Origin of the sequence: Methylomonas aurea (assembly GCF_024505045.1) — a bacterium.
Classification (GTDB): domain Bacteria; phylum Pseudomonadota; class Gammaproteobacteria; order Methylococcales; family Methylomonadaceae; genus Methylomonas; species Methylomonas aurea.
This window is the reverse complement of the sequence record NZ_JANIBM010000005.1, coordinates 56,023-171,365: the sequence shown is the minus strand read 5'-3', so window position 1 is coordinate 171,365 and position 115,343 is coordinate 56,023. Positions and strand designations below refer to the sequence as shown.

The 115,343-nt window shown below is 57.2% G+C and carries 109 protein-coding genes and 1 tRNA gene (1 of these 110 running past the window's edge); 40 read left to right on the top strand and 70 right to left on the bottom strand.

Annotated elements, in window-relative coordinates; all coding sequences use genetic code 11:
• Positions 1–524 precede the first annotated feature (524 nt).
• Complete coding sequence (locus NP603_RS06810) at positions 525–1,172, top strand: hypothetical protein (RefSeq protein WP_256610162.1); 648 nt, start codon at positions 525–527, stop codon at positions 1,170–1,172.
• A gap of 111 nt (positions 1,173–1,283) precedes the next feature.
• On the opposite strand, the gene NP603_RS06805 is transcribed toward NP603_RS06810, so the two are convergent.
• From NP603_RS06805 to flgA, 5 genes are all read right to left on the bottom strand, one after another.
• A tRNA-Arg gene (locus NP603_RS06805) sits at positions 1,284–1,360 on the bottom strand.
• A 40-nt stretch (positions 1,361–1,400) separates the two neighbouring features.
• Complete coding sequence (locus NP603_RS06800; RefSeq protein WP_256610161.1) at positions 1,401–2,180, bottom strand: flagellar brake protein; 780 nt, start codon at positions 2,178–2,180, stop codon at positions 1,401–1,403.
• Positions 2,181–2,214: 34 nt separating this feature from the next.
• The gene (locus NP603_RS06795; RefSeq protein ID WP_256610160.1) at positions 2,215–2,709 is read right to left on the bottom strand and encodes a flagella synthesis protein FlgN; all 495 of its coding nucleotides are present in this window, start codon (positions 2,707–2,709) and stop codon (positions 2,215–2,217) included.
• 4 nt (positions 2,710–2,713) lie between these two features.
• Positions 2,714–3,019, bottom strand: coding sequence for a flagellar biosynthesis anti-sigma factor FlgM (gene flgM / locus NP603_RS06790; protein WP_256610159.1), 306 nt, complete (start codon positions 3,017–3,019; stop codon positions 2,714–2,716).
• Positions 3,020–3,088: 69 nt separating this feature from the next.
• Entirely contained in the window at positions 3,089–3,778 is a 690-nt protein-coding gene (gene flgA, locus NP603_RS06785) for a flagellar basal body P-ring formation chaperone FlgA (protein ID WP_256610158.1), read from the bottom strand.
• A 116-nt stretch (positions 3,779–3,894) separates the two neighbouring features.
• On the opposite strand from flgA, the gene NP603_RS06780 reads away from it, so the two are divergent.
• From NP603_RS06780 to flgL, 13 genes are all read left to right on the top strand, one after another.
• Positions 3,895–4,827 (top strand): chemotaxis protein CheV, encoded by a 933-nt coding sequence (locus tag NP603_RS06780; protein ID WP_256610157.1) that lies wholly within the window; start codon positions 3,895–3,897, stop codon positions 4,825–4,827.
• Positions 4,828–4,854: 27 nt separating this feature from the next.
• Positions 4,855–5,721 carry a CheR family methyltransferase gene (locus NP603_RS06775; RefSeq protein WP_256610156.1) on the top strand — a complete coding sequence of 289 codons (867 nt, stop codon included), beginning with the start codon at positions 4,855–4,857 and terminating at the stop codon, positions 5,719–5,721.
• A 175-nt stretch (positions 5,722–5,896) separates the two neighbouring features.
• Entirely contained in the window at positions 5,897–6,292 is a 396-nt protein-coding gene (flgB, locus tag NP603_RS06770; RefSeq protein ID WP_256610155.1) for a flagellar basal body rod protein FlgB, read from the top strand.
• A gap of 2 nt (positions 6,293–6,294) precedes the next feature.
• Positions 6,295–6,711, top strand: coding sequence for a flagellar basal body rod protein FlgC (gene flgC, locus NP603_RS06765; protein ID WP_256610154.1), 417 nt, complete (start codon positions 6,295–6,297; stop codon positions 6,709–6,711).
• Between the two features lie 8 nt (positions 6,712–6,719).
• The gene (locus NP603_RS06760; RefSeq protein ID WP_256610153.1) at positions 6,720–7,400 is read left to right on the top strand and encodes a flagellar hook assembly protein FlgD; all 681 of its coding nucleotides are present in this window, start codon (positions 6,720–6,722) and stop codon (positions 7,398–7,400) included.
• Between the two features lie 10 nt (positions 7,401–7,410).
• Positions 7,411–8,736: a flagellar hook protein FlgE gene (flgE, locus tag NP603_RS06755; protein ID WP_256610152.1), complete on the top strand. Its 1,326-nt coding sequence runs from the start codon at positions 7,411–7,413 to the stop codon at positions 8,734–8,736.
• A gap of 16 nt (positions 8,737–8,752) precedes the next feature.
• Entirely contained in the window at positions 8,753–9,496 is a 744-nt protein-coding gene (gene flgF / locus NP603_RS06750; protein ID WP_256610151.1) for a flagellar basal-body rod protein FlgF, read from the top strand.
• A 51-nt stretch (positions 9,497–9,547) separates the two neighbouring features.
• Positions 9,548–10,336 (top strand): flagellar basal-body rod protein FlgG, encoded by a 789-nt coding sequence (gene flgG, locus NP603_RS06745; RefSeq protein ID WP_140912471.1) that lies wholly within the window; start codon positions 9,548–9,550, stop codon positions 10,334–10,336.
• A 15-nt stretch (positions 10,337–10,351) separates the two neighbouring features.
• Complete coding sequence (flgH, locus tag NP603_RS06740; protein ID WP_256610150.1) at positions 10,352–11,065, top strand: flagellar basal body L-ring protein FlgH; 714 nt, start codon at positions 10,352–10,354, stop codon at positions 11,063–11,065.
• Between the two features lie 23 nt (positions 11,066–11,088).
• Positions 11,089–12,174 (top strand): flagellar basal body P-ring protein FlgI, encoded by a 1,086-nt coding sequence (locus NP603_RS06735; RefSeq protein ID WP_256610149.1) that lies wholly within the window; start codon positions 11,089–11,091, stop codon positions 12,172–12,174.
• A gap of 44 nt (positions 12,175–12,218) precedes the next feature.
• On the top strand, positions 12,219–13,277 hold the full coding sequence (flgJ, locus tag NP603_RS06730) for a flagellar assembly peptidoglycan hydrolase FlgJ (RefSeq protein WP_256610148.1): 1,059 nt from the start codon (positions 12,219–12,221) through the stop codon (positions 13,275–13,277).
• Between the two features lie 9 nt (positions 13,278–13,286).
• Positions 13,287–14,966, top strand: a complete 1,680-nt coding sequence (gene flgK / locus NP603_RS06725) for a flagellar hook-associated protein FlgK (RefSeq protein WP_256610147.1) — start codon at positions 13,287–13,289, stop codon at positions 14,964–14,966.
• Positions 14,967–14,975: 9 nt separating this feature from the next.
• Complete coding sequence (gene flgL, locus NP603_RS06720) at positions 14,976–15,884, top strand: flagellar hook-associated protein FlgL (protein WP_256610146.1); 909 nt, start codon at positions 14,976–14,978, stop codon at positions 15,882–15,884.
• Positions 15,885–15,911: 27 nt separating this feature from the next.
• On the opposite strand, the gene NP603_RS06715 is transcribed toward flgL, so the two are convergent.
• From NP603_RS06715 to NP603_RS06680, 8 genes are all read right to left on the bottom strand, one after another.
• Positions 15,912–16,988, bottom strand: a complete 1,077-nt coding sequence (locus tag NP603_RS06715) for a hypothetical protein (protein WP_256610145.1) — start codon at positions 16,986–16,988, stop codon at positions 15,912–15,914.
• Entirely contained in the window at positions 16,963–18,378 is a 1,416-nt protein-coding gene (locus NP603_RS06710; protein ID WP_256610144.1) for an MBOAT family O-acyltransferase, read from the bottom strand. The genes NP603_RS06715 and NP603_RS06710 overlap by 26 nt, the downstream gene beginning before the upstream one ends.
• Positions 18,379–18,508: 130 nt before the next feature.
• Positions 18,509–19,486, bottom strand: coding sequence for a lytic murein transglycosylase B (mltB, locus tag NP603_RS06705; RefSeq protein WP_256610143.1), 978 nt, complete (start codon positions 19,484–19,486; stop codon positions 18,509–18,511).
• Between the two features lie 43 nt (positions 19,487–19,529).
• Positions 19,530–20,660 (bottom strand): rod shape-determining protein RodA, encoded by a 1,131-nt coding sequence (rodA, locus tag NP603_RS06700; RefSeq protein ID WP_256610142.1) that lies wholly within the window; start codon positions 20,658–20,660, stop codon positions 19,530–19,532.
• Complete coding sequence (gene mrdA, locus NP603_RS06695; RefSeq protein WP_256610141.1) at positions 20,657–22,507, bottom strand: penicillin-binding protein 2; 1,851 nt, start codon at positions 22,505–22,507, stop codon at positions 20,657–20,659. Before mrdA ends, rodA begins: the two co-directional genes overlap by 4 nt.
• A 6-nt stretch (positions 22,508–22,513) precedes the next feature.
• The gene (gene mreD, locus NP603_RS06690) at positions 22,514–23,002 is read right to left on the bottom strand and encodes a rod shape-determining protein MreD (RefSeq protein WP_256610140.1); all 489 of its coding nucleotides are present in this window, start codon (positions 23,000–23,002) and stop codon (positions 22,514–22,516) included.
• On the bottom strand, positions 22,989–23,888 hold the full coding sequence (gene mreC, locus NP603_RS06685; protein ID WP_256610216.1) for a rod shape-determining protein MreC: 900 nt from the start codon (positions 23,886–23,888) through the stop codon (positions 22,989–22,991). Before mreC ends, mreD begins: the two co-directional genes overlap by 14 nt.
• Before the next feature lie 165 nt (positions 23,889–24,053).
• A complete protein-coding gene (locus tag NP603_RS06680) occupies positions 24,054–25,097 on the bottom strand; it encodes a rod shape-determining protein (protein WP_054760567.1) in 1,044 nt (347 codons plus the stop codon).
• Between the two features lie 114 nt (positions 25,098–25,211).
• Here NP603_RS06680 and gatC point away from each other — a divergent pair, with 114 nt between their 5' ends.
• The 4 genes from gatC to gatB are packed head-to-tail and all read left to right on the top strand — an operon-like array spanning position 25,212 to position 29,032.
• Positions 25,212–25,499, top strand: coding sequence for an Asp-tRNA(Asn)/Glu-tRNA(Gln) amidotransferase subunit GatC (gatC, locus tag NP603_RS06675; protein WP_256610139.1), 288 nt, complete (start codon positions 25,212–25,214; stop codon positions 25,497–25,499).
• 9 nt (positions 25,500–25,508) lie between these two features.
• Positions 25,509–26,960, top strand: coding sequence for an Asp-tRNA(Asn)/Glu-tRNA(Gln) amidotransferase subunit GatA (gene gatA / locus NP603_RS06670; RefSeq protein WP_256610138.1), 1,452 nt, complete (start codon positions 25,509–25,511; stop codon positions 26,958–26,960).
• A 13-nt stretch (positions 26,961–26,973) separates the two neighbouring features.
• The gene (locus NP603_RS06665; protein ID WP_150051465.1) at positions 26,974–27,576 is read left to right on the top strand and encodes a Uma2 family endonuclease; all 603 of its coding nucleotides are present in this window, start codon (positions 26,974–26,976) and stop codon (positions 27,574–27,576) included.
• 19 nt (positions 27,577–27,595) lie between these two features.
• Entirely contained in the window at positions 27,596–29,032 is a 1,437-nt protein-coding gene (gatB, locus tag NP603_RS06660; protein WP_256610137.1) for an Asp-tRNA(Asn)/Glu-tRNA(Gln) amidotransferase subunit GatB, read from the top strand.
• Positions 29,033–29,126: 94 nt separating this feature from the next.
• Here gatB and mtoX read toward each other — a convergent pair whose 3' ends face one another.
• From mtoX to NP603_RS06630, 6 genes are all read right to left on the bottom strand, one after another.
• Positions 29,127–30,440, bottom strand: coding sequence for a methanethiol oxidase (mtoX, locus tag NP603_RS06655; protein WP_256610136.1), 1,314 nt, complete (start codon positions 30,438–30,440; stop codon positions 29,127–29,129).
• Between the two features lie 171 nt (positions 30,441–30,611).
• The gene (locus tag NP603_RS06650) at positions 30,612–30,884 is read right to left on the bottom strand and encodes a DUF4242 domain-containing protein (protein ID WP_256610135.1); all 273 of its coding nucleotides are present in this window, start codon (positions 30,882–30,884) and stop codon (positions 30,612–30,614) included.
• Positions 30,885–30,976: 92 nt separating this feature from the next.
• Entirely contained in the window at positions 30,977–31,273 is a 297-nt protein-coding gene (locus tag NP603_RS06645; RefSeq protein WP_256610134.1) for a type II toxin-antitoxin system RelE/ParE family toxin, read from the bottom strand.
• Positions 31,273–31,503 (bottom strand): addiction module protein, encoded by a 231-nt coding sequence (locus NP603_RS06640; protein ID WP_256610133.1) that lies wholly within the window; start codon positions 31,501–31,503, stop codon positions 31,273–31,275. Before NP603_RS06640 ends, NP603_RS06645 begins: the two co-directional genes overlap by 1 nt.
• Positions 31,504–31,644: 141 nt before the next feature.
• Positions 31,645–32,016: a lysozyme inhibitor LprI family protein gene (locus NP603_RS06635; protein ID WP_256610132.1), complete on the bottom strand. Its 372-nt coding sequence runs from the start codon at positions 32,014–32,016 to the stop codon at positions 31,645–31,647.
• 52 nt (positions 32,017–32,068) lie between these two features.
• On the bottom strand, positions 32,069–32,665 hold the full coding sequence (locus NP603_RS06630; RefSeq protein ID WP_256610131.1) for a TetR/AcrR family transcriptional regulator: 597 nt from the start codon (positions 32,663–32,665) through the stop codon (positions 32,069–32,071).
• A 169-nt stretch (positions 32,666–32,834) separates the two neighbouring features.
• On the opposite strand from NP603_RS06630, the gene dcd reads away from it, so the two are divergent.
• From dcd to NP603_RS06610, 4 genes are all read left to right on the top strand, one after another.
• Positions 32,835–33,401, top strand: a complete 567-nt coding sequence (gene dcd, locus NP603_RS06625) for a dCTP deaminase (RefSeq protein WP_140912492.1) — start codon at positions 32,835–32,837, stop codon at positions 33,399–33,401.
• Positions 33,402–33,440: 39 nt separating this feature from the next.
• A complete protein-coding gene (locus tag NP603_RS06620; protein ID WP_504137720.1) occupies positions 33,441–36,656 on the top strand; it encodes a phosphorylase b kinase regulatory subunit alpha/beta in 3,216 nt (1,071 codons plus the stop codon).
• A 7-nt stretch (positions 36,657–36,663) separates the two neighbouring features.
• On the top strand, positions 36,664–37,647 hold the full coding sequence (gene glk / locus NP603_RS06615; RefSeq protein ID WP_256610130.1) for a glucokinase: 984 nt from the start codon (positions 36,664–36,666) through the stop codon (positions 37,645–37,647).
• A 119-nt stretch (positions 37,648–37,766) separates the two neighbouring features.
• Positions 37,767–40,190: a sensor domain-containing protein gene (locus NP603_RS06610; protein ID WP_256610129.1), complete on the top strand. Its 2,424-nt coding sequence runs from the start codon at positions 37,767–37,769 to the stop codon at positions 40,188–40,190.
• A gap of 95 nt (positions 40,191–40,285) precedes the next feature.
• Here NP603_RS06610 and NP603_RS06605 read toward each other — a convergent pair whose 3' ends face one another.
• Positions 40,286–40,666, bottom strand: coding sequence for a hypothetical protein (locus NP603_RS06605; RefSeq protein ID WP_256610128.1), 381 nt, complete (start codon positions 40,664–40,666; stop codon positions 40,286–40,288).
• Positions 40,667–40,844: 178 nt separating this feature from the next.
• Complete coding sequence (locus tag NP603_RS06600) at positions 40,845–41,840, bottom strand: hypothetical protein (protein ID WP_256610127.1); 996 nt, start codon at positions 41,838–41,840, stop codon at positions 40,845–40,847.
• Positions 41,841–42,121: 281 nt separating this feature from the next.
• Here NP603_RS06600 and NP603_RS06595 point away from each other — a divergent pair, with 281 nt between their 5' ends.
• From NP603_RS06595 to NP603_RS06580, 4 genes are read left to right on the top strand one after another with little or no spacing between them, the layout of a single operon-like run.
• A complete protein-coding gene (locus NP603_RS06595; RefSeq protein WP_256610126.1) occupies positions 42,122–42,676 on the top strand; it encodes a flavodoxin in 555 nt (184 codons plus the stop codon).
• Between the two features lie 2 nt (positions 42,677–42,678).
• Positions 42,679–43,458, top strand: a complete 780-nt coding sequence (locus NP603_RS06590; RefSeq protein ID WP_256610125.1) for a 4Fe4S-binding leucine-rich repeat protein — start codon at positions 42,679–42,681, stop codon at positions 43,456–43,458.
• The gene (locus NP603_RS06585) at positions 43,448–44,119 is read left to right on the top strand and encodes a hypothetical protein (protein ID WP_256610124.1); all 672 of its coding nucleotides are present in this window, start codon (positions 43,448–43,450) and stop codon (positions 44,117–44,119) included. Before NP603_RS06590 ends, NP603_RS06585 begins: the two co-directional genes overlap by 11 nt.
• A gap of 20 nt (positions 44,120–44,139) precedes the next feature.
• Positions 44,140–44,595, top strand: coding sequence for an ankyrin repeat domain-containing protein (locus NP603_RS06580; protein ID WP_256610123.1), 456 nt, complete (start codon positions 44,140–44,142; stop codon positions 44,593–44,595).
• A gap of 279 nt (positions 44,596–44,874) precedes the next feature.
• Here the strand turns inward: NP603_RS06580 and NP603_RS06575 are convergent, their stop codons facing one another.
• The 9 genes from NP603_RS06575 to NP603_RS06535 form a co-directional block, all read right to left on the bottom strand.
• Positions 44,875–45,792 carry a glycosyltransferase family 2 protein gene (locus NP603_RS06575; protein WP_256610122.1) on the bottom strand — a complete coding sequence of 306 codons (918 nt, stop codon included), beginning with the start codon at positions 45,790–45,792 and terminating at the stop codon, positions 44,875–44,877.
• 137 nt (positions 45,793–45,929) lie between these two features.
• Positions 45,930–46,874 carry a glycosyltransferase gene (locus NP603_RS06570; RefSeq protein WP_256610121.1) on the bottom strand — a complete coding sequence of 315 codons (945 nt, stop codon included), beginning with the start codon at positions 46,872–46,874 and terminating at the stop codon, positions 45,930–45,932.
• Between the two features lie 192 nt (positions 46,875–47,066).
• Complete coding sequence (locus tag NP603_RS06565) at positions 47,067–47,972, bottom strand: class I SAM-dependent methyltransferase (RefSeq protein ID WP_256610120.1); 906 nt, start codon at positions 47,970–47,972, stop codon at positions 47,067–47,069.
• Positions 47,973–48,692: 720 nt separating this feature from the next.
• Positions 48,693–50,822, bottom strand: a complete 2,130-nt coding sequence (locus NP603_RS06560) for a putative bifunctional diguanylate cyclase/phosphodiesterase (protein WP_256610119.1) — start codon at positions 50,820–50,822, stop codon at positions 48,693–48,695.
• Positions 50,815–52,443, bottom strand: a complete 1,629-nt coding sequence (locus NP603_RS06555; RefSeq protein WP_256610118.1) for a sensor histidine kinase — start codon at positions 52,441–52,443, stop codon at positions 50,815–50,817. The genes NP603_RS06560 and NP603_RS06555 overlap by 8 nt, the downstream gene beginning before the upstream one ends.
• On the bottom strand, positions 52,443–53,063 hold the full coding sequence (locus NP603_RS06550) for a DUF1638 domain-containing protein (protein WP_256610117.1): 621 nt from the start codon (positions 53,061–53,063) through the stop codon (positions 52,443–52,445). Before NP603_RS06550 ends, NP603_RS06555 begins: the two co-directional genes overlap by 1 nt.
• Complete coding sequence (locus NP603_RS06545) at positions 53,060–54,088, bottom strand: uroporphyrinogen decarboxylase family protein (RefSeq protein WP_256610116.1); 1,029 nt, start codon at positions 54,086–54,088, stop codon at positions 53,060–53,062. The genes NP603_RS06550 and NP603_RS06545 overlap by 4 nt, the downstream gene beginning before the upstream one ends.
• Complete coding sequence (locus NP603_RS06540) at positions 54,085–54,750, bottom strand: cobalamin B12-binding domain-containing protein (RefSeq protein WP_256610115.1); 666 nt, start codon at positions 54,748–54,750, stop codon at positions 54,085–54,087. Before NP603_RS06540 ends, NP603_RS06545 begins: the two co-directional genes overlap by 4 nt.
• A 5-nt stretch (positions 54,751–54,755) precedes the next feature.
• Entirely contained in the window at positions 54,756–56,381 is a 1,626-nt protein-coding gene (locus NP603_RS06535; protein ID WP_256610114.1) for an ASKHA domain-containing protein, read from the bottom strand.
• A 363-nt stretch (positions 56,382–56,744) separates the two neighbouring features.
• Here NP603_RS06535 and NP603_RS06530 point away from each other — a divergent pair, with 363 nt between their 5' ends.
• Positions 56,745–58,025: an ATP-binding protein gene (locus NP603_RS06530; RefSeq protein WP_256610113.1), complete on the top strand. Its 1,281-nt coding sequence runs from the start codon at positions 56,745–56,747 to the stop codon at positions 58,023–58,025.
• Positions 58,026–58,121: 96 nt separating this feature from the next.
• On the top strand, positions 58,122–58,661 hold the full coding sequence (locus NP603_RS06525) for a response regulator (protein ID WP_256610112.1): 540 nt from the start codon (positions 58,122–58,124) through the stop codon (positions 58,659–58,661).
• Between the two features lie 19 nt (positions 58,662–58,680).
• Here the strand turns inward: NP603_RS06525 and nosR are convergent, their stop codons facing one another.
• Together nosR and NP603_RS06515 are read right to left on the bottom strand one after the other, a co-directional pair.
• Positions 58,681–59,985 carry a response regulator c-di-GMP phosphodiesterase, NosR family gene (gene nosR, locus NP603_RS06520; RefSeq protein ID WP_256610111.1) on the bottom strand — a complete coding sequence of 435 codons (1,305 nt, stop codon included), beginning with the start codon at positions 59,983–59,985 and terminating at the stop codon, positions 58,681–58,683.
• Complete coding sequence (locus NP603_RS06515) at positions 59,982–61,781, bottom strand: bacteriohemerythrin (protein ID WP_256610110.1); 1,800 nt, start codon at positions 61,779–61,781, stop codon at positions 59,982–59,984. Before NP603_RS06515 ends, nosR begins: the two co-directional genes overlap by 4 nt.
• A gap of 101 nt (positions 61,782–61,882) precedes the next feature.
• On the opposite strand from NP603_RS06515, the gene NP603_RS06510 reads away from it, so the two are divergent.
• Positions 61,883–62,293 (top strand): hypothetical protein, encoded by a 411-nt coding sequence (locus NP603_RS06510; protein ID WP_256610109.1) that lies wholly within the window; start codon positions 61,883–61,885, stop codon positions 62,291–62,293.
• Here the strand turns inward: NP603_RS06510 and NP603_RS06505 are convergent.
• The gene (locus NP603_RS06505; RefSeq protein ID WP_256610108.1) at positions 62,278–63,048 is read right to left on the bottom strand and encodes an ATP-binding protein; all 771 of its coding nucleotides are present in this window, start codon (positions 63,046–63,048) and stop codon (positions 62,278–62,280) included. The two genes, NP603_RS06510 and NP603_RS06505, sit on opposite strands and share 16 nt — an antisense overlap.
• Positions 63,049–63,695: 647 nt before the next feature.
• Between NP603_RS06505 and NP603_RS06500 the strand changes: the two genes are divergently transcribed.
• A complete protein-coding gene (locus NP603_RS06500) occupies positions 63,696–64,610 on the top strand; it encodes a LysR substrate-binding domain-containing protein (RefSeq protein ID WP_256610107.1) in 915 nt (304 codons plus the stop codon).
• A 20-nt stretch (positions 64,611–64,630) separates the two neighbouring features.
• On the opposite strand, the gene fae is transcribed toward NP603_RS06500, so the two are convergent.
• The 9 genes from fae to NP603_RS06455 all read right to left on the bottom strand — a co-directional run bounded on the left by fae (position 64,631) and on the right by NP603_RS06455 (position 72,616).
• Positions 64,631–65,182 carry a formaldehyde-activating enzyme gene (gene fae, locus NP603_RS06495; protein WP_054761704.1) on the bottom strand — a complete coding sequence of 184 codons (552 nt, stop codon included), beginning with the start codon at positions 65,180–65,182 and terminating at the stop codon, positions 64,631–64,633.
• A gap of 144 nt (positions 65,183–65,326) precedes the next feature.
• Complete coding sequence (cydX, locus tag NP603_RS06490) at positions 65,327–65,461, bottom strand: cytochrome bd-I oxidase subunit CydX (RefSeq protein WP_140912511.1); 135 nt, start codon at positions 65,459–65,461, stop codon at positions 65,327–65,329.
• 12 nt (positions 65,462–65,473) lie between these two features.
• The gene (cydB, locus tag NP603_RS06485) at positions 65,474–66,613 is read right to left on the bottom strand and encodes a cytochrome d ubiquinol oxidase subunit II (protein ID WP_256610106.1); all 1,140 of its coding nucleotides are present in this window, start codon (positions 66,611–66,613) and stop codon (positions 65,474–65,476) included.
• A gap of 15 nt (positions 66,614–66,628) precedes the next feature.
• Positions 66,629–67,141, bottom strand: coding sequence for an aspartate carbamoyltransferase (locus tag NP603_RS06480; protein WP_256610105.1), 513 nt, complete (start codon positions 67,139–67,141; stop codon positions 66,629–66,631).
• Between the two features lie 10 nt (positions 67,142–67,151).
• Positions 67,152–68,711, bottom strand: coding sequence for a cytochrome ubiquinol oxidase subunit I (locus tag NP603_RS06475; protein WP_256610104.1), 1,560 nt, complete (start codon positions 68,709–68,711; stop codon positions 67,152–67,154).
• Entirely contained in the window at positions 68,701–68,934 is a 234-nt protein-coding gene (gene cydP, locus NP603_RS06470; RefSeq protein WP_256610103.1) for a cytochrome oxidase putative small subunit CydP, read from the bottom strand. Before cydP ends, NP603_RS06475 begins: the two co-directional genes overlap by 11 nt.
• Positions 68,935–69,017: 83 nt before the next feature.
• On the bottom strand, positions 69,018–70,898 hold the full coding sequence (locus NP603_RS06465; protein ID WP_256610102.1) for a multicopper oxidase family protein: 1,881 nt from the start codon (positions 70,896–70,898) through the stop codon (positions 69,018–69,020).
• 76 nt (positions 70,899–70,974) lie between these two features.
• A complete protein-coding gene (locus NP603_RS06460; RefSeq protein ID WP_256610101.1) occupies positions 70,975–71,916 on the bottom strand; it encodes a sulfite exporter TauE/SafE family protein in 942 nt (313 codons plus the stop codon).
• Positions 71,917–71,926: 10 nt separating this feature from the next.
• A complete protein-coding gene (locus NP603_RS06455; RefSeq protein WP_256610100.1) occupies positions 71,927–72,616 on the bottom strand; it encodes an MBL fold metallo-hydrolase in 690 nt (229 codons plus the stop codon).
• A 292-nt stretch (positions 72,617–72,908) separates the two neighbouring features.
• Here NP603_RS06455 and NP603_RS06450 point away from each other — a divergent pair, with 292 nt between their 5' ends.
• Positions 72,909–74,261: a sigma-54 interaction domain-containing protein gene (locus NP603_RS06450; protein ID WP_256610099.1), complete on the top strand. Its 1,353-nt coding sequence runs from the start codon at positions 72,909–72,911 to the stop codon at positions 74,259–74,261.
• Between the two features lie 338 nt (positions 74,262–74,599).
• A complete protein-coding gene (locus NP603_RS06445; RefSeq protein ID WP_256610098.1) occupies positions 74,600–75,457 on the top strand; it encodes a transglycosylase SLT domain-containing protein in 858 nt (285 codons plus the stop codon).
• A 36-nt stretch (positions 75,458–75,493) separates the two neighbouring features.
• Here the strand turns inward: NP603_RS06445 and ppa are convergent, their stop codons facing one another.
• Complete coding sequence (gene ppa / locus NP603_RS06440) at positions 75,494–76,039, bottom strand: inorganic diphosphatase (protein ID WP_256610097.1); 546 nt, start codon at positions 76,037–76,039, stop codon at positions 75,494–75,496.
• Between the two features lie 71 nt (positions 76,040–76,110).
• Between ppa and NP603_RS06435 the strand changes: the two genes are divergently transcribed.
• Positions 76,111–76,926: a DUF2797 domain-containing protein gene (locus NP603_RS06435; RefSeq protein ID WP_256610096.1), complete on the top strand. Its 816-nt coding sequence runs from the start codon at positions 76,111–76,113 to the stop codon at positions 76,924–76,926.
• A gap of 194 nt (positions 76,927–77,120) precedes the next feature.
• On the top strand, positions 77,121–78,215 hold the full coding sequence (locus NP603_RS06430; RefSeq protein ID WP_256610095.1) for an L-dopachrome tautomerase-related protein: 1,095 nt from the start codon (positions 77,121–77,123) through the stop codon (positions 78,213–78,215).
• Here the strand turns inward: NP603_RS06430 and NP603_RS06425 are convergent.
• A complete protein-coding gene (locus tag NP603_RS06425) occupies positions 78,212–79,147 on the bottom strand; it encodes a LysR family transcriptional regulator (protein WP_256610094.1) in 936 nt (311 codons plus the stop codon). The genes NP603_RS06430 and NP603_RS06425 overlap by 4 nt on opposite strands.
• A 251-nt stretch (positions 79,148–79,398) precedes the next feature.
• On the opposite strand from NP603_RS06425, the gene amoA reads away from it, so the two are divergent.
• The 4 genes from amoA to NP603_RS06405 are packed head-to-tail and all read left to right on the top strand — an operon-like array spanning position 79,399 to position 83,494.
• On the top strand, positions 79,399–80,151 hold the full coding sequence (gene amoA / locus NP603_RS06420) for a bacterial ammonia monooxygenase, subunit AmoA (RefSeq protein WP_256610093.1): 753 nt from the start codon (positions 79,399–79,401) through the stop codon (positions 80,149–80,151).
• Positions 80,152–80,162: 11 nt separating this feature from the next.
• Complete coding sequence (amoB, locus tag NP603_RS06415; RefSeq protein ID WP_256610092.1) at positions 80,163–81,401, top strand: bacterial ammonia monooxygenase, subunit AmoB; 1,239 nt, start codon at positions 80,163–80,165, stop codon at positions 81,399–81,401.
• A gap of 16 nt (positions 81,402–81,417) precedes the next feature.
• Positions 81,418–82,191 (top strand): bacterial ammonia monooxygenase, subunit AmoC, encoded by a 774-nt coding sequence (gene amoC / locus NP603_RS06410; protein ID WP_256610091.1) that lies wholly within the window; start codon positions 81,418–81,420, stop codon positions 82,189–82,191.
• 28 nt (positions 82,192–82,219) lie between these two features.
• Positions 82,220–83,494 (top strand): MFS transporter, encoded by a 1,275-nt coding sequence (locus tag NP603_RS06405; protein ID WP_256610090.1) that lies wholly within the window; start codon positions 82,220–82,222, stop codon positions 83,492–83,494.
• Between the two features lie 64 nt (positions 83,495–83,558).
• Here the strand turns inward: NP603_RS06405 and NP603_RS06400 are convergent, their stop codons facing one another.
• The 4 genes from NP603_RS06400 to NP603_RS06385 form a co-directional block, all read right to left on the bottom strand.
• On the bottom strand, positions 83,559–85,265 hold the full coding sequence (locus NP603_RS06400; RefSeq protein ID WP_256610089.1) for a DUF885 domain-containing protein: 1,707 nt from the start codon (positions 85,263–85,265) through the stop codon (positions 83,559–83,561).
• A 174-nt stretch (positions 85,266–85,439) separates the two neighbouring features.
• On the bottom strand, positions 85,440–86,552 hold the full coding sequence (gene alr, locus NP603_RS06395) for an alanine racemase (RefSeq protein ID WP_256610088.1): 1,113 nt from the start codon (positions 86,550–86,552) through the stop codon (positions 85,440–85,442).
• Positions 86,549–87,943 (bottom strand): replicative DNA helicase, encoded by a 1,395-nt coding sequence (gene dnaB, locus NP603_RS06390; protein WP_256610087.1) that lies wholly within the window; start codon positions 87,941–87,943, stop codon positions 86,549–86,551. The genes alr and dnaB overlap by 4 nt, the downstream gene beginning before the upstream one ends.
• A gap of 85 nt (positions 87,944–88,028) precedes the next feature.
• Positions 88,029–89,267 carry an HD-GYP domain-containing protein gene (locus tag NP603_RS06385; protein ID WP_256610086.1) on the bottom strand — a complete coding sequence of 413 codons (1,239 nt, stop codon included), beginning with the start codon at positions 89,265–89,267 and terminating at the stop codon, positions 88,029–88,031.
• A 222-nt stretch (positions 89,268–89,489) separates the two neighbouring features.
• On the opposite strand from NP603_RS06385, the gene NP603_RS06380 reads away from it, so the two are divergent.
• Positions 89,490–92,597: an efflux RND transporter permease subunit gene (locus NP603_RS06380; protein ID WP_256610085.1), complete on the top strand. Its 3,108-nt coding sequence runs from the start codon at positions 89,490–89,492 to the stop codon at positions 92,595–92,597.
• Here NP603_RS06380 and hypF read toward each other — a convergent pair.
• From hypF to NP603_RS06335, 9 genes are all read right to left on the bottom strand, one after another.
• Positions 92,590–95,067, bottom strand: coding sequence for a carbamoyltransferase HypF (hypF, locus tag NP603_RS06375; protein WP_256610084.1), 2,478 nt, complete (start codon positions 95,065–95,067; stop codon positions 92,590–92,592). The two genes, NP603_RS06380 and hypF, sit on opposite strands and share 8 nt — an antisense overlap.
• A complete protein-coding gene (gene hypE / locus NP603_RS06370) occupies positions 95,067–96,104 on the bottom strand; it encodes a hydrogenase expression/formation protein HypE (protein ID WP_256610083.1) in 1,038 nt (345 codons plus the stop codon). The genes hypF and hypE overlap by 1 nt, the downstream gene beginning before the upstream one ends.
• Before the next feature lie 81 nt (positions 96,105–96,185).
• On the bottom strand, positions 96,186–97,478 hold the full coding sequence (locus NP603_RS06365; RefSeq protein WP_256610082.1) for a DUF6161 domain-containing protein: 1,293 nt from the start codon (positions 97,476–97,478) through the stop codon (positions 96,186–96,188).
• A 596-nt stretch (positions 97,479–98,074) separates the two neighbouring features.
• Positions 98,075–98,935, bottom strand: coding sequence for a DUF6671 family protein (locus NP603_RS06360; RefSeq protein ID WP_256610081.1), 861 nt, complete (start codon positions 98,933–98,935; stop codon positions 98,075–98,077).
• Positions 98,936–98,954: 19 nt separating this feature from the next.
• On the bottom strand, positions 98,955–99,593 hold the full coding sequence (locus tag NP603_RS06355) for a MarC family protein (protein WP_256610080.1): 639 nt from the start codon (positions 99,591–99,593) through the stop codon (positions 98,955–98,957).
• Between the two features lie 25 nt (positions 99,594–99,618).
• Positions 99,619–100,944, bottom strand: a complete 1,326-nt coding sequence (locus tag NP603_RS06350; protein ID WP_256610079.1) for a sulfate adenylyltransferase subunit 1 — start codon at positions 100,942–100,944, stop codon at positions 99,619–99,621.
• Positions 100,944–101,873 (bottom strand): sulfate adenylyltransferase subunit CysD, encoded by a 930-nt coding sequence (gene cysD, locus NP603_RS06345; RefSeq protein WP_256610078.1) that lies wholly within the window; start codon positions 101,871–101,873, stop codon positions 100,944–100,946. Before cysD ends, NP603_RS06350 begins: the two co-directional genes overlap by 1 nt.
• 1 nt (position 101,874) lies before the next feature.
• Positions 101,875–104,457, bottom strand: a complete 2,583-nt coding sequence (locus NP603_RS06340; protein ID WP_256610077.1) for a YbcC family protein — start codon at positions 104,455–104,457, stop codon at positions 101,875–101,877.
• Positions 104,454–106,043, bottom strand: coding sequence for a proton-conducting transporter transmembrane domain-containing protein (locus tag NP603_RS06335; protein WP_256610076.1), 1,590 nt, complete (start codon positions 106,041–106,043; stop codon positions 104,454–104,456). Before NP603_RS06335 ends, NP603_RS06340 begins: the two co-directional genes overlap by 4 nt.
• A 188-nt stretch (positions 106,044–106,231) precedes the next feature.
• Here NP603_RS06335 and NP603_RS06330 point away from each other — a divergent pair, with 188 nt between their 5' ends.
• Complete coding sequence (locus NP603_RS06330; protein ID WP_256610075.1) at positions 106,232–107,110, top strand: LysR family transcriptional regulator; 879 nt, start codon at positions 106,232–106,234, stop codon at positions 107,108–107,110.
• A gap of 67 nt (positions 107,111–107,177) precedes the next feature.
• Here NP603_RS06330 and hypD read toward each other — a convergent pair whose 3' ends face one another.
• The 13 genes from hypD to NP603_RS06265 form a co-directional block, all read right to left on the bottom strand.
• Positions 107,178–108,287 carry a hydrogenase formation protein HypD gene (hypD, locus tag NP603_RS06325; RefSeq protein WP_256610074.1) on the bottom strand — a complete coding sequence of 370 codons (1,110 nt, stop codon included), beginning with the start codon at positions 108,285–108,287 and terminating at the stop codon, positions 107,178–107,180.
• Positions 108,284–108,511, bottom strand: a complete 228-nt coding sequence (locus NP603_RS06320) for a HypC/HybG/HupF family hydrogenase formation chaperone (RefSeq protein WP_256610073.1) — start codon at positions 108,509–108,511, stop codon at positions 108,284–108,286. The genes hypD and NP603_RS06320 overlap by 4 nt, the downstream gene beginning before the upstream one ends.
• A 21-nt stretch (positions 108,512–108,532) precedes the next feature.
• Positions 108,533–108,826 (bottom strand): type II toxin-antitoxin system RelE/ParE family toxin, encoded by a 294-nt coding sequence (locus NP603_RS06315; protein WP_256610072.1) that lies wholly within the window; start codon positions 108,824–108,826, stop codon positions 108,533–108,535.
• On the bottom strand, positions 108,823–109,035 hold the full coding sequence (locus NP603_RS06310) for an addiction module protein (protein ID WP_256610071.1): 213 nt from the start codon (positions 109,033–109,035) through the stop codon (positions 108,823–108,825). The genes NP603_RS06315 and NP603_RS06310 overlap by 4 nt, the downstream gene beginning before the upstream one ends.
• Before the next feature lie 63 nt (positions 109,036–109,098).
• Entirely contained in the window at positions 109,099–109,947 is an 849-nt protein-coding gene (gene hypB / locus NP603_RS06305; protein WP_256610070.1) for a hydrogenase nickel incorporation protein HypB, read from the bottom strand.
• A complete protein-coding gene (gene hypA, locus NP603_RS06300) occupies positions 109,947–110,288 on the bottom strand; it encodes a hydrogenase maturation nickel metallochaperone HypA (protein ID WP_140911505.1) in 342 nt (113 codons plus the stop codon). Before hypA ends, hypB begins: the two co-directional genes overlap by 1 nt.
• Before the next feature lie 40 nt (positions 110,289–110,328).
• The gene (locus NP603_RS06295; protein ID WP_256610069.1) at positions 110,329–111,480 is read right to left on the bottom strand and encodes a Ni,Fe-hydrogenase I large subunit; all 1,152 of its coding nucleotides are present in this window, start codon (positions 111,478–111,480) and stop codon (positions 110,329–110,331) included.
• Positions 111,481–111,942: a [NiFe]-hydrogenase assembly chaperone HybE gene (hybE, locus tag NP603_RS06290; RefSeq protein WP_256610068.1), complete on the bottom strand. Its 462-nt coding sequence runs from the start codon at positions 111,940–111,942 to the stop codon at positions 111,481–111,483.
• Between the two features lie 2 nt (positions 111,943–111,944).
• Positions 111,945–112,166, bottom strand: a complete 222-nt coding sequence (locus NP603_RS06285; protein ID WP_140911508.1) for a rubredoxin — start codon at positions 112,164–112,166, stop codon at positions 111,945–111,947.
• Positions 112,163–113,005: a hydrogenase expression/formation protein gene (locus NP603_RS06280; protein ID WP_256610067.1), complete on the bottom strand. Its 843-nt coding sequence runs from the start codon at positions 113,003–113,005 to the stop codon at positions 112,163–112,165. The genes NP603_RS06285 and NP603_RS06280 overlap by 4 nt, the downstream gene beginning before the upstream one ends.
• Before the next feature lie 468 nt (positions 113,006–113,473).
• On the bottom strand, positions 113,474–114,262 hold the full coding sequence (locus tag NP603_RS06275) for a hypothetical protein (protein ID WP_256610066.1): 789 nt from the start codon (positions 114,260–114,262) through the stop codon (positions 113,474–113,476).
• Between the two features lie 564 nt (positions 114,263–114,826).
• Positions 114,827–115,102 carry a hypothetical protein gene (locus NP603_RS06270; protein ID WP_256610065.1) on the bottom strand — a complete coding sequence of 92 codons (276 nt, stop codon included), beginning with the start codon at positions 115,100–115,102 and terminating at the stop codon, positions 114,827–114,829.
• Positions 115,092–115,343: the 3' portion of a toxin gene (locus NP603_RS06265; RefSeq protein ID WP_256610064.1), read on the bottom strand. The gene runs 33 nt beyond the window's last position; 252 of the gene's 285 nt are visible here — the last part of the coding sequence; its start codon lies beyond the right edge, outside the window; it ends in the stop codon at positions 115,092–115,094. The genes NP603_RS06270 and NP603_RS06265 overlap by 11 nt, the downstream gene beginning before the upstream one ends.

Sequence of the window (115,343 nt, the reverse complement as noted above, 5' to 3'; positions counted from 1 at the left end):
GCCCTTGCATCCAGCGCCATTTCAAAATCAAATTTCCAGTGCCGGACGCCTCCACAAGCGCGTATTGCCCCTGATCCGCCGTCCCGTCCTATCCCTCGAACAGCTTGCTCAGACAATCCACTACAAAAACCATGGACAAGATTCTATCCCTATTCGCCGGCCCGTTGATTAGTATCAAATTAAGATTCGATTAAAGTTCATAGGCTTATAAATCCCCTATGACTTGCCGTGTATAATTTTGCGCAGACAAAAGATCAGGTAGGCCAACGGGCCATTGCGCCAACAGCGCTAAACGCTCAAGATGGCGAGCGAAGAACAATCGCGCGCGACTGGCAAACATCCCCAGCGTTACGTAGCGATCTGCAATTTGATGTCGACCATCCAGTTACTTGATCGGCCTTGTTGACGCTGAAAGCGAGCCGTCTGTTATTTACCGCTTCTATGGCGACTGTACTTTTGTCTGATGTCGACTGAATAATTGTTCAGTAACCTTCGCGCAGGCTTATTTTTCACGGGATTCGAATATGAAACAAAACAAAACAGCTTATCTACTGACGGCTTGCCTGGCATTGGCCAGCGCGAGCTATTTGCCTCAGGCCTCAGCTTCTACCGTGCTAACGCCGGCTTCGGCGACCGTGATCGACAACACCGTAAGCGCCGGTATTTTCGAAAATATCTACGACTTTGTGATTGACAATGTTTACAACGCCTACAACCTGTCCGGCGCAGTGAGCTTTCAAACCGTTCAAACTATAGTGAGCCAAACTGAAGATTTCAGCACCCCATTCGTCACCAGCACCACCGGCATTTCCAATGCCACCGTGGAACTGCTCGATTCCACTTCGGCGGTTATTGCTACCGGCTCTCTGACCTCTTTCTCGGTGGCGTCGACCCCGGTTCTGGTTACATTGCCTTTCCCGAACACAACACCGTTTTACCAGGAATTGCTGACCACTTTTAACTTGATTTCGTTGAACAACATTCCGGTATTAGGGGCGGGCAATTACCAACTAGCGATAAAAGGCCTGTCAAACGGCGGCACCTATACCGGCAGCTTGAGCGTATCCCCGATCATCCCTACCGCAGTGCCGCTACCGACCGCGACTTGGTTATTCCTTTCCGGCTTAGTTGGCGTCTTGGGCCTGAAACGCAGAAAATCTCTGGCGGCGTAACCAAACCCACGCAGGATCAGATCGAAAGCCGGCGCAGTGCCGGCTTTTTTATTTTCGGCGAAACTCGGCGCGACTGAGCGCGGAGAGAAAAAAACCAAAAGAATTATTGCGTGGCGTCCCGGATACGATTCGAACGTACGACCTGTCCCTTAGGAGGGGACCGCTCTATCCTACTGAGCTACCGGGACTGAGTGAATAAACCGGGCGAATTTTAACACAGCAAGCGCATCAGGCTTTCTGTTTTCGAATTTCGACCCGTTCCAGAGACGTGATGAAATAAGATAGCTTGGACTGGCTTCTCGCCGACAATCCCTCGAAAAAACCGCCGATTTGCACTTTCGGTGAGGTTGCTGAAACCGGTTTGACGAAGCGCACGGCAAAATCGAAATCCATTACGTAGTCGTCGAAATTGATTTGGCAATTCTTGATTACGTCGCCGCGTTGCACGCGAGCCCTGTTGACGGGTACGCTGACGCCGGCCCCGCCTCTGGACAGGTCGAACAAATACCCCCCGATCGATATCCCGGTGCGTTGTACGACGCCGCTGAACGGTATGTCGATGGCGCTGATTTCCAGCCTCGGCGAACGCCGGCGCTGCGGATAAAACACCCGATCCGGCAGCGGCGCTTTGTAGTAATTGATGCCTCTGGAATGGCCGATCTCGATGTTCGCCAAGTTAAAAGATAAATGGATGCCTTTGTGAAAGGTCGACAGCTTCAGAGCCCGCGAGCGGAGCAACAAGTCGTTGCCGTGTTTGGGCATCAATTCGTCCAGAATGATGGAATTTTTGTCTAACTTGACACTCAAGATCGACGAACTGAAATCCTCTGCAAAACCTTCGATTTGAATGCTGCACAGTGGCGAGCTGTTCTCGATTTCTCCGAGCAACCGGGCGATTTTATCCGGATCGGTGATGAAGTTGGGATTTTCAAACGCCAATAAATCGTCATCGACTTCAGGCGTCGGTACGCTGGCTTTGGAAAAAAAATGCTTCAGCTTGCTCAGCATCTCAAGCGGTCCGTAAACTAATTCGGCGCTCAGTCTACACCGAAATTAAGGTATGCGAAAACAGCTCGTTTCGGGTCACGCCGTCCGGTCCGTAGGTGGCCGCCAGCGGAGATTTGCCGCGCAATATTTGTAAAGACCGCTGGGTGTGCCGACTCAACAGAGCGATACTCGCGCCGTTTTGTTCGTTAAGCGCGCGGCAGTTTTCCGATATTTTGGCCAGACCGGTCCAACTAGACCAGACGCCTTCGACATGTAGCCCGGCGGCGCCGGCTTTGGCAAGATATTTTTTGATGCCGTCGCTTCCGACGGTTAGTTGTTCGGTCGCTAAGACTTGACCCAGTTGCTTGGTAAATTGCTCGAGCTGAGCCACTAGGTCTCTTTTGCTGGCTGCGATAGAGGCTATCGCTTCCGGGTCGATTTTCTGTTTGAGCTTATCGGATTCGACCGTTAACAACTCGAATAAACTCTGCGCCGCCTTTAACGCGTTGGCGAGCAATTTTTCGGTAATGGGATATGTTTTTTCTATCATATAGTCATGTACTGTCGGGCAACTGTTTATCGAATTGCAGCATCTTTTCAGCCACGCGCTCAGCGTTGACTTGATAACTGCCTGCCTGGATCGCCGCTTTTATCGCGGCCACTCGGTCTTCGTTAACCACTGACGCTGAAGCGCCGGCGGCCGAGGCGGTTTTTATATCCTGGGCGGTGGCGGTGATCTCGACAGTATCGGAAACGACACTGCTCTCGATTCGTTGTTTGAGCTCGGCCGCGTCTTTAACCCCTGGTTTTGCGGGTATTGAAGTCGTAACAGGCTTGCCGGTGATTGATTCGATAGCCATGGCGAAATTCCCAAGTGAGTTTTATCTGAAGCATTTAGCGGCATCATAGTAAATTCCTTTAGCGCCAATTTAAAAATTAACCGAAACTTGACCGGCGTTCACCACGACGGCTTGAATCACACGATTGGAAGACAGGTTCCGCACGCTGATTTTCTGCCCTTTCGCGCCGTCACTCATCGCCGCGCCGATCGCGCTGATCACGACTCCCGCCTTACTGGATTCTATACTCACCCGTTCGCCGCGGCGGACTACGGTCGGATCGGTGATATGCTGCCGATTTAACACGCTACCTGCCGGAATATTCCGCGCGGCCTGCTTGTTCACCGCCTCGTTGACATCGGTGATATAGCCCTGCGGCAACAGGCCGGCATCGCGCGTCTCCACGTTCAAGTGCTCGTGGCGAATGATGTCGTTTCGCAGCATCGACTTGTTCAACACCAAAACGTCCTTAAAGGATTTGAGCAACACCGTACTGTAAATCGTCCAACCTTTCTCGCCGTAACAGCGGACACCGACGGTATTGCGGCCGGGCTTAATTTCCCCGGTTTGCGCAAACACTTGCAGCGCTTGCTCGCAGTTCGGTAATTGCAGGCGGGGATCGGGCGGCGCCAGGTTGATTTCGTATTTCCCCCCAGCTTCTAGCGTGGACATGACAAACTGGTTGATCGAGTCCTGGATCTGCTGAGCGGACTGGAATGTGCCGCCCCACGCCAGCTGCGACGCCAACATCAAAATTCCGGGTACTGTTCGCTTATTCATATTCAATCGCCATTTTTTTGACTTGCCTTAAGCTTTCTGCATAAAACGTACCAGCAAATTTCAAGTAAACGAAAGTAATGCCGCTATAATTGACCGAACGTTATTCAGGGGGTTATATGGCCGGAGTCTTAGACGGGGTAGATCAACGAACCAAATTGGCAGGGCATAACCGATTCGAACTGCTTTTGTTCAAATTGGTCAGCCGCCAGCGCTTCGGAATCAATGTGTTCAAAGTCCAGGAAGTCATTCAATGCCCCCCGCTGACCCAAATCCCCAATTCGCACTCAGTGATTTGCGGCGTGGCCCATTTGCGCGGCAAAACCATACCGGTGCTGGACCTCTCCATGGCAATCGGCATGCGCCCACTGCAACGGGATGCCGGTTGTTACGTCATCGTCACCGAATACAACCGTTCCATCCAGGGTTTTCTGGTCGGCTCGGTGGACAGGATCATCAATATCGGCTGGGAACAAGTCAAAGCCCCTCCCACCGGCACCGGTAAGGAAAGCTATCTGACTGCGGTAACCGAAATAGAAGGCGAACTGATCGAAGTCATCGACGTCGAAAAAGTCATGAAAGAGGTAATCGGCGGTCGCGAAGAGGCTTCGGCGGAAACCATAGATCAAAACGTGATGAGCCAAAACGATCATATTCTGGTCGTTGACGATTCTTCGGTCGCCAGAAACCAGGTGAAACGGGTTTGCGAACAAATCGGCATCGAGTGCACCTTGCTGAAAGACGGACAGGAAGCTTGGGACCATTTGTGCGGATTGGTTGCGGAAGGCACCAAAATCGAACAACGCTACTCAATGATCATTTCCGACGTAGAAATGCCTCGGATGGATGGATATACGCTGGCAACCAAAATCAAATCCGATCCGAACATGAAACACATTTACCTGATCCTGCATACCTCGTTGAGCGGTGTATTCAATACCGCGATGGTGCAAAAAGTCGGCGCAAACGAGTTTTTAGCCAAGTTCGACCCGGACTCGCTGATGCAGTCCATCCAAAAGCAACTGAGAACCAGCCACGCCGGACACGCCTGATCAAGGCCACGCGGATTTGTACCCCCCATGTTGAATTCGGCCGGCACCGACAGCTACTTGGGCGTCTCCGGTAACCTTTCTCCGGCCGACTACCAAGCCATCCAATTATTCCTCAGCCAAAATTGCGGCATCGAGTTGGGCGACAGCAAGCAATATCTGGTAAAAAGCCGGTTGCAACCATTACTGACCAAATTCGAAATGAGCGGCTTTACCGATCTGGCCGCGGCCCTGCATTCCAACGCGTTCTCGGCACAAAGACTGAAAAGCGCCGTGATCGACGCGATGACCACCAACGAAACCTTCTGGTTTCGCGACGAACGCCAGTTTACCGAATTGCGCGACAAAGTATTGCCCCAGGTGCTGGCGCAAAAAAACGGCAGCATCCGCATTTGGTCCGCCGCCTGCTCTTCGGGCCAGGAGCCTTACTCCATCAGCATCTGCGCCCTGGACGCCTTGCGTGCCAGCGGTAAAAACCGGGCGCTGCAAATTATCGGCACCGACATCTCCGAAGCAATTCTCGAGGAGGCCAAGCGTGCTTGCTATTCCGACGCAGCATTGTCGCGCGGCATAGACGAAGCCGCCAAAGCCAAATATTTCCAGAAGAGTTACGACGGCTATCAGTTAAACGAAGAAGTCACGCGCCAAGTCCGGTTTCAGCAATTCAATTTGTTGAAATCCTTCACCGCCCTGGGCCGATTCGATATCATTTTTTGCCGCAACGTGCTGATTTACTTTTCCGACGCCATCAAGCGCGACATCTTGACAAGAATGGCCGACAGCCTGGAACCGGGCGGCTATCTTTTTCTAAGCAGCACCGAAGCGATGCCTTCCGGCATAGGTGCTTACGAAATGGTCCGCTCCGGACTCACCAACTACTTCAGAAAACCCATCTGACGCCGCCGATTTCTTGACGGATTCGGCAACCGGCAAGTTTTTGCCGCCCGCCGCCCAACACCGATTTTTGACGCAAAAACCCACGCCCTTCACTAACAACACTTTGAAAGTTCAATAAACTTTTATTTAGGCACGATTGCTGCTGTTACCTTAAAAAAACAGTAAGGTGGCAATCATGTCAATTAACTTCGACAACGCTTTGGGCATACACCCGCAAGCCCTGGCACTTCGCGAGAAACGCGGGGAAATCCTGGCTTCCAATCTGGCCAATGCCGACACGCCCGACTACAAGGCGCGCGATCTGGACTTCAAAGCCGTATTTCAACAAACCCTGGCCGACCGAGGCGGCGAATTGAAACGCAGCCAGAGCGGACACTTGGCCGGCCAACATCACGTCCTCGGTGCGGACCTGTTATACCGCAATCCGCAACATGCTTCGCTGGACGGCAATACCGTGGAAACCCACATCGAACAGGCCAAATACGCCGAAAACGCCGTGCAATACGAAGCCAGCCTGCGCTTCATCAACGACGATTTTATGGGCTTGATGACCGCCATCAAAGGAGAATGACCATGACTTCCTTACGCATATTCGATGTCGCCGGCAGCGGCATGAACGCCGAGAACCTGCGCCTGAACCTGGTGGCGAGCAATATTTCCAACGCCAACAGCGTCAGCAGCAGTATCGATCAGGTCTACAAGTCACGGCAGCCGGTATTTGCCGCCGAACTAAAAAACATCATGGACAAGAACAACACCGCCAGCGGCGTCAACGTACTGGGCGTCGTCGAAAACCAGGCACCGCCGATCATGGAATACAACCCTAACCACCCTATGGCGGACGCCACCGGTTATATCTACAAACCCAACGTCAACACCGTAGAGGAAATGGCCAACATGATGTCGGCATCGCGTTCCTACCAAAACAACGTCGAGGTGCTGAACACCGCGAAAAATCTGATTTTGCAAACCCTGAAAATGGGTCGCTGAGGTGAACCATGAGCACGAGCGCTATCGACACATTTAACAGCCTGGGCCTGGCCACGACCGGCACCACGTCGGCCGCCCCCCAAAAACAGACATTGGGCCAGGATCAGTTTCTGAAGCTGCTGACCACGCAGATGACTCACCAGGATCCTTTGAAACCGATGGATAACGGCGAATTCCTGGGCCAGATGGCTCAATTCAGCACCGTGTCCGGCATCCAGGATCTGCAGGCCTCATTCAAGGAATTCGCCGGTTCGATCAGCTCCAATCAGGCGCTGCAAGCCTCGGGCTTGGTAGGCCGCTACGTGTCCGCGCCAAGCGAGAAAGCCTTACTCGGCGCCGGCGGCAGCGTGTCCGGCGATTTCGAGATGCCCGCCAGTTCGAGCAACGTCGGCGTAAAAATCATCGATCCGGAAACCGGCGCAACCATCCGCGAAATCGACCTCGGCGCCGAATCCGCCGGCACGACCCGATTCGAGTGGGACGGCAAGGACGGCGCCGGCAACCTGGCGGATCCCGGGGTCTACAAAATACAGGCTTATGCCTACCTGGACGGCAAAAACACAGTGCTGCCGACCAATATTAAGTCTTTGGTTAAAAGCGTAACCATGGCCAACGGCAACACCGCTATGCAAGTCAACCTGGACGGCTTGGGACCGGTAAAATTCAGCCAAATCAAACAGATACTGTAGGAGAACCGACATGCCATTTACCACAGCACTTAGCGGCCTGAATGCCGCATCCAACAATCTGGCCGTGACCGGCAACAACATCGCCAACGCCAATACCGTCGGCTTCAAAAAATCGCGTTCCGAATTCGCCGACGTCTATGCCGCCAGCCTAGGCGGCGTCAGCAGCATCACTCCCGGCGCCGGCGTCAAAGTGGCCAACGTCGCCCAGCAATTCAACCAGGGCAACTTGCAATTCACCGACAACAACCTGGATTTGGCGATCAGCGGCGAAGGTTTCTTCACATTGGCGAAAAGCCCGACCGAAACCAACGATCTATCTTACACTCGGGCCGGCGAATTCAAACTGAATAAAGAAGGCTATCTGGTCAACAACCAAGGCAAGGCTCTGCTGGTCTACCGACCCAACACCACCAAGGTCGAAGACGGCTTCAGTACCGGCGTCACCACCCCGGTGCAGATCAACACTCTGACCGGCTTGCCGTCGGCGACCGATACCGTGAACATGCAATTGAACCTGGACGCCCAGGACGACTTCACACCCAGCACGCTGCCATTCGACCCGGCAGATAGCAATACCTACAACTCGCAGACCTCGACCACCGTCTACGATACCTTGGGCTCGCCGCATATTTTGACCACCTATTTCGTCAAACTCGACCCGGCTACCGCTCCGGCAACCGGAACGTCGGAATGGTTGGTCTACCACTACATGAGCGAACCGGCCACACCCAACACCCGGACTGCAGTACCGGTAACCTCCGGACCCTTGGGCGGCACTACGCCTGAATCGGCCAAACTCACCTTCGACTCCGGCGGCAAATTGATCGATCCGTTGGACGGTAAATTCGGATTATCGAGTTACGTGATAACCCCGCCCACCGGCGCGGCCGACATCGAAATCGACACCATGAACTTTTTCGGCACCACCCAAGTACAGCAGAAATTCAGCGTCAACGGCATGACGCAGAACGGCTTGCCGGCCGGGCGTCTGACCGGTATCGACATCGACGACGAAGGCGTGATATTTGCCCGCTTCAGCAACGGCGGCTCGCAAACCATGGGTAAGGTGGCTTTGACCCGTTTCGCCAACAATAACGGCCTGGCGAAACTGGGCGACACGGCTTGGGGCCAAAGCGCCAACTCCGGCGAACCGATTCCGGGCCAAGCCGGCGCCAACAATTTCGGTGCGATTCAAGCCGGAGCCTTGGAAAGCTCCAACGTCGATTTATCGGCGCAGCTGGTGAACCTGATCGTCGCGCAGCAAGCCTACCAGGCCAACGCCCAGACCATCACTACCGAAAACAGCATCATGCAAACCATCTTGCAGATTCGTTAATTAAAGGAGGCCACTCATGGACCGTAGCCTTTACATTGCGATGAACGGCGCCAAACAAACGCTGATGGCGCAATCGGCGAACGCCAATAATCTGGCAAACGCCCAGACCACCGGCTTCAAGTCCGACTTCGAGCAATTCCGGGCCATGCCCAGCTTCGGTCCGGGTTACCCGTCGCGGGTTTATTCGATGGCGGAACGCCCCGGCACCGATCTGTCGAACGGTTCGATCTACCATACCGGCCGCGAACTGGATGTCGCAGTAGAAGGCCAAGGCTGGATTGCCGTCACCGGCAAGGATGGCAAAGAGGCCTACACCCGGGCCGGCGACTTGCGGCTGACGCCGGAAGGCCTGCTGCAAACCGGCGCCGGCCTGTCGGTGCTGGGCGAAGCCGGCCAACCGATCGCAGTACCGCCCGCGCAGAAGGTGGAAATCGGCAAGGACGGCACGATCAGCATCGTGCCGCAAGGCGTCAATGCCACCAACACCGTGCTGGTGGACCGGATCAAACTGGTCAGCGCCGACCCGGCCAACCTGGAAAAACTGGAAGACGGCCTGATGCATCCTAAGCAAGGCGGCGTGCTGCCGGCCGACGCCAACGTCACCCTGGTGCAAGGCTCGCTGGAGTCCAGCAACGTCAACGCCATGGCAGCCATGGTGGAGATGATCGAGCTGTCCAGAAGCTTCGACATGCAATCCAAGGTCATGAAAGATATAGACGAAAACGCCGCGGCCGCCGCCAAGCTAATGCAAGTGGCATAAAACCTGCTTGACTCCTGATAAGACAAAAAATCGTCAGATCAGGAGGCTGTCATGACAGAACGAGCATTATGGGTCGCAAAGTCCGGATTGGACGCCCAACAAACCCGTATGGCGGTTATTTCCAATAACCTGGCCAACGTCAATACCACCGGCTTCAAGAAAGCCAGACCGATATTCGCCGACCTGATGTACCAAAACGTACGCCAGGCCGGCGCCCAATCCACCCAGAACACCCAGTTACCGACCGGCCTCCAGCTGGGCACCGGCGTGCGGACCGTCGCCACCGAGAAAATCCATACCCAAGGCAATATTTTGCAGACCGGCAATTCGCTGGACATTGCCATTAGCGGCCGCGGCTTCATCCAGATTCTGCAGCCCAACGGCGACATCAATTACACCCGCGACGGTTCGTTCAAGATGGACTCCACCGGCCAGTTGGTGACCTCCAACGGCATGCTGCTGGAACCGGCCATCACCATCCCGCAGGACGCCCTCAGCATTACCATCGGCCAGGACGGCACGGTTTCCGTGACCCAGCCCGGCGCCGCCGCGGCCAACCAGATCGGCCAGATCCAGATCGCCGATTTCGTCAATACCGCCGGCCTGGAACCGATCGGCGACAACCTGTTCCGGGAAACGGTGGCCAGTGGCGCGCCGATCATCGGCAATCCCGGCGAGAACGAATTGGGCCAGATGATTCAGGGCTCGCTGGAGACTTCCAACGTCAACGTTGTCGAAGAGCTGGTGAATATGATCGAAACCCAGCGCGCATACGAAATGAACTCGAAAGCCATCTCCACGACCGACCAGATGCTGTCCTTCGTCACGCAACAACTCTAATTCAGGACCAAGGCCATGAATAAGCTCATACATTTCCAGCGGCAAGCCGGCGGCAAATTTTTGCTGCTAGCGGCAATACTCTCGATTCTGGCCGGTTGCGACACGCTGCCGAAACGCGACCCGGACTTCGCCCCGGTACAACCCGCCGACCTGCGGCCGCCGCAACAAAACAATGGCGCCATCTACCAGGCCGGTTATGACATGCGCTTGTTCGAAGACCATGCCGCACGCCGGGTCGGCGATGTTTTGACCGTCACCTTCGACGAGAATACCAACGCCACCAAACAGGCCAACTCCAAAGCCAGCAAAAACAGCGATATCCAGGCCAGCGGCAGCGCGCCGACCATCTTCGGTTTGGCCAGTTCCGCCCTGCTCGGCCACGATTTGGCGACTTCGCTGGATTACAGCATGGACCGTTCGACAGAGGGCAAAGGCGACTCCCGGCAAAGCAACCGCCTGACCGGCGGCATCAGTGTCACTGTGGTCGACTTGTTGCCCAACGGCAATCTACGGGTGCGCGGCGAGAAACGGGTGACTCTGAACGACGGCAGCGAATACATTCGTCTGTCCGGCATTGTCAGGCCGATCGACATCAACGTCGCCAACACCATCCCGTCCAGCAAAGTGGCCGACGCCACCATCATGTACACCGGCGACGGCGCCTTGGCCGACAGCAGTAAACCCGGCTGGATCACCCGAATTTTGTCCAGCCCGATCTTCCCGTTCTGACCCGGCCGCCCAGGAGAAACGCCATGAAACGCTTAATTTTTCTGCTTCTGCTGCTCGGCACCGGCCAGGTCCAGGCCGAACGCATCAAAGACATCGCCTCCATCTCCGGCGTTCGTACCAACCAACTGGTCGGCTACGGTCTGGTGACCGGTCTGGACAAGACCGGCGACAAAACCAAGTTTACCGGGCAGAGCCTGCGCAGCATGATGGGCAGACTCGGCATGACCTTGCCGCCGGATATCGACCCGAAATCGAAAAACGTGGCGCTGGTCAGCATTCACGCCGATCTGCCCGCGTTTGCCAAACCCGGCCAAAAAATCGACGTCACCGTATCGTCAATGGGCGACGCCAAAAGCCTGCGCGGCGGCTCCTTGTTGATGAGTCCGCTGCGCGGCGCCGACGGCAACGTCTACGCCATGGCGCAAGGCAATCTGGTAGTGGGCGGCCTCAGCGCCGGTGGCCAGGACGGCTCGAAGGTCACGGTCAACAATCCGCTGGTCGGCCGGGTACCGAGTGGGGCGACGGTGGAACGCATCGTACCGACCTCGTTCGACCAAAGCCCGGACATGGTTTTCAACCTGAACACGGCCGACTTTACCACCGCCCAACGCATGGCCGATTCGATCAACAAAACCCTGGGCGCCGATACCGCGCAAGCCATAGACGCCACCTCGGTCAGCGTTCGCGCTCCGGTCAATCCTGCGCAACGGGTCGGCTTCGCCTCGGTGATTGAGAACATCGAACTGGCGCCGGACGATGCGCCGGCGAAAGTGATCGTCAACTCGCGCACCGGTACCGTCATCATCAACAGCAAGGTGCGGGTACAGCCGGCCGCAGTATCGCACGGCAGCTTGACCGTGACGATCAGCGAGAACCCGCAAGTCAGCCAGCCTAACCCGTTGTCCGGCGGCAGCACGGTGGTGACTCCGCAATCGAACGTCGAGGTCAAGGAAGATAAGAACCACATGTTCGTGTTTAATCCCGGCGTATCGTTGGATGAAATCGTACAGGCGGTCAATGGTGTCGGCGCCGGCCCCAGCGATTTGGTGGCCATTCTGGAAGCTCTGAGATCGGCCGGCGCGCTGCGCGCCGAATTGATTGTGATTTAACGCTAACCGGTACGTTGATTTAAACCGGTTTGGGGGGATTCGTTATGTTGAACGTAGACAGCGCCTCGGTATACACCGACTTCAATAGTCTGGCGAAACTGAAACAAAGCGCCCGCGAGCAATCGCCCGCCGCCATCAAGGAAGTGGCCAAGCAATTCGAATCGCTGTTTCTGAGCATGATGATGAAGAGCATGCGCGAAGCGAAACTGGCGGACGGCATTCTGGACAGCCAGCAAAGCCAGTTTTACCGCGACATGTACGACCAGCAAATGGCCATGCAGCTGGCCGGCAAACCGGGCATCGGCTTCGCGGATTTGATCGCCAAACAATTGTCGCCCAAAGCCGCGGAAGAAGACGAAAAAGACCCGAAACTGGCCACGAACGAAGTGCTGAACCGGGCCGCCGGCACCGGTAGCGCATCGCAACCCGACCACCACCAGACTATTGCCGGCAACGGCGCAAGCGACGGCGAACCGCTGGAAAGCTCCGGCCTTAACAGCCTGGAACGCAGCTTGGCCATGCTGGAACGCAGCCAGAACGCGATGGCCGGCCAATGGCAAAACCTGGAAAACGAACTGCAAGCCGCAGCCGGCGCCGGCGTCGGCAGCGAAACCCTGTCAAGCAAAGAAGAATTCGTTAGCCAATTACGGCCGCACGCGCTGGAGGCCGCACGCGCCCTTGGCGTCGACCCGAATCTGCTGCTGGCGCAAGCGGCGCTGGAAACCGGCTGGGGCCAAGCCGTGATCAAAAACGGCCACGGCGAGAACAGTTTCAATTTATTCAACATCAAAGCCGACAAATCCTGGCAAGGCAAACAAGCCAAAGCCTTGACGCTGGAGTTCGACGGCACCAGCGCCAGAAAGGAAATGGCCGGCTTCCGCGCCTATGGCTCGTACAAACAAAGCTTCGACGATTACGTGAATTTCATCAAGAACAACCCGCGCTACAGCGAGGCTTTGAAAAAAGCCGGCAACGCCGGCCAATACATCCGCGAGCTGCAGCAGGCCGGTTACGCGACCGATCCGCGCTACGCCGAAAAAGTGATGAGCATCTACCACAACCAAAGCGCCGCCGAAGCGGCGGCTCTGCGCGACGCAGGCTAGGAGGCGATCATGTCGATGGGCATTTTGGGTACCGCACTTTCCGGCTTGACTGCGTTCCAACGTTCGCTGGAAACCACCAGCAACAACATCGCCAATGCCAATACCGACGGCTACAGCCGGCAACGGGTAGAACTGGCCACGCGGCCGGAACAATTCAATGGCGCCGGTTACATGGGTAACGGCGTGGAAGTGGCCAACATCACCCGCAGTTACGACCAATTCATTACCAACCAGGTCCGCACCAGCGCCGCCACGTTTAACGACGTCAACAGTTTCTATAAATTGTCCGCCCAAATCGACAACATCACCGCCGACAACGCCACCGGTCTGGCCCCGGCCTTGAAGAGCTTTTTCAACGCGGTGGACGACGTGTCCAACGATCCGACTTCGATCGCCGCGCGGCAAGTGATGCTGACCCAGGCCGAGTCGCTGACCCAGCAGTTCAACACCATGAACGAACGCTTCGGCAACCTGCGGACTCAAGTCAACAACAACTTGGCCAGCGCTGTCGACGAGGTCAACGGTTACGCCAAATCGATTGCGGAACTCAACGTCAAAATCGTCGCCGACATCGGCCGCTCCACCGGTAAACAATTGCCCAACCAACTGCTGGACCAGCGCGACCAGCTACTGACCAAAATCGCCGAGAAAGTTGACGTCAGTTATGTCGCTCAAAGCGACGGCTCGATCAATGTATTTATCGGCAAAGGCCAATCGCTGGTACTGGGCAACTATGCCGCCGAACTTTCGTTGCAAGGCGATGCGCTGAATGCGGACCAAAAACAATTGGTATTGAACGGCCAGGATATTTCCAACCAAATTTCCGGTGGCAGCATCTACGGCAACCTGCGCTTCCGCGACCAGGTTCTCGACCCGGCGCAACAGCAGTTGGGCTTGCTGGCAACCGGAATCGCCACCGAATTCAACAACATTCACCGTAACGGCTACGATCTGAGCGGCCCGCCCTCCGCCACCGGCGTGGATTTCTTCGATCTCGGTACGCCGAGCGTGCAAGTCAAAGGACCGCCGGGCAATAACGCCGGCGCCGTCGCCAGCTTCGTCGCCCCGACCTCGGCAACCACTTTGGGCGCGTCTTACAAGCTCGAAGTGATCAGCACCGGACCCGATGTGTTTACGCTGACCAATCTGAGCGACAACAGCGTGTATACCCCGCTGAGCGCCTCCGATTTGAGCGATCCGGCACCGGCGGTAGCGGCGGCCAACGGCTTCAACATCAGCTTCAGCGGCACGTTGACGATCGGTAACAGTTTTACCATCAGCCCCAATTTCAACGCTGCCGCGAACATCAAATTGAACAGCGCGATCACCAACCCCAAACAAATTGCCGCGGCCAGCGCCGCCGATTTGCCGGGCGACAACAGCAACGCGTTGAAACTGGCCGAGCTGGAAACCAAAACCGGCATGCTGGGCGGTAGAGCCAGTTTTACCCAAGTCTACGGTCAATTGGTCGCCGATGTCGGCTCGCAAACCCATGCCGCATCGGTCAGCCGCGACGCCCAGGACACGTTGCTGAAACAAGCCACCAGCGCCAAGGAAAATATTTCCGGGGTGAATTTGGACGAGGAAGCCGCCAATTTGATCAAATTTCAAAATTCGTATCAGGCGGCCGCTAAAGCGGTATCGGTGGCCAACGCCATGTTCGATACCCTGATCGGGGCCTTTCGTTAGGAGATTATCATGCGTATTTCAACTTCCTGGAACCATCAGCTTGGTCTGAACGCGATGCTGGACCAGCAATCCAAGCTGCACGATACCCAACTGAAGCTGTCCTCCGGCAAAAAATACCTGAATCCGGCCGAAAACGCCGTGGCGGCGACCAGCCTGATCGATTTCGAGCAGAACATCAAAGAAAACCAACAGTATCAGGCCAACATCGGTGCGGCGCGGCAACGGCTGGACCTGGAAGAGTCGAATCTGGCAAATGCGACCGACGTGTTGCACCGGATTCGCGAGCTGACGGTGCAGGCGTTGAACGATGCCAATACCCAGACCAACCGCCAACAAATCGCGATGGAAATCGACGAGATGAACAAACAATTGCTCAGCATCGCCAACACCAAAAACGCGAATGGCGAATATTTGTTTTCCGGCTACGCCAGCGACCGCCCGGCCTTCACCGATACCCCGGACTACGCCTATCTGGGCGACGCCAACCAACGCAAGATCGCGATCGGCCCGAACCGGGTCGTTACCGACGGCGATCCGGGCGAGGCGGTATTCGGCGCAATCCAGTTGGCACCACTGAGCGCCGGGTCGATCGACAACGTATTGCAAGCGGTCGCTCAGTTATCCAGCGATTTGAAGGCCAACACGCCGAATAAAAATTCGCTGGACGACCTCGACCGGGCGCTAGCCCGCTTCGATAACGTTCGTGCTTCGGCCGGCGCCCGCCTGAACGCGTTGGACGACCAGGAAAATCTGAATGCCGACTATATCCTGGACAATAAAGCCACGGCCTCGGACATCGGCGATTTGGATTACGCCGAAGCCTTGAGCAAATTCAACCAGCAACAGATCTCGCTGCAAGCCGCGCAGCATGCGTTCACCAAGGTGCAAAACCTGTCGCTGTTCAATTACATTTCCTAGGCTCCGGACTGCCGGCGTCCGCCGCGGCTAGTCGAAGAATGCGGAGGCCTTCAGCCTCGCCACCAGACGGCGGGTGAATTCGGCTTTATCGCGCCGGTCCAGATGCGCGCCATCCGGCAACTCGAAAGCAAATTCCGGATAGTCCCAGCAATTAACGGCAAGCGCCGGACTATTCGCCGAGAATACGTCCCAGCCGCTTGCTCTGGGATAACGGTATTCCTCTATCGTTCTGACCAAGGCCGTTGACGGAAAATTGATAAAGGCCAGTTGGCCGCCTTTGTTCTGGATTTGCCGACTCAGGCCATGGGTGTAGGCAAACTGGTCCGCGGAAAATTGCGACGGCGCCGACTGCCTGAGTTTCTGGCCGACGGCATGCTCGAACTTTTCCCGGGTATCAATCCCGGCCATGTCAACCGGCTGGCCCAAACTACGCAACACCCGGTTGATATAGAAAGCCGGCTGTTGCACCAATTCATAATCGGCGTCGCGTTCGCGGTTAGCGTAGGTCGTCAAATAAAACGGCCGGATCATGCCGGGTGACGTCAGACGCTCGAACAACACCTGCGGCGGAATGCCGCCGCCGTATAACGCCAATTGCTGTTGAACCTGGCTTTTCAACAAGGTTTCCAATTTGGCCGATACCAGATCCTTGTATTTGCGGTGATAAAACTCCACCCATTCTTCGGCCCGGTCGCGCGGCCGGCTTGCGGCCAGTTTCCAAACGTCGCCGGACACCAACAGCTTGCCGGTGATTGCCGGATCCTGCGCCATATCGGCCAGCACCGGCAAAAACTCCGATCCGTCTATCGCCAATTGCACCGGCGTCAGCCCGGTCTCTACCGCCAGCACGTCCAGATCCATGCCCAACTGCATCCGCGAGTCGCCCACCAAAATCAAGGCCTGCTTACCGAGCAAAGCCGCTTTACCGCGTTGCGCCGCCCATAGCTCTTTGCTGTCCTGCACCGTCGGCCGAAAGCCGATTTGCCGCAGCCGGAGTTCGACCACAGCCAATAACAAAACGGCCACCAGCAAGCCGAAGCCAAATGCGCGCTTGACCGCCGGGTTCGGCAACCTATCGCTAGAATTGGAAATAAATGAAGGCACGGCTGTCACCGTTGGAAAATAACACGACGGAAATTGTCAAGCCGGCGATCAGCGAGCCGCGGACCATGGGCGTAAAACGCTCGAAGATTTGTTCCAACCGAATTTCGCGGGCAAGAATATGCCACAGCAGCATGACCGACACGATGCCGGCCACTACGATGCGGCTGGACTGGGCCAGGACGGCGGCGGCGCCATCGCTACGGACCAATGCGGCCGCCATCGCCACCAAGTCTTCGAAGCCCTGAGCCCGGAACGGAACCCAGGTTAACGACACCAACAAAAATGTCGCCAACATCAGCCCCAGCTTGGCGACAGAACTTTCGGGGCGAAAGCCTGAGGCGTGCTTCAAGCCGTGTTCCGCTGCCAAAAACGTGCCGTGAACGATACCCCACAGGGCAAAGGTCCAGGCGGCACCGTGCCACAGGCCGCCGAGAATCATGACCAGCAGTAAATTAACAACGGTTCGCAGCGGGCGGACGCGGTTACCGCCCAGGCTGAAGTAGAGGTAATCCCGCAGCCAGCTCGATAGCGAAATATGCCAGCGCCGCCAGAAATCGGAAAAGCCCAAGGCTCCGTAAGGGCAATGGAAATTGTCAGGCAGGCTGAAGCCCAAAGTCATCGCCGCACCGATGGCGCACAGCGAGTAGCCGGCAAAATCGAAAAAGATCTGCCCGGAAAAGGCCAACACCGCCAACCACGCATCCGCCGCGCCGAAGGCTGCGGGATTGGCATAGACTTGGTCCACTACCGGCGCCAAGCCGACATCGGCCAATATGGCTTTGGCAAACACGCCGAACAAAAACAAGGTCAAGCCCCAGACGAACTGGTCGGCATCGGTTTGCCGTGGGGTCTTGCATTGCGGTAAAAATTGCGGTGCCCTGACGATGGGGCCGGCCACCAGTTGCGGAAAAAAAGTCACGAACAAGGAAAAGTCGAGCAAGCTGGTTTCCGCGGCAATTTTGCGTTGGTAAACGTCCAAGGTGTAGGACAGGCTTTGAAAGGTATAAAACGAAATGCCGATCGGCAGTACGATGCCTAAAGGTTGCGGTTGGTAGCCTATTCCGAACCACGCCAGAATTTCGGCAGCGCTTTGATTCAGGAAATCGGCATATTTGAAAAAACCCAGAAACCCCAGATTGACCAGCAGGCTTACCGCCAATAACGCCTTACGCCGCGGCTGATTTTTGGCCGCGCCGATCATTTTGCCAAGACAAAAGTCGACGTTGGTCGAAATCCACAGCAACACGACAAACGGCGGGTTCCAGGCCGCATAAAACAAGTAACTCGCGATCAAAAGCATCAATTTGCGGCCGCGCCAATCCCGGATCGAGTAATACAAGGCCAGAACGACCAGCCAAAAAATCAGAAATAAAAACGAGTCGAATTGCATAAAGACGTTGCTGGCCGAGGCCGGAACGGACGGCCGCCGAAAAAGTTTCGGCTAAGCGTAGTCCATAGCGGCAAATTCGGCAGCACGCGGGCCGAATAATCCGGCTCGATCCGGTTATCTGCCCGGCAGATTAGGTCTTGCGCGCGGCAATGGCCTGGCTCAGTTGGTATACCGCCATCGCGTAAAGCGGGCTGTGGTTGTAGCGGGTGATGACATAGAAGTTATGCAATCCAAGCCACAAGTCCTCGCCTGCCTGTTGCTGATAACTCAGCAGCTTCACCTTTTCGGTGCCGGCCAATTGCGGCGGCAATTCGACCTGCAACTGGCGTAGCTCGGCCACGCCGATATCGGGTTTGACGCCTTTGCTCAAGGCCTGCCGATACGATTCGCCCTTGGCCGAAACCGGATAGGCCACCGGCGCGCCGGGCTGCCACTGGTTACGCACGAAATAATTGGCAACGCTGGCGATGGCGTCGGCCGGATTGCTCCAGATATCGCGTTTGCCGTCGCCGTCGAAATCCTTGGCAAAGCCACGGAAACTGCTGGGCATGAATTGCGGAAATCCCATCGCTCCGGCATAGGAACCCATCGGTTGCAACGGATCCATGTGCTCCTCCCGCGCCAATACCAGGAATTGTTCCAACTCCTTCAGAAAAAACTCGCTGCGCGGCGGATAGGCGAAACCCAGCGTGGCTAACGCGTCGATCACCCGGTATTTGCCGGTATGGGCACCGTACTTGGTTTCGACGCCGATGATGGCGACGATGATTTCTGCAGGCACGCCGTACTGGCGCTCCACCGCCTGCAAGGTAGCGGCATTGTCTTTCCAGAATTGCACGCCGCCGGCGATGCGGGCTTCGGTCATGAAGATTTCCCGGTACTGAAACCAGGGCTTGCCCTCGGCCGGCTTGGACATCGCATCCAGAATCGGCTGCTGGATATTCACCGCCTTGAACAGCGAACGCAATTCCGTTTCGTTAAAACGGTGTTGCTTGGTCATGTGCTTGACGAAAGCGTTAAATGAATCGGTCGGCGCGATTTCGGCGGTAACAGGACCGACGCCGATTAACGACAACAGCAGAACCGCGAATTTGGTTTTCATAGTCATGTCAAAATTCGATAAAGAGGCCCGACCGGCGACCGGGCATGCGTTATACCGGCAACAACTTCCGGTGGGTATGGATGGACATCAAAATACCGAATCCGGCCATCAATGTCACCATCGACGTGCCGCCGTAACTGACCAGCGGCAGCGGCACGCCGACCACCGGCAAAATACCGATCACCATGCCGATATTGACAAATACGTAGACAAAAAAGGTAAACGACAGGCTGCCGGCCAGCAATCGGCAATAGGTATCCTGAGCCTGCACCGCGATGTAAAAACAGCGGCTGATGACCAACAAGTACAACAGCAGCAGACCGACGCAGCCGAACAAACCGAACTCTTCGGCGAACACTGCGAAGATGAAATCGGTGGAACTTTCCGGCAGAAAATCCAATTCGGCCTGGGTGCTGCCCAACCAGCCCTTACCGTTGATGCCGCCCGAGCCGATCGCAATTTTCGATTGGATAATGTGGTAACCGGTGCCCATCGGATCGGCCTCCGGATTGAACAGCGTCAATACCCGATTGCGTTGGTATTCCCGCATGAAGTGCCACAGAATCGGTGTCGACGCTGCCAGCACGACGACCGCACTCAGCATGAACCACCACGACAAGCCGGCAAAAAACAACACCGCCGCCCCCGAACTAGCCACCAACAACGCCGTCCCCAAATCGGGTTGCTTGGCGATCAATAATACCGGCACCAGCAACAGGCCGGCCGCGATCATCACATGTTTGGGCTTGGGCGGTAACGAATGTTCGGCCAAATACCAAGCCACCATCATCGGCGCACTGATCTTGGTGAACTCGGACGGTTGAAACCTAAAAAACCCCAGATCCAGCCAACGCTGAGCCCCCATGCTGATCTGGCCGATGACCGCGACGGCGACCAGCAGCAATACGCAGACCGAAAACAGGGCGACGGAAAAGGTCTGAAATCGGCGCGGATTGATCTGCGCCAATACCGCCATCAGGCCGATCGCCAATCCTGCACGGCTGGCATGACGCACCAGCATCGCCACTTCCTGACCGCCGGCACTGTATAAAATCACGAAACTCAACGCCAGAATCATCAGCAGACCGATGAACAGCGGTATATCGATATGCAATTTGCGCAGCAGATTGCCAAGTAACGACGGCGTTTGAAACTGCTCGTCGCGCATTTCATGTCTCATGGCGCAGCTTCCCCGGTCTGGTTAAGGTAAGCATCGATGATTTCGGCGGCAATTGGTGCGGCAACCGAACCGCCATGGCCGCCATGCTCGGCGATCACGGCAACGGCGATTTGCGGGTCGTGCACCGGCGCCAAGGCGATAAACAAGGCATGGTCGCGCATTTTAAAGTCGATCGCGTCCTCGTTGTATTTCTCTTCCTGCTTGACCGTGAATACCTGCGCAGTTCCAGTTTTGCCGGCGATCTGGTAATTGATATTTTTTGCGATCAGCTTTGCGGTGCCGCGCTGGCTGTGCACCACGTTGGTCATGGCGCGGAGAATGTTGTCGACGTTGGCCGGTTTCAACGGGATGTCGGGGACGATACGCAGCTCGGGCGGCGCGGCGAAATCCGGGGTGATGATTTCCTGCACCAGGTGCGGGTTGACCACTTTGCCGTAATTGGCCAGCGTCGCAGTGGCGCGCGCCAATTGTAACGGGGTGACTTGGGTATAACCTTGGCCAATGCCTGTAATCACGGTCTCGCCGGGAAACCAGGCCTGGTTGCGGTAACGCCGTTTCCATTCCTTGGACGGCATCAGGCCGTCGACCTCGCCGACCAGATCGATACCGCTCTTTTCGCCGAAGCCGAATTTGCTCATGAAACTGGACATCTTGTCGATGCCCAAGGCCATCGCCAGATCATAAAAGTAGACGTCGCAGGATTCGGTGATCGCTTCGTTCATATCGACCATGCCGTGGCCCCATTTCTTCCAATCCCGGTATTTGTGGTCGACGTTGGGCAGTTTGTAATAGCCGGGGCAAAACAGGCGGTGGCCGTAATCGATCACGCCGTACTCCAGGCCGGCCAGCGCATAGAACGGTTTCATCGTCGACCCCGGCGGATACAAGCCGCGCAAGGCCCGGTTATACAAGGGTTGGTCTTCGGAGTCTTTCAAGGCTTTGTAATCCTTGGCCGAGATACCGGACACGAACGGATTGGGATCGAAGCCGGGCCGGCTGGCGAACACCAACACCCCGCCGGTCTTGATCTCGATCGCCACCGCCGCGCCGTTGTATTCATGCAAGGCATCGTAGGCGATTTTTTGCAGATCGATATCCAGCGTCAAATAGATGTTCGATCCGGCCACCGGCTCCACCGTCGATACGGTGCGCAAGGCTCTGGACTGGGCGTTGGTTTCGATTTCCTCGTAACCGGCGGTACCGAGCAAATGGCTTTCATAATATTTTTCGATGCCGACTTTGCCGATCTGGTCGGTACCGCGGTATTGTTCCAGCGGCAGCTTTTTCAGTTCGTCCTCGCTGATCCTGCCGACATAGCCCACTACGTGCGCGGCCAGATCGGCGTAGGGGTAATGCCGCACCAGACGGGCGTAGACGTCGACGCCGGGAAAATACGGCCGCACTACGGCAAATTTGGCGACATCCTCATCGGTCAGATTTTGCAGTAGCGGCGTCGTGGCAAAGGATTTGTTGCGCTTGCGCAACTTATGAAAGGCATCGATTTTTTCTTCGGAGATGTTCAGCAACTGCTGCAGACGCCTCAGCGTATCGTCCAGATCGCCGATCTGCTCCGGAATCAATTCCAGGCTGTAAGTCGGTACATTCTCTGCCAACATCCGGCCTTTGCGGTCGTAAATCACGCCCCGGGTGGGCGGCAACGGCGAAATTTTGATGCGGTTGTCCTTGGACAAAGTGGCATAGTGTTCGTGGCCGACCACTTGCAGGTATACCAGCCGCACCACCAGCCCGACAATCAGGAACAATATCAGGATAAAAGCCGTAACGATGCGGCTCAAAAACAGCCGGCTTTCCGCCAACGGATCCTTGATCGCGAATTTTCTATCCATGCCCGATCAGACGATGCGCGCCATGACCCGGATATAGCGCAGCACCATAAACACCAACGGCCATGCCACAGTCGCGCTTAGTACCGGATACCAGAACTCCAACTGCAAGCGGTTGCCGGCCCGCATGCTTTCCAAACCGAAAGTGACACATTGCGATCCCAACAAACAGAAAAACACCCACAGGCACTGTTGCACGATCGGAAATTGGCGCAGACGACGATGCTCGTTGATGCTGAAATAACAGATCAAGGCATAGATCAGCGCGTATTGGCCCAACAATCGGCCGGTCAACACGTCGGCCAATAGCCCGACCGTCCAGGCGGAAAATACGCCGAAGCGCTCAGGCAGCGCGATCGCCCAGTAAATCAAAACCAGCGCCACCCAGTCCGGGTTGAATATGTCCATCGCCGGAAATAACGACATCACCCTCAGCACCATCGCCGCGGCAACGGTAACCACGAAATAGGTCCCAGCCAACACATCAAGGCGCGCCATTGGCACTCTCCCGTCCGTCTTGAGCATCGGCCGGCGGCTTGCCCGGTTCGCCCAGCACCACCGGCGTCGAATGGCTCCAGACGATCAAGAACTCCCGGCTTTTTTCCAGATCGGCTTTGGGCGTGGCATAAATGTTGGCGAAAGATTTATCCGGCCGGGCTTCGAACTTGTCGACCACCGCGACCGGATAGCCTGCCGGAAACACGCCGCCCAGGCCGGAGGTGACCAACAGATCGCCCGGCACGACATCGGCGTTATTCGCCAGGAACGGCAAATGCAGGCGGTTGGGTTGGCCGGTACCGAAGGCAATGGTACGCAAACCGTTGCGGTTGACTTGCACCGGGATAGCATGGTCGGGGTCGGTAATCAACATCACCTCGGAACTGGACGGCAAAGCCCGAATCACCTGGCCGACGATGCCGTTGGCATCCAACACAGGCTGTTCGGCATGAACGCCGAAACGGGTGCCCTTGTTTACCACGACGGTATGCTCGTAAGGCGCTAGTTTGACCGAGACCAGTTCCGCGACCAGCACCTGCTCGCCGAGTTGAAACGAGTTTTCCAATAGCATCCGCAGTCGAGTGTTCTCCTTCTCCAATGCCGCCAGTTTCAGTAACTTGGCGTCGTTGACGAATTGCTGCTCCTTCAGGCGGCGGTTCTCTTTTTGCAGTTCGACGAAGGAAATGACGGTATCGGCAAAGGAATGGGACAAATCGACCGGCAACGAAGCCAGCGCCTGCAACGGATAGGTAAGCACGGACAGCAGCGAACGCAAGCGGCTTAGCCGCTCACTGCGGTAATCGACGACCAGCATCGAAACGGAAACCAGCAACGCTACCAATAAGCGGGTGTTAAGCGATGGACCTTTGGCGAATAAGAGTTTGATGGCAAACCTCTAATGTCTAAACGCAACGATCAAAATCGCCGCCAATGCATACGGGCGCGGTCCGGCCCGGTCCGCGGCGCACTGCCGGGCAAAATAGAAACCTATTGATTGAGACGGCTGGGAGTCGGATTTCCCCACCGGGCCCGGAGAGAATTCTGGCGGATTTTATTCCAAAGAAAATGCGGAAGCGCCTTTGGCGTCGAGCATTTCCAGCACCATACCGCCACCGCGGGCGACGCAGGTCAGAGGATCGTCGGCGATATAAACCGGCAGACCGGTTTCCTCGGAAATCAAGCGGTCGATGTCTTTCAATAACGCCCCGCCGCCGGTCAACACAATACCGCGGCTGGCAACGTCGGCGCCGAGTTCCGGCGGGGTCTGTTCCAATGCCACCTTGACCGCACTGACGATGCCGGACAACGGCTCCTGCAGGGCTTCCAGAATTTCGTTGCTGTTCAACGAAAAGCTGCGCGGCACGCCCTCGGCCAGATTACGACCGGTGACCTGCATCTCCCGCACTTCGCTGCCGGGGTAGGCGGCGCCGATTTCGTGTTTGATTTTCTCGGCGGTGGCTTCGCCGATCAAGGTGCCGTAATTGCGACGCACGTAGCTGATGATCGACTCGTCGAAACGGTCGCCACCGATTCGTACCGACGCGGAATAGACGATACCGTTCAACGAGATCACCGCCACCTCGGAAGTGCCGCCGCCGATGTCCAGTACCATAGAGCCGTGCGCGGCGTCGACCGGCAGGCCGGCGCCGACCGCGGCCGACATCGGCTCTTCGATCAGGTAAACTTCGCGGGCGCCGGCCATCGCCGCCGACTCGCGAATCGCCCGCCGCTCGACCTGGGTCGAGCCGCAGGGCACGCAGATCAGGATGCGAGGACTGGGACGCAGCAATTTGTTTTCGTGTACTTTTTTGATAAAAAACCGCAGCATGCGCTCGGTCACGGCAAAGTCGGCGATCACGCCGTCTTTTAACGGCCGGATCGCGGTGATGTTACCGGGTGTGCGGCCCAGCATGTTTTTCGCGTCGGCGCCGATCGCGGCGATGGTTTTCTGGCCGCGAATTTTGTCTTCCTTAATCGCGACAACGGAAGGTTCATTGAGTACGATGCCCTGGCCCGGAACATAAATCAGCGTATTTGCCGTTCCCAAATCGATTGACAAATCGTTGGAAAACAGGCCACGAATTCTTTTAAACATTTTGAGCAGTACCCTAAGCGCACACGGAAAATCCCGCTACTTTATCAATCAAGCGGGTATTTGAGCAAGATATAAAGTATCATAGTTTTACTAAGAAAACCTGGAGTTAGAAGAATGTCCTTAACGGCGAATGACGTTAAAAAAATCGCTCACCTGGCAAGGTTGGGCATTGCCGAACAAGACGTCGAACACTATGCGCAAGACCTGTCCGGCATCTTGGATTTGATGACCAAAATGGGCCAACTCGATACCGCCGGCATCGCGCCGATGGCGCATCCCTTGGACCAAACCCAGCGCCTGCGCGCCGACCGCGTCACCGAAACCAACCAGCGCGAGCATTTTCAAGCCATCGCCCCGCAAACCGAAGCCGGTTTGTATCTGGTTCCCAAAGTCATCGAGTAAGGACACCCCATGCACAACAAGACTTTAAGCGAGCTGGCGGCCGGCCTGCGCGCCAAACAATTTTCCAGCGTCGAACTAACCCACGCCTTTTTAGCACGGATCAAACAACACCCAGCGCTGAACGCCTTCATCACCATCAGCGAGGAGCACGCGTTAGTTCAGGCCGCCGCTGCCGATCAACGCCTCGCTAGTGGCGATGCAACCGATTTGACCGGGATTCCGATCGCCCACAAAGACATTTTCTGCACTCTGGGCATTAAAACCAGTTGCGGCTCGAAAATGCTGGACAACTTTGTCGCGCCTTACGATGCCAGCGTCGTCGATAAATTCAACCACGCCGGGGCAGTGACGCTGGGCAAGTTGAACATGGACGAATTCGCGATGGGCTCGTCCAACGAAACCAGTTTCTACGGCCCGGCGCGAAACCCCTGGAACACCGATTGCGTCGCCGGCGGCTCGTCCGGCGGCTCGGCTGTCGCCGTTGCCGCGCGCTTGGCACCTGCGGTGACCGGCACCGATACCGGCGGCTCGATTCGTCAGCCGGCGGCGTTTTGCGGCATCACCGGTTTGAAGCCGACTTACGGCCGGGTATCGCGCTACGGCATGATCGCCTACGCCTCCAGTCTGGACCAGGGCGGGCCGATGGCGCGTAACGCCGAAGACGCCGCGCTATTGCTGCAAACCATGGCCGGTTTCGATAGCAAAGACTCCACCAGCGTCGACCAGTCGGTTCCGGATTACAGCGCCGGCCTCAACGACAGCCTGCAGGGCTTGAAAATCGGCCTGCCCAAACAGTTTTTCAGCAGCCAGCTCGATAACAACATGGCCGCAGCCATCCAGGCCGCGATTGCCGAATACCAAAAACTCGGCGCCACGGTGCAGGAAGTGGATATGCCGAACCTGGAACTGGCGATTCCAGCCTATTACGTGATCGCCTCGGCCGAATGCTCGTCCAACCTGTCGCGTTACGACGGCGTCCGTTTCGGTTACCGCTGCCAAAATCCAGCAGACCTGACCGACCTCTACACCCGTTCGCGTGGCGAAGCCTTTGGTGCCGAAGTCAAACGCCGTATCCTGATGGGCACTTATGCGTTGTCGGCCGGCTATTACGATGCCTATTACCTGAAGGCTCAGCAAGTACGTCGCCTGATCAGCGACGACTTCAAGCGTGCGTTAAGCGAGGTGGATGTGCTGATGGGACCGGTCACGCCCGGCACTGCCTTCAAGATCGGCGCAAAAACCAGCGACCCGATCCAAATGTATCTGGAAGACATTTACACGATTGCCATCAACCTGGCCGGACTACCCGCCATGTCGATTCCAGCCGGCTTCATAGCCGGCTTGCCGGTTGGTTTGCAAGTGATCGGCAATTACTTCAGCGAAGCCAAATTGCTGAACATCGGCCACCGCTACCAGCAAGCGACCGATTGGCATTTGCAAAGTCCCAAAGGCTTCGAATAACACGGGAGGCACCATGGCGCCTATCACGCAATTATCGCAACTGGATCCCGACGGCACCTACAGCTACGCCGATTATTTGACCTGGCAGCTCGAGGAATCGGTCGAACTGATCAAGGGCAAGATCATGGCGATGTCGCCGGCACCCAATGTCAAGCATCAAAGGATCGCGCTTAAGTTATTGCGACCAATTGATAACTACTTCTTGCGTAAAAGTTGTGAAATCTTTATCGCCCCGTTCGACGTCAAGCTTTACGACCGTCGCAAATCGCTACTGACTAACCGCGAAGCTTTTAGCGTTGTGCAGCCCGATCTTTGTGTGATCTGCGACCAGGATAAACTGACTGAGCAAGGTTGCGACGGCGCCCCGGATTGGATTATCGAGATTCTTTCCCCAGGCAACAGTCGCAGGGAAGTGCGCCTGAAATATGACTTATACGAAGAAAGCGGTGTGATCGAATATTGGCTGGTCTTTCCGTACGAGCAAATTGTGCAACAGTTCGTGCTTGACGATAGCGGCAAATATCAACTGCGCGCCTTGTATCCCGGTAACGAAACCGCCGCCCCACATTTATTCCCCGATCTGCAAATCGACCTGAACGACGTTTTTGCCGAATAAGTTTTAAAAGGAAAGCAACATGAGCTCACAATGGGAAGCCGTCATCGGCTTGGAAATCCATACCCAACTGTCTACTAAATCCAAAATCTTCTCCGGCGCCGCCACCGCTTACGGCGCCGAGCCCAACACCCAGGCCTGCGCGGTTGACTTGGGCTTGCCCGGCGTATTACCGGTGTTGAACGAAGACGCGGTGCGCAAAGCGGTGACCTTCGGCTTGGCCATCGACGCCGACATCGCTCCACACTCAATCTTCGCCCGCAAAAACTACTTTTATCCGGACTTGCCGAAAGGCTATCAGATCAGCCAGTTCGAACTGCCGATCGTCGGCAACGGCCATCTGGATATTGAAGTTGACGGCGAAACCAAACGCATCGGCATCACCCGCGCCCATTTGGAAGAAGACGCCGGCAAATCGCTGCACGAAGACTTTCACGGTCTGACCGGCATCGATCTCAACCGCGCCGGGACGCCGCTGCTGGAAATCGTGTCAGAGCCGGACATGCGCTCGGCCAAGGAAGCCGTGGCCTACATGCGCAAATTGCACGAACTGGTGCGCTACCTGGAAATTTGCGACGGTAACATGCAGGAAGGTTCGTTCCGTTGCGACGCCAACGTGTCGGTCCGCCCCAAAGGCCACGCCGAATTCGGCACTAGAGCCGAAATCAAGAACATCAACTCCTTTAAATTCGTCGAAAAGGCCATCAATCACGAAATCGAGCGGCAAATCGACATCATCGAGGGTGGCGGCAAAGTCGTCCAGGAAACCCGCTTGTACGACGCCAACAAAGACGAAACCCGTTCCATGCGCAGCAAGGAAGAAGCCAACGACTACCGCTATTTCCCGGACCCGGACTTGCTGCCGGTCGTAATCGAAGAATCGCTGAAAGCGGAAATTCGCGCCACGTTGCCGGAACTGCCCGACGCCAAAAAACAACGCTTCATTGCCCAATACGGCATGGACGGCGAAAGCGCCGCCACCTTGACCTCGTCTCGCGAACTGGCCGACTTTTACGAACAAGTCGTGACCGAATCCGGCGAAGCCAAACTGGCGACCAACTGGCTGACCGGGGATGTGCTCGGCGCACTGAACAAGGCCGGCCTGGAAATCGGCGATTGCCCGGTCAGCGCCGACCGCTTGGCCGGCCTGCTGAAACGTGTCGCCGACAACACCATTTCCGGCAAGACCGCGAAGCAGGTGTTCGACAAACTGTGGAACGGCAGCGAAACCGCGGATGAAATCATCGAAAAAGAAGGCCTGAAGCAAATCACCGACACCGGCGCCATCGAAGCCATCGTCGACAGCGTCATCGCCGCCAATCCGGGGCCGGTAGAGCAATATTTGTCCGGCAAAGAAAAAGCGCTGATGGCTCTGGTCGGCCAGATCATGAAGCAGACCCAAGGCAAGGCCAACCCGGCCGAAGTCAACAAAATGTTGATTGCCAAGCTTAAAGGCTAAGCGTAGCGGCCCCCGTTAAGCACGGGAGCCGTAGCACAGTCTCCGCCCTCACTGACCGCTCGCCTAATCCGGCAGCGGTCAGCGGGCCAACCGCTTATTTCGGCGCTTTACCGTACAAGGCGTAGGCGCCGAACCGCATCTGGTGCGCCCTGCCCAGCTTCTCTTTATTGAAGTCGATCGAGAACTGCTCGGTCAACTTGTCGCCGTCCCAACTATAAGCCTTGAAGTACTGCTCGTTGTCGGCGCCTTTCTTGTCCCAATTGGCCAGCAGCGACGAGGTGTAATACAGGCGCTTGCCGTCCCAGCTCGACGACACCATGTTGACCTGGGCGCCGATTTTTTGCTCGAACACTTGTTTGGGGTGGAACGGGTCGCTGATGTCGAAGCGGCGGGTCTTGCCGTCCATGAAGGTGTTGACCCACAAGGTCTTGTCGTCGCTGGAGATCGAAATATCCACCGGCAACGGCACCTTGGCCGGTTCGCCAATGTCGGCGACGTCCTTGGCTTGCCATTCGCCTTTGTCGTCCTGGTAAATCAGCCAGATTTTCGAAGTCAGCGCGGTGCTGGTGAAGCAGTAATTATGCGCTTCGTCCCAGGCGCAACGGATTTCCAGCGGAGCCCCCGGCACGTCGAACACTTTTTTCGGCTGGCGGCTGTGCAAGTCCCATTGCACCACGGTATTGCCGAAACGCTTCATCGCTTCCGGATCGTTCAACATCTTGCCGAAATCCATCATGTAGTTCGACCAGCCGGTGAACGATGAAGTCAACATCAGGTTCTTGCGCGGCAGGGCGCGGACATCGTAGTTGTAGCCGTCGGCGTATTTGCCGGATTTGATCGCACCCTGCAGATTGTCGTCGGTCGGCAGCCAATAGGTGGCGATGTAGTCGCCGGCATTGCTGTACTCCACAATCGCGGTGCGACCGCCGTGGTCTTTATTATTGGACAGTCCAGTGATGACCATCCGTCCCGGCAATGCGTACAGACTGTGCGGACCTACCACGCCGCCGCTCTTGGCGACGAAATCGGTGATGGTTTTAGTCAGTTTGGGCTTGGCCGGATCGGTGGCAACATCGAAGATAAAGATTTTGTTGGTATCCAGACCGCCGGCCCAAAGAAAGCGGCGGTCGTCGGTAAAGTCGGAATGGTGGGCTTCGTTGCGGCCGCCGACCGATAGGCTGGCGACAACTTTGCCGTATTGCTTGGATTTTGGGTTGACGTCGACGGTGACCAGTTTGTCCTGCTCGTCGCCGACGCCTTCCGCGCCCAAGGTCCAGATGTACACAAAATCTTCCTGGCCGGTGATTTTCGCCATGTACGGCGAGGCACAGGTTTCGTCGGCGCTGACCGACAGACTGGCGCTGCCGAGCAACAGCGCGGCGGTAAAGGTGCTGAGTTTAAAGTTCATGGTGCTCTCTCCCCCGAGAAGGTGTTGTGGTGATATAGGCCGGAATAAGCGTCAACGCTTCCGGCAGAAATTTACCTGGACTGCGTCGAAAGGTTTGCCGGAAACGCCTGACGGCTTATTCCGGCCTACCATTTGAGGCCGCAACATAGGCGATACGCAAGCTGATATCGCTCAATCGGCCGTGGTCGGATCGATCACGGTCTTGATTTCCTCGATCCGATTGGCCGGAAAACCGCCCTGCTCGGCGTGCTCGCGGATCGCCTGCTCGCTGTCGGCGATGTAAATGCAATACACCTTGTCGCCGGTGACATAGCTATGCAGCCATTGAATGCGCGGCCCCATCTCGCGCAACACGCCGCAGGATTTTTGGGAAATGCCATGCAGCTCGGCTTGCGTCAGTTGCCCGGCGCCGGGAATATCGCGTTCGATGATGTATTTGGGCATTATGACCTCCTAATAAATGACCGGTCGTCTAATTTACCGGCGTTAAAAAATGCTGCCGGGTGGGCAGCGGTTTTTTGTTTGTCACGTCAGAGTTACGATTTAATCCGATGCTTCCAATAACCCGGCTCTTGTCGCATATGCATCACGGCGAGGATGTATATCGCATCCTCTCGAACGCTGTAAACAATACCGAAAGGGAAGTGCGGTAATTTACATTTGCGAACATCACCCGCTAGCTTCCGATACAACAATGGCCGATGGGCGATTTTTGCTGTTGCATCCTCGATAGCATCGACAAAACGCTGTCCCAACTCCGCTTGCTTCTCTCGATAGTACAAGGTAGCGGCATTCGCTTCGGCCAATGCCTCATCATTCCAAACAACCCGCATTAGGCAAGGCTTTCGCGCAATTGAGCTATCGCTGATTCGTGATCGACGAGTCGAGCTGTTCCGTTATCAATCGCGGCACAACGGCGCTGAATTTCTTCCTGCCATGCAGCTGATACTGGAAAGTCTTCCTCAAAGTCCAGTGATTCCAGCAACGTTTCAGCGATGAAGGCACGCATAGCGGGTTCTAATTGCATCGCGTCGTCGATTATGCGTTTAGGGTCGTTGATCATGATTTAGTTGCTCCGATGTAATATTCACAGTTGTTAACTCTTTGCAAGTTGCTCCTTTGTATCGCCAGACGCGCAACGTAGCACGGGCATCGACAGTGAGAGACTCGATGCACGTCAGACGTTCAGCATCTATGCCCCTCATTAATTCGTCCTATCCATTGCAAAGCCCTTCAACTGCTTGATTCGCTCAAGAGTAATATCCAGTTTGTGGTTGGTCGATATTAACGCACCCAATGAACCTTCTTCTCCCGAACTTGCGTAGGCAAAAGCGGTGTCGGCATCACGAACTTGTACCCATGCCAACTGAGCTTCCTTAAGTTTTGCCCTATCTTCTGAACCCATACTCTCGAATAGGGCTTTGTAAGTGTGGTTAAGCTGCCCTTCCACGCTATTGAAAGCCTCGATAGCGCAAGCAATATCTTCATAGCGTGCATTGGGCACCACACAATTGCTTTCCGCCAACAATGTCCGCGAATAACTAAACAAGAGAGAAGCAAAAAATAGTACACGCATAGGGTCAACTTTTTAGGCAACGTCTTAGTTTATGTCAAAACATTACAAAAACTTAAGCCCTAAAATAATCATCCAACAAATCCCGGCAAACCGCCTGTAACGGTTCCACCGATTGCTCGACTTTCATCCGCAGCAGCGCGCCCTGCCAGCCGTTTAGCATCAAATCCGCCATACTCTTGGCCGAGCGGTCCAGCCTCACTGAACCTTGCCTTTGGCCGCGTTCCAACGCCGTTTGCTGTAAGGCACTGTATCTGCCAACCGCATCCAATAAGGCATCGCGACACAATGGGCTGGTGTCGCCAATCTCGCCCATCAAATTGCCTAGCAGACAACCGCCCTTAAACCCAGTTTGCGCCACTTCGGCGATCAATCCCAGGTAGTAAGCCTTCAAGGCAGCCAGACCGTCCGTTTCCGGGTTTTGCAAATGGCCGGATAAACGCAGGATAAACGGCTCGATGTAATGATGTATCGCCTCGGCCGCGAATTGTTCCTTGCTGCCGAAATAGCTGTAAAACGAGCCTTTCGGAATCTGTACCGTGTCCAGGATCTCTTTCAAGCCGGTGGCGTGATAGCCTTTTTCCAATAGCAGACTAACGCCCTGATCGAGAAGTCTGTCTTTTTTTACTTGTTTGGGTGCTGTTTTCGCCATGGACCGCATTATGCGACCGGTCGTCTAGTTTGTAAATCAGTTTTTTCTAATTCTTTAATGCTGTTTGCCAACGGCATCGGCAAACGGCACCGGGCCAGGCAATTAGCGATTTTTCGGCTTCATTATGTTATGTTGCAGCTTTGTTTCTGCTTTCCGATAAACCAGCCACATGAGCATTAAATCAGACCAATGGATTCGCCGCATGTCCGAGCAACACGGCATGATCGAGCCGTTTCAGGCCGGCCAGATTCGCGAATCCGCCCAGGGCCGCATTATTTCCTACGGCACCTCCAGCTACGGCTACGACGTCCGCTGCTCCAACGAATTTAAAATCTTCACCAACATCAACTCGACGATTGTCGACCCGAAGGATTTCGACGAAGCCAGCTTTGTCGACGTCAAATCCGATGTCTGCATCATTCCGCCCAATTCGTTCGCGTTGGCGCGCACCGTCGAATATTTCCGGATTCCGCGCGACGTGCTGGTGGTGTGTTTGGGTAAATCGACCTACGCCCGCTGCGGCATCATCGTCAACGTCACGCCGCTGGAACCGGAATGGGAAGGCCACGTGACACTGGAGTTTTCGAACACTACCCCGCTGCCGGCCAAAATCTACGCCAACGAAGGCGTGGCGCAAATGCTGTTTTTCGGCGGCGACGAAATCTGCGAAACCTCGTACAAAGACCGGGGCGGCAAATACCAGGGCCAGACCGGAGTCACCCTACCAAAAGCCTGATCGGCGTCCCGCCGTTTTAACTTCACCTGGGATAACGACATGATGTCTACCAGCACATCCGAAACGCTCGACCGCTACTACCGCCAAGTCCACGACATCATTCTGCAGCGCCAGGACTGGATCAGCGGCCTGCTGCCGGCCAGCACCGCGGTCAATACCCACGGCAATTACACCGACGCCTGGGTCCGCGACAATGTCTATAGCATCCTGGCGGCCTGGGGTTTGGCTTTGGCCTACCGTAAACTGGAAGGCCAACAGGAGCGCACCTATCTGCTGGAACAGAGCGTGGTCAAGCTGATGCGCGGTTTGCTGATTGCGATGATGCGCCAGGCGGCCAAGGTCGAAAAATTCAAACATAGCCAAGACCCGCTGGACGCGCTGCACGCCAAGTACAACACCCAAACCGGCGAAGTCGTGGTCGGCGACAACGAATGGGGCCATCTGCAACTGGACGCCACCTCGCTGTTTTTACTGATGCTGGCACAAATGACCGCGTCCGGGCTGCGGATCGTGTTCACCACCGACGAAGTCAACTTCGTGCAGAATCTGGTGCACTACATCAGCCGCGCCTACCGCACGCCGGATTACGGCATTTGGGAACGCGGCAACAAAATGAACCACGGCATCGCCGAACTCAACGCCAGCTCGATCGGCATGGCCAAAGCGGCATTGGAGGCCATGTCCGGCTTCAATTTATTCGGCAAGGACGGCGGCCAGACCGCGGTGATCCATGTCATCAGCGACGATATCGCCCGCAGCCGGATCACGCTGGAATCCCTGCTGCCGCGGGAATCGATCTCCAAGGAAGTCGATTCGGCGGTTTTGAGCGTGACCGGTTTCCCGGCCTTTGCCGTCGACAACCCGGAGCTGCGCACCCGCACCGAGCGCTTGATCGTCGAGAAACTGCAAGGCCGTTACGGCTGCAAACGCTTTCTGCTCGACGGCCACCAAACGGTGATCGAGGACCATCAGCGCCTGCATTACGAACCCAGCGAATTGAAGCAATTCATGGACATCGAATGCGAATGGCCGCTGTTTTTCTGCTACCTGCTACTGAACAAACTGTTTGCCGGCGACAGCGAAGGCGTCGGCGACTACCGGCGTAAACTGGACGATTTGCTGGTAGAACACAACGGCCAGTGGCTGTTACCGGAGTTGTACATCGTACCGGAACACGCGATCGCCGCCGAAAAACGCCACCCGCACAGCCAAACCCGCATCGCCAACGAGAACGTGCCGCTGGTCTGGGCGCAAAGCCTGTACATCCTCGGCGGCTTGTTGCAGGACGGCTTGATCGGCCTGGACGATATCGACCCGTTGGGCCGTTACAAGGCCAACCGACTGCACGCCGCCGCTACCGTACAGATCGCCTTGTTGGCCGAAGACGACGAGGTGCGCGACGAATTGCGCGCGCTGGGCATCCCGGCGCAAACCCTGACCGAAATCGCACCGATTCAGGTCCGCGATGCCAGCGAATTGGCCGCCGCCTACACTCAGGTCGGACGCAACGACCGGATCGGCCTGACCGGCCGACCATTGCGGCAACTGCGCACGCTGTCGACCTCCAAGTTATACCTGCTGGCCGGCGAACCCTTGTTGTTCCTGCCCCAGTTCATGAACCAGAAAGGGTTCTATCTGGCGATGGACAACCAACTGCTAATCCAACGTCTGCGCATGGAACTAACCTACCTCAGCAACCACTGCGACAGCGCCGCGCCGCCGTTGCTGGCGATCAGCATTCGCCACAACATGCTGCACAGCGCCGACCGGCAAGTGCTGCTGAACTTTATCGAGCAGTTGCGCCAAGGCACCCTGGAAGGCGTAAGCGCCTCGCTCGGCTTGCTGACCGACTTGGTGGCATCGGCCGCTCGCGAGCATATCGGCTACCTGCACGATTTCACATTCTCCGAAGCCAGTTGGGATGAAGGCGAGCGACCGTTCGCTCAGGTCATGCCCAGCAGCGAAGGAGCGCTACAGGCCATCGATAACCTGCTAATGACAGAGTGGGAAATCGGCGGCGACGAGCAACTGATCGAATTGCTGCAGACCACACCCAACCTGTATGCCCAGTTGGAAGCGTTGAGCTTGCTATGCCAACGCCACGGCCTGAACTTCGACACCGGCCTGCGCAATAGCGAAGGTACACCGTGCCGGGTGCGCGACTTGCTGGAGGAGGTTTACGCCCGCGCCGGCGATTGCCATGCCTGGTACTTGGTGCGCCGTTGCGCCGGACTGCTGGAAAAATACGATATCAACCTGGAACAAGCCGCTACCGAGATCCTGGTGCGCCAACACGGCCTGACCGTCGGTCGTGCCTACAGCGGTAAAGCCACGTTGCGGCGACCGACCGATTCCTGGCAAATTCTGGAAACGATCCGCACCTTCAACCCCGGCGATAGCAGCCAGCAAATCATCGTCCAGGAATTGATTCTCTACCTGGGCATGCTGATCAAACTGAAGCCCACTCTGTTCGCCGACATGCACACCATCCGCGTCGGCCATATCCTGCAATTGATCATCGCCCGCTACAAGCGATTGCACAGCTCTTCGTTGGACCAGGCCTTCAACGACATACTATCGCTACCGCCGCACCAAGTCGCGACTATGGTTCGGGAAACGCTGGAAGACTACAACAACAGCGAGAACCAGCTCGGCCAAGTCGAGACCTTGAATTACGAAGGCCCGCAACGCGATCTGGCCGCGGCCCGCTTTCCGGAGTCCATGGACCCGAAAGACCGCGCCGGCGCCGAAGATTGGTATGCCTGGCGCGAACAGCAAGGCAGCGTCGGCCGCGAAAACGAAGCCTTTTTCAGCGGTTTGTGGACTTTGCTGCACCATTGCAAGGGCTTGATGGTCGGCGAGAAATACAACAGCAAACGCCGTATCGACAGCGAAATGATGTTGGCGCAGATGACCGCCGGGGAACAAACCTTCCGCCTGCATATCAACCATATCCTGAACAAGATTCAGGCGCCGGTGTATCGGCAGTTGAGTGTGGAAGCGCTGCGTGCGCTGGCCTCCATCGTCAGGGAAAATCCGGATCTTTATATCGACGACACGCTGGTCACCGATATTTTGATCGGCCATGCGGTGCGGATCAGTTGGCTGCAACGGCATCCGCAATACCGCGACCACTACGAAGACTGCGTCTCGCTGGCTTGGCAGGCTTTCTACCAATTGCCGCCGCATGCGGTTGCCAACGCAATACTCGACGCCCTGATCCACCTGCTCAACAACGCCAACCCAACTGCGTGAGGACATTATGATTCTAGCCGGCGACATCGGCGGAACCAAAACGGTTCTGGCCTTAATCGAAACCCTGGGCGACGGCTCGTTGAACTGCCTGCGCGAACAAACCTTCGCCAGCGGCGAATTCGCCAGCTTCGACGAGATTCTGGCTCTGTTTCTGAACGGTTCCGGCAAGGTGGCTGCTGCCTGTTTCGGCATCGCCGGTCCGGTGTTGCACCAACGTTGCCAAACCACCAACCTGCCCTGGCTGCTGGACGGCGCGGAGTTGAAGCTGCGCCTGGGAACCGAGCGCGTCAAATTGCTCAACGACCTGGAAGCGATGGCGATCGGCATGCTGCATTTGCAGGCGCAAGACTTTATCGAGCTGAATCCCAACGCCGAAGCGCAAACCGGCAATATCGCCGTAATCGCGGCCGGCACCGGCCTCGGCGAAGCCATTCTGCATTGGGACGGTAACAACTACCATCCCATTGCCACCGAAGGCGGCCATTGCGATTTCGCGCCGCAGAACCCGCAGCAAGACCGCTTGTTGGCCTATTTGCGGCAAAAATATCCGGCCCACGTCAGTTGGGAACGAATCCTGTCCGGCCTCGGCTTCAGCAATATTTACGACTTTCTGGTCGATAGCTGCTACGCCCCGCCCTGCCCGGCGGTTCCGGCCGCGGCCGATGCAGCCGGCGTCGACCGCAACGCCCTGATTTCGCGGCTGGGTGTTGACGGCGAAGACCTGGCCTGCCGGGAAACCGTGCGCTTGTTCGCCGAATTGTACGGCGCCGAGGCCGGCAATCTCGCACTGAAAGCCTTCGCCACCGGCGGCGTTTTCATCGGCGGCGGCATCGGTCCGAAAATACGCCCGGTGCTGGAATCCGGCGAGTTTGTGCAGTCCTTCGTTGCCAAAGGCCGGTTTCAGGCCATGTTATCGAAAGTACCGGTCAAACTGGCACTGAACCCGCGCACGCCGCTATTGGGAGCCATGCATTACTACGCCGCAGGCTAAGGCGGTTTTACCGCTCCAACCATTATCCTCGGCCAAATCCGCCAATTCGGCTAGGCTTAAGCGATTGGTTCGCTTTTAAGGCCCAAGCCTTAGGCCTGCGCTATATTCACCTCGCCTTCATGCTTCATTCAGAGCAGAACTTAAACCAACTGCATCAATCGCTAGCCGTGCTGCAGGCTGCGCTCGACTCCGCGGCGGACGCCATCCTGGTTATCGATGCCGACGGGCGCGTCGCGGCCTTCAATCCGCAATTCAAGCGGATTTGGGGGATAGCCGAAGGCGGTTTGCAAGTCGGCGATCCTGCCGAATCGCTACGCTACATCTTCGGCCAATTGAAACATGCCGACGAATTTCTGCACCGGGTCGACGACATTTACCGCCAATCGAAACAACAGCATTACCAGGAACTCGAGTTCAAAGACGGCCGCATCGTCGAGAGCTATTACCAACCGCAAGTCGCCGACGGCGAAACCGTCGGCCGGGTTTGGAGCTTCCGCGACGTCACCGAACAGAAAAACTCGCGCCGGCGTCTGGCCCAGCTCAGTTTCGGCATGGACCAGATGCAGGACAGCGCCTATCTGATCGCGGAAGACGCCCGTTTCCTGTACGTCAACAACCAATCCTGCAAAACCTTGGGTTACAGCCACCGGGAGTTGTTGCAGATGAGCGTGTTCGATATCGACCCGTTGTTTCCGAAAGCGGTTTGGAGCGAACATTGGCTGGAATTGAAAAGCCGGCGCTCGGTAACCGTGGAAACGCTACACCAGACCAAGCAGGGCGAGATTTTGCCGGTCGAAGTGGTCGCCAATTATTTCGAATACGGCAACATCGGCTACAACCTGGCTATCGCCCGCGACATCCGCGAACGTAAGCGAGTCGAGGAAGCCCTGCAACAAGCGGCGTTGATTTACCAGCACAGCAGCGAGGCGATGCTGCTGGCCGACGCCGACGACCGCATTCTGACCATCAATCCGGCATTCACCGCCATTACCGGCTACGAATCGAACGAGGTCGTCGGCAAACACATCGGCCTGCTGAACCCCGACAGCCACAGTGCGGCGATGTGGCAAGCAATCCGCAAGGACGGCCATTGGCGCGGCGAAGTGTGGGACAAACGCAAAAACGGCGAGACTTTCGCCAAAGCGTTGACCGTGAATACGATATTCGACGCCAACCGCCAGGTCCACCGGCGCATGGCCTTGTTTTCGGACATCACAGAAAAGAAACAGGCCGAAGGCCTGATCTGGCAGCAAGCCAACTTCGATCCGCTGACGCAACTGCCCAACCGGCGTATGTTTCACGATCGGCTCGGCCACGACATCAAAAAAGCCAAGCGCGAACGCAGCCGGCTGGCGGTATTGTTCATCGACCTGGATTTGTTTAAGGAAGTGAACGATACCCTGGGGCACGACATGGGTGACCGCTTGTTGCAGATCGCCGCCCAACGCATCGTCGCCAGCGTGCGCGAAACCGACACGGTAGCCCGGCTGGGTGGCGACGAATTCACGGTCATCCTCGGCGAGGTCGGCGATCCCAGCAACGTGGAACGCATCGCCCGGGATTTATTACAACGGATGACCGAATGTTTCGAACTGGGCAACGAAGTAGCCTACATTTCGACCAGCATCGGCATCGCATTTTTTCCGGACGATGCCGGCGATCTGAAATCGCTGCTGAAGCATGCCGATCAAGCGATGTACGAAGCCAAACGCCTGGGCCGCAACCAATACTGTTTTTTCATTCCAGCCATGCAGGAAGCAGCCCAATCCCGGCTGCGGCTGAGTAACGATCTGCGCCATGCCGTAACGTCCGGCCAGTTCTATTTGTGCTACCAACCTATCGTGGAATTGGCCAGCGGCCGGGTCCGCAAAGCCGAAGCCTTGATCCGCTGGCGCCATCCGCAGCGCGGCATCGTCAGCCCGTCCGAGTTTATCCCGATCGCCGAGGAAACCGGGCTCATCAGCCAGATCGGCAACTGGACGTTTCAACAGGCCGCCAAACAACTCCTGGTCTGGCGGGCTTCAATCGACGCCGGCTTTCAAATCACGATCAATAAATCGCCGGTGCAATTCCGCAACGAGCGCGACAGCCACCGCGGCTGGCGCGAGCAGTTGCAAGCCCTGAACCTGTCGGGCAACAGCATCGTCATCGAAATTACCGAAGGCTTGTTGCTGGAAGCCAGCGGTAGCGTCGCCGAGCAATTGTTGGCCTTCCGCGACGCCGGCATTCAAGTGTCGCTGGACGACTTCGGCACCGGCTATTCGTCCTTGTCCTACTTGAAGAAATTCGATATCGATTACATCAAGATCGACCAAAGCTTCGTCCGCAATCTGGCGGCGGGTTCGGACGACTTGGCGCTATGCGAGGCCATCATCGTCATGGCCCATAAACTGGGGATCAAGGTGGTCGCGGAGGGAATCGAGACCGGCAACCAGCGCGAATTGCTGGCAGCGGCAGGCTGCGATTATGGTCAAGGCTATTTGTTCGCCAGGCCGCTGCCGGCAGAGGACTTTGAACGCTTATTGGCAGAAACGCCAGCTTGACAACGAGGATTTTGGCAGTAATGCGACGAATCGGCAGATGCCGTAGCCGGGGTACCGCCGGGCGGATCAAGCCCGGCGGCCGAGCGGCAGGCCGATTAGTGGGCAGCCAGATAGACTTTCAACATCTCTTTATACAGTTCCAGCGTTGCTTTCAACGAAGCAGAACCATTGGCGTCGCCTTGTTCGATTTCGTCGCGGGCGGTTTTCAGTTTGTCACCGGCTTTTTGGCGCAAACGCTCGGTTTGTTCGTAACGGAATTCTTTTTGCAACTGGCGCACTTCGGCCAGCGCTTTCAAAACTTCGGCTTTGTCGGCGCCCTTGTCCAACAAACTGACCGCTTCCTCGACTTTGGCAACGGTGCCTTCTGCTGCGGCACGTACCTTAGCGTCGCCGGCGCTGTTCGCATTGGCGGATGTGGAAACCAATGCAGCGGCGATCACCAGAAATGAAGCCAAGGTTTTTTTAACTATATTCATACTATTCCTAATCAATTGGTATTTAAGGTGTTTTTAAATACCACATTAAAATTACCAAATTATGACTGTATATTTTAATGCGGCTGCTTGTTCAAGCAGTTTCATACTACCATGGATTTTGCAAATATCGGCAAAAACGAAAAACCCATTAAATACCTTAAATAATAAGCGGTATATATTACCCCCCTGCCAACTCGCTAATATGTTTGATAAAACCGGTCTCATTGAGGAAGGTAATGTCGTACATTTTGGTCAATCCCTGCACCTGCTCGTCGCTAACGCCCAACACCAGTAACAAAAAATTTTCCTTGGCGATCTCCAACCGCCGCCGCATCTTGCCGTACTTCTCGATGAAGGGGCGAAACTCGCCGGATTTACACTCTATGAACACTGGAATCCGGCTATTAATCAGAAAAAATACGTCCACTTCGTATTTATCGTCGTTGGCGAATTGAATATTAAAACTGCGCAGACAGGAAAATAGGCCTTTATTTTCGTAAAAGTGTTTAAGTAGTTTCATAAACACGTACCATTCCAACCATTCGCCGTTAAAAAACCCGGCAATGGCCGGTGCGGTCTGCAAGGTCAAATACGCCCGCTTTTCATTCTTGTTATAAAAATATTTAGCCACAAACGAAAACTCGTACAGGTTTCGGCAAAACCCGGTAATGGCTTTTATATCGCTCTGGCTGTGGTTGCTTAAATTCAATACCACCGAGGTATAGTTATTGCGTTGTGTCTTCCGAATCTTGTCCAGCACCTGCTGCAAAACCGAGAAATTGTCGCCTAGCTCGACCGCAACCTCATCGAAAAATCCTTGGGTATCGAGCGCATCGTGGTCGACTTCCACCCTAATGTTCTTACGTTCGAACCATTGGATCACCGGTTTGTACTGCATACTGTTGGTCATCACCGCAGTGTTATGCAAATCCAGTTCTTCGTCTTTGGGCAAATATTTCGGAAGGTTCGCCTCGGCGGGCATATTTTGCACCGACTCCAGTTCCCGGTATTTCGCCAGCAAGGCGCCGTACTTGTCGATCAGTTTTTTGATGAATTCGACGCTATCGTAAATCGCCGCCGCCTGTTCGCACACCGGGCATTTCACTGTCTTACCCACGTGTTCCTGAGAAACTTCTCTGAGATAGCCGCAATGACTGCAGCGCAGAATTGCCATAACCAAACCTTCCTGACGATTTCCATTTACTACCGGGGCCAAACCGGCATCCGACTAACGCCGCAACTATAGCAATATTGTCGCGAATCAGCCCATTTTCAGAGCAATTGTCGCCTTAACCGCACCGTTTCGGCGAACCCTGCCAAACAACAAAACCCATCTAATTGATATAAAAAGAAAAACATCACCAGAAAGTATATCAAGCCACCTGGACCGATATTTGCTGAAGTTTCATAAACGGCTGTGTCGCCGAATTCGGCAAATTCCATTACAGGTGATCTATGAGTAAAATCGGCATTTTTTTCGGCACCGACACCGGCAGCACCCGGCTGGTCGCTAAAAAGATATACAGCCTGTTAGGCGAAGAACTGGCGGACAAACCGAAAAACATCAACCGCGCTAGCCCCGAAGATTTGCTGAAGTACGACGCGCTGATCCTCGGCACCCCCAGTTACGGCATCGGCGATTTGCCCGGCCTAGCCGCCGGCTGCCAGGAACGCAGTTGGCACGAATTCGTCGGTTACCTGGACGGTCAAGATTTCAAGGGCAAACGCGTGGCCCTGTTCGGCCTAGGCCATCAGGAACGCTACGCCTCGCGCTTCGCCAGTTCCTTGATTCAGTTGTACCGGGTGTTCTACGGCTACGGCGCCGACATCGTCGGCCGCTGGAGTACCGAAGGTTACCGCTTCGAGCATTCCGATTCCATCATCGACGGCGAATTTGTCGGCCTGGTATTGGACCAACGCACCCAAGCCCATTTGACCGACGAGCGGCTGCGGGTCTGGCTGGCGCAAATCACGCCGCAATTGTTGCCGGTCATGGCCGAAGCGGCGTAACGATGGCGATGCACCATACCGAAGCGCAAGACCCGGATTTAACGCCGCTGGCCGACTGCAACCACTGCGAATACCGGGACACGCTGCTGGCTAACGCCGGTTGCAAGCCCGGCGACATCTGCATTCGCGCCCATAGCGGGCGCCAAATCGATCGTTTCCTGAAGCGGCACCCGGGACTCGCGGGCCAATATATTGCCGACGATTTCTGGGAACGCCGCGCCATCGCCGCCCGTTATCTGCCAACCAATTTGTTGCGGCCGCTGCTGAACGATCCCGATGAGGCGGTACGCCGGGTACTGGCCTACCGGGTGCCGTTGGACTGGCTGCTGGAATTGCGCCAGGATAGCGACCGCGAAGTCCGGGTTACGGTCGCCGACCGGCTGCCGGAAACCCAATTGGAACTGATGGCCGACGATCCGGACTACCTGGTACGCGCCTACGTGGCCAAGCGCTTGCCCAAAGGCCGCCTGTTCCGCTTGGTGGCCGACCCGGACACCGAAGTGCGCCGCATTGTGGCCGAGCGCATCCCCAGTGTCAGCCTGGGCTTGATGGCGGAAGACAAGGAAACCAACATTCGTCGCATCGTCGCCCAACGCATGGAAATCGAGGACTTGGCCTTGCTGAGCCGGGACCCGGATTGGACCGTCCGTTACGAAGTGGCATTACGCGCCGAAGACGACTTACTGGCACAACTGACCGCCGATCCGGACCCGGAAGTCAGCCAAATCGCCCTGGAACGCTTGGCCAGCCAACCCGAGCGGCAGGCATCCGATGAGCGCTGAATTTCTGGTCGGCCTGACCTACGCAGACCGGCTGCGTTTGGCCGGCGAAGCCCGACACGCCGCGTTGAGCCGACTGTTCGCTTCGGAATTGGCATCATTGACATCGTTGATGGGACCGATGAGCGACGGCCCGGAATGGCCGGCCGGCGCGGCCTGGCTGGCGGCGCGGCACGGCGCCAACGCCTGCGTGGTTTCCGACGGTTTATCCGACCCCTGGGTGGAACGTTACCGGCCGGAAACCGGCTTGGGTTTGGAGGTATTCGTGGAAAGCCCGGATTCCGGCATCGCCAGCGACCGGCCGCTCAGCGCGTTGGCGGACAGTTGGTTGTTTCCAATGACGGCCGAAGTCAGCCATACCCTGGCCGGACATCCGGTACTGTGCGAAAAGCTGGTGGCGGGTGAGCCGTTGTCGCTGGAATTCAATATCGACCACATCAAAGACGGCCGCGGCCGGGTGGGCGCGCTGTTGAGCCAAGTACCCGCCAGCACCGCCATCTTGCCCGGCGGCCAAGTCTGCTTGATTGCGATCACATTACTGACCAACACCGAACTGGCGTATTTACGCGGCAAAGGCACCGGCGCCCGCCGGGAACTGCTGGCCGGCTTGGCCGATGCCGGCAGCGGCCACATTTCGCTGTTACACAGACCATCATTGATTTGATAGACAAGGGGGCTGGGCAATTGAATCCGTTCGAACAATGGCTGGAACAACGCGGCTTCGCCCCGTTTTCAGAGGTAACGGTCAACGGACGCGGCGAACACGCTGTGATATTGGCCGCACGCGAGGGCCGCGGCGATGTGCTGGCGTATCTGATCCGAGAGCGCGGCGCGAATCTAAGCGTCTGCGACGCTTACGGCAACAATGCCCTATGGGCTGCCTGTTTTGCCGAATCCGCCGAGTGCGTCGAACTTCTGCTACAAGCCGGCCTCGACATCGACTACCAGAATCCCAGCGGTTCGACCGTGCTGATCTACGCCGCCTCCGCCGGCAAGCACGCTATCGTCGCTCAACTGCTGACGGCCGGAGCCAATTGGCGCTTGACCACCGAGGACGACTTCTGCGCGCTGGACCTGGCAGCCAATCGCCAATCTTTGCAACTGCTCCGCGACATCAGCCGCGGAGCCCGCGCCGACTGAAGCGGACAAACCCACACCGATTTTATCCATGAAACCTCCAGTGGCGAAGCCATTGGCAACATGGCATAAAAAAGGGCTCGTAAGCGTAGCCGCCACAATCAGGATAAACCGCTAACGAACCGCTACGGCACCTGATCTGCCGAACGAAAGTCGAGTGCAACTGACCTAGCCGGTTCTTGACAGAGGCTTGTGCGTAATCAGGAAGTGTTCTCCGATACTTCAAAAAGTAAATTTGAAACCCAAGGCATCCGGGCAAATTTCAATAGTTTCTTAAAGAATTTAAACTACACGGCTTAAAACAGAATAAGGAAGTAAGCTTAACGCGATATATTTCAAATCCTTGAAGCGCCAAATACCGGATTTGAATATTTCCCGGAATAAGCGCTGAGAGGAAACCAAATCCCTCTTCCAAAACGCTGAATACGCTTGAGTCAAGACACTGCCGTTTACTAGCTCATCTAGTTTTTCCTTGGGAATATGGGCTACCAATTCGGGGTTTTGCATTACGAAATCTTTTCTCACTTGCCAGCCATCCAATACTTGCCGCCACTTAATCGACGAAATTTGTCCATGGTTGTGCCAGCGGTAAAACGCCAAAACTTCGGGTACTAAAACAATATTCCGAGTGATCGCGGAAATGCGGATCCATAAGTCGTAGTCCATCGCGCTGAAACGGCGTAGCGAAAACCCGTTGGCTCTTTCGATGACCGCTCGCCGCACCAATGCCGCGTGAATAGGCCATGGGCAAGCGGCAAGAAACGATTGCGAGATATCGCCTTCTTCATAGGGCCTAGGTACATAGGCCGGACCATTTGCTCCGCCTTCAACAATATTCTGCCAACCGCAATAGCTAAGGTCGGCGTTATTTTGCTTGATTCCATGCAAGAGTTTTTCAAGGAAATTCGGCGCCCAGTAGTCGTCGGCGTCAAGAAACGCGACAAATTCGCCTTTTGCATTTTTCAGCGCCAAATTACGCGCCGGAAACGGTCCTAGATTCGATTGTTGCAAAACAATCAGATTCGGGTGTCTTTCCTGGCATCTGGTTAGGATTAAATGACTTTTATCGTTAGATCCGTCGTCAACAACAATTAATTCCACATTTGTGTAACTTTGCTGAAACACGCTTTCGACGGCACTTTCAACATAATTCTCTGCATTGTAACAAGGCATGATTACGGAAATCAGCGGTGTATCCATTAACTAAATCCTTGAATATTGATGACGAGCGCAATCCATTCGGATTCGTTCTTTCTAACTCTGATAAAACTCGACGCTAACGCACCCGAGCGACAGTAAGATTCGTATTTTACCCGATCCCTGAGGCCGGCATTCAATCAGTTAAGAAATAATTTTAATTTGGCCCAAGAGCGCATCATGCCAAGATGGTAAGTCAAGTTCATGGCTTCGCGCATATAAGCATGGGGTTGTTCAAAATACAGAACAATAACCCGAAAAAACTTTTTAAATAACTGCAAGAACATAAAGCCTGGAATACCAAATATTCTTTTTCCGCCAGGGTTTGCCTTATACAACCCAGATTTTTTACCGGCAATAAAGTGCAGCTTTAAAAAATAACTGCGCTTAATTTTGCTTTCGGGTATCAAATGCAAAATAGACATATTGGGCTCATACATTAGATGGCAGTTATTTTTCAACAACTGCTGAAACATAACTGCATCCGAACCGCCGCCTATGCCCTCACCCTTGCGATTGTACCGATTGTCAAATCGCAATAATCCGCTTCGAAATAAACGCATGTTGTAGGCAACGTTACCACTCCAAATAGGCTTCGATTCGTCGATTATTCTAAATGGATGCGGGCCGTGCTCCAATTGGCCGTAGAACGGCAAAAGATCGTCGCTCAACCAATGCGGTCGAGAAGAGAGCGATACGTTGATTCTACCGCCTACACAATCGACCTCATCATTGCTCAAACTTAATACTGCCGACTGTAACCATTTTTCTTCCGGTAGCTCGTCGGCATCAATGAAAGCAATGTAGCGGCCAGCCAAACTCTCGTTAATCGCTCTGTTGCGCGCAAATACAATGCCTTGTTCTGGCTCATGAACGTAACGAACGGGTATACGGCTAGCCGCAGCAAAATCAGCGACTAAAGCGCGGGTGTTATCAGTACTGTTGTTATCAACAATTAATATGTTAAAGGGAATAGGACAATTTTGCGTAACTAACGCCTCGAGCAATTTTGGCAAATAGTGTGCAGCGTTGTAACTACATATTGCGACAGTGATTTCGTTATTTTCGGCGACCGGTGACTTCATAAATTACCCAATATGCCAATCAATCGATGATAATAAATCATCGCCAAACAACCGCCGCCTAAATCCGGCAGTTAAAACTTTAGACGAAAAAGTTTCGATCCGTGCTATTTTGATGCCAGGTTGTTATTTTAGGCGGCGTAACATAATAATGGAGTCCATGGCGTTATTTTCAGTGTAATTGCCGCGCCGGACTCAGCGCCTGACTTTAAGTAACGCGTCTTCATCAAACAATGGAGATACTTCCTCGTTCCAACTAGGAATAAAGGCCTCCATCAACTCTAGCGAGGAAGTAAGCGAGACATGCGTAAAACCGAGGCTAGCGTGTTTATCCTCTATGAATTCCTTATCCAATGGCAGGCGAAAAGGCGATAACACTTCCTCTGTTATTCCAAAATCGTCGCGAGCTCCGACTCGCTTGAAATCATAAGCCAGCCAACTTCCGCTGGGCATACGGGCTGCAATCTCGGCCAAGAAATTTAAAAACTTGGAACTTTCCACGTATGGGCTTACGCCTTCGGCAAAAATCAGCGTGGGATCAGTGTTGTTGGTATCGAGCCAATCCAGCAAGTCATTCCACGTACCCTGCTTATTAAGATCTATCGTCAGATAGCGAACTCGTTCGGAATGGGGAAGCTTTTTAGCGAGCTTTTGCTTTATCGCCGCCGCATCGGGTTGATCAGATTCCGCAACTTCAATGCCATGCTTGGCGAGGTAGTCTCCAAAGCGATACAAACGAGTATCAAACCCCGCTCCAACTATCAACACGCGGCGAATGCCTGTCGCGACCGAATCAAGGAGCAACTGGTCGTAGAACTTAGTCCGCGCAACCAAGTAGTAATAGTAGGGGTTTTTGCGCATTTTTACGATGGCTTCGCTATTGAGTTTAAAACACTCCTTGCGGACTTTGGCCGCCATCAACTCGCCCGCCAGATCGTCTGGGTTTCCGAAATCGCTGCTCTCGTGCAACCACTGTATATGGCGAATACGCGCGGTATCCGCCAAATTGCTGAGGTCTGACATCTTTGGAAATGCCTTCGTATGTTCTTTGAGGCTTCTCCAGAACCAAGAAACTGGATTGTTTAGTTTGGATAACGGCACGGCAAATTTTCCTTTTCCATCTTTAAATTAAAAAAATAATATCACTAGCGTTCGGTTCATGCTCATACCCGGTTAACGAGTTGTCGATTTTCTAAACTCTGCGTATTAACGAACTTGATATAGCAGTAAACTTGGCAAATTATCTCAATATACGTTGCCTTACCGCCCCAAAACCTCCGCCGAACCGCTTTTTAACATTCGGCGCGGGAGCAGACAAAACAATTTAGGACTTTGATCAAATTGAAGCATTCGATCTGACCGGCAGCCAGCATAAATTCTGAAAAGCTCGTCCAATCGTTGCCGTTAACAGTATATTGTCTACGATATCTTAGCAGGCTGTTGAAAAACAATTGCACACCCGTTAAGTTGGACGAAAATCGACTATATGCCGTGAGTGCGAGAGATTTTTACTACTAAATATAGATTGTCCAATGTGCAAATATAGAAAATCAAACGCCTCTAAGGAGTTGTAAAAAATAATTCAGTCCTTTAATTAAATTGATTTTCCTCACTCGGCGAACACAGAACATTCCCAGATAAATACAATGCAATCAAATAGTTGAAAATTTTTTCGCCAGCTCATCTTTGTAGCCCCGCTAAACACGCCGATTAATTGCCGCGAGCCCATTCACTTCTGCCAAACCGATTTTTTATGGAGGGGCGCATATAGCGCCCTTGAAAGCTGCTGCAGGCCTAAAGCCGGGCGCCCCCTAGGAGAATTTACCCCATCCGTAGCGGCAATGTTCGCTGGCCGGAGCCCTGCCGCCACTCCCGATGCGGCAACCAAGCGGAGATCCAAGCCGGCAGTTGTTCGGCCGGCATTGGCCGAGCAATGCCGTAACCCTGGGCGTTGTCGCAACCCAGTTCCAGCAGCAATGAGCCATGAGCGGCGCTTTCCACGCCCTCCGCCACCACTTGCCGCTTGAACGCGGCGCTCAAATTGATGATGCCGGTAACGATGGCCAAATCGTCCGGATCGGCCAAGATGTCGCGGATAAAGGATTGATCGATTTTCAGGGTTTCGGCCGGCAGGGCTTTCAGATAAGTCAATGACGAATAACCGGTACCGAAATCGTCGAGGGCAAAGCTGACACCCAGTTTCTGGCATTCCCGCATGACGCCGGTGACGCGGCCGATGTCTTCCAGCGCAGCGGTTTCCAGAATCTCCAGCTCCAAGCAATTCGGCGCCAGTTGTGGATATTGGGCAAAGCCGGTTTGCAATGTGGCGACGAAATCAGCATCCAACAAGTGCCGCGGTGCGACGTTGACGCTGAGCGGGATTTTCAGGCCCGCGGCTTGCCAACCGGCGGCATGCGCCAAAGCTTGGCGCAATACCCAGTTGCCGACGGCGATAGCCAAATCGGAGCCTTCGATATCCGGCAGAAATGCCGCCGGAACCAACAGGCCGCGTTCGGGATGGCGCCAACGGATCAAGGCTTCGGCACCCAATATCCGGCCGCTGCGCATATTGACTTTGGGTTGGAAATACAACACCAATTCGCCGTTGCGCAACGCCGAGCCGATGCGCGCCAAATTGCCTCCGCGTACCGTGCTGAGCCTGTCTTGCTCGCGATCGAACAAGTGGTAACGGTTTTTGCCGCCCTGCTTCGCGGAGTACATGGCTTGGTCGGCATGGCGCAGCAGGGTTTCGGTGTCGGCCGGGTCGGCCGGAAACAGCGTGTAACCGAGGCTGGCCGAAACACTGACGCAGTGGCCGCCGATCGACGCCGATTCCGCCACCCGGTCCAGCATGCGCTGCAATACCGCCTGGCACTCGTGCGCCGCATTAAAATCCAACAACAGCAACACGAATTCGTCGCCGCCGATTCGAGCGACCGTGTCGCCGGCACGCAAACAGTCCTTGATACGTTGCGAAATCTCGATCAGCAATTGGTCGCCGATATCGTGGCCGAATTGGTCGTTGATCGGTTTGAAACCGTCCAGATCCAGATAGCATACCGCCATCGTGTTGTTGGCGCGGCGGGTATGCGCCAGGGCCTGGTTCAGACGATCGGCCAGTAGGACTCGGTTGGGTATACCGGTCAACGGATCGAAATGGGCGATGCGTTCCAGGTCGAGCTCATGGTTCTTTAGCGGCGTAATATCGGCAGAAAGCCCGATGTAGTGATGCACCCTTCCCTGTTCGTCGCGTACCACCGAAATCGAAGTCAGGGCGGCGTATACCTCGCCGCTCTTGCGCCGGTTCCACAATTCGCCGTTCCAATAGCCGCTGCCCAGCAGCGAACACCACATATTTTCGTAAAATTCGGCCGATTGCCGACCGGATTTCAGCACACTGGGATTTTTGCCCAGCACTTCTTCCTTAGCGTAACCGGTCATCCGGCAAAAAGCGTTATTTACATCGATGATCCGGTTTTCGGCATCGGTTATCACCACGCTGTCGTGAGTATGGGCGAATACGCTGGCGGCCAGCCGTAAATCGGCCTCGCGCCGCTGCAATTCGCGGCGGAGCCGTTCGCGTTCCAACAGGTTGCGAATCCGCAGCCGGGCGATTTCGATATTGAGCGGTTTGGTCAGATAATCGGCGGCACCCAGCGCAAAACCTTCGGTCTCGGCCTCGGCGTCGTTCATCGCGGTGACGAACACCACCGGAATATCGCGCAACCGCGGATCGAGTTTCAGCCGGCGGCAGGTTTCGTAGCCGTCCATGTCAGGCATCATGATGTCCAACAGAATCAGATCCGGCGGATCGTCGCTCGCCAACTCCAGGCCCTTCGCGCCGGAGGTGGCGATCTGAATCTGATAGTCGTCCTGTAACGCCAAACCCAGCAGCGCCAGATTAGTCGGCATGTCGTCGATGGCGAGTATCTTTTGGTTATCTTTAACCATGCGCTTCGCCTGCATCCGGGATTAGCGCAGCGCGAAACAACCGCAGTTGGGCCAAGGCTTGTTCGAATTTCATGTCGTTGACCGCTTGGCCCACCGCGGCAAAACGTTCCGCCACAACCGGCGGCGCCAGTTCGGCTTGCAGTAGCTTGTACTGGCTGACCGCCTGGAACATGTTTTTCGCCAATAGCCGCTCCAGTTCGTCCAGTTCCGCGCCAATCTGCGGAAGGCCATGCAGAAACGCGATTTCGGCGGACGGTATAGCCGATTGCGGCGGAGCTTCCGGGCTAAACTGCTCATTCGCTGCCGGTGCCGCGACAAGCCGGGAGACTTCCTGCAGCTCAGATTTGCCGTTGGTTCCGTTCGCAAGCAGCGGACAGTCGGCCTGCTCGCCCTCTACCCGGAACCAAAAACGCGAACCCTTGCCGACCACGCTGTCCACGCCGGCTTCGCCGCCCATCAACTCGGCAAAACGGCGTACTATGGAAAGCCCCAGCCCCGTTCCGGCATAGCGCCGGGTCGAGCCAGCATCGACCTGGCTGAACGGCTTGAACAGCAGTCGCTGTTGTTCCTCGCTGATACCGACGCCGTTGTCCGTCACCGAAAATTCCAAGCAAGCGCCGCAATGACCGCGGCCGAGTTCCCGCCCCAGCAATACGATTTCGCCGGAGTCACTGAATTTGACGGCGTTGCTGACCAGATTGGATAGCATTTGCCGTAACCGGATCTGGTCGAGCAGATAGCATTGTTCCGCCGGGCCGGTCCAGGCCGTGGCCAGCGTGAGATTTTTTTGGCGGGCACTTTCGCTGAACAACGAATGGACTTCCCGCAGAATATGGGCCGGAGATACCGGCGCATGGTTTAATTCCAGGCGATTGGCTTCGATCTTGGACAGGTCGAGCACGTCGTTGAGCAGAGTCAACAGGGTTTGGCCGGAAGACAGGATGGTACGGGCGCACTCGCGGTGTTTTTCCGCCGAGCAGTCGGGCAGCGTCAGCAATTGCGCCATGCCGAGGATGCCGTTCAATGGAGTACGGATTTCGTGAGACATCGTTGCTAAAAAATTGCTTTTGGCCTTGTTCGCCGCTTCGGCGATCCGGGTCTTGATCTCGTTGCTCAAAATCAAGGCCATGTGCGAAAAAAAAGGTGCCAGATAGTCGCGCATTTGCGCACTACCGAGCATGTCGGTCATTTTGACCACCCCGACCAGTTCCTTACCGGCCAGCAACGGCATGACCCAGGTACAGGCCACGGCCGGCGTCGAACCGCGCAGCAGGGTGTGCGCCGAGTCGCTGGGCTGCTCGACGAAGCGGCGCTGCTCAAATACCTGAGCAACGAGCGGATCGTCGATTTTGGCGAGCCTACTGCGGTCGCCGGCCAAATTGGCGTACTGGATTTCACCATCTTCCAAGTAATAGATTTCGACGTTGCTGCCGCCCAGGCTGCCGCACAACGCCATCATCAGGTTCTCCAGCATGCTGTCGACACCGGCGATCGGATTCAGCAATTCCACCATGTGCAGAATCAGATACAGGTTGGCTTTTTCTTCCGACACCTTGCGCAACCGGGCTTCCAAATGCTCGATTCGTTCCAGTAACGCTTGCTGGCTGGATTGCGCGGACATTACAGCTCGGAGGCCGAACGGCGTTGAATGGCATCGGCCAGCACCGATTCCAGGTGATCCAGGTCGACATCCTGCCAGCGTAGCGGCAAATCGACGAAGCGCGCCGCCGCCTCTGCGGCGCGGGTAAAGTCCCCATTGCAGGGCGTGCGCAGTGCCAGAATATACTTATGGCTGCTGTGGAAAATCTCGCGGACGACGGTGCTGTTGTTGCCGAAGCAGGCGGTAATCATCGGTTCCCAAGTCAAGGCCCAGTCCTCCAACAGAAAATAGGCGCCGTTTTCTAATTCCTGCATGAAGCGCTCGTAACCCAGCAGCATGACGATGCAGTTTTGGCCTTGGGTGCGGCAGGTATGGTGGGCTTCCAGATAACTTTCCATCAACGGATGGCAACTGCCGTAGAACACCACGGTTTTCTCGCCCAGTTTCTCGCGCTCTTCCAGGGCTTGGTTCAATTCGGTCGCCAAGCGATTCAGATAGTTGTGCAGCGCCGAATCCAAATAATGGGTATGCACGGTCCAATGGTTTTTTTCGATCAGGCGGTCCACTTCCTTACGCAGGATACCGCAGCCGACCAGGGTTAAGGTAGGTTGCGGCTCCGGTTTCAAGGTAAACGCTTTCATTGCCAGCTCCCGTATTCGAAGGCCGCTGCCAGCATCTCCCGGATATTGGCTTCCGGTATCGCTAACGGCATCACGCCGGTACCGAATAAAAAAAAGCCGCCGGGTTTTCCGATTTCGATGATGCGTTTAACTTCGGCCCGAGTCTGTTCCGGCGTCCAATGGATCATGCGGATATCGTCGATCGTACCGCAACACAGGCCGCGATCGCCGATCAGCGACTTCGCTTCGGCCAGGTCCGCCTGCGGCCCGAGATAGTACGTCGTGATCCCCAATTCGGCGAACACCAAATCGATGACTTCGTTGAATGGCGCCGTGCCGCAGTAATAGACCACGCCGTCGCTGCCGCCCGGCGCCAGATCACGCCGCATCCACGGCAGCACGCCGGTTTCGACTTGACGGCGGCCGACGAAATACGGCGAACCGAACGGGGAGGAATAGACCAGTACGTTGGCGCCGGCGGCGCGCAGGGCAGCGATTTGCTGGCGGAAAAAATCGGAACATTTGCGCAGCAATTCGTCGCGCAGATCGAACGGACCGAGCAAAAACAGTTCCATCCATTTATCCATACCCATCAGGATGGCGGGCAGCGTGGTGGATGCCGTGGCGTAAGCGCAAATCGGATGGGTGGCGCCGACTTCGCCGGCCAATATCGACAGGCATTCGCCGATCGGCTGCCAGGCTTCGGTTTGGGTGATATCCGCCGGAATTTCGAACTTTGCGATGTCGTCGAGGCTTTTGATCACAAGGTCGGCAACGTTCGGCGTGCCGTCGGCGGCGAACAAAATTTCCCGGCAACCCAAAATCTCGGCCTCTTTGCCGACATAGTGCAAACTCCAGAGGTTGTCGTGACCGTAACGCTTTTGCATACGTAATTGGGCTTCGGCGACCGCGGCGCCGTCGGAGAAATAACGCTGCGGCGGTAATCCCACTTCGCGGGCGCCTTGGTCCAGCAAGTTGCAGAATACCGGAATCCGCGGCGCCGGCGAACCGTCCTGGGCGGCGGCCAGTATTTGCAGCGGGGTCACGGTTTCACCTCGCGGATCAATTCGACGATGGCTTTGGCGGCATTGACGCCGTCGGCAGCCCAGGCGTCGGCGCCGACCTTCAGATATAACTCCGGATCGAAACGGTAAGGCGCGCCGCCCACGGCCAATTTGATCCGGTCTTCCAAGCCGCGCTCCTTCAACAGCGCCCGCACCTTCAGGCTACCGTTTTCGCCGATTGCGGTGTGCACCATCATCGCCGAAATCGCAATGACCTGAGCCTGTTCGGCCACCGCGGCATCGACGAACCGCTCGGCACTGACGTTGCAACCGAGATCGACGACATCGACCATCAATGACTTCAGGCAGCCGGAGACGATACGTTTGCCGAGCGAATGCAGATCGCCGTAGGCGGCGCCGATCACGACCCTACCTACCATTTCCGGCGGTTTGCTGAATTTTTCCAGCATTTTTTCGGTGACGTCGGCGGCGATCTGCGCGGTCATGAAGTGTTGAGCCAGATTGGCGTCGGGATCTCGTTCGATGAAGGCCATCATTTGTTCGACGGCGGGAATCACCAGTTTGAACACAATGTCTTCGGCGCTGAAGCCGTTTTGCAGCGCTTGGTTAACCACGTTTAGCGCGGTTTGCTTGTCGGTTTCGAACACCGCGTCGTTGTAAGCTTGAATGTAGGCCTCAAGCATCGTGTCTACTCCGTAACGCCGAAGGGTTGCAGGCGCAAGTGGTCGATGAAGCGGTTTTCGTACTCGACAACCCCACCGAGATTGACGACGCGGATCCGCTGAGCGATTCCGGTTGTAAATTTACCAGGGTCCGGCGCCAACAGCAGTCTTTCGCAACCGGTCAGACTGGCATCGGCCAACATCTGGAAACGTCCCCGGCTCAAGTCCGGCAGCAAGCCGAGGCGGATGGCGCTGGATACCTGCAAATGCCGACCGAAGCTGCCGCAGATCCAAAAGCTGTTCAGGCTCGCCAAATCGATCCCGGAAAACTTGGCTAATTGTGCCATGGCGGCCGCGGTCGAGGCTTTGGCGCGCTGAAAAATGTCGATGTCGCTCGCAAAAATCGCAGTACGCGGATTGTCCGGCTCTAAGCGCAAACCCGTTGCCGGTTGCGGCGCGGCGAAACGGCCGGACGGCTTTATCACACCGTCCGCCAGCAATAACGCGACCGCATCGATAAAGCCGCTGCCGCAGAAACCGCGGGCGGAAGCAGCGCCTATGGTCTGTAGCCGCAGAAAACCCTCGTCAAGCTCGACGCGTTGGATTGCCCCAGCCTCGGCGCCGATACCGTTACGGATGCCGACGCCTTCGAACGCCGGGCCACCCGGTACCGAAGTAGCCCATATCCGGCCGCCGTCCCACAACGCAATTTCGGTATTGGTACCGAAATCCGCCAGCATCGCCGGTGCGGGCAGTGCGGTGATGTCGGCGGCAATCAACGCGGCAAGCAGGTCCGACCCGACAAAGCCGGCTAGCGGCTGAACGATCTCGATGTCGGCATGCGGCATGCGCCAGTTGTCACGCCAGGCGGCGAGGTCGTCCGGGACGCAGGCAATCGACGCTTGCCAGTTCGCCGGATCGTAAAGGCTGTCGTCGCCGGCGCCGCAAATCAAACTCAGCATTGCGGTATTGCCGACGATCAACACTTTGCCGACTTGCTGCAGAATGGGGGTAATTTCGCCCAAATCGCGACTGAGGATGTCGCGAACGCCTTCGATAACAGCCTGGCGCGCCTCGCCGGCCAATATCAGGCTCTCTGCCGCGGCCAGGCGCTCGGCGTCCAGCCGGGTCAAGACGTCGGCGCCATGGGCAAGCTGGGGATTGACACCGATGCGACTGCCAATCCGGCGGCCGGTTTGCCGCTGCCACAGCGACAAACGAATGTGGGAGGTACCGAGATCGACGGCAACGCCGAAAGGATAGTCTCCCATGGCCGGATTGCCAGCGGCGTGCACGCGGCAGGCACTGTCCGGGCTTTTCCATGCCGAATCCGGTGCTGGATGTTCCAGGTACAGTTTGGCCGGGCCGCGCGGGTACAACTGGCAAGCCAGGCGCCGGCCCTGCGCCAGGTCTTCCGGCAATAATTTTTGCCGCTCGGCCAACGTGGGCGGATTGAATTCGCCTTCCAGAACCGTGATCAGGCAGGCGCCGCAGGTTCCCAAGCCGCCACAGGCGGCCCGAACCCGCAAATCGCCGGTATCCAGGGCGTGGCGCACGGAAGTGTGCGGATCGGCCGGCACCGTCCGCATCCGGTCGCCGCAAACGACGCTGACCAGAGGATCGGCTGCCGCCGACCGGTCATCGGCGTTCATTGCGCAACCGCAGGCATGCCGGCCGGTCGGGCATGCGGCCGCCGGGATAAGGTCTCGGCCGCGGCCGGACTTGCGTTAAAACCATTTGATTCGCCCCCTAAAACTATTTAAGCAGATAAATTGCCCATGGAATACAAGACCAACTCGTCGGAGCGGCGGCGCCAGCGCGGAGAAGGTATCGCGTCTGACACGGCTTTCATCAGAACATGCAATATTCCGACCGGCCAGGCCCGGTTGGCTTAACTCCGCGCGCAGCCTAAACTATCCGGATAATGACTCAATTTTAGCAATGCACCGAAAGGCCGCCCATTCCGATTCTTGGTAGCGGTGGCGTGCCGGATGCGCCGATTCAATTGGAAGCCAATGGATTCAGTCACACCCGACGAGCACCACCGTTCCACCATTTTGCTGGTGGACGACGAACCGATCAATCTATCGGTCTTCGGCGAGTTTCTTACGCGTTACTACCAAGTGTTGGTGGCTACCGGCGGCGAAAGCGCGCTGAAACTGGTCAACAGTCCGGCCAAACCGGATTTGATTCTGCTGGACGTCATGATGCCGGGTATGGATGGTTACCAAGTGCTGGCGGAATTGAAAGCCCGAGCCGATACCCGCGACATCCCGGTGATATTCGTCACGGCGCTGACCTCGGATTTGGAGGAAGAGCGCGGATTGGCACTCGGCGCGGTCGATTACATCTACAAGCCCTGCCATTTGTCGATTCTGCTGGCGCGCATTAGAACCCAACTCGAACTGAAAAAAGCCCGCGACTGGCTGCGCAACCAGAATGCGACTTTGGAAGCGGAAGTCGAACGCCGGCACAAGGAAAACCAGTGGGTACACATGCAGTTGTTGCAGTCGGAAAAGCTGGCCGCAATCGGCCAGTTGGCGGCCGGCATCGCCCATGAAATCAACAATCCGGTCGGTTTCGTCAATTCCAATCTGAACACCCTGTCCAGCTACCTGGCAGACCTGTTTTGCATTTTGGACGCCTATTCCGGCGCGTTGGCGGCCGGCGCCATCGCGGAACCGCCCCGCAACGAGTTGCAGACGCTGCTGGAAAAAAAACAAATGGCATATTTGCGCGAGGACATTCCGCAATTAATCGCCGAATCGCGGGAAGGCCTGGCGCGGGTGCGCGCTATCGTCCAGGATTTGAAGGATTTCGCCCACGCCGGCACCGATACGTTGGAATTGAGCGATCTGCACAAAGGTCTGGATTCGACGCTGAACATCATCTGCAACGAACTGAAATACCACTGCAAAATCGTCAAAGAGTACGGCGAGATTCCGCAGATCTATTGCCTGCCGTCGCAGTTGAACCAAGTGTTCATGAATTTGTTGATCAACGCCGGCCAAGCCATCGAAACCCAAGGGGTTATTACCGTGCGCACCGGTTGCCGGGAGAACGAGATCTGGGTTGAAATCGGCGACAACGGCAAAGGCATCGCCCCCGAGCATATCAGCCGTTTGTTCGAACCATTTTTCACGACGAAACCGGTCGGCAAGGGTACCGGCCTGGGCTTATCCATTTCGCGGAATATCGTCGCCAAGCACGGCGGCCGCATTGAAGTGGAAAGCGAGCCGGGCCAGGGCAGCCGGTTTCGGGTGTGCCTGCCGATCGCGCGCCCGCAACCCGTCTGACCCGGATACCGGCCGTTCGAGCATGGAAACTTGCACGCTGCGCGTTACGTGTCAGACTATCTCTCATTAACGACAGATTTCCGATGGCCGCCCGCTATGAATGCAAGTCCCGCTAAAATTTTGATCGTCGACGACGAACCCAACGTACTCAAAGCCCTCGCCCGCTTGCTGAAGGGCTATGACACGGTAACCGCGGAAAGTGCCGAGGAAGCGCTCTCGATTGCAGAGCAGCAGATGTTCGATCTGGTGATTTCCGACTACCGGATGCCGGGTATCAACGGTATCGACTTCCTGATCCTGTTCAAACGCTTGCAACCGGATGCAGTAAGGGTGGTATTGACCGGCTTTGCCGATCTGGAAGGCGCGCAGCATGCGATCAACGACGCCGAGGTATTCCGTTTCATCAACAAGCCCTGGAGCAATCTGGAGATCGCCCACGTCGTCGAAAGCGGCTTGGCCCATAAACGCATGCTGCTGGAAAACCGAGTGCTGGCAGACCAGGTGCGGGCCCAGCAAAAATTGCTGGCGGAAAAGGATGCGCTGATTCGCGCGCTGGAAGCCGAGGAACCGGGGATTACCAAAGTCAATTGGGCCGCAGACGGTTCGATTATTCTGGACGACACCGATCTGGAGTAATGCCGGCCGAGGACAGCCCTCAGTGTCCCTGCCCCAGCCTGACCCGCAACACCAGATTTTTGCCGTGCTTGCGCAGACCGAGTATGTCTTCGACGTGTTTGTCGGTCAGGATCTGGTCTTTCAGGTAAAGCACGTCGTTACACAACACTTCCGCGGCCTCCATGCCGGCTTGCAGCTGAGTCCAGGATATTTCGATCACCGGCCGCTCGTCGTTGCACTTAGTTTCTTCGAGTAAGGCCAGAAAAGTGTCGACCACCTGCGGATCGTAATTTGTGCCTCTTTTCGACAGTAGCCGGGTTTTGACCTGATCGGTGCTCATCGTACTGCCGGTGATACTGCCGTCGAGCATGGTCACGTATTCACGAATCACCGTTAAAATCCGGCTGCCTAGCGGTATTGCCGGACCCGAAAGCCCGGCCGGGTAGCCGGAACCGTCGTAGTATTCGTATTGGTGGCCCACCAACTCAGCGGCTTGGTGTAGCGGCTCGATTCCGGCCAGCAACTGGTAGCCTTCCTGGGCATGGTTCAAAAAGCGTTTGCGTTGCTGGCTGTTCATCGCAAAATGCGGCATGGTCAGCAGGCTATCCGGCAGACTCATTTTGCCGATTTGCAACAGCAATCCGGCGAACACCACGTTTCTGACTTCCGCCGGCGGCAAACCCAGGCGCTGTGCCACTTCCTTGGCATGTTCGGCGATGTATTTGGCGTGGCCGCTCTTGATGCCGGGGCGCATTTCGATGATCTTGGCGAAGGCTTTGACCGACTCGTTATATTGCCTTTTCAACGATTCGTTGGCCTGTTCGATCACGTGCAGCGACTTTTTCAATTGCTCGGTACGCTTTTCGACTTTTTCCTCGAGGCTGGAATTGAGTTCCTTCAATTCCAGGTTCTGGCGCTGGACGATATCGTACAGGCGCTGGCGTTCCTGGCGCAGGCGCTTTTGTTCCAGCGCGTTATTGACCAGAATTCTCAGCTCGTTGTCCTCCCAGGGCTTGCTGCAATAGCTGTAAATCCGGCCGTTGTTGACTGCGGCAATGGTCGATTCGATATCGGCATAGCCGGTCAGCAAAATCCGCACTGTGTCCGGATAATTTTCCGCAGCCCGGCTCAAAAATTCGGCACCATCCATCTGCGGCATGCGCATATCGGAAATGATCAAATCTATCGGCTGCGTTTGCAGGATATCCAGGCCGGAGGCACCGCTTTCGGCCAGATGTACGCTGTATTCCGCCGAACGGAACAAGCGTTTCAACGCTTTCAGCACGTTCGGTTCGTCATCGACGAACAGCAGTTGCGCGGGCGGGGCTTCGGTATTCTCGTTCATGGCAGTTTCGGCGCTAATGTGGCGGTAGGTAGCGGCAACAAAATTCGGAAAACCGTGCCTTGGCCCGGAACCGAATCGACCTGGATGTAGCCCTGATGGTCCTTGATGATTTTATACGATAGCGACAGACCCAGACCGGTGCCCTTGCCCACCGGCTTGGTCGTAAAAAACGGATCGAAGATCTTGGCTTTGACGTCTTCGCTCATGCCGCTGCCGGTATCGGCGATCTCGACAAATACCCAGTCGGCATCGCGATAGCCGGTGCTTATGGTAATTTTGCCGAAATCCGGAATGGCTTGGGCGGCGTTGACCAGTAGATTCATGAAGACCTGATTCAACTGGGCGCCGACGCAGGCAAAGGGCTTGATCCCGCCGTATTGCTTGACCACTTCCGCCTTGTACTTCAGCTCGTTGTTGACGATATTCAACGTGGCATCCAAGCCGGCTTCAAGATCGAACACGGCTTGTTCCTGTTTGTCGATCCGGGAAAAATCGCGTAAATCCTGGACGATATTTTTGGCGCGGGTGGCACCTTCCAGCGATTCTCTGACCAAGTCGGCCGCATCGGCTTTGATGAAGTCCAGGTCTACCCGATTTTTAAAGGCGCAGAACTCGGCGCCGGCCGGGTGGCCCGTCGGTAAACTTTCAGCCAAGCGCTCGGCCAGAGTGGCCGCGACTCCCAACTGGTCGATATATTCCTGCAAGGTATTCAAGTTGGAATAAATATAGCCGAGCGGGTTGTTGATTTCGTGAGCGACCCCTGCCGCCAATTGGCCGATCGACGCCATTTTCTCAGCCTGAACCAAATGCGCCTGCGCTTCCTGCAATTGCCGGTTGAGCTCGATTTGCTGGTTTTTCTCCGATTCCAGGGTTTGGTTGGCGGCGGTCAGTTCCCGGGTACGGGCGGCGACCTGTTCCTCCAGTTGCTGATTCAGCCTGGACAATGCGGCTTCGGCTTTTTTACGCAACGTGATGTCCATGCCGCAGCCCATCAAGCCGGCGAACTCGCCATTGCGGCGAATCCGGGGCGCCGCGGTTTCCAGGATCCAGGTGATCTTGCTTTCCGGACCGAGCAGGCGGTACTCGATCTTTAACTTGGTCTTTTCCCCGGCCGCTTTGCTGTACGCCACCATGACCAGCGCCCGGTCGTCGGGATGGATCACGCTCATCCAGCGCTGTTTTTCCAGTTCGTTACGCTGCAAGCCGAAGGTTTTAAACCAGAACCGGTTGCAAAATATCGGCATGTGCTTGGCGTTGGTGATCCAGATCAGCGCCGGCAAGTTGTCCGCCAAATCTTTGAATCGCTCCTCGCTTTCCCGCAACGCAGAATAAAGGTTGCTATGCAGCACGTCCAGATGTTCGTGGCGGTCGATTTCGATCTGAGCGGCGTCCACGCCCCTGTTCAAACTGATCGCCATCAGCTTGTCGGTCTTCAGAATATGGTGGCACAGCCAGTCGACCAAAAAATCCAGCAAGTCGCGGGAAACCGCAGAGCGGTCGCGCTCGGCCTCGAACTGCACCCGGCGGATTTTGTCGACGAATTCGCGGTGTTCTTCGCGGTGCTTGGCAAACAGTTCCGGGTTGAAACCGGCGGAAACCATCAATTCCTCTTCGTGCCGGAAGTGGTATGCGGTGTAATCCGCCAATTCGCCGACCGTGGCGACCAGGCCCTCGCCGTCGCCGCCCACAGCCACCAGCTCGTCCAGTTTATTGATCAGCTCCACCAAAGTCTGGTGCTGGCTGTCGACGCTATCGATGCCGACGAGTAACTGATCGTTCCAGGTCAAAATACTCATGTTCGAGATTCCGTAAGCGGATGGAAGGCCCGATATTACTCGCGCGTATGCTATGGCACAATGCCGACGCTAAGGAATGTTTTAAGGGCTAGGCCAACACCATGAAAATCCAAGCTTTCCAAGGTTTGCAAGCCTTGCTGGAATCTGCCTTTCCGAAACGCTGCCCAAGCTGCGGCTACGTTTATTCCGGGCCGGAGCAGTTTTTCAACGAAACCGGCGATATGCCCGGCGGGCGATCATCGTTGAAGTCTTTCGTCGACGACGACGGATTTGCCGTGGTCGAGGTATTTCGCAATTGCCGTTGCGGCTCCACTTTGATGGACGAATTCGTTTGCCGCCGGGATATGTCGGAACCCGGCAGCCGCAACCGCGAGGAATTTCAGCGACTGCTGCAGACCTTGACCGCACGCGGGATCGCTGACGAGACCGCCCGCGCCGAAATTTTGAAGTTCATGCTGGGCGCCCCCAACCGCTTGCGCTTGTGGCTGGAGGACGATCAAAACCCGGCCTGACCGTCGCTGACGCTGTTAAAAAACTGCTTGGCGGTACGGCCGTTTTTAGCAGCGCGCGTATGGGCAAAATCCAAAGCCGCCTTGTGCAACACCTCGCGATCGCCGCGGTAATCCGGGAAATAGCTGTCGACGATGTCCAGGTAGGTTTGGGTTTGCTGCGGATAAAACGCCAAGCGCAGGCCGAAGCGGTCCGACAGCGAGATTTTTTCTTCGACGGTATCGGAATAATGCACCTCGCCGTCGACCAGCAAGGTATCCAGGTTGTCCCGCATCTGTTCCGGCAACAAATGGCGCCGGTTCGAGGTCGCGTAAAACAGCACATTATCCGGCGGCAGTTCGATCGAGCCTTCCAACACGCTTTTTAGCGGCTTGTACAAGCCGTCGCCGGCCTCGAACGACAGATCGTCGCAGTAGATCAAGAAACGTTGCCGATGCTCGCGGATTTCGTCGACGATTTCGGGCAAATACAGCAGGTCGTGTTTGTCGACTTCGATCAAGCGCAAACCTTCGTGCATGTATTCGTTTAGCAGGGCTTTTACCAGCGAAGACTTGCCGGTACCGCGCGCGCCCCACAACAAAACGTTATTCGCCGGCAGACCGGCCAAAAAACGCAGCGTGTTCTCGACCAGTTGGCTCTTTTGCGATTCGATACCGAGCAACTGTTTCAGCCGGATCGGATCGATGTGCCGAACCGGCCGCAAATATTCCTGGCGCTGGCGCCAAATCGCCGCGTAAGTGTTGTTCCAATCGATCATGTTCGAATTCCGGTTAGATGATATAGCTGGATTGTATATTTTTTAGCCAATTTAACGCCAGTTTAGTTGCGACGGGCACTTAGCTTGGTTTTTAACGGCTTGCCAACAGACTTTTCCACAAGTTCTGTGAATAAACGAAAAATGCATGGGGATTTTTTCATGGACAACCGCAGCCAGCGGAAAAAATTGACCTAAAAAGGTCGGTTTCGGCAAAAATCCCGGCAATTGTATAAAAATTAAACAACCCAAAAATAAGGATAAATTACAATAGGTTGAATACAAACCCCAGCGATTGCCAACAGTTTTTTCCACAGATTATGTGAATATAAACCGAGTATTGTGCAAATCTGCGCAATTTGATCGGCTCGCCCCTCCATTCAGGTAGCAAATCGAATAAAAACCGGGGATTGCGCAAACTATATGCAACCAAAATTAATGATTTAATTACAAATATTTGCCTAAAAAACCCCACTGCTATCAACAACGATACGCACAGATTTTGTGAACAACCCTTTCCTGTGGACAACCAAGTCCGCCGCCGGCTAAAAATGACTGTAGTGCAAAGTCATTGCTGCCGGAGGCAAACCGCCGGCACGCTCCGGATTGCTTTAAAATGCCGACGAAGGGCGGCCGTACCTGGAGGAGTTATGAATCTGCGCGATTTGCACTATTTGATTGCCGTGGCCGATTTGCGCAGTTTCGTGCAGGCGGCCGACCGCTGCTGCATCAGCCAGCCGACGTTGAGTACCCAGATCAAGAAACTGGAGGACGAACTGGGGATACAGTTGTTCGAGCGCACCAATAAAAAAGTGCTGCCGACCGAGTTGGGCGAGCGCATCATCGCCTCGGCCAGACGAATTCTGAAAGAACAGGCGATTATCAAGGAACTGGCCGCTACGGCGCAGGATCCTCTAGCCGGCAATCTGCGCTTAGGCGCGTTCCCCACCGTGGCTTCCTACCTGTTTCCGCAACTGGTGCCGCTGATCAAACAGGCCTTGCCGCGGATTCGGCTGATCCTGGTGGAGGAGAAAACCGAGCAGTTGATACAGCAACTCAAAAGCGGGCAGATGGACTGCGCGCTGTTGGCGCTACCGGTTTACGAAGATTTTCTGGAGAGCAAGGCTGTGTTCGACGACGAATTTTTGCTGGCGGTGGCCGATAGCCATCCGCTGGCCTTCAACAGCGTGGTCGAACAATCCGATTTGCAAGGCGAGCATTTGCTGTTGTTGGACGAGGGGCATTGCCTGCGCGGCCATGCCTTGCAAGTTTGCCAAACCGTCGGCGCCGACGAAGAGCAGGACGTCCGCGCCACCAGCCTGGAAACGCTGCGGCAAATGGTACATGCCGGCACCGGCGTTACCTTCATCCCGCAGGTCGCGGTGCGCCACGAGCCGGGCATCCGTTACATCCCGTTTGCGGCTCCGGCCCCCAGCCGCACCATAGGCCTGGTGTGGCGCAAAACCAGTGCCCGCGGCGAGTTGATTCGACAACTGAGCGGGCTGGTCGAGAAGGCTGCGATAGTCGACCGCGCCGGCCAGATCGACGCGACCGCTGCGACCTGACTTCGGCCGGTGCTAGCCGGTTACCACTGCGACTCGCCGGTTTCCGGATCGTACATTTCGTGGAAGATTTTGTGGCGGTTGGCGATCAATTCGTCGATGCTGGGCGAGTTGCTCATCGCCCTGGAGATCGCCAATTTCATCGCTTCGTAGTTGGTGCGGTACAGGTCCTTGCGGTCCAGATTCGGGTTGTCGGCGCAAGACGGATCGATCCAGATCATCGCGATGATGCACAATTCATTGGCTTGCAGCCGCGGAATCACGCCGTCGGCGACGCTGTCGATCACTGCATCGGCTACGGCCGATTGTACCGGGCCGCCCAACAGGTTGACGTAGGCCGACGATTTGATCGTGACTTTCGGCACCATGATCGTGGCCGGGCGCACTTGCTGGTTGGTGGCGCGAATCGCGAACATCCGGGTATGGCCCGCGGTTTGGCCCATCAGATTGGCAAAAGCGTGGCCGGCCGGACCTTTGACGTCGCCGATCAGGATTTCCGGCATGGCGTCGGTGCCTTGACCCTCGCTGGAAAATACGGTGGCTTCGCCGGTTCTAAACCAAAATGAATCTGACATGGGGAATCCTCGGAATCAGTTAACAGAGCCGGCATTCTATGTCTCCGCCTCCCCCGCGGCAATAGGCAGGCGGAGCCTGCTGCCCGGTACAACCTACATGGGTAATGAAATTGTGAAGCGCGGACAGCGCGCCTCTCATCCGGATTACTTGCGCAGACTGTCGCACGACTGGTCGATGCCGTGGTTATCGATATCGCATACCGATTCCAGCCACATGGCGTTGATGATGCCGAATGCGGCGGCGAAGCCGACGCCTAAAATCCACGCGAAATACCACATGGTTCATTCTCCTCAGTACAGGGTTTGCGAATCTTGCAATACGGTCTGTTCGGTGACGCTGCCCCAGATCACCCGGTAAACGAAACGGGTGTAGAGCAGCACGATCGGCAGGAACACCACGGTGATCCAGAACGCCAACAACAGCGTGGTATGGCTGGAACTGGCATCCCACAAAGTCAGGCTGGAGCGCGGATCGGTTTTGGAGATCAGCAAAAACGGGAACAGACCGAAGCCGACCGTCAAACCGATGCCGGCAATACCCAGCGCGCTGGACCAGAACGCCGCCATCCGCGCTGCGCCGGCGCCGAGTTTCCACGCCAAAAAGATGCCGCCGAAACCGGCTGCCGGCGCCAGCCACATCCAGGCGTGGGTTTGAAAATGCTGCAACCAACCGGCGCCGTGAGCGATAACGGTTTTGTTCATCGGATTGGAAGGCGCATCGGCCGCGGCCATTTGCGTGATTTCCGGCCGGTCTATCGCCAAAAACACCCAGGCGGTGATCACGGCCAATGCCGTCAGCAGCAGAGGACCCAACGCCGCAACGGTGGCCGTCGCCCGTTGGTGGATCGTGCCTTCGCTACGCCATTTCAGAAACAACGCACCATGGAACAGCGTCAACAGTAAGCCGGCAAAACCGCACAGCAACGCAAACGGATTCAGCAGGGCAAAAAACGAACCGTCGTAAAACGGCCGCAGATCTTGATCCAGATGGAACGGCAAGCCCAGCAACAGATTGCCGACCAGCACGCCGAGCAGAATCGGCGGCAGCGTACCGCCCAGAAACAGACACCAATCCCAGGCGTTGCGCCAGCGCGGATCTTCGATCTTGCTGCGGTAATCGAACCCGGCCGGGCGAAAGAACAACGCGAATAACACCAATAGCATCGCTACGTATAGGCCGGAAAACAGCGTGGCGTAGACCGCCGGCCAGATCGCGAACACGGCGCCGCCGAGCAGCACCAGCCACACCTGGTTGCCTTCCCAGGTGGCGCCGACGGTATTGATCACTACCCGGCGTTCGAGGTCGGTCTTGCCGATGAACGGCAACAGCGCGCTGACGCCGAAATCGAAGCCTTCGGTCACCGCAAAAGCGATGGCGACGACACCGATGAACACCCACCAGATCAAACGAATCGTTTCATAATCGAACATGGTTTACTCCGGAAATTATTGGCGCGGGTGGTCGTGATGCTGGACATGGCCGCCCGGCATGGCATGGCGGGCGTGGTCGCTGAGCTGGGCCTCGAAATACGCATGTATCGCCTCGACCAGGGCCGGATCGGCGGTTTGGTATTCGATTTCGGCGCCGTTCGGCAATTCGCGGTATTGGTACACCACCTGCCCGGCCGCCGCGCTCAAGGCCTGCACGCCGGGCATGTCGTCGCCGTGGATTCGGCGCGGCCCGGAAAAATCGCCGCGGCCGAAACCCGCCGCCAAATGAATCAAATGCTGGCGAATCAGTCCGATTTGCTCGGCATCGCCGGCATTTTTCGCCAGCACTTGCTGCACGCCGCCGCTCGGCGATGGGGTAAACACGTGCAGGGTTTTGTCCAACGCAAACGGCATCACCTGGCTGCCGCGTTGCTCCACTTGATCCAGCCGGGCCGGATCGACCGGCGGAATGGCCAGGGCGACGTTAGCCAACGCCGCCAGCGCTATGGTCGATACGATGTTTTTCACGACTTCCTCCTTAATGGGCCAGCGCCGCAGATTGTTCGAAATAATAGCGGCCGGTATGCAAACTGCTAGGCCCCAAGCGAACATACTTCAGCATCAAATACATCTCGATGATGAGCAGCACGGTGTAGAACATGGCAAAGCCGCCGATACTGAACCAAAGCTGGTCCGCACTCAGACTCGACACGCTCATGTGGGTCGGCAAGACGCCGGAGATGGTCCAGGGCTGGCGGCCGTATTCGGCGACGAACCAGCCGGTTTCGGCGGCGATCCACGGCAACGGAATGCACCATACCGCCATCCGCATCAGCCAACGCTTCTGGTCCGCAACGCGGGTGGCGCAGTAGTAGAAGCTCATGGCAAAGATGAACAGCAGCGTGAAGCCGCAGGCGACCATGATGCGGAAGGTCCAGAACAGCGGCGCCACCTGGGGAATCGTGTCGTTGGCGGCTTGTTGGATCATCGCGGCGTCGGCATCGATCACCCGACCGGTGTATTTCTTCAGTAGCAGGCCGTAACCGAGATCGGCTTTATGCGCCTCGAAGGCCGGCTTGGCGCTCAAATCGCCGGCGCGCAGTTTCTGCAACTCGCCGTAGGCAATCATGCCGCTTTTGATGCGCTCGGCGCTTTCCTTGCGCAAATCCTTCAAGCCTTTGACATCCTCGTCGATCGAGCGAGTCGCGATCAGGCCCAGTACATACGGGATTTTGATCGCAAAATCGGTGCGCTCGTTTTCCTGGTCCGGAAAGCCGAACACGGTGAAGCTGGCCGGCGCCGGATGGGTTTCCCATTCCGATTCGATCGCCGCCAACTTGATTTTTTGGGTTTCGCCGGAGGTATAACCGCTCTCGTCGCCGAGTACGAGTACCGACAACACCGATGCCAGCCCAAAGGCCGAGGCAATCGAGAACGAGCGGCGGGCGAAGCCGATGTCGCGTTGGTTCAGCAAATACCAGGAACTGATGCCGAGCACGAACATCGAGCCGGTGACATAACCGGCGGCGACGGTATGCACGAATTTGACCTGCGCGACCGGGTTGAAGAACACGTCGGCGAAGCTGGCCATCTCCATGCGTAAGGTTTCGTAATTGAATTCGGCGCCGACCGGATGCTGCATCCAGCCGTTGGCGATCAGAATCCACAGCGCCGACAGGCTGGTGCCGACCGCCAACAGCCAGGTCACCATTAAATGCTGCACCTTGCTCAATCGGTCCCAGCCGAAGAAGAACAAACCGACGAAGGTCGATTCCAGAAAGAACGCCATCCAACCCTCGCTGGCCAGCAGCGGACCGAAAATGTCGCCGACATAGTGCGAGTAATAAGCCCAGTTGGTACCGAACTGGAATTCCAGCGTCAGGCCGGTAGTGACGCCCATCGCGAAATTGATGCCGAACAATTTGCCCCAGAATTTGACCATGTCCTTATAGACTGCTTTACCGGTCATCACGTAAACCGATTCCATGATGCCGAGAATAAAGGTCATGCCCAGCGTCAGCGGCACGAACAGAAAGTGGTACAGCGCGGTCAGGCCGAACTGCATCCGCGAGAGCATGACAATATCGTCACCGAACATGGTCGGACTCCTTTACGGGTTGTGAAGAAAATGGCTGTGCCGCCGCGGGTAAAGCCAGGTGCGCGGCGATATCGGGTTTGCCGGCCGGACGGTGCTGCCAGCGAAAAATCAAAAACCACAGACCGACCAACAGGAGCAATTTGATGCCCAGTGCGGCGCCGATTTCCCAGCGCAACGCGCTTGTTTTCGGCAAAAGCGGACGGTCTGGGCTAGCGTCGTTCATGACGGCCTCCTGGGGGGCGATTGGTCGCGGATAGGCGGCAGAAACCGGCCGGGCCGGATCTCTACCGCCGAACGGGCTTGCAGCTACTCGACTGAAAAGTCGCGCATCATGCCCATGTCTTCGTGTTCCAGATTATGGCAGTGGTACATGAACAAGCCTTTGAAATCCTGGAACGGCTTGATGATGCGTACCCGCTCGCCAGGCATGACCAACACAGTATCCTTCCAGCCGCCTTCGATGAAACCGTCTTTGACCGTGGCGTAACCGTCGCCCTCGCCCGTGCCAACGGTGCGGCTCAATATCTGAAAATATTGGCCGTGCAGATGGATAGGATGCGCCATCGACATCATCATGCCCATGTTGCCACCCATGCCCATACCACCCATGCCGCCCATCTGGTGGTCGCCGCCTTTAGCTTCGCCACCATGGTCCATACCTCGCATCATGCCCATTTTATGGCCGCCCTCGTTCTGGCCGCCGCCGTGGTTCATGTCGCCCATACCCATACCGCCCATGCGCCGGCCGCCGGCTTCGCCCTGGTTGCCGTGGCGCATGCCTTGCGGTTTGCCCGACTCGGCACCGTGTTCGCTGCCGGCTTTATCGCCATGGCCGCCGCTACCGCCGTGAGCGTGAAATATTTCCATCAGTTGCACGGTATTGAACGGAATCCGTTCGCTGGGCAGGATGTCGTTATAGGCGTAGGGCCGGCCGTTCAACACCATTCGCATCGGCCCTTCGGAGATGCCGATCGGCACCGGTTTAGCGGGATTGGCGGTGTCGTGCAGCGTGTAACGTTTGATTTGCGCCAGACTGTCGGGCAATTTCGGGCTGTCGCCGACTGAGCGCGTTACTTTGACCGTGAAAATCGGATAGTCGCTTCCCATCGGCAAGGCATTGGCGTGCATCCCCATGCCGCGGCCGCCACCGTGTTCGCCGCCGCCCATACCGCCCATCATCCGCTCGGCCATTTTCGGCAACGCCCCGGAGAAAGAACGGCTGCGCAGTACCAGTTGCGAGCCGACTTTACGCCCGCTGAAATCCGCCCAGATATCCAGACGTTCGCCGGGGGCCAACATCACGTAGGGTTTGTTGACGGGCACTTCCAACAAGCCGCCATCGGTGCCGATGACGGTCAGCGGGGTATTGTCGTCCCAGGCCAGCTTGTAAATGCGCGCCGTTGAGCCGTTGAGGACGCGGAAACGGTAAGCCCGACTGGCAACGTCGAGCTGAAAATCGGATTTGCCGTTGACCAGGATACGGTCGCCGTAGAATCCCATCATCCGGTCGTGCATGCCGTGCACGTATTGCAATTGGTTGTTGGCGTTGAAGCGGCGGTCCTGGATCACGATCGGCACTTCATATTCGCCACCCGGCAGCTCCAGCCGCCGCTCTTCGGCGTCATTGACCAGTATCGCCCCGGCCAGACCGTGGTAAACCTGCTTGGCGGTAATATTGTGCGGATGCGGGTGGTAGATGTTCATGCTGGCCCGGTTCAGCATCTCGAATTCGTAGACGAAGCTCTGGCCTTTGTCGATCGCGTACAGCGGATGGCCGTCCATTGCCGCCGGCACGTGCAAGCCGTGCCAATGGGTGATGGTCGGCTCGTCGAGCTGATTGTGCAGGTTGATGCGGATTTTCTGGCCTGTTTCGAAGCGCATCAGCGGCCCGAGGTAAGAGCCTGGGATTTCAGTCAGAGTATTGGCCGGACCTTTCAGCAACTTGGCGAAATAGCGCTGCAGGCGCGTGGCCTGACCGGGCAGAATCTGCACATCCGCGGGTCGGCAGAACAAATCCAGCTCGACATCGGGATGAAAGTTCGGTGATGCCTTGAACGGCGCCATTTTCGGCATCTCGCCCATGTTCTCCATCGCCCGCAACCAGCCGGGCATGCTGGCGTAAGCCAACAAACCCACTCCGGTTTGGGCAAAGAATTGCCGCCGCGATTTATTGAATCGATTGGACATGTCCCCCTCCTCGTACATTTTTATAGTTATTGCCACCCTGAGCGGATAGCGGTCAGGAAATCAACGTTCCCAAATATTAGGTTAGACTAATTTTCGACTTGGTTTGCCGTGCCGCATCGTCAACATCCTGGCGGATGCGATGGATGCGCCGGCCTATCCAGGCCAGTAAAGCAGCCGCAACGAGCCCACCCCAAATCCGCTTCTCGGCGATGATCTCGTCCAATTGCACAGTGGATACCGCGAACCACACCTCGCCGTTCACCGCCTGCGACAGCACGTAAACGGCCACCAGAGCGACAAACCAGCCGAAGCAGCGCCGCAGCAAAGCCGCGCTGAGAAAACTCGAAAGCCAGGCGCCCACGCCGCTACCGGCCACTGCGCCTGCCGTCACCACGGCCGTCAATGGCAAATCCAGTTCGGCATGGTGGATATAACCGCTGAATCCAGCCACGGCATTCATTACGATCACCAGTAACGAGGTACCGATCGCCGCCGGCATCGGCAGGCCTACCCAAAGCGTCAAGGCCGGTACGATCAGAAAGCCGCCGCCGACGCCGACCAAACCGGTCAAGCCGCCGACCAACGCGCCGTCGAACAACAGCCGCGACACCGGCGTCCGCAATGGGCACATCGGCAACGGCTGCAGGCCGGGGGCCGGCTCCGCCGCCACTTTTTTGAAGATCATGGCCAAACCGGTGATCAATGTGACCAGGCCGAACAACACCATCAGCCAGTCTCCCGAGATGTGGCCGGCCAGACGCCCGCCGCCGAATGCGCCGCCCATGCCGGCGATGCCGAACACGACGGCGCTTTTCCAGCAGACGTGGCCGCGCCGGGCATGCGGAATCAGAGCCATCAGACTGGATATGCCGACCACGACGAAAGACGTGGCGATTGCGGTCTTCGGCGCCACCTGCAACACATACACCAACATCGGCACGGTCAGGATAGAGCCGCCGCCGCCCAACAAGCCGAGCAGTAAGCCGATTCCTATCGCCAAACCCAGAGCGGTCAGCATCTCAGCGCTCCTAACTCAACGAACCGCACGACTGGTTGGCCGGCAAGGCCTGGTCGATGAATTTCGGATAGGCTAGTTTCAATTCGCTCATGATGGCGATGAACTCGTCGCGGCTCTTGCCGCCGCCCAAGCGCGGATTTTTCGCCATTTCCTGTTTGATGGTGGAAACGGTATTGCCGTTGTAATCGTGTCCGGGATAAACCAGAGTATCGGGCGGCAACGTAAACAGTTTGCCGGTGATGCTGTCGTAGAGTTGGCCGGCATCGCCTTGTTGAAAATCGGTCCGGCCGCTGCCGCCGATCAGCAAGGCGTCGCCGGTAAACACCCGGTCCGCCATCACGTAACTGACGCAGCCGTTGGTATGGCCGGGCGTATGCCGGACTTCGAGCTGCAGGTCGCCGACCTGCAACGGCACGCCGTCCGTCACCAGCAAGTCGGCGCACATTGCGCCGGCGTCGCGGTGCACCACGCTTTTGCTGCCGACCTTTTCCCGCAGCAAGCCGGAACCGGTAATGTGGTCGGCGTGAACGTGGGTTTCCAGGGTATAGACCAGTTTTAAATCCAGGCTTTGCAACAGTTCCAGGTACAGCGGCAATTCCGACGCCACCGGATCGATCAGGCAGGCGCGGCGGGTCCGCTCGCAACCGAGAAAGTAGCTGTAAGTGGAGGTTTCGGTTTCGAAGAGTTGTCTGAAAATCATGACCTGCTCCGTTTATCGCAAAATAAGAATAAGTTAATGTTTCTATATCAAGACTCATGCCAGTTTCACCATGCCGGTTCGCAAACCGCCAGCGCGACGCTCAGGCCGCAGCGGCAGGAGCCACCAGAGCTAGACATTTGTTTTGACTAAAAAATCTCGCGTGGTTGTCTCCGACTGCCGGTAACCGATCCAATCCGGCGCCGGCTGGTCACTGGCGTTGCGTTTCAAAATGAAACACTGAAACAGCAGTGATACACTTGAAACAAAACTTGAAACATCGCGGAGTAAACGTATGGCCTTTTCCTCGCCGCAGCTGAAACGCTGGCTTGGGCAAATCGGTGCCGATCAAGTGTTGGAAGTGATGACCGATTCATTCGAAACCGGCGCGGTGTTCATCGTCGACGCCAATAGCGACATCCTGTTGTGGAGCAAGGGCGCCGAGCAACTGCTCGGCTTGAGCGCCGCCAGTGCGGTAGGCAAACCCTGCAAAACGGCTTTGAATTGCGACAACGGCAACGATCCTTGCAATCTGGCCCAACTCGGCATCGTCAAAGCGCAAGCGGTCCGCGTCCGCCTTCCGGATGGGCGGACGCTGGATTGCTACAGGACCGCCAAAGCCTTTTACGACAACGCCGGCAACTTCGCCGGCGCGATCGAATATCTGCAGCCACAACATCAAGCCGCGGGATTGCCGCAGCCGACGGGGGAAACCTTCCACGGCATTCTGACCCGCGATCCGAAAATGCTGGAAGCGATCCAAATCATCCGCAACGTCGCAGCAACCGAAGCCACTGTATTGATCCGCGGCGAATCCGGTACCGGCAAGGAAATGGTGGCACACGCGCTGCATCTGGAAAGTCCGCGCCACTACCGGCCGTTTCTGGCGATCAATTGCGCGGCGCTGACCCCGAGCCTGCTGGAAAGCGAACTGTTCGGCCACGTCAAGGGCGCCTTTACCGGGGCGGTGCGCAACCACGCCGGGCTGTTTCAGCGCGCCAACGGCGGCACCCTGTTTCTGGACGAAATTGCCGAGCTGCCGCTGGAGTTGCAAGCCAAGTTGCTGCGGGTGTTGCAGGAACGCAATTTCATTCCGGTCGGCGGCGACCACCCGGTCAGCGTCGATGTCCGCATCATCGCTGCCACCCACCGCTCGTTGCGGGAAGAAGTCAAGGCCGGCCGTTTCCGCGAGGATTTAATGTATCGGCTGCGAGTGGTGCCGATCTTTCTGCCGCCGTTGCGCGAACGCCGCCTCGATATCGGCCTGCTGTTACAGCACCTGATCAATCGGCACAATCTGCAGGGACATCGCTTCGTAGACCGTATCGCTCCGGAAGCAATGCGCTTGTTGCTGGATTACGATTGGCCCGGCAATGTCAGAGAATTGAATAACGTCGTCGAATACGCCTATGCGGTCGGTCGCGGCGGCGAGTTGAGTATCGCCGATCTGCCGCCGGAATTCCGCGAACCGGTCCGTCCGCCGATGCCGCAACCGACCCAACCGCTATCGCGACCGAAACCGGCCGCCGAAGAGGCGCTGATCCGAGAAGCCTTGGAAATCGGCGCCGGCAATCTGGAACAAGCGGCGCGCTATGCCGGCATGAGCCGCGCCACTTTCTGGCGCAAACGCAAAAAATACGGTATCTGAGTTGCAAGCCTACGCGGCAGTGGAGACGTAAGGCGAATGTTTGGCGCGTCAACGCGCTGTGGTATAGTCGGCCGGCCACACTGCCCATATGGGCAATATTGCCTAGTCGATTGGGTGGGTATAGTGCGGAACAGCTTGAATTCGTTGGCATTCCGATGTCGACTCGAGCTGCGGCGCCGCCAAAGCGGCGCATGGCGCAAATGCAGGGAGATTCGGCCGGATGGGCGATCAAGCACTTGCAATGTATACGGTAGCTGGAAGCTTGGAGGATGGTCTTTCATCCTTTTCCGGCCGGGTTTTAAAAGAGCCTAGTCTCAGCAATACAGAACGAGAATTTTATGAACTTGAACCGCCTCGCCCCAATGGCCTTGTTGCTGACTTTCAGCGCCGGCCCAAGCGCCGCCGACCAGCCGACTCCGGCCAATCTGGCGCAAATCCGCCAAACCGCAGCCGATTTCGAGCACGGCCGCATCGTCAAACAAGATTTCCGCCAAGCCTTCGACATGTATTGTAAGGCCGCGCTGCAAGGCGACGCCGAGTCGGCTTACAGCATCGGTTTCATGTATTTCAACGGCCGCGGCGTCGCCCGCAGCCTGCCGCTGGCCAGCCACTGGTTCAAACAGGCCGCCGACCGCGGCGATACCCATGCCCAAAAGATGCTGGCCCGATTCGGCGACGCGGTGCCTAGCAGCGATCCGGCCTGCCAACCGCCGCCGGTAGAACCCGAGATTAAACTTGTTGCGGCGCCGAATCCGAACCGGGAATTGGTGGAAAGCTGGGTCAAGCAAATCGCCCCGGTCTACAGCATCGACCCGGCCTTGGTCATGGCGGTGATTCAAGCCGAATCGGCCTTCAACCCCAGCGCCTTATCCAATAAAAACGCCCAAGGCCTGATGCAACTGATTCCGGCCACCGCCGAACGTTTCGGCGTCAAAGACAGCTTCAATCCGATTCAAAACATCAAGGGCGGCACCGCTTATCTGCACTGGCTGTTGCGCCATTTCGAAGGCAAGGTCGATCTGGTCTTGGCCGCCTACAACGCCGGCGAAGGCGCCGTCGAGCGTTACCAGGGCATACCGCCGTACCAGGAAACCCGCAATTACGTGAAGCAAATTCTGGCTTCCTACCAGAAGCCGACTCATCCGGTGCCGCCGGAGCAACTGCAAACCAAACTGACCATCGAGCAGAAAACCTAGCCCGGCAATCTGCGCGATGGTTGCCAGCGCGGCCCCTCAGCCGCGACTGCTATGCGACTGTTTATAGCGGGCCACGCTGGCCATGATCTCCTGCCTAGCATCTTCCACCCCGCCCCAACCTTCTACACTGACCCATTTGCCCTCCTCCAGGTCCTTGTAGTGCTGAAAGAAATGGGTGATTTTGGCCAGTTTATCGGGCTGTAAATCGCGGTAGTCGGTGACGTGGTTGTAAAACGGCGTCAGACGCGGCATCGGTACCGCCAATAACTTCGGATCGGGGCCGGCCTCGTCTATCATCTTCAAAATGCCGACCGGACGGCAGTTGATCACACAGCCGCTCAACAGCGGCGCCGGGGTAATGATCATCACGTCCACCGGGTCGCCGTCCTCGGATAAAGTCTGCGGGATGTAACCGTAATTGCACGGATACTGCATCGCGGTGCCCATGAAACGGTCTACCGTCAAGGCGCCGGTGTGTTTGTCCACTTCGTATTTGACCGGATCGCTGAACGCCGGAATTTCGATCACGACGTTAATTTCGTACGGAATATTGCCGCCGGCGGCGACTTGCATGAATGACATCAAATCCTCTTTGAGTAAGCTGGAAACGCTGTCATTATAGCCGCCGTTACCGCTGAAACAGGATTAATCGAGTGATAGGCAGTCTGGAAAAAATGCGCAGCGAACTGGCCAGCCCGGTGCAGTACAGCTTACCGGTGGGCGAGCAACAACTCCCGTTAAATCCGCTGCTGGGCAAGCCGTTGAAGCTGCGCCACACCGGCAAAATCTTTTGCGTGCATTGCCGCAACAAAACCAACAAAAGCTTCAACCAGGGCTATTGCTACCCCTGCTTCATCAAACTGGCGCAATGCGACATGTGCATCATGAAGCCGGAAACCTGTCACTACGCCGCCGGCACTTGCCGCGAACCGAGTTGGGGCGAGGAATTTTGCTTCCAGCCGCATATCGTCTATCTGGCCAACTCGTCCGGCATCAAAGTCGGCATCACCCGCCGCTCGCAAATCCCGACTCGCTGGATCGACCAGGGCGCCGTGCAAGCCATCCCGGTATTCGAAGTCGCCTCCCGCCACTTGTCCGGCCTGATCGAAGTCGCGCTGGCGACTCACGTCAGCGACAAGACCAGTTGGCAGCAAATGCTGAAAAACAACACCGTCGAACTCGACCTGCCGGCCTTGCGCGACGAGCTGCTTGGCAAGTGCCAGTCCGCACTGGCTTCGATAACCGAGCGCATCCCGGGACACCCGCCAACCTTGCTCAGCGATGCCGCAGCGCTGCAACTGAATTATCCGGTGCTGGAATATCCGACCAAGGTCAAATCCTTCAATATCGATAAAGACCCGACCGTCTCCGGCACCTTGCTCGGCATCAAAGGCCAATACCTGATTTTCGACAGCGGCGTGATCAACATCCGCAAATACGCCGGCTACGAAATCGAAGTCGAAGTTTGACCTCGACCCGCCACGACATTTTTTGATTGACGGAATCGGCAACGCATTGACTGTTACCAACGGCAGGTCCGGCCGGAGCGAACCGTGAAATCACCATCAATCGGATGCATGGCCCTCGATTAATTAATGTCATTTAACACCGGTTTCGCGATCTCGTATGTTATGGCCCACCCCATTCACTTACGGAGACGCCGATGAACCGGTTAACCCTGTCCTGCGCTGTTCTGCTGATTGCTGCCTTTAAGGCCTCGGCGGACAGCCGTGCCAATTTCGATGTATTAGCCAACCTCGATACCGGACCGGGTAATGTCACCGCGACGGCAAATGGCCGGATCATCATGAGCCAACACCAGTTTTATCAGCCGCAATACACGGTGGTGGAGTACAAGGATCAAGCCTTGTTACCTTTTCCGAATAAGGAAATGTCTGCGGCCGATTCGACAGCGCCGATCAAACTCGACTCGGTGCTGGGCATCCGCTCCGACGCCAACGGTATCGTCTGGATGCTGGACAACGGCATGCGTAGCGGGGTAACGCCCAAATTGGTCGGTTGGAATAGCAAAACCAACAAACTCCAACGCTTGATTTTTTTACCCGCGCCTATCGCGCCGAAAGATGCCTTCGTCAATGACTTTGCCTTGGATGCCCAGCACAACCATGCCTTCATCAGCGATCCGGCCGGCGGCGCGAATGCCGCCTTGATCGTGGTCAACTTGGCGACCGGCGCGGCGCGGCGGGTGTTGGAAGGACATCGCAGTGTGCTGCCGGAAAACGTCGATTTGGTCATCGACAATGTGCCGATTCAGGTGAAAACCCCGTCCGGCGAATTGGTGAAACCGCATATTGGCATTAATCCGATTACCGAGGATTTAGCCAACGAATGGGTCTATTTCGGGCCGATGCATGGCCTCAGCCTTTACCGGATTAAAGCCGCCGACTTGATCAACGAGTCCCTAACGCCGCAAGAACTTGCCCGGAAGGTTGAACGCTACAGCGACAAACCGATCTCGGACGGTATCAGCATTGATGAAAACAACAATATCTACCTAGGCGACTTAGCCAATAATGCGATCGGCGTGATAGCGCCCAACCGACAATATCGGCAATTGGCGCAATGCCCGCGGCTGTCATGGGTCGACTCCTTCAGTTTTGGTTCTAACGGACAACTCTATGCTGTGGTTAACCGACTGCATCGCTCGGCGACGCTGAACGGCGGCGACAATCAATCCAAACCGCCTTACTTTTTGCTGAAGGTCAAAGCCTTAGCCGCCGGCCTACCCGGACGTTAAAGTTTGATTTGGAATGCGCTTATTTTCCGGCCTATGGCGTTGATTTGCTCGCGCAACCAAGCGTGGGCCGGATCCTTTTCCCATAACGGATGCCAAATCATCGCCAAATCATAGTCCGGCAAACTGACCGGCACCGGCAATACTTGCAGTGGCACCAGTTTTTGAAAGGCGATGGCCAAGCGATAGGGTAAAGACAAAATCATATTGGACTGGGCAACGATCAAGGGTGCCGACAAAAAATGCGGCACGATGAAATTGATGCGCCGTTCCAAACCCAACTCCACCAATTTCTCGTCAATTACCCCCAATTTATCGCCGGTTCTGGAGATCAGCATGTGCGTCGCCGCCAAATACTCTTCCAACGACGGCGCCGCTTTGATCGTAGGGTGATCCTGCCTGACCACGCAAGCCATGCGATCCATGAATAAGTGTTCGCAGTGCAAATGTGCGGGCGGATTCAGTACCGAGGCAAAACCCAAAACCACATCCAGGCTGCCGTTTTCCAACTGCGTCAGAGGAAAGGCGGACTCCGTCCGTTTGACATGGATATCCACGCCAGGAGCGGACTGTTCGATTAATTCCGATAATTCGGGCAAGATTAAAAGCTCCATGTAATCGGTCGCGGCGATGGTGAAACGGCGCTGACTGGATGCCGGATCGAAGGCTTGTGGCGCCTCCAGCAAGCGTTCCATCTCCTGTAACAGACTACGCACCGGTTCCACCAAGGCCAGCGCTAGCGCGGTTGGCTGCATGCCGGCCGGCGATTTGATCAGCACCGGGTCGTTCAGTTGCTGACGCAAGCGATGCAAGGTATGGCTCATCGCCGACTGCGTCACGAACATACATTCCGCCGCGCGGGTGACATTGCGCTCCCGCATCAAAATATCGAAAGCCAGCAACAGGTTTAAGTCGAAGGTACGTAGATTGGCCATCCGGAATACTCCCCAAGAAAATCGGCTGCATGTTAAACAACATCGCTGCCGGCCGGTATGAACAGTCTTGATGATGGCGGATGAAATTTCACCATTTCACAGTTCAAGCAATTCTCCCTAACTTATAGCGCGAGCGTGCCGACCAGCCTACACGGTTTTACTCCCCCAAGGGTGGCTTTTCGGTTGGCGGCATGCCCAAACATTCAATGGCGACTGCCGTTCACTCAAACGCATTTCGGGGGATTCTTACGATGTCCGCACAAATTCCTATTTCCACGTTCAAACCCTACCGGGGCGAAAAAGCCCGTCTGGCCAGGGCCTACGACTATCTGATCCTGGTCTTGGCTTTATTTCTGTTTATCGGCTCGTTTCATCTGCATTTCGCCCTCACGGTCGGCGATTGGGATTTCTGGGTCGATTGGAAAGATCGGCAATGGTGGCCATTGGTCACACCCTTAATCGGCATTACCTTTCCCGCCGCGGTACAGTCAGTGTTGTGGGATAAATTCCGTCTACCGCTGGGCGCCACGCTCTGCGTCGCGGCCTTGTTGATCGGTACCTGGGTGACCCGCGTGTTTGCCTACCACTATTGGAACTATTTCCCCATCAATATGGTGTTGCCAGCGACGATGATTCCGGGCGCTTTGGTATTGGACACTTTGCTGATGCTGACCAATAGTCTGACCATCACGTCCATCTTCGGCGGCGCGGCGTTTGCGTTGCTGTTTTACCCCACCAACTGGCCAATCTTCGGCATGTTCCACCAACCGGTCGAGGTGGCCAATAGTCAGCTGACGATCGCCGATTTGTTCGGCTTCCAATATATCCGTACCGGCATGCCGGAATACCTGCGCATCATCGAGCGCGGCACCCTGCGAACCTACGGCCAGTACGCCACACCATTGGCGGCATTTTGTTCGGCGTTGTTATGTTCGTTGATGTATCCGCTGTGGTGGTACATCGGTAAATGGTTCGCCGATACCCGTTATCTGAAAAGCATTTAAGGAGACCAGCCATGAAAGTACTTTTTAAACCTTGGCTGTTGGCATTGCTTTGCTTGAATGTGTTGTCGGTGTTGACAGTACCCACCGCTCAGGCGCATGGCGAAAAAGCCCTGGAGCCGTTCATTCGGATGCGCACCATCCAGTGGTACGACGTGCAGTGGTCCACGCAAAAATTCAACGTCAACGATGAAGTCAGTGTCAGCGGCAAGTTTCATGTTGCCGAAGACTGGCCGATCAGTGTGCCCAAACCGGAAGCCAGCTTCTTGAATATCTCCACGCCGGGCCCCGTGCTGATTCGTACCGAGCGTTACCTGAACGGTAAACCTTGGACCAACTCGGTGGCCCTGGAGCCGGGTGGCGACTACGAGTTCAAGGTGGTTATGAAGGGCCGTTTGCCGGGGCGTTATCACATTCACCCGTTTTTTAATTTAAAAGACGCGGGTCAGGTGATGGGCCCAGGGGTGTGGTTGGACATTGGCGGCGATCCCAGCGATTTCAGCAATACGATTAAAACCATCAACGGTGAAATGATCGACATGGAGAGATTCGGCTTTGCCAATGGTATCTTCTGGCACCTGTTCTGGGGGGTGTTGGCTGCCGGTTGGTTGTTGTGGTGGGTGCGTCGTCCCTTGTTCATCAGCCGTTACCGCATGCTGGATGCCGGTTTGGAACAGGAGTTGATCACCGACCGGGACAAGTTCATTGCTAAGGCGGTATTAGCCGGTGTGCCGGTGTTGGTATTGGCGCTGAATGCCGTCACTGCCAACCGTTACCCGGACGCTATTCCGTTACAAGCGGGATTGGATCGGATTTTGCCTTTGCCGGCTCAAGTCAATGCCGGAACGGTCAATGTGGACGCCATCAAAGCGGAATATAACGTGGCGCAACGTGCCATGCTGTTACAGGTGAGTGTCGACAATCGCAGCCAAGGGGCGGTCAGGATCGGCGAGTTTTCGAGCTCCAACGTGCATTTCATGAACGCCGAATTGGCCGATGTGGGCCACATGCCCGGCAAGGATGACGTCAGCAATAACGGCCTGAGCCTGGATAACAATGCGCCTATCGCACCCGGCGAACAACGCACCGTCACGATAGAAGTGCGCGATGCGGCCTGGGAGTCGGAAAAGCTGGACGGGCTGATCAAAGACGCGGACAGCCGTGTCGGCGGTTTGCTGTTCCTTTACGACGATGTGATGGGAAAACGCTATATCTCCAGTATTTCCGCGGCCGTCATCCCCAAATTCAATTAACTCAGGAGCAACCATCATGGCTACCACGACAGAACACGTTAGCTTAAGCACCGAACCGCCCAAATTATTGCCTTGGTATTTGATCGACTTACCCAAATATTTAAAGGGCTTTGGCATATTGACCGTGATCTATGTCGGTTTACGACTGTATCAGGGCGCTTTTGCCATAGAACACGGTTTGGACTCCACCGAGCCAGCCTTCGAGCAATACTGGATGCGGCTGTTTTATATCGAACTGGCGATTATCGCCGCCGTTGCTAGCGGTTATTGGGGTTATTTATGGACAACGCGCGACCGGAATTTGGAGCAACTGGCCCCCAAGGAAGAAATTCGCCGCTATTTCACCTTGACCATGTGGATCAGCATATACACCTTTGCGGTGTATTGGGCGGGCAGTTATTTTGCCGAACAGGACAACTCCTGGCATCAGGTGGCGATTCGCGATACGCCGTTTACCGCTAATCACATCATCGAGTTTTATTTCAACTTCCCGCTGTACGTGATCCTGGGCGGTTGCGCCTGGCTGTACGCCAGAACCCGCTTGCCCTTGTATGCCAAAGGCATCTCGCTGCCCTTGACCTTGGCGGTATTTGGACCGTTCATGATTTTGGTGAGTGTCGGTTTCAACGAGTGGGGACATACCTTCTGGTTTAGAGAGGAATTCTTCGCGGCGCCGATACATTGGGGGTTTGTGATCGGGGTCTGGTTCGCCTTGGGGGTCGGCGGCATCCTGCTGCAAGGGGTTACCCGGCTGATCGAATTACTCGATCGAATTCCAGATGCTGAATAAATCTGTTCTCATCTAAACCCAGACAAATATGTTGCAGTCCGAGTCTGAAGTAACCATGCCAAGGAGTTCTACCTATTCAGTTCACTACGCCTGGATAGTCCTCGCGGTCACGTTTTTGTGCTTGTTTGTGGCTTCGGCACTACGCTCTGTCCCAGGGATCATCATGATGGCCCTGGAACAGGAGTTTGCATGGAATAGGGAAACCATTAGCGGGGCGATTTCGCTCAACCTGCTGTTATTCGGCCTGGCAGGTCCATTTCTAGGTAGGTTGATGGATGTCTACGGCGCCAAACGCATCAGCGTTATCACCTTGATTTTGTCGGTGGCAGGCGCCGGTGGTAGCGTTTTTATGCGGGAATCCTGGCAACTGTATTTGTTTTGGGGATTGTTGATCGGCGCAGGCTCGGGCGGCACGTCAATGATTATGGGATCGGCGTTGATCAATCGCTGGTTCCATCAACATCGGGGGCTAGCGTTAGGCATATTGGGCGCCGCCTTCTCCTCCGGCCAGTTGGTCTTCACCCCGGTCCTGATGCAGATCAATGTTCACCAAGGCTGGCGCGCGGCGACGCTGTTGATCGCCGTCGCGTTAGGCTTGCTGGTTTTGCCGTTGATTCTGAAATTTTTACGGGACGATCCCGAATCAAAAGGCCTGTTGCCCTACGGCGGCAATGGCGTACACACAACAATACTCACGCCCGATAGCAATCCCATGCGCTCGGCCATGAGCAGCCCGCAATTCTGGCTGTTGGCTTCGAGTTTTGGCATTTGCGGTTTAACCACCTCCGGGCTTTTTCAAACCCATTTGATTCCGCACGGCATCGAACACGGCTTCAGCGACATGACCATGGCCATGTCGCTGGGAGTCATGGGCGCGGCCGATGTGTTCGGCACGATTTTCTCCGGCTGGCTGTGCGACCGCTACGGCAAGCGCTGGCCGCTGGCGTTTTATTACGTGGTCAGAGGTGCCACGCTGATACTGCTGCCCGGCATCGATACCGCCGGGCAATTGATGATGTTCTCGATTATTTACGGCATGAATTGGCTGTCGACCATTCCGGCCACCTCGGCTTTGACCGCGGACTTATTCGGCAAACAAAACGTCGGCGTGGTGTTCGGCTGGATTTGCTTCGCGCATCAAATCGGGGCGGCCATCGCCGCCTACACCGCCGGTTACGCCCATAGCCTGATCGGCGACTACCGCTGGGTTTTCATCGCGTCGGGCCTGTTTGCCTTTCTTGCAACCGGCATCGTAGTGTTCATCAGAGAGCCCAAACCAGTTGGCTTGGTAGCGACGCCCTAGCGGCGCTTTTGTTCAATCCAAGTCCAGGCCTTCCTAATAAATCGCCAATTCAACGGCCAACCGCTCAGTCCCGTCCGGCCAACATTGCCTTGCTGACCAACGGAATCGGCGGCGAACCGTAACTTAAAAACGCGTCGTGAAATTCGCGCCAGGCGGCGCGGCCGCCGCGCTGGGCACACCAGTCGTCGCGCAATTGCCGAATCAGCAATTTACCCAAGGTGTAATTCAGATAGGCTGGATCGAAAGTGCCGCGCGCGGCCTGCTGGCGGGCGTTGCCCGGATCGCGAAACGCTTGCTCCCGAAACATTTGCTCGGCCTGTTCCACGCTCCAGCCCTGGGTGTGCAAACCCAGTGCCGCCAGAAAACGCACGTCGCGCAGCAAGGCGTTGACCAACTGTCCGGTGTGGGTTTCAGGATCGCCATCGTTCAGGCCGGCCTCCCAGACCAATTCTTCGCTGTAATGCGCCCAGCCCTCGGAAAAGGCATAACTGCCGAACAACTGAGCAAACTTGGAGCCGGCCCGGTGGGCGTGCAGGAATTGCAGAAAATGGCCGGGCCAGACTTCGTGCGCCGATACGAACAGCAAATTGGCCTGGCCGGGTAGATAGGCGGCCTGCTCCGCCGCGGTCCAGGCCGGGTCCGGCGGCGCCACGTAATACACCGACGGCAAGCCGTGCTCGTAAGGCCCCGGAATGTCGATGTAAGCCAAATTCCAGCGGGCGTAGGGTGGCGATGGCGCGACGGTTGCTTCGTCGTCGCTGGGAATCGTCAGCAATTGTCGCTCAGCGACGAAGGCTTTCAAGTGCTTGAGTTGCTCGGTGGCGACAGCAACCGGACCGGCCGGCGGTTTATGCGCCTCGGCCTGCGCCACGCACTCGGCCGTGGTCGCCCGCGGCGCAAACCGGCGGCAGGCTTGTGCCAATGCTTTCAGATTGCGCCGCAAATCGGCGCGGCCCATCTGCTCCAATTTCGGCAGCGGTATCTCGACGGCTTCGGTGTCGGCCAGCATCCGGCTGAATTTTTCCGGACCCAGCGCGAAAGCGTCGGTCGCGGTCGGCCTTTGCTGTTCCAGCCAAGCCACCAACTCGCGTAGCGCCTGCGCCGCCGGCCCGACCTGTTCGGCGAATTCGCGTTGCAACGCCGGATCGGCGACACCGGCAAACGCCGCCTTGGCCTCGACTTCGTAAAACTTGGCCAGGCCACCGAACACGGTCTTGCCGATGTCGATATAAGTGCGCGGTAGCGGCAGTTCCAGATTGGCGCGAATCTGCGCCGCAGCGCGCGGCACGTTGCCGGCGTAGGCGATGAACACCCGCATCCGCTCCGCCAACGGCGCATAGGGCCGGCTGATGTAAAGGTTCGGGTCCAGCGCGCCGGCATAAAACTGCGGGCTCTTGAACGGCCGCCGCGCGACTTGCCGCCAGAACAATTCTTTGGCGACGGTCGCCAGCAAATAATCGCGCTCGAAACGCTGCGCGGACGTCAGCGCCTGGTCCGGATACGCCAGCGCTTGCAGCCGCTGCGCTTCCAGCCAGCTCTCGGTGCGGCGCAACCCTGCCGGGCTCCAGTCCGGCAAACGGCCATCAAACTCGTGCCGGCCGGCCTCTGCAGCGAAGGTGGGCTGTTGTTCGAAATAGCCGGCGATGAATTCTTCAACGAAAGTCGGCCAGGCGGCTGGTTTGCTATCCGCAATGGAGAATGGTGCGAACAGTATCAGCCAACAACTTAGCCAAAACGATCCCATCCGGCTGCAACGGTTAGACTCGGTCATCGTGCCCTCCACAAAAAGCAATCGAATAGAACTGGATGATAACCAAGTTATCGAATCAACGACAGACACTCCTGCTAGAACCGACAAACGGCGTTGCGCGGCATGATCGACCCGGTCCTAACAGGTTGCTTGCGTTATCCTCAGCGTCAAGCCATGCCAAATCAAGCCAACAACTCAGCTGTCTTCGCCTGACATCACCTGCACCCGCTGCGTAATCCCGCATAGCAAGGTGTAGGGTATCGTGTCGGCGTGGTGGGCGATTTCTTCGACCGGCAGGCCGTCGCCCCACAGCGTGACCGGATCGCCGGGCTGAGCGTCGGGCAGATCGTTCAGGTTGACGGTAATCATGTCCATCGACACCCGGCCGACCAGCGGCACCCGCCGGCCGTTGACCAACACCGGCGCGCCGCTGCGGGTGGCGCGGTGGTAGCCGTCGCCGTAGCCGATGGACGCCACGCCCAGGCGGGTGGCGCTGCGGCAAGTCCAGGTACCGCTGTAACCGACGCTTTCGCCGGCGGCAATGTCTTTGACTGCGATCAGCCGCGAATGCAGGCTCATGACCGGCTTCAAGCCGAAATCGGCTCCGGTTTTGCCGGCGAACGGCGAGCAGCCGTACAGCATCAAGCCCGGCCTGACCCAATCGCTGGCCCGGTCCTGAACCGAGCCGAGGCGGACGCTGGGCCAGCCGATGATGCCGGCCGAATTGGCGATGCTGCGCTGGCCGGGATAATCTTTGACGGCATCGTTGAATAGATCGATCTGGCGCCGGGTTTTGTCGTCCAATAAATCATCGGCATTGGCGAAATGGGTGATCAGATTGATCGGTTGTTCGACCGCCGCACAGGCCAGCAAAGCCTGGTAGGCGGCGGCGAAATCGTTGGCCTTGAATCCGAGCCGGTTCATGCCGGTATCCAGCTTCAGCCATACCGCCAGTTTGACGCCGGCGGCCGGTTGCTGTTGCAGAATGGCGATTTGTTGCGGCGCATGGATCACCGCCGCCAAGCGGTATTTCAATAACTGCTGCAATTCGTCGGCGCAGACGAAGCCTTGCAACACGGTGATCGGCTGTTCGAACCCGGCCTGGCGCAAGCGGGCACCCTCGTCCACCCTGGCCACGGCAAAGCCGTCGGCCCGTGCCAGCGCCGCCGCGACCCGGTCCATGCCGTGGCCGTAAGCGTTGGCCTTGATCACCGCCATGATTTTGTTGTCCGGCGCGTAGCGTTTGACCTGTTCCAGGTTGTGGCGCACCGCATCCAGATCCAGGCGCACGTAAGCCGGCGGGATCATTCGTAGTCCTCCGGACCGTCGTAAATCCCGGCGAAATTCTCGAAGCGAGTGTATTGACCCAGGAAAGTCAGCCGCACCGTGCCCAACGGGCCGTTCCGCTGCTTGCCGATGATGACTTCGGCGATGCCTTTGTCCGGGCTGTCTTCGTGGTAGACCTCGTCGCGGTAAACGAAAATGATCAAGTCGGCGTCCTGCTCGATCGCGCCGGATTCCCGCAAATCCGACATCACCGGCCGTTTGTTCGGCCGTTGCTCCAGGTTACGGTTGAGCTGGGACAGAGCGATAACCGGCACGTTGAGTTCCTTGGCCAACGCCTTCAAGCCGCGCGAGATGTCGGAAATCTGCTGCACCCGGTTGTCGCCGCTGGCCGGCGATTGCATCAACTGCAAATAGTCGATCACGATCAAGCCGAGCTGGCCGTGTTCGCGGGTCAAGCGGCGGGCGCGGGAGCGCACCTCGGTCGGTGTCAAAGCAGGAGTGTCGTCGATGAACATCTTGGTCTCGGCCAGTAAGTTGATTGCCGAGGTCAAACGCGGCCAGTCGTCGTCGTCCAGCTTACCGGTCCTGACCTTGTGCTGGTCGATCCGGCCCAGCGACGACATCATCCGCATCGCCAGCGCCTCGCCCGGCATCTCCATACTGAACACGGCCACCGGCATGCCGCTTTTGAGCGCGACGTTTTCGGCCATGTTCATCGCGATCGTGGTCTTACCCATCGACGGCCGGCCGGCGACAATGATCAAATCGGACGGTTGCAAACCGGAGGTTTTTTCGTCCAGATCGGTGAAGCCGGTGCTGGCACCGGTGATGTCGCCGTCCTGCTCGTACAACATCTCGATTTTGTCGACCGCCTTGGCCAACAGCGATTTGATCGAATTGAAACCGCCCTGCCCCTTCTGCCGCTGTTCGGCGATTTCGAACACCTTGCGTTCGGCGTTCTCCAGCAATTCGGCGGTTTCCCGGCCTTCGGTACTGAACGCCGAGTCGGAAATTTCAGTGCCGACGTGAATCAATTGCCGCAACACCGAACGGTCGCGGACGATGTTGGCGTAGGCGACGATGTTGGCGGCGCTGGGCGTATCCCGTGCCAGCATGCTCAAATAAGCCAGGCCGCCGACATCCTGCAACTCGCCGGTGGTTTCCAGCACCTCGGAGATAGTGACCACGTCGAACGGGTCCTGCCGCTCGGCCAATTCGGCAATCGCCCGGAAAATCAAGCGGTGGTCGCGGCGATAGAAATCGTTCTCGCCGACCTTGTCGGCGACGGAATCCCAGGTCTGGTTGTCCAGCAATAAGCCGCCTAGCACCGATTGCTCGGCTTGAATCGAATGCGGCGGAACTTTCAGCGACTCTAAAGTTTGATCGGGCAGGAAATAGTGGTCTTCGGACATCGGCTCGGGGCGGATCGGCAGGGTAAATCGGAGCCGCATTATACCCGGATTTACGCCGCCTCCGGCCGGCTAACGCCGGACAGGTTTAACTCGGACGAAATTCGCCCTGGGCCAGATCGTAGTAGCCTTCGGCATCGGCTTTCAGTTTCTCGACCACGTCTGCGTCCAGCACGCCGTCGGCAACCCGCCGCTCCAGGTAAGCCATGATTTCCGACAACGGCATGCCGGCCCGGTAAGGCCGGGACTGGGCCAGGGCCTGAAAAATATCGGCGACGCTGATAATCCGGCACTCCAGCGGCAACGCCGTCGCCGCGGTTTTGAACGGATAGCCTTCGCCGCGCAGATTTTCGTGGTGCAGTCCGGCCCACTCCGGAATTTTCGAATCGACGAACACCCGCTGCAGAATCCGGTAGGTATCGTAACTGTGGCGCTGCATGCAGGCCCGCTCTTCCGGGGTCAGACTGCCGGGTTTGTCGATGATGTCTTCCGACACCCGCAATTTGCCGATGTCGTGCAGCAAACCGGCGATCTCGACTTGCTCCAGGTTGGCGTCTTCGATGCCGAACGACTGGGCCAGCCGGCGGGCGATCTGCGCCACCCGTTCGGAATGCAGTTCGGTGTAGGGGCTCTTCGCGTCGACCACCCGCGAGAACAGCCGGGCGATCTCGCGCAAATCCGGATACGGCAACACCACCATCGGCAAATGGTCGCCCAGATTACGCAAATCCTCATCCAGGTAATCCGGGTCCATCGCCAGCCAGAACGCCTGGCTCTGCGCCAGGTCGGCAAACGCATCGAGTAATTCCGGGCAAAACAGGCTGCCGGAATAACTTTGCAGCCGCTCGACGATCTGCGGTGCCGCAATCAAAATCCGCTCGCTGGCCAGATAAGGCACCTGCAACACATCGATGCGATCGGCCAGGAACAGCAGATTGGCGCGCAGCCGCGTTCTGTCGGACAACGGCAATTGCACCAGGTTTTCCCAACGAGTATGGTGGTAACGGATTTCCTCGGCCAGATGGCTGAGCGGCGGACAGGCCCGCAGATATTCCTCGCCGCGCTCGCAATGCGCTTCGGCACCGTCCCATTCCAGCGATTCGGTCAGATGCCGGTGTTCGCGAATTTTGGCTACGCCGCAATCATGCAGCATGCCGGCATGCAGAATACTGAGCCTATCCTCCGCCGACCAAGCCAGCTTTCCGGCGATGTGCCATGCCATCATCGCCACCCGTTTGCCGTGTTTGACTTCGTCTATCCCGACCAAGTCCAGCGCGCAGGTCAACGAGATGATCGCGCTGTGTAAATCGATGTGCTGGCTGTCCATGACTGTAAATCCCCCCGATTGGCATTGCGACCGATGTTAATGCAGTTTGGCGGAGCCGGCAAAGCCTATCGGCGGCGATTTGTCCGGCCGCATCACAGATAAGGCGCGGCGCGACCGCCCGCGCAGAAACCGAATCCGCTGGCAACTCCGGCCTAGGCCGCGATGGACCGCGGCCGGCCGACAAGGCACAATAACCGGCTTAGTTCAATCTCGCCCACCGCCATGCTCGCACTTCTGGTCCGATTTTCGATTCGCTATTCCGGCATCGTCGTCACGCTGGCCTTGCTGCTGTTCGTTTACTGCAGCTATCGTTTCGCCAACGCCGGCCTCGACATTTTTCCGGAATTTGCGCCGAAACAGGTCATCATCCAAACCGAAGCGCCTGGCCTGGCCGCCGAACAGGTGGAAGTGCTGGTCACCCAGCAAATCGAAAACTCGATCAGCGGCCTGATCGGCCTGCAAACCCTGCGTTCGCAATCGATCCAGGGTTTATCGATCGTCACGGCAACGTTCTCCGAGCATAGCGACGTTTACCGCAACCGGCAACTGGTCAGCGAACGCCTGACTAGCCTGAGCCAACGCTTGCCGGCCGGCGTCGGCACGCCGGTGGCGGTACCGCTGTCGTCGTCGTCGGCCACCGTATTGACCATAGGCGTCAGCTCCGATACCAAATCGCTGATGGACCTGCGCAGCCTGGTGGATTGGAGTCTGGTGCCGCGGCTGCTGGCCGTTCCCGGCGTGGCCGACGTCAATGTATTCGGCGGCGACATCCAGCAATTGCAAGTGCAACTGCAACCGGCGGCGCTACAACGCTTCAACCTGTCTATCGACGATATCGTCGCCGCGACGGCCGGTGCGGCGGAGATGAACGGTGCCGGCTTCATCGAAAACGCCAACCAGCGTTTTACCTTGCAGATCGGCGGCCAGCCGGCCAATCCCGAGCAATTCAAGCAACTGGTGGTCAAACGCCAGGACGGCATGAATGTGACGCTGGCCGACGTCGCCCAAATCGCCTACGGCGCCGAACCGCCGATCGGCGCGGCCCAGATCATGGGCAAACCGGGCATCGTGCTGATGGTGATCGGCCAGTACGGCGCCAATACCCTGTCGGTTTCGCGCCAGGTCGAAGCGGTACTGCAGGACTTCCAGCCGATCTTCCAACAGCAAAACATCGCTTTTTACCCGCATCTGTTCCGCCCGGCGGACTACATCGAAACCTCGCTGCATAACCTGTCCGGCCATTTGTTGCTCGGCGGTCTGTTCGTGCTGGCGGTGCTTTACCTGTTCTTGTTCAACTTACGCAGCGCCTTCATCGCCGCCACCGCGATTCCGCTATCGCTCCTCAGCGCCGCGCTGGTGCTCCTGGAAGCTGGCGTGAATCTGAACATCATGGTGCTGGGCGGCCTGGCAATCGCGCTGGGCGAAGTGGTGGACGACGCCATCATCGATACCGAGAACATCTTTCGCCGCCTGCGCGAAAACCGTCTCAAAATCTTCCCGGACCCGACCGAGCACGTGGTCTACCAGGCCTCGCTGGAAGTACGCAGTTCGGTGGTCTACGCCAGTTTCATCGTCGCGCTGGTGTTCGTGCCGCTGTTGACGCTGGACGGCGTCAGCGGCCGGCTGTTCGCGCCGCTCGGCGCGTCCTACATCCTGGCAATCCTGATGTCACTGCTGGTGGCGCTGACACTGACGCCGGCGCTATGCCACCTGTTGTTCAGATCCAAGCTACCGGACGACAGCGATCCGCCGCTGTTGCGTTGGTTGAAACCGCTATATGCCAGGCAGCTACTGTGGGCGATACGCCATTTCAAAGGCGTGGCGCTGGCCGGAGCCGCGGCCTGCCTGGTCGGCATCGCCGCCTTCCTGCAACTGGACCACAAATTTCTGCCGGAACTGCGCGAAGGCCACTTCATCGTCCACACCGCAAGTGTGCCCGGCACCTCGTTGCCGGAATCGATCCGGCTCGGCAGCCTGGTGAGCGAACGGCTGATGGCGGTGGCCGGCGTCGAATCGGTATCGCAATGGGCCGGCCGCGCCGAACGCGGCGCCGACACTTACGGCAGCCATTACAGCGAATACGAAGTACGTTTGCATCCCCTATCCGGTGGCGAACAGCAACGGGTGCTAGACGAAATCCGCGCCATTCTGGACAGTTTCCCCGGCATCCATTACGAGGCCAACACCTTCCTGACCGAACGGGTCGACGAAACCATTTCCGGTTACACCGCGCCGGTGGTAGTCAACATCTACGGCAACGATCTGGCGGAGTTGGACGCCAAGGCCCAACAACTGGCCGCACTGATCGAGACCCTGCCCGGCGCCGAAGACGTGCAATTGCGTTCGCCGCCGGCCACCAGTTTGCTGCAAGTGCAACTCGATCTGGAACGCCTGAAATTCCGCGGCATCAGCCCGGCGCAAGTGATGGCGGCATTGCAAACCGCTTACGAGGGCCGCATCGTCGGCAAGAACTTGCAGGGCAATCGCATCTTCAACGTCGCGGTGTCGCTGCCGCCGGAATGGCGCAGCCAACCGGATTACCTGGGGCAATTGCCCTTGAAAAACGGCGAAGGCCAGCGGGTTTTGCTCGGCGAAGTGGCCGACATCCGCCACGGCGAGGGCCGCTACAACATCCTGCACCAGGGCGCGCAGCGGATTCAGACCGTGACCTGCAAGGTGGCAGGCCGCGATATGGATGGTTTCATGGCCGAATTGAAGCAACGGGTACAAACCGAATTGAGCTGGCGCGACGGCAGCTATCCGGAATTCATCGGCGCCGCGCTGGAACAGGCCAAGGCCCGGCAAACCTTGGTGATTCATGCCTTGTTGGCCGGCGCCGGCGTGCTGATTTTCGTGTTTATCGCATTCGGCAGCCTGCGCCATATGCTGCTGACCTTATTGAATCTGCCGTTTGCGCTGTTGGGCGGCGTCGCCGCGGTCGTCGTTACCGACGCCACGTTGTCGGTCGGCTCGTTTGTCGGCTTCGTCACCTTGTTCGGCATCACCGTGCGCAACTGCATCATGCTGATTTCGCATTACCGGCATCTGATCGAATTCGAAGGCCAGGAATGGTCCACCGCGACGCTGATCCGCGGCGCTCAGGAGCGCCTGCCGGCGATCCTGATGACGGCGCTGGTCACCGCACTGGCGATGTTGCCGATCGCGGTCGGCAGCGACAACCCCGGCCGCGAGATCATGGGGCCGATGGCGGCCATAATCATCGGCGGCCTGGCATCGTCCACGGCACTGAACCTGTTGCTGTTGCCGGCAATCTTGCAGCGCTACGGCCGCTTTCACGTCGAACTGGCCGACAGCAACGCCGCTAACTGATGCCGGCCGCGGCGGCAATCACCGCTTGGCCCAAGGCCAGACCGCCGTCGTTGGCCGGGTAGCGCTGCGGCAGCAGCACGGTTTTGCCCTGGCGGCGCAAGCCTTCCGCCACACCTTCCAGCAACAACCGGTTTTGAAATACGCCGCCGCTCAGTACGACCGTATCTACCGCGCTTTCCCGGCCAAGCCGGCATAAGCTTTCCACGCTGGCCGCGATCAGGCTATGGTGGATACGGGCGGCAATCGCCGCCTTATCGCAGCCGCCGGCCAGATCGCGCAACACGGCCTGCCATAAACCGCGCCAAGTCAACACCTGCTTTCCTTCCATTTGGTTTAGCTGCCAAGCCTGCGGATAGGCGGTTTCGCCGGCGAACGCCGGCGCCGCCAGATTCTCTAGCGCAATCGCCGCCTGGCCCTCGTAATCGGCTCGCTCGGCGTGCAAGTCCAGCACGGCGGCGAACGCGTCGAACCAGCGGCCGACCGAACTACAGAGCGGTGCGTTCAGGTTTTTGGCCATCATCGTATCCAAGGTCGCCAGCGGCTTGTTCGCCAAACCTTGCAAGAACGGCAGATTGCCGAATTCCGCCAGTAGTTCGTCCCAAACGAAATAATGCCTGAGTTGGGCATAGGCATTGCGCCAGGGCTCGCGCATGGCTTGGCTGCCGCCGGGCAAGGCAATCGGCTGAAAATGGCCTAAGCGGCTAAAGCCGCGGTAATCGCCCAGCAAGAACTCGCCGCCCCACAGTTCGCCGTTCTCGCCCATGCCCAGCCCGTCGAATATCGCCGCCAATACCGGCGGCGCGTCCAGCGCCACGCCGTGTTCGGCCAGGCAGGCGGCCAAATGGGCGTGATGATGCTGGACGGTCAAGCAGGGCAAGCCTTGCGCTGCCGCCAAGCTTTGGCCGTATTGGCTGGACAGATAGCCGGGGTGGCGGTCTATCGCAATCCGTTCGGGCCGGAAGCCATGCAACTGTCGGTACAGCTCGATGGCGTGGCGGTAATCGGTTTGTACCGCAGCATTTTCCAGGTCGCCGATATGTTGGCTGACCACGGCCTGACCGGATCTGAGCAGGCAGAAGCTGTTTTTCAGCTCGGCCCCCATCGCCAGCACAGGCGCGGCCTGCTCGAAACCGGGCGGCAACGGCAACGCTTGCGGCGCATAACCGCGCGCCCGCCGTAGCAGGCGGATCTCGCCGTCCATCAGCCGCGCCACCGAATCGTCCAGCCGGTTGACGATGTCGCGCTGATGCAGCAGAAAAAAGTCGGCGATGCCGGCGAGCTTTTGCCGCGCATCGTCGTTATCGATGCATTGCGGCTCGTCGCTAACATTGCCGGAGGTCAGCACGATGGGGTTGTCCAATTCCTGCATCAACAAAGTATGCAGCGGCGTGTAAGGCAGCATGAAGCCGAGTTTGGCGTCGCCCGGTGCCACGCCGCCGGCCAGTGCTTCGCCGCGGGCGCGCAGCAGCACGATGGGCGCGGCCCTGTCTTGCAAGGCAAGGTTTTCGGCCGCGTCGGCTGCGGCAAAGCGATGCACCATGGCTAAATCGCGGGCCATCAGCGCGAACGGTTTGGCGTAACGGCGTTTGCGCTGGCGGAGGGAGTCCACCGCCGCGGCATTAGTTGCGTCGCAGGCCAGATGAAAGCCGCCCAGGCCTTTGATGGCGACGATGCGGCCTTGGCGGATCAATTCGGCAGCTTGCCGGATCACATCGTCCATGCTGCCCACGTCCGGCGCCAATGCCTTTAAGTCAAGCCGTTGGTGCTGAGCTGGTCGAAGCATCAGCGGCTTGACTTGGGCCCGCGGATTTTCCCCTGCAGCCTTCGAAATGCTCGGGGCGAACGGAACCATCCTAGTTTGGCTGCCGGTGGCGCCGAGCGCGGGTTCGCTGCTGTCCTCGGCCGCTTCCAGCCACAAGCTTGGCCCGCAAACCGGGCAGCAGTTGGCTTGGGCGTGAAAGCGGCGGTCGGCCGGATCGTCGTATTCGCGCTGGCAGTCCGGGCACATCGCAAAGGCCGCCATGCTGGTGTTGGCGCGGTCGAAGGGCACGGCGCGGACGATGGACAGGCGCGGGCCGCAGTGGGTGCAGTTGGTAAACGGGTAACGGTAGCGGCGATTGGTTGGATCGGCGATGTCGGCCAGACACTCCGGGCAAGTGGCGGCGTCGGCGGCGATGGGCGTGGCGATGCCGTCCGGCCGGCTGGCGACGATGCGAAATTCGTCCGGCGCGGCTTGATTCAAGTCCAGGCATTCCAACCCGTCCAACCTTGCCAGCGGCGGCAGTTCGCATGGAATCCGGGCGATAAACCGCTCCAAAGCGTCGGCGCTGCCGAAGGCATGAATCATCACGCCTTCGCCGTCGTTCCAGACCTCGCCGGTCAGGCCGCAGCGGCGCGCCAAATGCCACATCGCCGGCCGAAAGCCGACGCCCTGCACCACGCCGCGGGCGCGGATGGCCTTGCCCGCCATCAGCAGATGCGCGGCAGTTGCTCGCCTACCGGCCAATCGACGATGCGCCGGCCGCCGAAAGCCGTGGTCATTTGCACGAAACGGTGCGGATCGGCGACGACTTCGCCGATGATGGCGGCGTCGCCGCCCAGCGGATGCCGGCGCATCGCCGCCAGCAGCGTCTCGGCCGCATCGGCATCGCAGATGCAGACCAGTTTGCCTTCGTTGGCGACGTATAAAGGATCGAGACCGAGAATTTCGCAGGCCGCCTTGACTTGGGCCTTGACCGGAATCCGGGCTTCGTCGATCACGATGCCGACCCCGGACTGGCCGGCCAATTCGTTCAAGACCGCCGCCAGGCCGCCGCGGGTCGGGTCGCGCAGGCAGCGGATCGCATTCGGCGCCGCGGCGACCAGGTCGGCCACCATGCCGTGCAAGGCCGCCGAGTCGGAAACGATGCTGGTCTCGAACTGCAAGTTCTCGCGGCTGGCCATGATGGAAACGCCGTGATCGCCGATCGAACCGCTCAGCAGCACCGCGCAGCCCGCTGCTGCGCGGTCGCCGGAAATCTCGACGCCGTCCGGCACCAGGCCGACGCCGGTGGTGGTGATGAACACGCCGTCGGCCTTGCCGCGCTCGACCACCTTGGTATCGCCGGTCACAATCGGCACGCCGGCTTTATTCGCCGCCGCCGCCATGCTGGCGACGATGCGTTCCAGGTCGGCCAGCGGCAGGCCTTCTTCCAGGATAAAAGCCGCCGCCAAATACAGCGGTTTGGCGCCGGACATCGCCACGTCGTTCAAGGTGCCGTGCACCGCCAGCGAGCCGATGTCGCCGCCCGGAAAAAACAACGGCGAAATCACGTGGCCGTCGGTACTGATCGCCAAACGCCCGGCCGGCACGTTGAACAAGGCCTGATCGTTGCGGCGATTGAGCAAGTCGTTGTCGAAATGCTTGATGAACAACTGATCGATCAACTGCGCCATGGCCCGGCCGCCGCCGCCGTGGGTTAAATCGACTTGGCCGGATTTGAGGTTGAGTGACTGGGAACGGGACATGAGTTTGAATTACTGATGATCTGACGGATAGATAAAATGTAGGGTACTCATCGCGTACCTTTTTTTCGATCCGATTGTATTTTATTGCTCTACCTCTGAAACTGCCTTAGCACTTGGTTTTTCTTTTGAGGCCGCGATAGTACTGAGTGTCTTATTGGCGAGTTCTCTGATTTGTTCAGTGAATCCAGGAACTAACTTTATTGCTTGTTTCACGGTGTCGGAGGAAGCAAGCTCATGCCACGGACTGCCATGAGTTTGTGTTTCTACTAGACGAAGAGGTATTTCATCAAGGCGAGTCAGCGCAGATGCTAAGAGACGTTCCTCCATGTCATTGTCAAACCTAGACGCCTCTCTCCTGAAACCCTCATATGCCCGAGAGATTGATGCTTTGTAAGCATAATCCTCAGCTAGCCTGAATCGCTGACCAATTTGCTTGGTTGCCAGCCACGCAAACCATACCGGGGCACCTATTGAAAGTAATGACAACAACAAATTAAGAGCTATCACCTCACTAGATGCATTTGGTGACTCTATTAAGCTTGAAAGCGACTGAAGCTGCTTTGATCCGAAGAAGCTACCTAAACCAAGCGCAAAAATCAGACCTGTGGTCCAAATCCAGGTGGTTTTATTTAAGGCATTTGATCGTTCGCTAAAAGCAGCAGCAAGACCTACGCTGGTTGCTGCAGCGTAAGCAGTTTCGCAGCGTTCAAGTACGGCTTTCGCGTCATCAGCGCGCTGACTCAATGCATTATTGACCAATTCAATCTCGTGCCGGATGCCGGCAATTCTTCCATGTTCAGTATTTGAATCTTGAACCAATTCTTTAATTGTTTGCCGGGCTTCTTGCAATGACTCTAAATCCGTAGGAAGTTGTTCAGCTGCGTTGTAAGCTCGTTCGATGCGCTCAACCATTGATTTAAGTGAGGCTGTACGAGGTTCAAGTCCATTTAATCTAGCTTCCAAGCTACGAAGCTGATTAGATAACTTTTTTAGCTTGATGATGGCTTCAGCGTGTCCGTCTGGGTTTAATACAGGCTCCAGTGCTTTACGAAGTCCATTCAGCGTAAATATGTAAGCAGGAACTCCTTGAGCAGCATTACCCCAAATATTCGGTATTGTATTCTGATGTAGAAACTGAAGTCGCCGTCCATAATCGCTAATCAACTGCTCGTGTTCGCCTATCTCATCTGTTGACTGCGTATCGATAAGGTCGATAATTGATTGTGCTTCGTCGATTAACTCATCTCTAGTTAAACCAGGAAAAGTCCAGTTACCTTGGGCGGCACCAAATGGCTCATTGTTTGGGATTGTTGTGCGTATTTGACTAACGATATTTTCTAAAAGTTGTTTAATTATTGTTAGTGTTTGATGCATTTAATTCTCCATGCAATATCGCTTTATTCAGGTGTCGAGCATGCTTTTAGTCCACGTGGCAAAAATACCGTCTACGTCTTGCACACGCCCATCCTAGCCCATGCCGTCGGTACCGCCAAGTTTGGCATACGACCACTGTTTTTGAACACAAAAGACCGCTTGATTAATCGCACGATCAAATCCATGAATTGTCACGGGGAGTTTGATATGCCGCAAATTAGCGCCAACGATTTGAAAACCGAAGGCATTGCCGCGATCGAGTCGACGCTTGCCAATGCGCCGGAAGCGCATCGGGCTCGGCTGGATACGCTGTAATGGCGTATGTGTTGGTTTTTACCGAGCAATACAGCAAAAAACCACGTACTTTATCAAGAGCCATCCGGAGTTACGGCAGACGTATTTAAAGACCTTGCAGCTACTGGAGGCTACCCCGTTTCATCCGCCGCGGCACCAGCATCAGCCCGATTCTCCTTGAACACCCTGTCGAAGCGCGGTTTTACGCCGGGAGCCTGTGCGTTGTGTAGGCTTTGGCAATTTAGCAATGTAGTCTGAACAACAACTGGCTTGTTCAAATCCTGTAGGAGCGGGCCAAGGCCTCAAGGATTACAGTAATTGCAATGGCCGGCGGAGGCGAAACGGCGTTCGCGCGCGACCGAAACCTGATGACCACAGCGCACGCACGCATGGAGATCGGCTTTGGCGTCGTCAGTCGGCAATCCGCAATCCTCGCAAGGCAAACCGCGCACGATGCCGGAGACGGCAAAACCGGGCGCGGCGCAGACCGGGCACAGCGACAACAGCTTTTGCGCCAACACTTCGGCCGCGCGACGGATGTTCAGCATGCGGGTCGGATTGGCGAAGGCGCGCATGTCGGTTTCGATGAAGACCTGCCGCGCGGACGAGGCGGCCAACGCCCAGGCGACCGCCGCCTGCAACTCGGGCCAAGTCGCCAGGCCTTTCCTAAACTCGGGATGGTCTTGCTGGTCCGGGCGCACGATCAGATAGTGCTGCGGAAACCCGGCCGCCAAAGCAAAACGTTCGGCGTCTTCCCAGTTGGTCACGGTTTGGTGGGCAAAATTGGTGGCGCCGGATGCGGTGGCGACAACCTCGATACCCAAACGGGCGTCGATCCAGACCAGCAATTCCAGATTGTGCGGCAGCATGAAGCTGACCGGGTCCGGCCCGAACGCGCCTTCGCTGGCCAGGCCTATGCTCAGGCCGGACAATTCCATGCCGATTTGCGCCTTGCGCCGGGCTGCTTCCAACTGACTGCCGGCGCGGGCAATATCGCGGGTGAAGGTGCCGAGGCTATCGGTATCGAAGCGGTCGACATGCTCGATTCGGCAACCCAAGCAGTGGCCCAGCACCTCGCTCAGCGGGGCTTGCTTGCCGTGCTGGGTCAGCAGGGCCACCTGCTGCCCGCAATAAACGCTTTGGCCGGCGGTCGAGATCGGCATGAATCGCTCCCCCGGCCGCTTATCGGCCGCCGGCCAACAGCGGAAACAGTTCCGTCATCCCGCCGGCGATGAATTCCACGGCGATGGAGCTGAGCAACAACCCCATCACCCGCGTCACCAGGTTCATGCCGGTTTGGCCCATGATCGCCACGATCCGCGGCGCCAGCAGCAGAAACAGCAGGACGATACTGCTGACAGTCACGATCACGCCGCCGAACAACAGATAGTGGTTCAACGACAAATCGCGGTGGGCGTAAACAATGGTGGTGCTGATCGCGCCCGGCCCCGCCAGCAACGGGATCGCCAACGGCACCACCGCCACCGAGGCCTTGTCCTGCGATTCGGCGTCTTCTTCCGGGGTATGCCGCGAACGATCATCGCTGGCCCGCAACATCGACATCCCCATCAGCAACAGCAGCAAGCCGCCGGCCACGCGAAACGCCGGCAGGCCGATACCGAAAAAGCGCAGAATCGGTTCGCCGGCCAGCAACGCGGTCAACAATACCATCGTCACCGCAAAGGCGGCGGTGATGGCCGTCTGCCGGCGTTCGGCCGGACTCTTGCGCGCCGTCAACGCCATATACACCGGCATGGCTGTGATCGGATTCACCACCGAGATCAACCCGGCCAACAGTTGGACAAATTCATTCCAATTCATGGTTTCTTCCCTGCTCGATAAGGTATCAACGTACGATTACGCCGGCCGCCACCGTATGCAACGACACCGGATCGATGACGATGAAACTGCCGGTAGTGCGATTGTCGCTGTAGGTGTCGGCGCAAAGGGGTTGATGCAACTTCAGCGTGGCCCGGACGATATCGTTCATTTGCGCCGAATCTGGCTGCGGCTGATGGGCCAGGGTATTGACATCGACCCGATAATTCAGCTCCGCGAACACGGCGTTGACGCTGCGGGTGGTGTGCTTGACCAAGTATTTGCGCCGCAAATCCAGCGGCTGCTCGGACAGCCAGCAGATATCGGCACACAGGGTTTTGGCCACCTGCGGCAACTGCTGCGGATCGCACAGCATGTCGCCGCGGGAAATGTCGATCTCGCTATCCAGCGCCACCACCACGGAACGGTCGGCGCCGGCTTCCGCCAAGTCGCGCTCAGCCACGCTCAAACGCGCGACGCGGGCGCGCTGGCCGCCGGGCATCACCGCCACTTCGTCGCCCAAGCGCAAGCGTCCCGATGCCAGCATACCCTGGTAGCCGCGAAATTCGGAGGCCGCCGAATCGGCGCCGTTGCCCAGCATCACCCGCACGACCCGTTGCACCGGCAGCCTGAACGGCGCGACGTCGGCATCGCGCCTGGCCGGACTGGATTCCAGATGTTCGAGCAGGCTGGGACCGCTATACCAGGGGATGGCCTCGGCGCGGGTCGCCAGATTGGTGCCGTTCAGCGCCGACAGCGGAATCGCCTGCACATGGTGCCGGCCCAGGCGGCCGACAAAGGCATTGAATTCGTCGACGATGGCCTGGTAGACCGCGGGCTGCCAATCCACCAGATCCATCTTGTTGACCGCCAGCACCAGCTCGGGGATGCCGAGCAAGTGCGCCAGGTAGGCGTGGCGGCGGGTCTGGGTGACGACGCCTTTGCGGGCATCGACCAACAGAATGGCGAGATCGGCGCTGGAGGCGGCGGTGACCATATTGCGGGTGTATTGCTCGTGGCCAGGGGCGTCGCCGATGATGAACTTTCGGCGCGCCGTGGCGAAATAGCGGTAAGCCACGTCGATGGTAATGCCCTGCTCGCGCTCGGCGATCAGGCCGTCGGTCAACAACGACCAATCGATGGCGGCCAGCCCGCGCTTATGCGAGGTGGCCTGGATCGACGCCAATTGATCGGCGGCAACGTTGCCGGTGTCGTAGAGCAAGCGGCCGATCAACGTGCTTTTGCCGTCGTCGACGCTGCCGGCCGTGATGAAACGTAACAAACCGGACGGGCGAGTCGTCGGCTCCGTTCCGGTGTCAAAGCTGTCGGAGCTTGAATTCACGATTGCGTTCATCAGAAATACCCCTCTTTTTTACGTTGTTCCATGGCCGCTTCGGAAGCGCGGTCGTCCAGACGCGTGGCGCCGCGCTCGGTCAGCAGGCATTGCGCGGTTTCGGCGATGATGTCGGCGACGTTGACCGCAGTCGACGCCACCGGCGCGGTGCAGGAAATATCGCCGACCGTACGGAAGCGGCAACTGACCGTTTCCACGGTATCACCGGCCCGGGCCGGCGTCAGATGCGTCACCGGCACCAGAATGTCGCCGCGCCGCACCACTTGGCGCTGGTGGGCGAAATACAGCTCGGGCAGTTCAATGTCCTCGCGCTGGATGTATTGCCAGACATCGAGCTCGGTCCAGTTCGAAATCGGGAACACCCGCAGATGGTCGCCCAACGCCACGCGGGTGTTGTACAAGGACCACAACTCGGGGCGTTGATTCTTCGGTTCCCATTGGCCGAATTCGTCGCGCACGCTGACGATGCGCTCCTTGGCCCGCGCCTTTTCCTCGTCCCGGCGGGCGCCGCCCAAACACGCGTCGAAGCCGAACTCGGCGATCGCTTCCATCAAGGTCACCGATTGATGCGCGTTGCGCGATTCCTGCGCATGCCGCAGACGCACCGATCCCTTGCGAATCGAATCCTCGACGCTGCGCACGTGCAGCTGGCAAGCGTAGCGCTCGGCCATGCGGTCGCGATAGGCGATCACCTCGGCGTAGTTATGGCCGGTGTCGATGTGCAACAGGGCGCAGCCGATCCGTTCCGGATGAAACGCTTTGTAGGCCAGGTGCAGCAGTATTGCCGAATCCTTGCCGCCGGAGAACAGCAACACCGGATGCCGGCATTCCGCCGCCACTTCGCGCAAGATGAACAGGGCTTCGGCCTCCAGCAGATCCAGATGATCCGCTGCGGCAGGACCGAGCCCGTCGTGGGTGGATACAGTCATTTCAAAACTCCTCGGGGTCTAGGGAAACGGGTTGCCAAGCGTTATGGCCGCCGTAGCGGAAACAGCGGCCGTCGTCCGGCTCGATCCGCAGCAAATGCAACCAGCGGTTCTCCACCAACTGGCGGACTTCGGCCTGGCTGTCCAGCACCTGTTCGATCATGGCCGCCGGGGCTTCGATGATCACGCTCAGGCGCAGCGGCTCGTGGCGCAGCGCCTGGCCATCGTGCAGCGACTGCCAGGGCAGCCCGACCCGCAGGTCGCCACCGTTACCTTCGAGGATGCCGATGGTGCCGACCACGTTGTGCAGAACCTTGTTGCCGCTGCCGAAGCGCCGGTTGTCGACGGCCGAGGCGTAGTACTGCAGATTGATCCAACTGGCGACGACCATCGGCGCCGTCATGATCAGGTTCAAAATCGCGCCGTCGCCTTCCTGGCGATAGTCGTAGTTGTGCAGAAATACCCGGCCGTCAAAGCGGGCGTGAGCCGTGCGTTGCCGCGGCGCGGCAATGAAGGCGGCGTTTCCGGCCAGGCCCCATTCCGGCCGGATCTGGGCCCAGTCGCGGCTGCGTTTCAGCATCGCTTGCCCCAGCGCCTTGGCGTCGGCATTAGCCAGACCCAGAGCGGACGCCCGCTCCCGCCGCGACAATTGCGAGGCCAGCTCTAGCCAATCCTGCAATTGCGCCAGATCGGCGGCGAAGTAATGCGGTACCTGGTCCAGATCGAACAGCCGCACCTGATCGGTGGTGGTATCGTGCAGCCCGGCGACGAACCAGGTCTCCCTGGGGATGGCAATGCCTTGCGCCGCCAGACCGGCCCGAACCTCGCGGTCGTTGAGCACGGCCGCGGCCACCCGGGCGTTGGCTTCGCCGCTATGGCCGCCGCAGGCACCGCAATCCAGTCCCGCCGCGTACGGATTGTTGACCGTGCTGCTGCCATGGCCGCAGAGCAACACCAGGCGGGCAAAGCCGTCGCTCAAACTCATGCCTTGCAGGGCTTTGCGGGCCAGTTCAATCCGTTCCCCCAAGGCAATGCCGGTTTCGACCACCGGACCGTTGGCGATCAGCCGCCCGCGCTGGCGAGTGATGACCGGCCCGATCCGCTGCACGACAGCCCGGTCCAGTCCCGCGCTGCCCGGTTTGGCCACCGTGCGGGTCAAGCCCAGACTATCGCTCAACAACTTGCCGGCAAAGGTCAAACCGGAAATCTCGACGTAGGAAAAGCAGGAAACCGCCGAGTGTTTGAATCCCTTCCACAACCGATTCAGGCGTTTGTTGAGCCAGCGTTTTTCCAGAATTTTGCGCAGATCGCCGACATCGGCCTCGGCTACGCTCTCCCTGATCCGGAATTTCGGCTGCAATAACACCGGACATTGCGGCTGGCCGTGATGGTGGCCAAGGCCGATGTACTCTATCGGGAAACCGAAGAAACCGGCGAAACCCAAGGTTTCGATGTCGGCGGATACCGCTTCCAGCGCCCGGCGATAGACTTCGGAACGAACGTCGATGCAGAACACCGCCTGCAGCACCTTGCGCTCGGCCGGGACAAGCTTCGCGGCAGGCGGCGGCGAGGCCAAGCGGGCCAATAGCGAGCGCTGTCCGGCCAGTTCGTAAGCCCATTGCAGCGCATGGCGAATCTGCAGCGAGTCCTCGGCGACCGCGTCGCTGGACACGGCCGACGCCTGCCAGCGCAAACGCCAGGTCTGCAGTTCCAGCGGCTGGGCGACGCGGATGTACAGGGCGTAGTCGTAGGCCAGACGAATCGCCAATAGCTCCAACAAAGCCGTAGCGGCTTGCGCCGGTTCGGCCGGCCAGGTTTTATAACGCAGCCAGGCACTCCAGCCGGCGACAGTCAGCAATTGCCGCTGGCAAAAATCCTCCAGCCGGTCGTCTGCCACCCCCAGGCCGGCGAGTATCTGCGAAATCGCCGCGGCCGGACTCTCCGGCAGCGTGGCGATGCAGCGGCGGAAGTCGGCGATGCCGGCCAACTCCGGCGTACGATCGAAGGCCGCTGCCCGCCGCCAGGCCGAGTAAAGCGGTTGATTGCGCCAGGGCATGCGCCAAGCCGACTGGCCTTCGTCGAAATAGGCAGCGCACCATTTCGAGATCTCGTCGGTAATCAATCCGGCCCAAGCGCTGCCGGTCTCGGCATCGAGGTGGTCGGCCATTGTCGGCCAGCACGCCGGCGCCTGGTTCGCCGCCTCCGGCCGGGCATCGTGCAGCGCATCCAGACACTGCTGCAGCGACACGCTGCTGCCGGCCAGCGCCAAGGCCTGCTCGATATCGGCCATCCGGATCCGGCCGCTACGGTATTGTTGGGCGTAGAACCGGGTCGGCATCAACATCTCGCCAAAGCCGCTGCGGGTTGCCCATTGGCAGGCTGCGGTAAACGACCGATCGCTCCAGCCCAGAAACGGATTGACCGCGACAAAATGTTGCAACGGCCAGAGCGGCGCGATGCGGCGGCAGGCGCGCGTGGCGGCGTCGATGCAGACGGCGGCAGTTACGTCGTTCGGCGCGGCTTTGTCGATAACGCCGGCGCCGGCCGGAGCGGATTTGATTTTGACTGAGGACAAGGCTGGGTTCATTGCGGCATTCCTCCGGAGTGGCGATGGCTAAAGCGGGCCGATGCCAACCGCCGGCTAGCGAGCAGCCGGTTGGCGAGGGTACTGATATAAAAACCGTTGTAGATATGGACGTAGGCGGCCTGCCAGATTCCGGCAGCCGCCGGACCGGGGTACTCGATCTGCAACATCAGGATCGAGAAAAATCCGGCCAGGACGATACTCAGCAACAGGCCGTCGAACAGACTGTCGACCGGGATCGGCCCGGCTACATCGCTCGTCAGCAGGTTCAAAAAGCCGGTTTGCAATGCGAAATAGAGCAAACTGGTGCCGGCGGCGATCAGGCTGGCGCGGAATATTTGTTTGGGGCCGGCCTGATGGGCCAGTGCATTCCAAAGCAGGTAGGTCAAGGCCATTTGCAGGATCGCGCCGAGGAAAACGATGCCGGGTTCCGTGCCGGGACTCAGCCCGAACGCAGCGGCGCTGCCGACCGTCAATGCCGCTGCCGCCAGAAACGCCAGCAGCAGTTCGCCCGGATGGCGGCTGTCGCGGATCGGCGGTGCCCAGGCGGCACGGGCAATGTCGACCACGCTGCCGGAGGCGAGAAAGGCATGCGCTTTGTAGAGGGCATGAGCCACGATATGCAGCAGCGCCGAGGAAAAGGCACCCAAGCCGCACTGCAGCATCATGAAGCCCATCTGACCGACGGTTGAGAACGCCAACGATTTCTTGATACTGGTCTGAGTCAGCATGGTCAGCGAACCGAACAAGGCGGTGAAGGTGCCGATCACGGCCAGCATGTGCAAGGCCGCGGGCGCCTGCACCAGGATGTGGCTCATCCGAATCACCAAAAAGCCGCCGGCATTGATGATGCCGGCGTGCATCAGCGCGGAAACCGGGGTCGGCGTTTCCATCACCTCCGGCAGCCAGCTATGAAACGGGAACTGGGCCGACTTCATCGCCGCGCCGACGATCAAGGCAAAGGCTGCCGCCGTCAGCGCGGTTTCCTGGCCGGCGCCGAGTTCGGCGGCGAATAAGGCGCCGAACTCCAGCGTACCGAAGGCCTGATACAAGCAGACTCCGGCCAGAATCAAGGCAACATCGCCCAGGCGGCTGACGACGAATTTCTTGCGCGCGGCAATCTGGGCGCCCGGCCGCTCCGGATAAAACAGCAACAAGCGGTGCAGGCTCAGGCTGGTCGCGATCCAGGCCAGCACGAACCCGACAAAATGCCCGGAAATCACCAGCATCAATACCGCCGCGACGGTCCAGGACAGCCACTGCAGAAACCGGCGCTGGCCCGGATCGCCGTCCAGATAATTGCCGGAATAGCGGATCACGATCGCGCCGATCAACGCCACCAAACTGAGCATGATGGCGGACAGCCGGTCGATGTAGAGCGGAATGCCGGCGACATCCCCCTGAAATTTGCCGCCGACGAAGATACCGACCGCGCAGAGCAGCGCGGCGAGGACCGCGCCGCCGGCCAGCACGGCGCAAACCGCCGCGCTGGTCCTGGCCCGGAACGAAACCAGCGCGGAAGCGGCGAGTCCGGCGCACACCAATTGCGCCGGGGCAGCAATTGCGGCATAGGAAATCCAGGGGGTCATGGCCGCCCCCCTGCCGCGACGCCACGGCCGCAGGTTAGGAAAGTGGCTTGGACGCGGTTTCTATCGCGGATGACGGTATGCATGACGATCTCCTGAGCAAGGGTAAGTGCGTGACCATGCTAGCAATCGGCCATCAATTCATCCAATATATGTATTTAATACAAACGTTCTCTTTTATTAATGAAAAAATGGCTGCACTGAATTATCACCACTTGCGTTATTTTTGGATGATCGCCAACGAAAGCAACCTGACCCGCGCCGCCGAACGGCTGCACGTGTCGCAGTCGGCGCTGAGCATCCAGTTGCGGCAACTTGAGGAATCGCTGGGGCAAAAACTATTCGAACGGGAAGGCAAGCGCCTGCAATTGACCGAAGCCGGCCGGATCGCGCTGGATTATGCCAACTCGATTTTCCGGGCCGGCGACGAATTGATCAGCCTGATGCACGGCCGCTCCGCCGGCGAACGCCAACTGTTGCGAATCGGGGCGGTATCGACCCTGTCGCGTAATTTCCAGTTGGAACTGGTGCGCACCTGGGTACAACGCAGCGACGTCGAATTGGTGCTGCATTCCGGCAACCTGCGCGAACTGCTGTTGCAAATGCATGCGCACACGCTGGATCTGGTGCTGTCCAACCGGCCGGCACCGCGCGACGCCCAGGCCAATTGGCATTGCCATCTGCTGGACGAACAACCGGTCAGCCTGGTCGGCAAACCCGATGCGGAGGCCGCGCCGTTTCGCTTTCCGGAGGATTTGAACGGCAGGCCGCTGCTGTTGCCCAGCATCGAAAGCGAGATTCGCGGCGCCTTCGATTTTTTGCTGGAGCAAGCCGGGGTGCGGCCTGTCGTGGTGGCGGAAGTGGACGATATGGCGATGTTGCGTTTGCTGGCGCGCGAATCCGGCCATTTGACTCTGGTACCGCCGGTGGTGGTGCTGGACGAGTTGCGCCAGGGCCTGTTGGTGGAACATTACCGGATCGCCGACATTCACGAACGCTTTTACGCCATTACGCCCAGCCGGCAATTTCCGAATGCCTTGTTGAAAGAGTTGTTGACGAACTCGGCCTGAACTTTATTCGCGGCGCACGAGCCCATTTACAGAATCGGGAGAACGCTATCCGCCGTTCTTGCCGGGCTCAGCCGCTCCTGACCCGGCCGTAACTCCAATACGCCGCGCAAGCGCCTTCCGACGACACCATGCACGAGCCCATCGGGTTTTCCGGGGTGCAGACGGTTCCCAATAATTTGCAATCCTGCGGTTTTTTGGCGCCGCGCAGGATGGCCGGGCATTCGCAGCCCTTGACGTCGCTGGCCCGGATCGCCGGCATCGCGAAGCGGCGTTCGGCGTCGAATTCGGCGTAGTCCGGTTTGATGCGCAATGCGCTGTTGGCGATCAAGCCGAGGCCGCGCCATTCGAACTGCGGGCGCAATTCCAACACCTCGTCGACCACGGCTTGAGCTTTTAAATTTCCGTCGCGGGTGACGGCGCGGCTGTATTCGTTTTCGACTTGGTGCCGGCCTGCATTGAGTTGGCGGATCAGCATCAGAGCCGACTGCATCACGTCCAGCGGCTCGAAGCCGGCGATGACGATGGGTTTGCCGTACCGCTCGGCGAAGGTTTCGTAAGGCCGGCTGCCGATCACGCTGCTGACGTGGGACGGGCCGAGAAAGCCGTCGATTTGCACCGGTTCCGGCGCATCCAAAATGGCTTGCATCGCCGCCGGAGTCAGGACGTGGTTACAGAATACACTGAAATTTTGAAGCCCTTCGGCTTGGGCCTGTTTGATCGCGACCGCGGTCGGCGGCGTCGTGGTTTCGAAACCGATCGCGAAAAACACCACTTGCCGCTCCGGATTGGCGCGGGCGATATGCAACGCATCCTGGGTCGAATAGACCATACGGATGTCGCCGCCGGCGGCCTTGGCTTTAATCAGGCTGTTGCGGCCAGTCGCGGGAACCCGTATCAAATCTGCGTAGGTGCAGAGAATGACATCATGCTGCTCGACCAGTTGGATCGCGTTGTCGATGCGTCCGGTCGGCAGCACGCACACCGGGCAACCGGGGCCGTGGATAAATTCGACGTTGGCCGGCATCAGATCCTGCACGCCGTAACGGAAAATGGCATGGGTATGGCCGCCGCAGAACTCCATCAGCCGATAATGGCGGTCAGGATCGACGCTGTGCGCAATCGCGCCGGCCAGTTGTTGGGCGAGGTCGCGCTGACGGAATTCGTCGATGTATTTCATGAGGCAATCAAACCGGCTTCGGCAAACAAAGCCAGGGTCTTCAAGGCTTCGTCTTCATCGATTTTGTTCAAGGCATAACCGACGTGGACCAGCACATAGTCGCCGACGTGCACATCGTCGACCAGCGCCAGCGACACCTCGACTTGCACGCCGTCCACCGATACGGTGGCCGTGTCGCCGGCGGCTGCGATTTGAACGATTTGGGCAGGGAGGGCTAGGCACATAGAACATTCCTAATATTTATTTTAGCCAATCCGAGCTAGCCAATAATCCGGTTTTCGATGCAAATGAGCTACGGCAACAACGATAATAGATTGACGGTCGATGCCGTACAAAACACCATAAGGAAAACGTTTTATCAGGCAGCGGCGAATATCGGTATCGATTAAAACGTATGAGGTAGGGAAGGCTGTGATACGGCGAATCGCTGCATCGAATTCAGACAAAAATTGTTTTCCCAATCCGGATTGTTGCTGCTCGTACCACTGATATGCCTGGTCTAGTTCAGTTTCGGCGGCGGCGAGAAACTCGACGTTCATTTATATTTTTGCATGATCGAGTCATAGCTGACGCTAGACATTTTGCCGTCTTTATACGCTTGCCATCTTTTTTGGGCTTCATCGCGCCAAACCGCATCGATTTGGGGATCGGGCGTATCCAGATCTGCCAGTAACATTTCCGCCAGTTGCAGTTTCTCTAGCGGCATCAGTTGACTAAGTTGTTGATAAAGTTCTTGAGTCGTAGACATTTAACAGCTCCAATAAATCAGCGATGACAGCTATCGTATGCGCTTGACTACAGGCAACGCAAACTACGCGTAGCCAATCCCCTGCAACGCCAGCTCCGCCCGCAGCCATTGCAGCCAATGGTCCATGCCCTCGCCGGTTTTGGCCGACAGTTGCAGCACCCGGATTTTGGGATTGACCTGCTTGGCGTAGCGGAGGCATTGCTCGACGTCGAAATCCAGATGCGGCAACAGGTCGGTTTTGTTCAAAATCATCAAATCGGCGGCATGGAACATGTCCGGGTATTTGATCGGCTTGTCCTCGCCTTCCGTGACCGACAGAATCACCACCTTGTGCGCCTCGCCCAAGTCAAAGGCCGACGGGCAGACCAGGTTGCCGACGTTTTCGATGAACAGCAGGCTTCTTTCCGGCAGGTTCAGGCTTTCCAGGGCGTGGCCGACCCGGTGCGCGTCCAGATGGCAGCCCTTGCCGGTGTTGATTTGCACGGCCGGCACGCCGGTGGCGCGGATGCGGTCGGCGTCGCGGGCGGTTTGCTGGTCGCCTTCGATCACGGCGATTGCCGATTCGCCCTGCAAGCGCTTGACGGTTTCCACCAGCAGCGTGGTCTTGCCGGAGCCGGGACTGGACACCAGGTTTAAGGCCAGGATGCCGCGCTCGCCGAAATAACGCCGGTTGTCGCCGGCATAGCGGTTATTGGCGGACAAAATATCCTGTTCGATCTGCACCATCCGCGCCGGCGTCAAGCCAGGCGCATGCGCGTGTTCCGGGCCATGGCTGTGTTCGTGGTGATGGTGGTGCTGGCTATGGCTGTGGGCATGCCCATGGTGATGTTCATGCACGTCGCCATGTTGATGATCGTGATCGTGTTCGTGCGAGTGGTTCAGGCCCTCGCCGCAGCCGCAGACGCCGCACATTACTCTACCTCCAGTTCTTTGATTCGCATTTGGTCGCCGCCGACGATTTGCAGTTGATGGCTGCCGCAGCGCGGACACACATCGTACAACTGGCTGACGCCGACATTTTCCCCGCACGGCAAACACCAGGCCACGCCGGGCAAGGCAATGATCTCCAACCGGGCGCCGTCCGCCAACGAACCGCGCATCACCGCATCGAAGCAAAACCGCATTGCCTCCGGCTCGACGCCGGCCAAGGCGCCGATTTCCAGCCAGACCGTTTTCACCCGGCCAAAGCCCTGGGTTTGGGCTTCGCGTTCGATGATGTGCAGAACGCCTTCGCACAACGACATTTCATGCATAGGGTTTCCATCCGTCCTGTTTCGGAGCCGTTTCAGGCCGTTAAGTTTCGTCCAATGCCAAACGATACGGCACGCAGGGATCGATCGCCTGTAGCCACCATGCCGCCTGCCGGTGTAAATTCTCCGGGTCTTGGGCGGTCAGTACCTGCAAGCCCTGCGCTAACACCGCGCCGGGCCGGCAATTCCATTCGGTCGGGGCGATCACCCGATAGTCGACCACCCGGCCGGCCGCAAATTCGACCCGATGCATCAATAAACCGCGCGCGGCTTCGACTCGGGCCAACCCGCCAGCGTCCGCGCCGAAGGCATCGGCCATCCGTGGCGGCGGCTCGCCTGCGGCAACATAATCCACCAATTCCGCCACTTCCGTTAACACCGCAACGAAGCGTGCCAACAAGCCGTTACCGTAACGGACCAGCAATTCGGCCAGTAACGGATGGCGGCGTTGCCGGCTTAAAGGCGTCGATTCGCAGCAGACTCCCTGCCAATCCGGCTCCCGGCCGAATCGTTCCAAATCGCGCGCCGCCAAATACTCGAACCACTCGCCGCTTGCCAGCTCTGGTAGCCAGGCCGGCTCGGTGCGCCCCAGCACAAGCCAGTCCCAGCGATACAACGCGCCGATCACGGCGGCGGCTATGCAATTTTGCCCGACCAGCCAGGCCAGCAAATCCGCTTCGCTGGCAAGCTGGCGCCAGCCGGTCAGATTCTCGCCGAAAACGGCGTGGTCCAGCAAAGCGAGCAGTTCGCCGCGAATGCGGTCGACAGCGAACCGATTGCCCGGCAACCCGCTTGCGGCATTCAACGTTTCAGCGTCATCAAGCAAAGCAGACTTATATTGTCGGTCCAACGCCACCAGCGCCGCCAACGCGGCTTTATCCGGCGGTCGGCCGACCAAAGCCGGCCAGTCCAGCAAGATGCGCCAACAATGCTCGCGCAGACTCTCCAGTACCACCGCCATTCGCAGATCGGCGTCCGCCTTGGTTTCGCCGCCAAGGCCCAGCGCCGCCCGACAAGCCAATGAGGCCGCCAAACTCTGGGCATTGCCGCAGAGGGTAAAAACCAGCGGCACGGTCGCCAGCACTTGCTCGGCGGTTTTTCCCAACAACACTTTTGCCGCGTCCGGCCGAGTCGAAACGATGCGCGGCGGCCGGCCGGCGCCTAGTTCGATACGCAACTCGCCGGCCAGCGTCAATCAAGCGCCTCGCAATTTGCCGCGCAACAAATCGCGGCGGCTGACGCTACGCGGCGCCGGCGCGGCCAACACGCCGTTCAGGGCCGCTTCCGCCGCGGCAATCGCCGCGGCTTGATCGGCAAACTGTAACATCGGCGAAAACAGCGAACATTGGCCGTAGCGCCCCAAAGCCGGTTCCGCCGCCAGCGTAAATTCGAAACTGCCGTAGGGCAGCTCGCGCGAAAACTTGGCTCCCAGCGGCAATTGCTGCCAAGCGCTGTTCGGGCCGGGAAACACCATTAAATTCATGGACCACGGCGTCACCAATATCCCAAGCCAATCGTCGCCGGTACAACGAAACGGCAAAGCCTGCACCGACAACGCCGAATTCACGAGCGGTACATCCTGCATCCGATCCGCCAGGATCGCATTGAACGCCCGTTCCAATCCCTGTTGGATTTCGCTACCAGTGCGCCAGTGCACGCTCAGTCCTCAAGCAATAGAAAACCTTGCTTCGGTGCGCCGCATTCCGGGCAACACCAATAGTCCGGCAACGCGGCAAACGGCGTTGTCGGCGGAATTTGGCTCGATGGATCACCGGCAACCGGGTCGTACACATGCCAGCAAATCTTGCATTCCAATTTAGCGTCGGCCGGCAAGCGCGACGCGTCGCCGCCGTAAGCGCCGGCAAAAAAGCCCTCGCTCATGCGTAGACCGCCAATATTTCCTGCAAGCGTTGCGCACTGTCGGCAATGTCTTCCGCCGAAGCGCAGGCCACGTTGGGGATGTCGCTGACTTCCAGCGTATTTAAAATCAACGTGTCCTGCGAATTGAAATACTGCACCCACCAGACGTTCCGCGTCGCCGTGGCGCCGATCCGGCAGTTGCCGTAACCGCGCGACAAAATCGTCGTGGGGCCTCTGCCCAGGCGTTGCTCCAGCAGCGCCAAGTCCTGCTCGGTTTGCGGCAACAAGCTCAAGTTGATCACGTGCGGCTCGACGCCGGGCCGGTATTCGGCAATCTTGGCATTCAATTCGGCCAACAGCGGCAGCGCATTCATCACCCCTTCCGGCAAATCGTCGATGACCGTATCGATGCGGTCCGCAGCACCGGCGAAAGCGTTGTCGGTTAGTGCCTTCGGCATCACGCCGACCTCCAGAGCATCGGCGATCAAGCGGTTTTGTCCGTCCAGACGCTGCACCCGCCAGACGCCGGCCAACACGGATTCCTGTATCCGCCAACCGTCGCTGCCCAGTGCGCTGACCTCGCCCTCGCCGAGCAACTCGTCGATAAAGCGGCGGTTGGCGTCATCCAGTCCGATCAGATAGATAGGCCCGCCGGTCTGCGGGAAATGTTGCAGGTCGTGTAGCAATTGGTCCGCTACCGCCTTGGCTGCGGCCAGCGCCGGGCTAGTCAAATTGGCCGAAAGCTGCGGCATCCGATAGGTCGCCATTTCTTCCGGCATCGTCAAATAATCCAGCTCGGCGCCGTCTGCCTCGGCGGGTTGGGAGCCTTGGCCGAAAATTGGGAGGGGTATGCTGGTCATGTTTTGGCCGTCGTTTCGAGTTGTCTGTTGAATTTATGGGTGTTTGTTTTTTGGGTGTCGCTATCGCGAGGATGATTTTGCATGTCGGGTCTCGGCCCGACATCCGAGATACTTTCTTTTGCGTCGCCAAAAGAAAGTATCCAAAGAAAAGGCGACCCGGACGCCGCTTATTTCCTGTGCTCCTCGCTTTTGTCGAGGGTCGGCAGAAGGGGCTTCCCAGCCCCTCAGCCAACGTGCGGCATCCCTGCCGCACCCCTTCGGGCAATTCTCGCCAAAAGCTCCGGTGCTCGGCGCGGCATACGGGCTCAAAACCATCCCGAAATTAAAAACGAATCTCGAAAATTGTAGGGTGGGCACATGCTTTTCGTGCCCACGCGGAAAAATGGGTTTAATGGCTAATGGTGGGCAAAAATTCCCTCCCTATTCAGCTTATTTGGCTACAAATAGCAAGCTACTAACCTGTAAGATTTAAACCGATTGAAACGGGCGAATAATCGTAAATCCAGGGGGTAATTCAAATCTCTCGGCATGTTGATGAACATACCCCAGAATAGCGAATGAACGTCTAAAAAATGTCAGGAAAACGGCAATTTCTTTGGTATTAGCGATTGCCCAGCGATAAAAAAATTGGTCATCTAGGTTAATTCGAGATCGCTCTAGCTTGGGAAAACTTGATAAAACATCGGCTAATTCTCTTGGGATATTGTCTTCTTCGATTTGAAGATTTGAAAACCAAAGTAAAGCTATTCCTCCCGAGCGCTTCAAAATTTGACCGGCATGCTTGTAATAAAGTACGCAAAAAAGCTTTCGTGAGAAGCTACGTATCGCTGAATTAACTATTGGCCCACTAACCGATAGAAGAGGGAGATCGGCATGTGTTTGACCAGGCTGGAGTTCAAGTTTGTATTTTTTCGCTGCATTTCGTTTCTGCCTTAAAGTCGGCAACAGTTCTTCGATAACTTCTGGATAGTTTCTTGAAACTGCTTCCATTAATTTTTCCATCGCTCTCGTATCAGCAGGATTGGAACTTTCTGGATAAAGGCGAGATAACATCGCCACAACCTGTTCGTCATGGCGACTCGCTCGATTGCAATCAACACACGCAGGAAACTCATACCCCTCTGGCCACTGCCTGTTGGTAAAAAATGCTCTCGATGGAACATGATCTGGTTCTTGGGCAGACGAAACACCACCACAGAAACAGCACACAGGATTTGCACTTAAAAACTGTTGTTTGCGATTTTTGCTTTGGCTCATGGCAATGAACGTTATTGGATAGCAATATTCAGTCAGCTCGTAGGCTAGGTAAAGCAACGCGAAACCCAGCAATATAGGCCGAAGCTGGGTTTACACTACCGTTCCAACCCAGCCTACCAAAAAACCTTTGCGACACACAATAACCGTTGGAGTGGACTATTCCCGTTATTCCGCCCCGAGCATCGCAGCTCTTGTGCCCGTGGGTATTTGGTGAGAATAGCCCGCAGGGGAGCGGCAGGGAGAGCCTGCCCCGCTTTTTCGGGCATGCCGCTCGTTTTCGGAGGGGCTGGGAAGCCCCTTCCGAAAACCCTCGCCAAAAGCGACAAATTTGCCTGGAGCAAATTTGAACAGCCGATAGGCTGGCCCGAAGGGCGAAAACCAGGGATGGTTTTCGTAGCGAAAGTATTTCGGCCATCGGGCCGAGACCCGACTTTAAAACACCTGTCGCGATGGCGACACATTTCCTCGACAAAACACGGAAGCTAGAGTTTCCAATACAACGGTTCCCAACCTGGAGGTTGGGAACTAGAGTCTGGGGCCTAGCAAACTAGAAAAAAGAACTCATCAAACATCAAATTTAACCTTCCCATTCGCATATTGATGTATCAACGAACTAATCAACACCTGATACGGCAAGCCCTGCCTAACCGACTGCGCCTTCAACCGTTCAAGATCGCTTTCCAATAACCGAATACTGATCGTTTTCTTTTTGCCTATTTGGTCGCGGGCGATTTGGCTATAGCGGTTTTTTTCCCCATCCAAGTTATCTATACTGACAGCCCCCCTGCCTTCCACATAATCGACAATCTCTTGTTCTTCAACGGATAGTTCAATTGCCATGATGAGCCTCTTTAAAATACTGCTTGTGATATTTACGGCTTGGAATGATATTTTTCAGAAATATCCTTTCGTTGTCTTCCACGAAGGGCACGTAATAGATGTAATCTCTGATACGAACAATAAAAATCTTCTGATGCGGATATTTGTCAACATTATGATGCGGCAACACATCAAGCAATCTTTCTTCACCAATCGCCACTAAAACATCCTCGAAACAGACGCCACGAGTATTTTTGAGCAG

Coding starts and splice junctions, on each gene's coding strand:
- NP603_RS06425 (WP_256610094.1), bottom strand. CDS start 79,147: ATGGCCAATCTACGTACCTTCGACTTAAACCTGTTGCTGGCTTTCGAT.
- NP603_RS06405 (WP_256610090.1), top strand. CDS start 82,220: ATGTTGCAGTCCGAGTCTGAAGTAACCATGCCAAGGAGTTCTACCTAT.
- gatA (WP_256610138.1), top strand. CDS start 25,509: ATGCACAACAAGACTTTAAGCGAGCTGGCGGCCGGCCTGCGCGCCAAA.
- NP603_RS06510 (WP_256610109.1), top strand. CDS start 61,883: ATGAAAATCCAAGCTTTCCAAGGTTTGCAAGCCTTGCTGGAATCTGCC.
- cydP (WP_256610103.1), bottom strand. CDS start 68,934: ATGAACGACGCTAGCCCAGACCGTCCGCTTTTGCCGAAAACAAGCGCG.
- NP603_RS06780 (WP_256610157.1), top strand. CDS start 3,895: ATGGCCGGAGTCTTAGACGGGGTAGATCAACGAACCAAATTGGCAGGG.
- cydX (WP_140912511.1), bottom strand. CDS start 65,461: ATGTGGTATTTCGCGTGGATTTTAGGCGTCGGCTTCGCCGCCGCATTC.
- flgF (WP_256610151.1), top strand. CDS start 8,753: ATGGACCGTAGCCTTTACATTGCGATGAACGGCGCCAAACAAACGCTG.
- NP603_RS06665 (WP_150051465.1), top strand. CDS start 26,974: ATGGCGCCTATCACGCAATTATCGCAACTGGATCCCGACGGCACCTAC.
- flgM (WP_256610159.1), bottom strand. CDS start 3,019: ATGGCTATCGAATCAATCACCGGCAAGCCTGTTACGACTTCAATACCC.
- mrdA (WP_256610141.1), bottom strand. CDS start 22,507: ATGGATAGAAAATTCGCGATCAAGGATCCGTTGGCGGAAAGCCGGCTG.
- fae (WP_054761704.1), bottom strand. CDS start 65,182: ATGTCAGATTCATTTTGGTTTAGAACCGGCGAAGCCACCGTATTTTCC.
- NP603_RS06595 (WP_256610126.1), top strand. CDS start 42,122: ATGAGTAAAATCGGCATTTTTTTCGGCACCGACACCGGCAGCACCCGG.
- NP603_RS06630 (WP_256610131.1), bottom strand. CDS start 32,665: ATGGCGAAAACAGCACCCAAACAAGTAAAAAAAGACAGACTTCTCGAT.
- NP603_RS06530 (WP_256610113.1), top strand. CDS start 56,745: ATGGATTCAGTCACACCCGACGAGCACCACCGTTCCACCATTTTGCTG.
- NP603_RS06315 (WP_256610072.1), bottom strand. CDS start 108,826: ATGAACGTCGAGTTTCTCGCCGCCGCCGAAACTGAACTAGACCAGGCA.
- NP603_RS06710 (WP_256610144.1), bottom strand. CDS start 18,378: ATGCAATTCGACTCGTTTTTATTTCTGATTTTTTGGCTGGTCGTTCTG.
- NP603_RS06475 (WP_256610104.1), bottom strand. CDS start 68,711: ATGTTCGGTGACGATATTGTCATGCTCTCGCGGATGCAGTTCGGCCTG.
- NP603_RS06350 (WP_256610079.1), bottom strand. CDS start 100,944: ATGAACGCAATCGTGAATTCAAGCTCCGACAGCTTTGACACCGGAACG.
- NP603_RS06635 (WP_256610132.1), bottom strand. CDS start 32,016: ATGCGTGTACTATTTTTTGCTTCTCTCTTGTTTAGTTATTCGCGGACA.
- NP603_RS06515 (WP_256610110.1), bottom strand. CDS start 61,781: ATGAGTATTTTGACCTGGAACGATCAGTTACTCGTCGGCATCGATAGC.
- NP603_RS06380 (WP_256610085.1), top strand. CDS start 89,490: ATGCTCGCACTTCTGGTCCGATTTTCGATTCGCTATTCCGGCATCGTC.
- NP603_RS06555 (WP_256610118.1), bottom strand. CDS start 52,443: ATGTCCGCGCAATCCAGCCAGCAAGCGTTACTGGAACGAATCGAGCAT.
- NP603_RS06550 (WP_256610117.1), bottom strand. CDS start 53,063: ATGAAAGCGTTTACCTTGAAACCGGAGCCGCAACCTACCTTAACCCTG.
- flgK (WP_256610147.1), top strand. CDS start 13,287: ATGTCGATGGGCATTTTGGGTACCGCACTTTCCGGCTTGACTGCGTTC.
- hypD (WP_256610074.1), bottom strand. CDS start 108,287: ATGAAATACATCGACGAATTCCGTCAGCGCGACCTCGCCCAACAACTG.
- mltB (WP_256610143.1), bottom strand. CDS start 19,486: ATGACTATGAAAACCAAATTCGCGGTTCTGCTGTTGTCGTTAATCGGC.
- NP603_RS06450 (WP_256610099.1), top strand. CDS start 72,909: ATGGCCTTTTCCTCGCCGCAGCTGAAACGCTGGCTTGGGCAAATCGGT.
- NP603_RS06735 (WP_256610149.1), top strand. CDS start 11,089: ATGAAACGCTTAATTTTTCTGCTTCTGCTGCTCGGCACCGGCCAGGTC.
- NP603_RS06270 (WP_256610065.1), bottom strand. CDS start 115,102: ATGGCAATTGAACTATCCGTTGAAGAACAAGAGATTGTCGATTATGTG.
- NP603_RS06525 (WP_256610112.1), top strand. CDS start 58,122: ATGAATGCAAGTCCCGCTAAAATTTTGATCGTCGACGACGAACCCAAC.
- cydB (WP_256610106.1), bottom strand. CDS start 66,613: ATGTTCGATTATGAAACGATTCGTTTGATCTGGTGGGTGTTCATCGGT.
- alr (WP_256610088.1), bottom strand. CDS start 86,552: ATGATCCCGCCGGCTTACGTGCGCCTGGATCTGGATGCGGTGCGCCAC.
- NP603_RS06540 (WP_256610115.1), bottom strand. CDS start 54,750: ATGCTTGAGGCCTACATTCAAGCTTACAACGACGCGGTGTTCGAAACC.
- dnaB (WP_256610087.1), bottom strand. CDS start 87,943: ATGTCCGAAGACCACTATTTCCTGCCCGATCAAACTTTAGAGTCGCTG.
- flgC (WP_256610154.1), top strand. CDS start 6,295: ATGACTTCCTTACGCATATTCGATGTCGCCGGCAGCGGCATGAACGCC.
- NP603_RS06570 (WP_256610121.1), bottom strand. CDS start 46,874: ATGAAGTCACCGGTCGCCGAAAATAACGAAATCACTGTCGCAATATGT.
- NP603_RS06560 (WP_256610119.1), bottom strand. CDS start 50,822: ATGGTTAAAGATAACCAAAAGATACTCGCCATCGACGACATGCCGACT.
- NP603_RS06650 (WP_256610135.1), bottom strand. CDS start 30,884: ATGCCCAAATACATCATCGAACGCGATATTCCCGGCGCCGGGCAACTG.
- NP603_RS06640 (WP_256610133.1), bottom strand. CDS start 31,503: ATGATCAACGACCCTAAACGCATAATCGACGACGCGATGCAATTAGAA.
- flgB (WP_256610155.1), top strand. CDS start 5,897: ATGTCAATTAACTTCGACAACGCTTTGGGCATACACCCGCAAGCCCTG.
- flgA (WP_256610158.1), bottom strand. CDS start 3,778: ATGAATAAGCGAACAGTACCCGGAATTTTGATGTTGGCGTCGCAGCTG.
- amoC (WP_256610091.1), top strand. CDS start 81,418: ATGGCTACCACGACAGAACACGTTAGCTTAAGCACCGAACCGCCCAAA.
- NP603_RS06585 (WP_256610124.1), top strand. CDS start 43,448: ATGAGCGCTGAATTTCTGGTCGGCCTGACCTACGCAGACCGGCTGCGT.
- NP603_RS06535 (WP_256610114.1), bottom strand. CDS start 56,381: ATGAACGCCGATGACCGGTCGGCGGCAGCCGATCCTCTGGTCAGCGTC.
- cysD (WP_256610078.1), bottom strand. CDS start 101,873: ATGACTGTATCCACCCACGACGGGCTCGGTCCTGCCGCAGCGGATCAT.
- NP603_RS06500 (WP_256610107.1), top strand. CDS start 63,696: ATGAATCTGCGCGATTTGCACTATTTGATTGCCGTGGCCGATTTGCGC.
- NP603_RS06335 (WP_256610076.1), bottom strand. CDS start 106,043: ATGACCCCCTGGATTTCCTATGCCGCAATTGCTGCCCCGGCGCAATTG.
- mtoX (WP_256610136.1), bottom strand. CDS start 30,440: ATGAACTTTAAACTCAGCACCTTTACCGCCGCGCTGTTGCTCGGCAGC.
- rodA (WP_256610142.1), bottom strand. CDS start 20,660: ATGAGACATGAAATGCGCGACGAGCAGTTTCAAACGCCGTCGTTACTT.
- mreD (WP_256610140.1), bottom strand. CDS start 23,002: ATGGCGCGCCTTGATGTGTTGGCTGGGACCTATTTCGTGGTTACCGTT.
- NP603_RS06355 (WP_256610080.1), bottom strand. CDS start 99,593: ATGAATTGGAATGAATTTGTCCAACTGTTGGCCGGGTTGATCTCGGTG.
- gatC (WP_256610139.1), top strand. CDS start 25,212: ATGTCCTTAACGGCGAATGACGTTAAAAAAATCGCTCACCTGGCAAGG.
- NP603_RS06385 (WP_256610086.1), bottom strand. CDS start 89,267: ATGGACAGCCAGCACATCGATTTACACAGCGCGATCATCTCGTTGACC.
- NP603_RS06795 (WP_256610160.1), bottom strand. CDS start 2,709: ATGATAGAAAAAACATATCCCATTACCGAAAAATTGCTCGCCAACGCG.
- amoB (WP_256610092.1), top strand. CDS start 80,163: ATGAAAGTACTTTTTAAACCTTGGCTGTTGGCATTGCTTTGCTTGAAT.
- NP603_RS06330 (WP_256610075.1), top strand. CDS start 106,232: ATGGCTGCACTGAATTATCACCACTTGCGTTATTTTTGGATGATCGCC.
- flgL (WP_256610146.1), top strand. CDS start 14,976: ATGCGTATTTCAACTTCCTGGAACCATCAGCTTGGTCTGAACGCGATG.
- NP603_RS06610 (WP_256610129.1), top strand. CDS start 37,767: ATGCTTCATTCAGAGCAGAACTTAAACCAACTGCATCAATCGCTAGCC.
- NP603_RS06365 (WP_256610082.1), bottom strand. CDS start 97,478: ATGCATCAAACACTAACAATAATTAAACAACTTTTAGAAAATATCGTT.
- NP603_RS06275 (WP_256610066.1), bottom strand. CDS start 114,262: ATGAGCCAAAGCAAAAATCGCAAACAACAGTTTTTAAGTGCAAATCCT.
- NP603_RS06575 (WP_256610122.1), bottom strand. CDS start 45,792: ATGGATACACCGCTGATTTCCGTAATCATGCCTTGTTACAATGCAGAG.
- nosR (WP_256610111.1), bottom strand. CDS start 59,985: ATGAACGAGAATACCGAAGCCCCGCCCGCGCAACTGCTGTTCGTCGAT.
- NP603_RS06285 (WP_140911508.1), bottom strand. CDS start 112,166: ATGAGCGAGGGCTTTTTTGCCGGCGCTTACGGCGGCGACGCGTCGCGC.
- flgE (WP_256610152.1), top strand. CDS start 7,411: ATGCCATTTACCACAGCACTTAGCGGCCTGAATGCCGCATCCAACAAT.
- flgH (WP_256610150.1), top strand. CDS start 10,352: ATGAATAAGCTCATACATTTCCAGCGGCAAGCCGGCGGCAAATTTTTG.
- NP603_RS06505 (WP_256610108.1), bottom strand. CDS start 63,048: ATGATCGATTGGAACAACACTTACGCGGCGATTTGGCGCCAGCGCCAG.
- NP603_RS06430 (WP_256610095.1), top strand. CDS start 77,121: ATGAACCGGTTAACCCTGTCCTGCGCTGTTCTGCTGATTGCTGCCTTT.
- NP603_RS06360 (WP_256610081.1), bottom strand. CDS start 98,935: ATGCCGATCTCGACCGCCGGCCAAAGCGTTTATTGCGGGCAGCAGGTG.
- NP603_RS06590 (WP_256610125.1), top strand. CDS start 42,679: ATGGCGATGCACCATACCGAAGCGCAAGACCCGGATTTAACGCCGCTG.
- NP603_RS06445 (WP_256610098.1), top strand. CDS start 74,600: ATGAACTTGAACCGCCTCGCCCCAATGGCCTTGTTGCTGACTTTCAGC.
- NP603_RS06775 (WP_256610156.1), top strand. CDS start 4,855: ATGTTGAATTCGGCCGGCACCGACAGCTACTTGGGCGTCTCCGGTAAC.
- NP603_RS06605 (WP_256610128.1), bottom strand. CDS start 40,666: ATGAATATAGTTAAAAAAACCTTGGCTTCATTTCTGGTGATCGCCGCT.
- hypA (WP_140911505.1), bottom strand. CDS start 110,288: ATGCATGAAATGTCGTTGTGCGAAGGCGTTCTGCACATCATCGAACGC.
- NP603_RS06400 (WP_256610089.1), bottom strand. CDS start 85,265: ATGACCGAGTCTAACCGTTGCAGCCGGATGGGATCGTTTTGGCTAAGT.
- NP603_RS06460 (WP_256610101.1), bottom strand. CDS start 71,916: ATGCTGACCGCTCTGGGTTTGGCGATAGGAATCGGCTTACTGCTCGGC.
- NP603_RS06800 (WP_256610161.1), bottom strand. CDS start 2,180: ATGCTGAGCAAGCTGAAGCATTTTTTTTCCAAAGCCAGCGTACCGACG.
- ppa (WP_256610097.1), bottom strand. CDS start 76,039: ATGTCATTCATGCAAGTCGCCGCCGGCGGCAATATTCCGTACGAAATT.
- dcd (WP_140912492.1), top strand. CDS start 32,835: ATGAGCATTAAATCAGACCAATGGATTCGCCGCATGTCCGAGCAACAC.
- flgJ (WP_256610148.1), top strand. CDS start 12,219: ATGTTGAACGTAGACAGCGCCTCGGTATACACCGACTTCAATAGTCTG.
- NP603_RS06310 (WP_256610071.1), bottom strand. CDS start 109,035: ATGTCTACGACTCAAGAACTTTATCAACAACTTAGTCAACTGATGCCG.
- NP603_RS06320 (WP_256610073.1), bottom strand. CDS start 108,511: ATGTGCCTAGCCCTCCCTGCCCAAATCGTTCAAATCGCAGCCGCCGGC.
- NP603_RS06600 (WP_256610127.1), bottom strand. CDS start 41,840: ATGGCAATTCTGCGCTGCAGTCATTGCGGCTATCTCAGAGAAGTTTCT.
- NP603_RS06620 (WP_504137720.1), top strand. CDS start 33,441: ATGATGTCTACCAGCACATCCGAAACGCTCGACCGCTACTACCGCCAA.
- NP603_RS06465 (WP_256610102.1), bottom strand. CDS start 70,898: ATGTCCAATCGATTCAATAAATCGCGGCGGCAATTCTTTGCCCAAACC.
- NP603_RS06680 (WP_054760567.1), bottom strand. CDS start 25,097: ATGTTTAAAAGAATTCGTGGCCTGTTTTCCAACGATTTGTCAATCGAT.
- NP603_RS06645 (WP_256610134.1), bottom strand. CDS start 31,273: ATGCGGGTTGTTTGGAATGATGAGGCATTGGCCGAAGCGAATGCCGCT.
- NP603_RS06340 (WP_256610077.1), bottom strand. CDS start 104,457: ATGAACCCAGCCTTGTCCTCAGTCAAAATCAAATCCGCTCCGGCCGGC.
- gatB (WP_256610137.1), top strand. CDS start 27,596: ATGAGCTCACAATGGGAAGCCGTCATCGGCTTGGAAATCCATACCCAA.
- hypE (WP_256610083.1), bottom strand. CDS start 96,104: ATGTCCCGTTCCCAGTCACTCAACCTCAAATCCGGCCAAGTCGATTTA.
- NP603_RS06760 (WP_256610153.1), top strand. CDS start 6,720: ATGAGCACGAGCGCTATCGACACATTTAACAGCCTGGGCCTGGCCACG.
- NP603_RS06455 (WP_256610100.1), bottom strand. CDS start 72,616: ATGATTTTCAGACAACTCTTCGAAACCGAAACCTCCACTTACAGCTAC.
- NP603_RS06810 (WP_256610162.1), top strand. CDS start 525: ATGAAACAAAACAAAACAGCTTATCTACTGACGGCTTGCCTGGCATTG.
- amoA (WP_256610093.1), top strand. CDS start 79,399: ATGTCCGCACAAATTCCTATTTCCACGTTCAAACCCTACCGGGGCGAA.
- glk (WP_256610130.1), top strand. CDS start 36,664: ATGATTCTAGCCGGCGACATCGGCGGAACCAAAACGGTTCTGGCCTTA.
- hypF (WP_256610084.1), bottom strand. CDS start 95,067: ATGGCGGGCAAGGCCATCCGCGCCCGCGGCGTGGTGCAGGGCGTCGGC.
- flgG (WP_140912471.1), top strand. CDS start 9,548: ATGACAGAACGAGCATTATGGGTCGCAAAGTCCGGATTGGACGCCCAA.
- NP603_RS06280 (WP_256610067.1), bottom strand. CDS start 113,005: ATGACCAGCATACCCCTCCCAATTTTCGGCCAAGGCTCCCAACCCGCC.
- hypB (WP_256610070.1), bottom strand. CDS start 109,947: ATGTGCGGCGTCTGCGGCTGCGGCGAGGGCCTGAACCACTCGCACGAA.